Origin of the sequence: Hoeflea sp. AS60 (genome assembly GCF_038900115.1) — a bacterium.
GTDB lineage: Bacteria > Pseudomonadota > Alphaproteobacteria > Rhizobiales > Rhizobiaceae > Hoeflea.
Genome location: NZ_JBBMQP010000001.1, coordinates 295,001 through 382,500 on the forward strand (window position 1 = coordinate 295,001; position 87,500 = coordinate 382,500).

75 protein-coding genes, 1 tRNA gene and 2 rRNA genes (1 of these 78 cut by a window edge) are annotated in these 87,500 nt (G+C 58.0%); 27 read left to right on the forward strand and 51 right to left on the reverse strand.

Annotation, left to right across the window (positions count from 1 at the left end):
* Window positions 1-236: 236 nt before the first annotated feature.
* The 19 genes from WNZ14_RS01345 to WNZ14_RS01435 all read right to left on the reverse strand — a co-directional run bounded on the left by WNZ14_RS01345 (window position 237) and on the right by WNZ14_RS01435 (window position 21,873).
* Window positions 237-1,682 carry an FAD-dependent oxidoreductase gene (locus WNZ14_RS01345; protein WP_342866816.1) on the reverse strand — a complete coding sequence of 482 codons (1,446 nt, stop codon included), beginning with the start codon at window positions 1,680-1,682 and terminating at the stop codon, window positions 237-239.
* Between the two features lies 1 nt (window position 1,683).
* The gene (locus WNZ14_RS01350) at window positions 1,684-2,298 is read right to left on the reverse strand and encodes a cysteine hydrolase (RefSeq protein WP_342866817.1); all 615 of its coding nucleotides are present in this window, start codon (window positions 2,296-2,298) and stop codon (window positions 1,684-1,686) included.
* Between the two features lie 3 nt (window positions 2,299-2,301).
* On the reverse strand, window positions 2,302-4,365 hold the full coding sequence (locus WNZ14_RS01355; RefSeq protein WP_342866818.1) for a hydantoinase/oxoprolinase family protein: 2,064 nt from the start codon (window positions 4,363-4,365) through the stop codon (window positions 2,302-2,304).
* A complete protein-coding gene (locus WNZ14_RS01360) occupies window positions 4,362-6,098 on the reverse strand; it encodes a hydantoinase B/oxoprolinase family protein (protein ID WP_342866819.1) in 1,737 nt (578 codons plus the stop codon). Before WNZ14_RS01360 ends, WNZ14_RS01355 begins: the two co-directional genes overlap by 4 nt.
* Window positions 6,095-6,964 (reverse strand): isocitrate lyase/phosphoenolpyruvate mutase family protein, encoded by an 870-nt coding sequence (locus tag WNZ14_RS01365; protein ID WP_342866820.1) that lies wholly within the window; start codon window positions 6,962-6,964, stop codon window positions 6,095-6,097. The genes WNZ14_RS01360 and WNZ14_RS01365 overlap by 4 nt, the downstream gene beginning before the upstream one ends.
* A complete protein-coding gene (locus WNZ14_RS01370) occupies window positions 6,961-7,467 on the reverse strand; it encodes a 3-isopropylmalate dehydratase (RefSeq protein ID WP_342866821.1) in 507 nt (168 codons plus the stop codon). Before WNZ14_RS01370 ends, WNZ14_RS01365 begins: the two co-directional genes overlap by 4 nt.
* A complete protein-coding gene (locus WNZ14_RS01375) occupies window positions 7,464-8,744 on the reverse strand; it encodes a 3-isopropylmalate dehydratase large subunit (protein WP_342866822.1) in 1,281 nt (426 codons plus the stop codon). Before WNZ14_RS01375 ends, WNZ14_RS01370 begins: the two co-directional genes overlap by 4 nt.
* Window positions 8,744-9,448: an ABC transporter ATP-binding protein gene (locus tag WNZ14_RS01380; protein ID WP_342866823.1), complete on the reverse strand. Its 705-nt coding sequence runs from the start codon at window positions 9,446-9,448 to the stop codon at window positions 8,744-8,746. Before WNZ14_RS01380 ends, WNZ14_RS01375 begins: the two co-directional genes overlap by 1 nt.
* On the reverse strand, window positions 9,441-10,187 hold the full coding sequence (locus WNZ14_RS01385) for an ABC transporter ATP-binding protein (protein ID WP_342866824.1): 747 nt from the start codon (window positions 10,185-10,187) through the stop codon (window positions 9,441-9,443). The genes WNZ14_RS01380 and WNZ14_RS01385 overlap by 8 nt, the downstream gene beginning before the upstream one ends.
* The gene (locus tag WNZ14_RS01390; RefSeq protein ID WP_342866825.1) at window positions 10,180-11,172 is read right to left on the reverse strand and encodes a branched-chain amino acid ABC transporter permease; all 993 of its coding nucleotides are present in this window, start codon (window positions 11,170-11,172) and stop codon (window positions 10,180-10,182) included. The genes WNZ14_RS01385 and WNZ14_RS01390 overlap by 8 nt, the downstream gene beginning before the upstream one ends.
* A complete protein-coding gene (locus WNZ14_RS01395; protein ID WP_342866826.1) occupies window positions 11,169-12,041 on the reverse strand; it encodes a branched-chain amino acid ABC transporter permease in 873 nt (290 codons plus the stop codon). The genes WNZ14_RS01390 and WNZ14_RS01395 overlap by 4 nt, the downstream gene beginning before the upstream one ends.
* A 76-nt stretch (window positions 12,042-12,117) precedes the next feature.
* Entirely contained in the window at window positions 12,118-13,362 is a 1,245-nt protein-coding gene (locus tag WNZ14_RS01400) for an ABC transporter substrate-binding protein (RefSeq protein WP_342866827.1), read from the reverse strand.
* A 34-nt stretch (window positions 13,363-13,396) separates the two neighbouring features.
* The gene (locus tag WNZ14_RS01405) at window positions 13,397-14,275 is read right to left on the reverse strand and encodes a GntR family transcriptional regulator (RefSeq protein ID WP_342866828.1); all 879 of its coding nucleotides are present in this window, start codon (window positions 14,273-14,275) and stop codon (window positions 13,397-13,399) included.
* 312 nt (window positions 14,276-14,587) lie between these two features.
* Complete coding sequence (locus WNZ14_RS01410; protein ID WP_342866829.1) at window positions 14,588-15,505, reverse strand: ABC transporter permease; 918 nt, start codon at window positions 15,503-15,505, stop codon at window positions 14,588-14,590.
* 2 nt (window positions 15,506-15,507) lie between these two features.
* Complete coding sequence (locus WNZ14_RS01415; RefSeq protein WP_342866830.1) at window positions 15,508-16,443, reverse strand: ABC transporter permease; 936 nt, start codon at window positions 16,441-16,443, stop codon at window positions 15,508-15,510.
* A 5-nt stretch (window positions 16,444-16,448) separates the two neighbouring features.
* Window positions 16,449-17,450, reverse strand: a complete 1,002-nt coding sequence (locus tag WNZ14_RS01420) for an oligopeptide/dipeptide ABC transporter ATP-binding protein (protein WP_342866831.1) — start codon at window positions 17,448-17,450, stop codon at window positions 16,449-16,451.
* Window positions 17,447-18,472 (reverse strand): ABC transporter ATP-binding protein, encoded by a 1,026-nt coding sequence (locus tag WNZ14_RS01425; RefSeq protein ID WP_342866832.1) that lies wholly within the window; start codon window positions 18,470-18,472, stop codon window positions 17,447-17,449. The genes WNZ14_RS01420 and WNZ14_RS01425 overlap by 4 nt, the downstream gene beginning before the upstream one ends.
* 65 nt (window positions 18,473-18,537) lie before the next feature.
* The gene (locus WNZ14_RS01430; protein WP_342866833.1) at window positions 18,538-20,205 is read right to left on the reverse strand and encodes an ABC transporter substrate-binding protein; all 1,668 of its coding nucleotides are present in this window, start codon (window positions 20,203-20,205) and stop codon (window positions 18,538-18,540) included.
* Between the two features lie 198 nt (window positions 20,206-20,403).
* A complete protein-coding gene (locus WNZ14_RS01435) occupies window positions 20,404-21,873 on the reverse strand; it encodes an alkaline phosphatase family protein (protein WP_342866834.1) in 1,470 nt (489 codons plus the stop codon).
* A gap of 203 nt (window positions 21,874-22,076) precedes the next feature.
* Between WNZ14_RS01435 and WNZ14_RS01440 the strand changes: the two genes are divergently transcribed.
* Window positions 22,077-22,895: a sugar phosphate isomerase/epimerase family protein gene (locus WNZ14_RS01440; protein ID WP_342866835.1), complete on the forward strand. Its 819-nt coding sequence runs from the start codon at window positions 22,077-22,079 to the stop codon at window positions 22,893-22,895.
* Window positions 22,896-22,958: 63 nt separating this feature from the next.
* Here the strand turns inward: WNZ14_RS01440 and WNZ14_RS01445 are convergent, their stop codons facing one another.
* From WNZ14_RS01445 to WNZ14_RS01495, 11 genes are all read right to left on the reverse strand, one after another.
* Entirely contained in the window at window positions 22,959-23,435 is a 477-nt protein-coding gene (locus WNZ14_RS01445) for a carbon monoxide dehydrogenase subunit G (protein ID WP_342866836.1), read from the reverse strand.
* Window positions 23,436-23,516: 81 nt separating this feature from the next.
* Window positions 23,517-24,383 carry an alpha/beta hydrolase gene (locus WNZ14_RS01450; protein ID WP_342866837.1) on the reverse strand — a complete coding sequence of 289 codons (867 nt, stop codon included), beginning with the start codon at window positions 24,381-24,383 and terminating at the stop codon, window positions 23,517-23,519.
* Window positions 24,384-24,573: 190 nt separating this feature from the next.
* Window positions 24,574-25,377 (reverse strand): xanthine dehydrogenase family protein subunit M, encoded by an 804-nt coding sequence (locus WNZ14_RS01455; RefSeq protein ID WP_342866838.1) that lies wholly within the window; start codon window positions 25,375-25,377, stop codon window positions 24,574-24,576.
* A gap of 10 nt (window positions 25,378-25,387) precedes the next feature.
* Window positions 25,388-27,775, reverse strand: coding sequence for a molybdopterin cofactor-binding domain-containing protein (locus WNZ14_RS01460; protein WP_342866839.1), 2,388 nt, complete (start codon window positions 27,773-27,775; stop codon window positions 25,388-25,390).
* 11 nt (window positions 27,776-27,786) lie between these two features.
* Entirely contained in the window at window positions 27,787-28,260 is a 474-nt protein-coding gene (locus WNZ14_RS01465) for a (2Fe-2S)-binding protein (protein WP_342866840.1), read from the reverse strand.
* 15 nt (window positions 28,261-28,275) lie between these two features.
* Window positions 28,276-29,382, reverse strand: coding sequence for an ABC transporter ATP-binding protein (locus tag WNZ14_RS01470; protein WP_342866841.1), 1,107 nt, complete (start codon window positions 29,380-29,382; stop codon window positions 28,276-28,278).
* Window positions 29,383-29,395: 13 nt separating this feature from the next.
* Window positions 29,396-30,232, reverse strand: a complete 837-nt coding sequence (locus WNZ14_RS01475; protein WP_342868478.1) for an ABC transporter permease — start codon at window positions 30,230-30,232, stop codon at window positions 29,396-29,398.
* Window positions 30,233-30,279: 47 nt separating this feature from the next.
* A complete protein-coding gene (locus WNZ14_RS01480; protein ID WP_342866842.1) occupies window positions 30,280-31,143 on the reverse strand; it encodes an ABC transporter permease in 864 nt (287 codons plus the stop codon).
* Between the two features lie 125 nt (window positions 31,144-31,268).
* Complete coding sequence (locus tag WNZ14_RS01485; protein ID WP_342868479.1) at window positions 31,269-32,585, reverse strand: extracellular solute-binding protein; 1,317 nt, start codon at window positions 32,583-32,585, stop codon at window positions 31,269-31,271.
* Between the two features lie 357 nt (window positions 32,586-32,942).
* Entirely contained in the window at window positions 32,943-33,872 is a 930-nt protein-coding gene (locus WNZ14_RS01490) for a LysR substrate-binding domain-containing protein (protein ID WP_342866843.1), read from the reverse strand.
* 161 nt (window positions 33,873-34,033) lie between these two features.
* Window positions 34,034-35,032, reverse strand: a complete 999-nt coding sequence (locus WNZ14_RS01495) for a LacI family DNA-binding transcriptional regulator (protein WP_342866844.1) — start codon at window positions 35,030-35,032, stop codon at window positions 34,034-34,036.
* A 219-nt stretch (window positions 35,033-35,251) separates the two neighbouring features.
* Between WNZ14_RS01495 and WNZ14_RS01500 the strand changes: the two genes are divergently transcribed.
* The 7 genes from WNZ14_RS01500 (at window position 35,252) to WNZ14_RS01530 (ending at window position 42,528) form a co-directional block, all read left to right on the forward strand.
* Entirely contained in the window at window positions 35,252-36,595 is a 1,344-nt protein-coding gene (locus WNZ14_RS01500) for an extracellular solute-binding protein (RefSeq protein WP_342866845.1), read from the forward strand.
* An 87-nt stretch (window positions 36,596-36,682) separates the two neighbouring features.
* Window positions 36,683-37,630 (forward strand): sugar ABC transporter permease, encoded by a 948-nt coding sequence (locus WNZ14_RS01505; RefSeq protein ID WP_342866846.1) that lies wholly within the window; start codon window positions 36,683-36,685, stop codon window positions 37,628-37,630.
* Window positions 37,627-38,565, forward strand: coding sequence for a carbohydrate ABC transporter permease (locus WNZ14_RS01510; RefSeq protein ID WP_342866847.1), 939 nt, complete (start codon window positions 37,627-37,629; stop codon window positions 38,563-38,565). Before WNZ14_RS01505 ends, WNZ14_RS01510 begins: the two co-directional genes overlap by 4 nt.
* The gene (locus WNZ14_RS01515; RefSeq protein WP_342866848.1) at window positions 38,562-38,750 is read left to right on the forward strand and encodes a hypothetical protein; all 189 of its coding nucleotides are present in this window, start codon (window positions 38,562-38,564) and stop codon (window positions 38,748-38,750) included. The genes WNZ14_RS01510 and WNZ14_RS01515 overlap by 4 nt, the downstream gene beginning before the upstream one ends.
* Window positions 38,751-38,753: 3 nt before the next feature.
* Window positions 38,754-39,851 carry an ABC transporter ATP-binding protein gene (locus WNZ14_RS01520; RefSeq protein ID WP_342866849.1) on the forward strand — a complete coding sequence of 366 codons (1,098 nt, stop codon included), beginning with the start codon at window positions 38,754-38,756 and terminating at the stop codon, window positions 39,849-39,851.
* On the forward strand, window positions 39,844-40,839 hold the full coding sequence (locus WNZ14_RS01525; RefSeq protein ID WP_342866850.1) for an ABC transporter ATP-binding protein: 996 nt from the start codon (window positions 39,844-39,846) through the stop codon (window positions 40,837-40,839). The genes WNZ14_RS01520 and WNZ14_RS01525 overlap by 8 nt, the downstream gene beginning before the upstream one ends.
* Before the next feature lie 72 nt (window positions 40,840-40,911).
* Entirely contained in the window at window positions 40,912-42,528 is a 1,617-nt protein-coding gene (locus tag WNZ14_RS01530) for a dihydroxyacetone kinase subunit DhaK (protein ID WP_342866851.1), read from the forward strand.
* Between the two features lie 102 nt (window positions 42,529-42,630).
* On the opposite strand, the gene WNZ14_RS01535 is transcribed toward WNZ14_RS01530, so the two are convergent.
* On the reverse strand, window positions 42,631-44,463 hold the full coding sequence (locus tag WNZ14_RS01535) for a methyl-accepting chemotaxis protein (RefSeq protein ID WP_342866852.1): 1,833 nt from the start codon (window positions 44,461-44,463) through the stop codon (window positions 42,631-42,633).
* A 989-nt stretch (window positions 44,464-45,452) separates the two neighbouring features.
* On the opposite strand from WNZ14_RS01535, the gene WNZ14_RS01540 reads away from it, so the two are divergent.
* Both WNZ14_RS01540 and cydB read left to right on the forward strand, forming a co-directional pair.
* On the forward strand, window positions 45,453-46,871 hold the full coding sequence (locus WNZ14_RS01540; RefSeq protein WP_342866853.1) for a cytochrome ubiquinol oxidase subunit I: 1,419 nt from the start codon (window positions 45,453-45,455) through the stop codon (window positions 46,869-46,871).
* A 3-nt stretch (window positions 46,872-46,874) separates the two neighbouring features.
* A complete protein-coding gene (cydB, locus tag WNZ14_RS01545) occupies window positions 46,875-47,879 on the forward strand; it encodes a cytochrome d ubiquinol oxidase subunit II (protein WP_342866854.1) in 1,005 nt (334 codons plus the stop codon).
* A gap of 164 nt (window positions 47,880-48,043) precedes the next feature.
* Here the strand turns inward: cydB and WNZ14_RS01550 are convergent, their stop codons facing one another.
* Complete coding sequence (locus WNZ14_RS01550; RefSeq protein ID WP_342866855.1) at window positions 48,044-49,450, reverse strand: c-type cytochrome; 1,407 nt, start codon at window positions 49,448-49,450, stop codon at window positions 48,044-48,046.
* 479 nt (window positions 49,451-49,929) lie between these two features.
* Here WNZ14_RS01550 and WNZ14_RS01555 point away from each other — a divergent pair, with 479 nt between their 5' ends.
* The 10 genes from WNZ14_RS01555 (at window position 49,930) to WNZ14_RS01600 (ending at window position 57,760) form a co-directional block, all read left to right on the forward strand.
* Window positions 49,930-50,601 (forward strand): response regulator transcription factor, encoded by a 672-nt coding sequence (locus WNZ14_RS01555; protein ID WP_342866856.1) that lies wholly within the window; start codon window positions 49,930-49,932, stop codon window positions 50,599-50,601.
* A gap of 157 nt (window positions 50,602-50,758) precedes the next feature.
* Window positions 50,759-51,979: a HAMP domain-containing sensor histidine kinase gene (locus WNZ14_RS01560; protein WP_342868480.1), complete on the forward strand. Its 1,221-nt coding sequence runs from the start codon at window positions 50,759-50,761 to the stop codon at window positions 51,977-51,979.
* A gap of 84 nt (window positions 51,980-52,063) precedes the next feature.
* Window positions 52,064-52,762, forward strand: a complete 699-nt coding sequence (locus tag WNZ14_RS01565; protein ID WP_342866857.1) for a YfdX family protein — start codon at window positions 52,064-52,066, stop codon at window positions 52,760-52,762.
* A 244-nt stretch (window positions 52,763-53,006) separates the two neighbouring features.
* Window positions 53,007-53,159, forward strand: a complete 153-nt coding sequence (locus WNZ14_RS01570) for a DUF3096 domain-containing protein (RefSeq protein ID WP_342866858.1) — start codon at window positions 53,007-53,009, stop codon at window positions 53,157-53,159.
* Window positions 53,160-53,295: 136 nt separating this feature from the next.
* Window positions 53,296-53,823: a DUF1269 domain-containing protein gene (locus WNZ14_RS01575; protein ID WP_342866859.1), complete on the forward strand. Its 528-nt coding sequence runs from the start codon at window positions 53,296-53,298 to the stop codon at window positions 53,821-53,823.
* A 44-nt stretch (window positions 53,824-53,867) separates the two neighbouring features.
* The gene (locus WNZ14_RS01580; RefSeq protein WP_342866860.1) at window positions 53,868-54,500 is read left to right on the forward strand and encodes a hypothetical protein; all 633 of its coding nucleotides are present in this window, start codon (window positions 53,868-53,870) and stop codon (window positions 54,498-54,500) included.
* A gap of 2 nt (window positions 54,501-54,502) precedes the next feature.
* Complete coding sequence (locus tag WNZ14_RS01585) at window positions 54,503-55,618, forward strand: patatin-like phospholipase family protein (protein WP_342866861.1); 1,116 nt, start codon at window positions 54,503-54,505, stop codon at window positions 55,616-55,618.
* 12 nt (window positions 55,619-55,630) lie between these two features.
* On the forward strand, window positions 55,631-56,380 hold the full coding sequence (locus tag WNZ14_RS01590; RefSeq protein WP_342866862.1) for an acetoacetate decarboxylase: 750 nt from the start codon (window positions 55,631-55,633) through the stop codon (window positions 56,378-56,380).
* Window positions 56,377-56,976 carry a cytochrome b/b6 domain-containing protein gene (locus WNZ14_RS01595; protein WP_342866863.1) on the forward strand — a complete coding sequence of 200 codons (600 nt, stop codon included), beginning with the start codon at window positions 56,377-56,379 and terminating at the stop codon, window positions 56,974-56,976. Before WNZ14_RS01590 ends, WNZ14_RS01595 begins: the two co-directional genes overlap by 4 nt.
* Before the next feature lies 1 nt (window position 56,977).
* On the forward strand, window positions 56,978-57,760 hold the full coding sequence (locus WNZ14_RS01600) for a 3-hydroxybutyrate dehydrogenase (protein WP_342866864.1): 783 nt from the start codon (window positions 56,978-56,980) through the stop codon (window positions 57,758-57,760).
* 125 nt (window positions 57,761-57,885) lie between these two features.
* Here WNZ14_RS01600 and WNZ14_RS01605 read toward each other — a convergent pair whose 3' ends face one another.
* The 5 genes from WNZ14_RS01605 to WNZ14_RS01625 form a co-directional block, all read right to left on the reverse strand.
* A complete protein-coding gene (locus WNZ14_RS01605) occupies window positions 57,886-59,886 on the reverse strand; it encodes a VTT domain-containing protein (RefSeq protein WP_342866865.1) in 2,001 nt (666 codons plus the stop codon).
* Window positions 59,887-59,960: 74 nt separating this feature from the next.
* A complete protein-coding gene (locus tag WNZ14_RS01610) occupies window positions 59,961-61,346 on the reverse strand; it encodes a HAMP domain-containing sensor histidine kinase (protein ID WP_342866866.1) in 1,386 nt (461 codons plus the stop codon).
* Window positions 61,333-62,010 carry a winged helix-turn-helix domain-containing protein gene (locus WNZ14_RS01615; RefSeq protein ID WP_342866867.1) on the reverse strand — a complete coding sequence of 226 codons (678 nt, stop codon included), beginning with the start codon at window positions 62,008-62,010 and terminating at the stop codon, window positions 61,333-61,335. Before WNZ14_RS01615 ends, WNZ14_RS01610 begins: the two co-directional genes overlap by 14 nt.
* Before the next feature lie 135 nt (window positions 62,011-62,145).
* The gene (locus tag WNZ14_RS01620; RefSeq protein WP_342866868.1) at window positions 62,146-62,958 is read right to left on the reverse strand and encodes a hypothetical protein; all 813 of its coding nucleotides are present in this window, start codon (window positions 62,956-62,958) and stop codon (window positions 62,146-62,148) included.
* Window positions 62,959-63,299: 341 nt separating this feature from the next.
* The gene (locus WNZ14_RS01625; RefSeq protein WP_342866869.1) at window positions 63,300-63,998 is read right to left on the reverse strand and encodes a GntR family transcriptional regulator; all 699 of its coding nucleotides are present in this window, start codon (window positions 63,996-63,998) and stop codon (window positions 63,300-63,302) included.
* Window positions 63,999-64,274: 276 nt separating this feature from the next.
* On the opposite strand from WNZ14_RS01625, the gene WNZ14_RS01630 reads away from it, so the two are divergent.
* The 3 genes from WNZ14_RS01630 to WNZ14_RS01640 all read left to right on the forward strand — a co-directional run bounded on the left by WNZ14_RS01630 (window position 64,275) and on the right by WNZ14_RS01640 (window position 67,261).
* A complete protein-coding gene (locus tag WNZ14_RS01630; protein ID WP_342866870.1) occupies window positions 64,275-65,300 on the forward strand; it encodes a TRAP transporter substrate-binding protein in 1,026 nt (341 codons plus the stop codon).
* Window positions 65,301-65,366: 66 nt separating this feature from the next.
* On the forward strand, window positions 65,367-65,945 hold the full coding sequence (locus WNZ14_RS01635) for a TRAP transporter small permease (RefSeq protein WP_342866871.1): 579 nt from the start codon (window positions 65,367-65,369) through the stop codon (window positions 65,943-65,945).
* A 2-nt stretch (window positions 65,946-65,947) separates the two neighbouring features.
* A complete protein-coding gene (locus tag WNZ14_RS01640) occupies window positions 65,948-67,261 on the forward strand; it encodes a TRAP transporter large permease subunit (protein WP_342866872.1) in 1,314 nt (437 codons plus the stop codon).
* Between the two features lie 73 nt (window positions 67,262-67,334).
* Here WNZ14_RS01640 and WNZ14_RS01645 read toward each other — a convergent pair whose 3' ends face one another.
* The 11 genes from WNZ14_RS01645 to WNZ14_RS01695 form a co-directional block, all read right to left on the reverse strand.
* The gene (locus WNZ14_RS01645; protein WP_342866873.1) at window positions 67,335-68,948 is read right to left on the reverse strand and encodes a GMC family oxidoreductase N-terminal domain-containing protein; all 1,614 of its coding nucleotides are present in this window, start codon (window positions 68,946-68,948) and stop codon (window positions 67,335-67,337) included.
* Window positions 68,941-70,449: an FGGY-family carbohydrate kinase gene (locus tag WNZ14_RS01650; protein ID WP_342866874.1), complete on the reverse strand. Its 1,509-nt coding sequence runs from the start codon at window positions 70,447-70,449 to the stop codon at window positions 68,941-68,943. The genes WNZ14_RS01645 and WNZ14_RS01650 overlap by 8 nt, the downstream gene beginning before the upstream one ends.
* A complete protein-coding gene (locus tag WNZ14_RS01655) occupies window positions 70,442-71,284 on the reverse strand; it encodes a class I fructose-bisphosphate aldolase (protein ID WP_342866875.1) in 843 nt (280 codons plus the stop codon). The genes WNZ14_RS01650 and WNZ14_RS01655 overlap by 8 nt, the downstream gene beginning before the upstream one ends.
* On the reverse strand, window positions 71,275-73,005 hold the full coding sequence (locus tag WNZ14_RS01660; RefSeq protein ID WP_342866876.1) for a glycerol-3-phosphate dehydrogenase/oxidase: 1,731 nt from the start codon (window positions 73,003-73,005) through the stop codon (window positions 71,275-71,277). Before WNZ14_RS01660 ends, WNZ14_RS01655 begins: the two co-directional genes overlap by 10 nt.
* Window positions 73,006-73,067: 62 nt before the next feature.
* Window positions 73,068-74,063 (reverse strand): aldo/keto reductase, encoded by a 996-nt coding sequence (locus tag WNZ14_RS01665; RefSeq protein WP_342866877.1) that lies wholly within the window; start codon window positions 74,061-74,063, stop codon window positions 73,068-73,070.
* Window positions 74,053-75,033 carry a sugar-binding transcriptional regulator gene (locus tag WNZ14_RS01670; protein WP_342866878.1) on the reverse strand — a complete coding sequence of 327 codons (981 nt, stop codon included), beginning with the start codon at window positions 75,031-75,033 and terminating at the stop codon, window positions 74,053-74,055. The genes WNZ14_RS01665 and WNZ14_RS01670 overlap by 11 nt, the downstream gene beginning before the upstream one ends.
* Before the next feature lie 32 nt (window positions 75,034-75,065).
* A complete protein-coding gene (locus WNZ14_RS01675; protein WP_342866879.1) occupies window positions 75,066-76,004 on the reverse strand; it encodes an ABC transporter permease in 939 nt (312 codons plus the stop codon).
* A gap of 74 nt (window positions 76,005-76,078) precedes the next feature.
* The gene (locus WNZ14_RS01680; RefSeq protein ID WP_342866880.1) at window positions 76,079-77,602 is read right to left on the reverse strand and encodes a sugar ABC transporter ATP-binding protein; all 1,524 of its coding nucleotides are present in this window, start codon (window positions 77,600-77,602) and stop codon (window positions 76,079-76,081) included.
* 112 nt (window positions 77,603-77,714) lie between these two features.
* Complete coding sequence (locus tag WNZ14_RS01685) at window positions 77,715-78,734, reverse strand: substrate-binding domain-containing protein (protein ID WP_342866881.1); 1,020 nt, start codon at window positions 78,732-78,734, stop codon at window positions 77,715-77,717.
* Between the two features lie 526 nt (window positions 78,735-79,260).
* On the reverse strand, window positions 79,261-79,848 hold the full coding sequence (locus WNZ14_RS01690) for a DJ-1/PfpI family protein (RefSeq protein WP_342866882.1): 588 nt from the start codon (window positions 79,846-79,848) through the stop codon (window positions 79,261-79,263).
* Between the two features lie 161 nt (window positions 79,849-80,009).
* Window positions 80,010-80,696, reverse strand: a complete 687-nt coding sequence (locus tag WNZ14_RS01695) for a GntR family transcriptional regulator (protein WP_342866883.1) — start codon at window positions 80,694-80,696, stop codon at window positions 80,010-80,012.
* A gap of 103 nt (window positions 80,697-80,799) precedes the next feature.
* Here WNZ14_RS01695 and WNZ14_RS01700 point away from each other — a divergent pair, with 103 nt between their 5' ends.
* The 4 genes from WNZ14_RS01700 to WNZ14_RS01715 are packed head-to-tail and all read left to right on the forward strand — an operon-like array spanning window position 80,800 to window position 85,379.
* Window positions 80,800-81,804 carry an Ldh family oxidoreductase gene (locus WNZ14_RS01700; protein ID WP_342866884.1) on the forward strand — a complete coding sequence of 335 codons (1,005 nt, stop codon included), beginning with the start codon at window positions 80,800-80,802 and terminating at the stop codon, window positions 81,802-81,804.
* A 24-nt stretch (window positions 81,805-81,828) separates the two neighbouring features.
* Window positions 81,829-83,028, forward strand: coding sequence for an iron-containing alcohol dehydrogenase (locus WNZ14_RS01705; protein WP_342866885.1), 1,200 nt, complete (start codon window positions 81,829-81,831; stop codon window positions 83,026-83,028).
* A gap of 18 nt (window positions 83,029-83,046) precedes the next feature.
* Entirely contained in the window at window positions 83,047-84,510 is a 1,464-nt protein-coding gene (locus tag WNZ14_RS01710) for an NAD-dependent succinate-semialdehyde dehydrogenase (protein WP_342866886.1), read from the forward strand.
* A 32-nt stretch (window positions 84,511-84,542) separates the two neighbouring features.
* Window positions 84,543-85,379: an alpha/beta hydrolase gene (locus WNZ14_RS01715; RefSeq protein ID WP_342866887.1), complete on the forward strand. Its 837-nt coding sequence runs from the start codon at window positions 84,543-84,545 to the stop codon at window positions 85,377-85,379.
* 100 nt (window positions 85,380-85,479) lie between these two features.
* On the opposite strand, the gene WNZ14_RS01720 is transcribed toward WNZ14_RS01715, so the two are convergent.
* The 3 genes from WNZ14_RS01720 to WNZ14_RS01730 form a co-directional block, all read right to left on the reverse strand.
* A tRNA-Met gene (locus tag WNZ14_RS01720) sits at window positions 85,480-85,556 on the reverse strand.
* A 112-nt stretch (window positions 85,557-85,668) separates the two neighbouring features.
* Window positions 85,669-85,783, reverse strand: a 5S ribosomal RNA gene (gene rrf, locus WNZ14_RS01725).
* Window positions 85,784-85,909: 126 nt separating this feature from the next.
* Window positions 85,910-87,500 (reverse strand): 23S ribosomal RNA (locus tag WNZ14_RS01730) (it continues 1,219 nt past the right edge of the window).

Sequence of the window (87,500 nt, forward strand, 5' to 3'; positions counted from 1 at the left end):
GGGTAGCGAACCGCGTGGACCGTCCTAGCCTGTCAAAACCAGGGTGTGACTGGAACACGCGCCTTTTTGAGAGCCAGCGTGACTAGCTCATCCAAAGTGAGCCGCTAGCCGGCCTTGGAACCATAGGGGCAAGGAATTGAATAGGCGATGCAACAGATCCGGAGCCATTCGCTCCACTCGGGATGCCGCTTTTATAGGTATTGCGGATGGAAGTTATGAGGACTGATTCCAGGCACTCAGGCTCGAGATGAAACCTGATGTGTAGAAGTGAAGCCTGGCGTCGCAAGCATCCCAGCGGAGGCCCCGGCGACAAAGCCGAACCCTATAGCGGTCAGCAACCCATTTCCGGAAAGGTAGCCGGAGACCTCTGGGCCAGAAACCCCGCAGGCAGCACCGCCACCTGCAAACAGATTGGCAAACGGACTGCCATCCTCACGCACGACACGCGCCTGATCATCAATCATCAGGCCGCCTTGGGTGTGAAACAAAGCTCCCGTCACCTTCACCGCATGGAACGGCGCTGCCAAGGCACCCTTGCCGGTGAAATCGCGGCCAAACGAATCGGTGGCCTCGCCTGATCGATAGAGGGCCACGTCGGAGAGCGTCCCTGCCAGCGCCGCTTCCGGCAACCCGGTAACGCGGGCAAGCTCCGTAACATCAGAAGCCTGCCTTATGGCGCCCGCCGCCATTGCCTCCCGGTAGTCCGGAAAGCCCTGAGCGAAATCATGCAGCCGCGCATCATAGATGTTCCAGGCGATGCCGGCCGGTTGCGCCAGCACATTCACCGCCTGCTCGGAATATCCGCCATGTTCGTTGGAAAAGCGGGAGCCGTCGCTGTTGACCTGAATGCCGCCTTCCATCATCAGCGCCCAGGAGATCAGGATGCCGTGTGGGTGGGCCAGCGAGCCGTGGCCCTGATAGCCAGACACATGGTCGACGTGCGCGCCCAGCGCCTGCCCCCAGGCAAGCGCATCGCCGGTGTTGCCCTGATGCCCGTAGTACAGACCATCTGCAATCTCGGGAATGTGCTGGCGCACCAGCGCGGCATTGCCGCCAAACCCATTGCAGGCAAGAACCAACGCCTTGCAGCCCAGCACTTCCGTTACGCCGTCAGGCCGGGTGATCCCGACAGCAGCGATCCGATCCTCGCCTTCCGCATAAAGAGTGGTGACAAGCGCATCGACAACAACCGGGATGCCCGCTGCTTCGACCGCCGCCAGCAACCGCGCTTCAAGCGCGGCACCGGTCTTTTCTGGAACCGCATGCATGCGGTGGTGGGAATGACCGGGATAGAGAAAGTCGTCCAGCACGATCCATTCCAGCCCGTGGCTGTCAGCCAGCCATTCGAGCGCCGGACCGATGGAATTGGTGGCAAGCCTGGCGAGGGAGGCAATCGATTTGCCCTTGGATTTTGAAAGGATGTCAGCCTCGAAACGCTCAGGCGTGTCATCCGCGACACCGATGGCGCGCTGAAACCGGGTTGCAGGCGCTGGCACGAAGCCCGACGACATTGAGGTGGAGCCGGAGGGCGAAGCGTCGCGTTCGAGCACGATAACCTCGGCTCCTGCGGCTTTGGCCCGCAAGGCCGCGACCAGCCCGCAGGCTCCGGCGCCAATGACGACGACATCGGCCTCGGCATCAACGGTCTTTGGCAGGTCTCGCGATATCCGGCCGTCACTCATCTCAGGCTCCTGCAATCAACGCTGACGCCTCGCTGCAGGTCATGGCCTTTGCTACCGTCGACAGATCACCGATGGCTCGCTCATGGGTCTCACGCGAGAACGCCGCACAGCCGTCGCTCAGCACATAGGTGGAGAAATCACGCACATGCGCGTCCCGCACCGTCGATGCGACGCCGCCATTGGTGACGATGCCGCAGACCATCAGCGTATCGATACCGGCCTTGCGTAGCACCCATTCGAGCCTAGTCATGTAGAACGCCGAATAGGCGACTTTCTCGACGGAAAGGTCTGCAGGCTGCAACTCGTCCACAAGCGCCTGACCCCAGCTGCCGGGCGCAAAATCACCCTTGGCCAGAAAGGGGCGGATCTGCTTGAGATGGGGCGAGATGAATGGCTCACCGCCCTTCCCCGGCACCAACGTGAATTGCGTTGAAGCAATCCAGCCCCCCTTCTCCCTTAACGCTTTGACCACCGGCAGAACGCGTGCCGGCAAAGCGGCGATATCCGCACTTTTCTGCCCGCCGCGCGCATAGGCGCCGTCCGGATGGATGAAATCGTTCTGCAAATCGACGATCAGTAGGCCAGTGCGGCTCGGGTCGAAGGAATGAGGCGCCATGATCTAGGCTCCCTGAACACTTCTGGGTGTGATCACAAGATTGCCGAAGGCATCGACAACAGCCTCCAGACCGGGATCAACAAAGATCGTGGTGTCGGCCTGTTCCAGCAACGCAGGCCCAGCAATGCTGGCGCCGACTGCGAGCAGCAGCCGCTCATAGACACCGGCTTCGTGCCAGGCACCATCGGCAAACACCTGGCGCGTGCCAATCCGGCAGCCATCCGCCGGTTTGCCGTCGACCGGCGCAAACACCGCCATGTCCAGCTTCGGCCGGCGACCGATCACCGCAATCCGGTAATTCATCACCCGCATCGGGATGCCGTCGAGCAGCCGGCCATAGGCCTCGCGGTAGGCGGTCTCGAAGGCTTCACGAATCCCCTGTGACGTCAGCCCCGTTTCAGGAATTGAAATAGCGACATTCACCGTGTGTGTCTGGCCGAGATAAAGCATATCGAGCTCAACCACCCGGTCAATGCGGGCAAAGGCGACGCCTGCGCTTTCAAGCAGCGCCTCGGTCTCATCGCCGACCCGGACCATCTCTGCCCCAAGTTGAGCGGCATCAATCTGGTCGAGCAGCCGGTTGACCGTCTGCACTCGGTCGTGGCGCATGTCGGCCACAACGCATCCAAGTGCCGAAGTCACGCCCGGAAAGCGCGGAACTAGCGCCGAGGCGAGGCCCACTTCCTTGATCAGCGCGCCGGTGTGCAAGGATCCACCGCCGCCAAACGGCATCGCCGAGAACTTCGCAGGATCATGGCCCTTCTCGATAGAAACCAGACGAATCGCGCCCGCCATCTTGGCATTGGCGAGTTGCAGGATCGCTTCCGCCGCCTGCTCGATGGACAGGCCGAGCGGTTTGGCCAGATGCGTATCGATGGCTTTTCTCGCGGCCTCGACATCAAGCCGCGCAAGCTTGCCACCGATCGGGCGATCGGGGTTGATGCGGCCGAGCACCACATTGGCATCGGTGACCGTCGGCCGATCATTGCCAAGCCCGTAGCAGACAGGGCCGGGGTCGGAACCGGCCGATTCAGGACCGACCTGCAACAGGCCGCCCTTGTCGAGCGAGGCGATGGACCCGCCGCCAGCACCGATCGTGGTGATCTCAATCATCGGAGTGCGCACCACCATGCCGAAATCGATGGCCGTCTGGGCAGCCAGCGCCGCCTCACCATTAGCAACCAGCGACACGTCAAACGATGTGCCGCCCATGTCGCAGGTGATGATGTTGTCGAACCCGGCAGCTTTGGCGATTGCGGTGGCTGCGATAACGCCGGCAGCCGGACCCGAGAGCGCCGTCTTCACCGGATAGCGCTTGGCCATATCGATCGACATAACGCCGCCATTCGACTGCACGATCAGGATATCGCCGGCAAAGCCCTTGGCGGCCAGGCCTTTTTCCAGCTTGTCGAGATAGGAGGAGACGACGGGCTGCAGATAGGCGTTGAGTGTCGCTGTCGACAGCCGCTCAAATTCGCGGATCTCGGGCAGGATCTCGGTTGCAGCCGTCACATAGGCATTGGGCCAGACCGAGCGCACCGCTTCAACGGCACGCATTTCATTGTCATTGTTGGCATAGCCATTGATGAAGAAAACGCAGACCGCCTCGCAGCCCGCATCGGCAAGCTCGGTAGCACGCGCCTTGACTTGAGCTTCGTCGACGGGCTCAAGCACGGTGCCGTCGGCCAGCACCCGCTCGCTCACCTCGACGCGGTCCGGCCGTTCCACCACGGGGGTGAACGAACCCTTCAGGCCCCAGGTCGTCGGCCGGTCACGACGGCGCATTTCCAGAACATCGCGAAACCCTTCGGTGGTGATGATGCCGGTGCGCGCGCCCTTGCGCTCAAGCAGCGCATTGGTGCCGACGGTGGTGCCGTGCACGACGGTGCTTATGTCGGCAAAATCATCGACCTTGCTGGCAATCCCTTCGACGAAGCCTTTCGACTGATCGCCCCGGGTTGAGGGCACCTTGGCGGTGAACACCTGGCCGTTGCTCTCGTCAAGAATGAACACATCGGTGAAGGTGCCGCCGACATCAACGCCGATTACATATGCTGGTCGCGTCATTGGGCTGTCTCCGGGGCACGCATAACTCTTGTTGCGGCGTCATCAACCGAGCCTTCAGGCCCGATAACGACGCCATAATCGGCCTCGGTGCGCTCAGCGGTGATGTATCCCAGGCGCAGGTCGCGGGCGACACTCTCGGGGTCGCGGTCAAGTGCCTGGCCGTAACCGCCGCCGCCGGGCGTCTCGAGCCGCAATTTCTGGCCGCGATCAATATGGACGCCGACGATTTTCGAGGCCATCGGCGGCACATGCTCGCCATCGGCCTGCTCATAGTGGAACGTGTTCAAGGCACCGGCACCGCCGCCGACAACACCGGGCGGCGGAAACCGCCCACGTTCGCCGAACAGGAAGACATCGGCCTGTTTCTCAAGCAACTCGATTTCATAGATCGCTCCAAGGCCACCGCGGAACTCACCGGCTCCACCGGAATCGGGCCTCAGCGCCCATTGTGTGAAGCGAACCGGATAGGCCGCTTCGAGGATTTCCAGCGGCGGGATCGTGGCGGTCGAAATCGGCGCATTGCCGTGATTGAGTCCGTCGCCGGCACCGTGAGCCCCGTGGCCGCCGCCAAAGAACGAGAACATGACCCAGCGCTGACCATTGGCTCTATGACCGGCGAGCGACAGCGCGTTGATCGTGCCATAGGCGCAGGCCATCGCCGGTTCGGGCGCAATCTGCGCTACCGCCTGAAACACCACGTCGATCAGCCGCAGGATCGTCTCGGTGTAGCCGCCGACAGGTTTTGGCGCGCGGACAGATAGCAGCGAATCTTCGTCGATTCGGAATTCGACCGGCTCGAGAACCCCGGCATTGGCCGGCACATCGCCGAAGATGTGCTTGAGCGCAACGTAACAGGCGGCAATCGTCGTCGCCTTGGAAATATTGACCGGACCGGCGCAGGCCGGCGACGAGCGCGAGAAATCCATCACCATTGTGTCGCCATCGATGATCAGGTCGAGCGCAATTTTCAGCGGCTCGTCATTGATGCCGTCATTGTCGAGAAAATCCTCGGCAGAGACTGTGCCCGATGGCAGATTGGCGATCTGCGCCCGCATCATCTGCGCCGCACGCGCCGTCAGTTCACCCATGCAGGCGGCAACCTTGCCGTCACCATACTCGTCGAGCAACGCGTTCATGCGCTTTTCGCCAAGTTGCAGAGCATTGATCTGGCCGTTGAGATCACCGTAAAGCGATAGTGGCAGCCGGGAATTGGAAGACAGGATATCGACAATATCCTGCCGGAATTCGCCCCGGTCATAAAGCTTGACCGGCGGGATCAGCATGCCTTCCTGGAAACATTCGGTTGCGGCTGGATTGTAATTGCCCGGCACATTGCCGCCGACATCGTGCCAATGGCCAACCGAAGCCAGATAGCAGAACACTTCGCCATCGCGGAAAACCGGTTTGACCAGACGGAAATCCGACAGATGTGTGCCGCCGTCATAGGGATCGTTGAAGATCCAGACATCGCCTTCATGCACGCCGCCCTGCTTGGCAGCCTTATCGATCACGGCCTTGACCGCGAAGGCCATGACGCCGACGAAAATCGGCAGGCCCGACTTGCCCTGCACCAGCGTGTCGCCGGTCTTGGCATCGTAGATTCCGTGAGACGCGTCATGCGCCTCTGCGATGATCGGATTGAAGGCGGAACGGAACAGGGTTGCATCCATCTCGTCGGCGATCTGTTCCAGGCGGCCCTTGAGGATGGCCAGCGTAACCGGATCAATCGTCATGCGTCTGTGTCTCCATCATAGCGCTTGCCGCTGGCAAGCAGATCATCGGTGCCAATGACCCCGTTGAGGCCGGCGAAATCAAACATCCGGTTGCGAAAGGCTTCGTTGGAACCCGATGCCAGAAGGTTGGCGTAATAGTCCCGCGCGGTCGCAGCGATTGCGCGCACAATTCCGCCAGGGAAGATGACGAAGCTGAAACCGAGTTCCTGAAGGCCGCTGGCATTAATGATCGGCGTCTTGCCGCCCTCGACCATGTTGGCCATCAGCGGCACGCGGCCACCAAAACGTTCCACAATAAGATGGATCTCATCCATCGACTGCGGTGCTTCTATGAACAGCATATCAGCCCCCGCCTCGACATAGGCCTCGGCCCGATCCATCGCCGCATCGAACCCTTCGACAGCGATGGCGTCGGTGCGGCCGATAATCAGCGTTTCCTCTGATTGGCGGGCATCGCAGGCAGCGCGGATCTTGCCCGCCATCTCGGATTTCGAGATCAACGACTTGCCATCAAGATGACCGCAGCGCTTGGGCATCGTCTGGTCTTCAAGCTGCAGCGCATTGGCACCCATACGTTCAAACACGCGCACCGTTCTCTGAACGTTGAGCGCATTGCCAAATCCATTGTCGGCGTCAACCACGATGGGCAGCGCAATCCGGTCACGCAGTGCTGCAACTGTATCGGCAACCTCGCTCATCGACACCAGTCCGATATCGGGCCGTCCGAAGCGCGTATAGGCGATGGATGCGCCCGAGAGATAGACGGCCTCCGAGCCGGACTGTTCGGCGATCAAACCGCTGAGGGCATCGTATACGCCGGGTGCAAGCAGGATTTCCGCCTTGCCCAGCCTCTGTTTCAGGCTCATGCGCCTGCCTCCCTTTCGCGCTCTTTTGCAAAGCGCTTTTTCAAATGCGGCACCAGCCCGCCATCGGCGAGCATCTGCTTGAGATTGTCCGGCAACGGCTCGAGCCGGACAGTTTGACTTTTGTCTGTCAGCCGCAGTTCACCCGCGACTGGATCGAGGACCACGGCGTCGCCATCGGAAACGCCGTCAACATTTTCTGCGACCAGCACCGGCAGGCCGAGGTTGAGCGCATTGCGGTAGAAGATCCCAGCGAAGGATCGCGCCACGACGCCTGCAACGCCTAGATGCTTCAAGGCTTCCGCCGCCTGTTCACGCGACGACCCCATGCCGAAATTCTTGCCCGCCACGATCACGTCGCCGGGCTTCACGGTGCCCGCGAACTCAGGCCTCGCCGATTCCAGGCAATGGGCAGCCAGCATCTCGAGACCGCCCTTCATGTACTGGCCCGGCGCAAGCTGATCCGTGTCGATGTCATCGCCGAGGAGAAAAATCCGCCCACTCATACAGTGCCCTCCCCATCCCGCAGGAACTCGCGCGGATCGGCGATGCGCCCGGTGATGGCGGAAGCCGCCACAGTCAGCGGCGAGGCGAGCCAGACCTTTGAGGATGCCGCACCCATGCGGCCCTGAAAATTGCGCGCCGTCGAGGAAATGCAGGTAACATCCTCACCAAGCCGGTCATTGCCATATCCGGCGCAAATCCCGCAGGCATTGGGAAGGATTTGCGCACCGGCATCCTCGAATACCGCCATGATGCCCTCGTCAGCCGCGCGCTGCTGATCGCGCATCGAGGCTGGCGCGACACGCAGGGCGATACCGGGCGCGAGCTTGCGGCCGCGCAGGATCGCAGCGGCACCCTTGAGATCCTCGTATTTGGCCCCGGTGCATGCGCCTATATAGGCGACATCAAACTGCGTATCGGGCGCGTGGGACACAGCCATCGCATTGGCGGGTGAATGAGGAGCAGCCACTTGCGGTTCGAGTGCGGCGGCGTCAAAGACATGATGCGCGGCAAGTTCTGCACCGGGATCGGTTTCAAGCCCGTGCCAATCGCCAGCAGATCCGCCGACACTCTCGAGATAGGCCTCGGTTGTGGCATCCGGCGCGATCAGTCCAACCTGGCCGCCAAGTTCGGCCGCCATGTTGGACAGCGTCATGCGTTCCTGCATCGACAGCGCCGCAATTGCCTCGCCGGTATATTCCACCGCCTGATATTGCCCGCCATCCATGCCAAGCCGGCCGCAAAGCGCCAGCATGATATCCTTGGCAATCACGCCGGGCGAAAGTCGTCCCTGCCATTCGATCAGGATGGTTCCGGGAACCTTGAGCCAGATCTCGCCTGTCGCCAGAACCCCGGCCATCTCGGTAGCACCGATACCGAACATGTAAGCCCCGAAGGCTCCACCGGTCGGTGAATGACTGTCGCCACCAACGACCAACATACCTGGCTTCAAGTGTCCGCGTTCTGGCAGCACGACATGGCAGATGCCCTCTCCGTCGTGGAAGGCGACCTTGCGCTCCTTGGCCCAGAGGCGGGTCAGTTCGAGAATGCGCGCACCTTCATCGGTATCGCCAGGGACGAAATGATCCGAGATCAACACAACTTTCGATGCATCGAACAGCCCGACGCCGAGATCCTGCAGGATCGGCTCGACGCGCCGTGGGCCGCCGGAATCGTGGATCATGGCGAGATCGACGCGAGCCGTCACGACATCGCCCGGACGGACACTATCGAGGCCCGCGGAGCGCGCAATGATCTTTTGAGCAAGCGTGGACGCCATCATGCCAGCCCCAGATAGGAGCGCTGCAGTTCCGGATCATCCATCAGATCAGCCGGGATACCCGAGAGCTTGATTTCGCCGTTCTCCATCACAAACGCGCGGTCGGCGATTTCCATGGATTGCAGCACGTTCTGCTCGACCAGCAGGATGGTCAGCCCGTCGGTGTTGAGCTGCTTGATCAGGGTGAACATCTCCTCGACCAGCAAGGGCGACAGCCCAATCGATGGCTCATCAAGAATAAGCAGCAATGGCTCAGCCATCATGCCGCGGCCGATGGCGAGCATCTGCTGTTCGCCCCCCGAGAGCGTGCCGGCATTCTGCGAGAAACGTTCCTTGAGACGCGGAAAAATATGGGCCACATGTTCAATGTTGCGGGACCTGTTGGACCGGCCGCGCCGATAGCTGCCGAGCTCGAGATTTTGGCGCACCGTCAAATTCGGAAAGACATGGCGGCCTTCCGGCACCTGGATCAGCCCCTCGTCGACAATAGCCTGCGGCGAAAGGCCTGCAATCGACTTGCCCTCGAATGTGATCGAACCGCTCCAGGGCTGCATCAGCCCCGAAACAACCGCCGAAAACGTGGTCTTGCCGACGCCATTCGAGCCAAGCAGGGTGACAATTTCGCCCTTGCTGATCGAAAGACCGATCCCGCGCAAAACCTCGACCGCGCCATAGCCTGCGCGCAGATTGCTGACTTCAAGCACTGGCTGCCTCCCGCTTGGCAATACGCTCCGCCATGCCCTTGCCGAGATAGGCTTCAATCACGCCGGGATTTGACACCACCTCGCGCGGGGGGCCCTCGGCGATGATGGCACCCTGATTTAGCACCCAGGTGTAATCTGACAGGCTCATGACCGCCTGCATCACATGTTCAATCAGCAAGATGGTCACACCCGCATCGCGGATAGCATTGATGACAGGGATCACATCGCGGATTTCAGACGGGTTGAGCCCGGCGAGAACCTCGTCAAACAGGATCATTTTCGGATCTGTCGCCAGTGCGCGGGCCACTTCCAGCCGCTTGCGTCCGGAAACAGTCAGAGATCCGGCATCCATGTCGAGCCGGTCACCGAGGCCAACCAGCCCGGCTACAGTCTCGGCTTTGGCCAGCGCCTCAGTGCGGCCGCGGATCTTGAGATGTGCACCAACGGCAATGTTTTCCCGCACGGTCTGCCCGGCGAAGGGCTGAACTGTCTGGAACGTGCGGATCATGCCACGTTTTGCGATCGCCTCTGGCGGCAAGCCGGTGATGTCCTCGCCCAGAAACCGGACTGTGCCGGAATCAGGCGTATGAAAGCCGGTTATCAGCGCAAACAGTGTGGTCTTGCCTGCGCCGTTGGGACCGATCAGCGACGTGATACCGCCTTGCGACACTGTCAGTGTTACCGACTGCGACGCCTGCAGTCCGCCAAAACTCTTGCACAGGCCGTTAATCTCAAGCATGGCCCTTTCCCTCTTCAGTCTTCGGAGTTGCCGGTTTTCCGACACGCAGATGGGAAGAGAGCCCGGCCAGCCCTCGCGGCACGAAGAGCACCATGATGACGAGCAAGACGCCATACAGAACAAGGCTGATCCCCGGCGCATCGCCGATCACCGCGCGAGAAAGCTCCGACAGACCGTGCAAGGCTGCAGCTCCCAGGAGCGGGCCGAACAATGTGCCCATGCCACCAATGATCGGAACCAGCAGGCTTTCGACCGAAATTGCTGCGCCATAGGCAATGTACGGATCGAGATAGAGAAAATACTGCGCGTAGAAAACGCCTGCGAGACCGGCGAAGAAGCCCGAGAGCATGATCGCGCCCATCTTCACGCGGAAAGCATCGACGCCAAGCGCACGTGCCGCGTCCTCATTGTCCCTTACCGCCATCAGCTGCGCGCCAAAGCGAGAATTGCCAATCTTCCAGACAGTCAGGAAGGCGGCAAATGTCATCGCCCAGATCACCCAGAAGAACCCCGCCTTTGTGAGAAACTGGAAATTGGCTGCACTCCGCTCCAACGGGATCAACAGCCCAACGCCGGCGCCAGTAAAATCGACCGAATTCGAGAGGATTCGCAACACCTCCGCGAAAGCAAGTGTCACCAGCGCAAAGTAGGAGCCGCGCAGCCCGTAGCGGAACGTGCAGAAGCCGATGAACGCACCAACTGCTGAAGCTGCAAAACCGCCCACGGCCAGACCTATCCACGGATTAATGCCGAACTGAATCTGCAGCACCGCGACTGTGTAGGCGCCGGTTCCGAAATAGGCAGCGTGACCAAACGAGACCTGGCCACCATAGCCGCCCAGAATGTTCCACGCCTGACCGAGCAATGCCGCGTAAAGCGTCATGATCACGATGTTGAGCAGCGACTCTTGCGTGATCAGTAGAGGGGCGAGCGCAATGAGACCAAAGACCACGATCAGCACAAGCAATTTGTTGGTGGACTTCATGCTTTTGCTCCGAACAGTCCGGTTGGCCGGAAAATCAGCACCAGGATGAAGATCACGAAAATTCCGAGCTGGCCGAGGCTTTCGCCCAGGAAGAGCCCGCCCATCGCTTCCACCACGCCAATGATAAGCCCGCCAACAAGAGCGCCGACGAACGACCCCATTCCACCCAGAACAACAATGGTGAAGGCAATCAGCACGAAGCCGCCGCCGACCTGTGGATTGACATAATAGCTTGGCAGCAACAGGCATGCGGCGACGCCGAGGCAGGCAACGCCAAGTCCAAAGCTCATCGCAAACACATGATCGGCATCGATGCCGACCAGTTGAGCGCCCTTGCGCTCCTTGGCCAGCGCCCGAATGGCGCGACCGAGATCAGTGTGGCTCATCAGCAGCCAGAGCAGAGCCGCCGTCACCAGCGCACCGACAAAGGCAACGACTTTGGGATAGGGCAGAAAGGCGCCAAAAATCTCGATCACGTCAAAGGAATAGGGAGTGTCGACAGTCCGCGTATCAGACCGAAAGAAGAACAGCGCCAGGTTTTCAATGATGATTGAAAGACCAAGCGTGACCAGCAGGATGTTTTCATCCCGGCCATGGCTGGCCCGACCGATAATGCCTCGTTGCAATCCGTAGCCGAGCGCAAACATGGCCGGGGGCACGATCAGTAACGCCACATAGGGATCAATCCCGAACTGGGCATTGAGGAAATAGACCGCGTAAAGCCCAAGCATCAGCAGCGCCCCGTGGGCGAAATTGATGATGTGCAAGACGCCGTAGATCAGTGTCAAACCGAGCGCCACCAAGGCATAGAGCCCGCCGGTGGTCAGTCCGTTGAGAATCGATGGAATGATGATTGCGCTGTCTGGCATGCTGGCCCGCAGTCCGGAATGGGAAAGGTCCGGGCCGGGCTTTGAAAGCCCGGCCCGTTGGTGTCGGTTGGACGACCTACATTTTCATCGGGAAGACCGTCTCGGCCGAAGCAAACTGCTCCGGATAGACGACTTCGATTGCGCCCTTCTGAACCTGTGTGTTTACAGGCTGCGCGCCCTCGTTCTGGCCATTGACCATCTTGGTCGGGCCATAAGGCATGCCATGCTGATCCCAGGTCGAGGAAGCCAGCGCCGCATTGACGGCGTCCTGATCGGTTGAACCGGCACGATCGATGGCGTCGGCAAGGAAGGCAACCGCATTGTATGCCAGGAACACTTCGTAGGTGTAGACCAGACCCTTGGCCTCAGCTGCCTTGCGGCGCGCAAGTGCAACTTCCGACTTCGGATCATACCAGTGATTGCAGTCCATGATCAGCTCGGCAGCTTCAGGGAATTCGTTGACGAACTGAAGGTTCGACGCCGCTCCGCCGAGCACCGAATAGATGCCCATGGCTTCGATCTTCTGCTGGCGCAGGGTGCGGGCCAGAAGCACGTACTCATTATAGTAGTTGGCCGGAATGATCAGGTCGGGCTTCTTCGACTTGATCTGCAGCGCGATGTTGGTGAAATCACGTGTCGGATTGGCGTGCTTGATAACATCAACCACTTCAATGCCGATGCCTGGAAGCTGCTTGGACAGAAGCTCTGCAGTTCCGGTACCGAACAGCGATTCTTCATGGACAATCATCGCGGTCTTGGCTGGCGAACCTGCAGCCTTGTTGATGGTGTCAAGATTGGCGACAGCCATCTCGGCAACCTTGCCGTAGCCAGGCCCGAAGCGGAACGTGTTAGCGAGACCACGCGTGACGATACTGTCGGAAACGCCGACATCAACAACATGCGGCGTATTGGTCTTGGCTGCTTCCTGAGAAGTGGCGAGCGAGATTGCCGAGGAGTAACCGGCAACAATGCCGTGCACGCCGGCTTCGGTCATCTTCGTGACCTCGGCTGCGCCGATGTCAGGCTTGCCCTGGCTGTCGGCCAGCATGGCCTCGATCATGGCCCCGCCCATCGACTTGATGCCACCTGCCGCGTTGATATCGGCAATCGCCATTTCGGCACCGGCGCGGCACTGCGAACCGGAGAACGCAATGAAACCGGAGACCGGATGGATCAATCCGATCTTGACCGGCGCGGCCTGCGCCCGCAGAATCGCAGGAAATCCTGTGATGCCAACTGCCAGAGCCGCAGCTCCTGTTGCGAGGAAGTCGCGACGGCGAACCCCTGCGGAATTGGTTTTTGTTGTCTTCGTATCAGCCATCATTCGCCTCCTGTTTGGTCGACCTTCGGTCGATTCAGTGTTCCCCGGTTATATTTGTTGCAGCGCCGCCGGCCGGGACCGGTGACGAGGTTTGTGTCGCCCATCGCATGCCTTCTCTCTCGCGAACGCGATTCATGGACATTTCGAAGCGATAGACGTCGGGTCGATACAGGACCCGGATGTATTCAACCGGCCTGCCCGAGGTGTCGAGAACGACGCGTCGGACCTCGATCAACGGCGAGCCGGCGTGCACGGACAGTGCGCTGGAAACTTCAGAATCGGCGAGCGAGGCCGAGATTGTCTGGCGAGCAGACGCCACATTGACCCCGGCCAGCTCCAAGAGCAGCAGAAGCGGCTTAGTGTCGAGGTCCTCGCGATCATACTGCCGCCCGATATCAGCAGGCACATAGGTCACCAGATAGGACATCGGCTCGCCATCAAGGCTGCGGACACGCACGGCGTGCTGAACGTCGGTGCCGGGCTCGATCTCAAGCGCGTGGGCAACATCCTCGCTGGCCGCGACATAACCGAAATCAAGCACACGGGCTTCTGTCGCAACACCCATCAGCGAGATGTTTTCAAGCCATCCTTCGATAGATGATGTCACAGCCGGCGCCTTGGGCCGATGGGTCACACGCGTTCCGCGGCCACGTTCGCGAACCACAAGGCCCGCACTCGCAAGCTCATTCAGAGCACGCTTGGCAGTAATGCGAGAAACATGAAATTCGGCAGCCAGTTCCTGCTCGCCTGGCACCAGTTCTCCGGACTGGACTTCGCCGCCGAAGATCCGGTTGCGCAGGATCAGAAAAATCTGGTGGTAAAGCGGCACGCGGGCATTCGGATCAAGCCGCACAGCGGATCGCTCGCGCCCTGCTTCGGACTCACCCGAATGACCTGATTTTGTCGTTTTCATAGCCGCTCCCGACACCAATAAAACTAATGATATGTCAATATGCCATTATGTCAACTGAGCTCGAACGACAAACGGTTGTAGCCGGTCAGAGAGCTCTCTGAATTCGGGCAAGAACTGGTCTGGCATCTACTTTTGGGAAACGGGAGGTTGGCGGATTTAGCGTGAGTTTGACAACGCTGTGCAAAGCGCACTTGTCATCTGGCCATCATTGACGGCGCACCAGCACAAGGGCGGCAAAGTTCCGCCAGCCGTCTCATGAGCATTGAAGGGCGCGTCACGATAGCGGCGCCCTTTTCTTGTATTTAGGCTCTCTCAATCGAGAGTTGGATCAAACTTGTCGCGCATCCAGTCGCCGAGAATCGAAATCGACAGGGTCGTCACAACGATCGCAGCACTTGGCGCCAGCATGATCCATGGGGCTGACTGGATGTAATCGCGGCCATAACCCACCATGTTGCCGAGCGAGGTCATGGGCGGTTGCACGCCGAGGCCCAGGAAGGAGAGACCGGATTCCAGCAGGATCACTTCCGGAAAATTCAGAGTCAGGGAGACAATCAGCGTTGAAGCAATGTTGGGCAGAATGTGCCGCGAATAGATCCGGAACGGCGTCGCGCCGAGATCACGCACGGCAGTCGCGTATCCGCGCTCATTGGCGGAAATCGCAAGCCCCCTCGAAATGCGGGCGATCCGCTCCCATCCGTAAAACCCCATCAGGATAGTAAACAACATCAGCGAGCTGCCGAGGAAGGCCAGAACGGCAAGTGCGATGATCATGAACGGCATGGCGGCCTGAGCATCAATCAGCATCAGGATGACCTGTTCGATACGCCCGCGGAAATATGCTGCGACAAACCCGAGCGTCACCCCGACGATAGCGGCAATCACGGTCGACAGGAAGGCAATGATCATCGATATGCGGATCGAGACGATCAGACGCGACAACACATCACGGCCCAGCTCGTCGGTTCCCAGCGGATGGGCCCATGTGCCGCCCATGAAGACGGGAGGAATGAGCCGGGCCCGCAGATCCAGTGCCATGAAGTCGTAAGGCGCAATCCACATGGCGGCAATAACCACCACGGCGATCAGACCGATCCAGAGAAGCGCTATGAGCACCAATGGCGGCCAGGCCTCGAAGAACGCACGAAGCCCGCTCTTTGATGTGAATACACTGCCGCCGGTCTCGGCTGGCCTGGCTGGTTCAAGATTCGGTGTGGTGTCAATTGTCATTGTCAGCTCCCGGCCTGAAGCCGTTTGATGCGGAGACGCGGATCGACGATCCCGTAGAGAATGTCGACGGCAAGATTGGCCCCAACCATGGTCAGGCCAACAAGAAGCAGAATCACCTGAACCACCGCAAGATCGCGGTTGGCTACAGCATTGACCAGAAGACGCCCGACGCCGGGCCAGGAAAACACGCTTTCCACCACAACCGCGCCGGCCACCAGCGAACCGACCAGAAAACCGACAATCGTCAGTGTCGGGATCGCAGCGTTCGGAAGCGCATGGTTGCGCACGACATCACGCCACAGCAATCCCTTGGCCGAAGCCGTCCGGATGTAGGGCTGTCCCAGCACTTCCAGCATGGCTGACCGTGTGAACCGGGCAATCACAGCAGCGCCGACCAGACCCATGGTCACGGTTGGAAGCACAGCATGCGCCCAGGTGTCCGACCCACCCGACGGCAGCCAGCCCAGCCAAACCGCAAATATCATTGCCAGCACAAGTCCGAGCACGAAGCTGGGAACCGTAAACCCGGCCACTGACACCATCATGATCAGCCGGTCCACCCAGGTGTTGCGATAAAGCGCCGCCGTCACACCGGCGGGCAACCCGATGCAGAGTTTGATGAAAAGTGCGGGCAGCGTAATGGCGAGAGTGAGCGGGATACGCTCGCCCACCACGACAAGCGCTGAACGCCCGTCGCGCATGGAGTTGCCCAGATCGCCATGGAATACGGCCCCAAAATACTTGAAGTACTGCACCCAGATCGGCTGATCGAGGCCCCAGTTCTTCCTGAACGCTGCAAAGGCCTCGGGCGGAGCTTCCGGCCCGAGAATGATGATCGCCGGATCCCCCGACAGCCGCAGCACCACAAATGCTGCAGAAACGATCAGCGTGACGGTAATAAGCGCCCGGAAGATCTTCATCAAGAGATACTGAACCATGGTCTCTACTCCGCTGCTTGAACCGCAGGCGCGGCGCCCGCATTAACCAGATGACAGGCCACTGCATGACCGCCACTTTCCACCAGTTTAGGAACCTCGTTCCGGCAGGAGGCTTGCGCGATCGGGCAGCGCGTATGAAAGCTGCAGCCCGACGGCACATCAACCGGGCTCGGAGGATCTCCCTCAAGCACGATGCGCTCGCGTTTTCCACGCCGTGCAGGTGTCGGAATGGCCGAGACCAAGGCCTTTGTGTAGGGATGCTGGGGACGTCGGAAGACATCCTCCGGAAGGCCCGCTTCCACGATACGTCCGAGATACATGACAGCAACGCGGTCAGACATCTGACGCACGACCTTCAGGTCATGGCTGATGAAAAGAGCCGCAAATCCGGTGCGCTCACGCAAATCATCAAGCAGGTTGAGAACCTGCGCCTGGATCGACACATCGAGTGCGGAAACCGGTTCGTCGCAAACCAGGAGATCCGGCTCCAGCGCCAGCGCCCGCGCAATCACCACTCTCTGACGCTGCCCGCCTGAAAGCTCGTGCGGATAGCGCATGGCCATGTCAGGTCTGAGCCCGACAGAGTCCATCAAGAGTGCAGACCGTTCGGTTCGCTCTGCCGCCGACATTTCAGGATTGTGAATCTCGAAGGGTTCGCCGATTTGGGTTATCACCGGAAGACGGCGATCCAGAGCGCCAAGCGGATCCTGATAGATCATCTGCATCCGGCGCCTCAGCGCCCGCCAATGGGCATCGTGCCGGGCCGTCACGCGTGTTCCGGCGAATTCAACCGTTCCTGAAGTTGCCGGAATCAGGCCCAGCACCAGCTTGGCCGTTGTCGACTTGCCGCAGCCAGATTCACCGACCAGGCCAAGGGTGCGGCCTTTTTCAATGGAAAAGGACACGCCATCGACGGCCTTGAGCGAAGCCTTCCGGCCAAACAGGCCCTCCGGGACATGCACCTCGTAGTGCCGCTTGAGATCGTTTACCTGCAGCAGGCCGCTCATGCCGGCACCAACGAACGCTTGACCTCAGAAGGAAGTGCGGCTTCCGTCGTCACCTCGTCCCTGCATTTAACGCAAGCGGCAAAATGGCTGTGCGAATCGCCAAAAGGCAGGAATGCCGGCATCCTGGCATCGCAGATCTTGCTGGCGATCGCGCACCTTGGCGCAAAGCTGCAGCCTGGCGGCAGTTGGTCGGGAGCCGGAACTGTTCCTGGAATTGATTCCAGACGGCGGCGGGGACCATCAATATCGGGAAGCGCCGCAATAAGCCCCTTGGTGTAAGGGTGGGCGGGGTTGTCAAACAGCGAGCCGGTATCTGCTTCCTCGATCACCCGGCCGCCATACATCACCGCCACGCGGTCGCTCATGTCGGCAACGACACCGAGGTCGTGCGAAATCAGAACCAGCGCCATACCGGTATCGCGACGCAATTCCGTCAACAGATCGAGGATCTGCGCCTGGATTGTTGCGTCAAGCGCGGTAGTCGGTTCATCGGCGATCAGCAGGTCGGGCTCGCCTGCGAGAGCCATGGCAATCATGATGCGCTGATTCATGCCACCGGACATTTCGTGCGGGTACTCACGCAAGCGGCGCGTCGCATTGGCAATGCCGACCCGGTCCAGAAGACGGGCCGCCTCTGCGGTGGCCGAAGCACCGGTCAAGCCGCGGTGCAACTTGAGCGCCTCGGTGATTTGCCTGCCGATGCGGTGCACCGGATTGAGAGAACTGGAGGGGTCCTGGAAGATCATGGCAATGCGTCCACCGCGCAGGCGGGACATGTCATTTTCGGCAGCACCTGCAATTTCCTGCCCGTTGAGCTGGACCGAACCCGAAATCCGCGCCCGGCTTCCCAAAAGCCCCAGAGCCGCCAGCCAGGTAATCGATTTGCCGCAACCCGACTCGCCTACGACGCCAAGAACCTCGCCCTTGGCAACGCTCAGACTTACGCCGTGAAGCGCTCTGACGAAGCGTTTTCCCTGGTCGAAATCAATCGCCAGATCCTTGATTGACAGAAGCGTTTCCATTGGCTGGTTCTCCGTTGACAAAGAAAAAGGGCCGGGGCGCACATCTGCACCCCGGCCCCGTGGCATCAGTTGCCTGGCGCTACGACCTTGAAATTGGCAGGTCGGAAATCCATCGACTGGAGACCGGACCAGTTCCACTCGATGTCCTTGCGCTTGCCAAAGAAGATCGCGCTCTGATGCATGACAGTGTAGGCGGGATCCTCGCGCTCGGCGATTTCCAGCATCCGGCGGAAGGCTGCACGGCGCTCTTCGAGAGCGGTCGAGGTCTCCAGCTTGATGCAAAGCGCGTTAAACTCTTCATTGGTCCATTCGCCGACCTGCTGCTGCTGGCCGTTCTGGCAGTGCTGGTTGACGATCGAGGAAACCGGATCCGGGAACGGAGCCGAGTTCGACCAGTCGCGGATCATGCGCGGGCCGCTTTCCTTGTCGAAGATCTGCTGCCAGTTTTCCTTCATCTCGATCTTCACGTTGAGACCGATCTGACGGAAGGATTCGGCATTGATCTGCGCCGTCGAAACCTGGTTGGTGTAGTAGTTGTTCAGAACGCGGAAGGTGATTTCCTCACCATTGTAGCCCGATTCCTGAACCAGCTTCTTCGCCAGCTCCATGTCGTATTCCGGCACGGTCCAGTCCGAGAGGAACATGTCGCCGTAGTAGGACCACTGCAGACCGGCTGGAACTGTTGTCCGGCCACCCCAGAGGGTCTCGACGATGGTGTCACGGTCGATCGCGTGGGTCATCGCCTGACGGATCTTGACGTTCTGCATCGGGCCGTTGTTCTTGTCGAACACCATCAGACGGTGGTTGAGGATCGGGCCGCCGACAACTTCAAACGCGGCATTGGATTCAACAGTGTTGATCTGGTCCGGCGGCAGATCGGTGATGAAATCATATTCGCCGGAGAGAAGGCCGTTCACGCGGCTTGCAACTTCCGGAACCACTGCAAACCGCAGGGTCTTGATCGGCGGTGTACCACCCCAGTAGTCGTCATGGGCTTCAAGGACGAGAATGTTGTCAGGCTTGAATTCGACAACCTTGTAAGGTCCTGTCCCGACTGGCTTCTGGGCAAAGGCGAGCCAGGAGTCAGCCTCTTCATAGGCGCGCTTGGACAAGATTTCAGCGCCGTAGCGGGAAATGCGGCCTTCAAGCGTCGGATCGGGAACGGACGAGACGAAACGAACGGTCATGTCATCGATTTTTTCAACTCGGTCGAGATTGGGCCAGGCGCGCTTGGCCACGGCTGCAACCTCAGCCGGCGGAACCTTGCCACCAACAGCTGCGCTGGCGCTCGCGGTGAAAAGCGTCTTGCCGTCTTTACGCGCATTGTCCTGCTCGTCGAGAAGACCGAAACGCTCCTTGGAGAACGTGAACACAACATCATCGGCAGTCATGATGTCGCTGTTGTGGAACTTGACGCCGGGACGCAGCTTCAACTCGACGGTCTTGTCGTCAATCCGCTTCCACTCGGTGGCAAGACCCGGCTTCTGCGGCAGATCGGGGTTCTGGCGGTCGTAGTCGATCAGGGTTTCGAAAATGGAGTAGAATACCCGGGCTCCGACGTTGGACTGCTCGCGAAGCACATCAAGCGCGCCGGCATTGACGATCTGCTGGACAGCAACAGTGATTTCCGGGCGCTCCTCAGCAAATGCCTGTCCGGGCATAGTGAGCATGGTGGTTGCAAGGAGATATGCGCCAATCATCATGGCGCCCTTAAGCTTGCGGTTGTGGGTCATGTTCCGTTCCTCAACTTCGCATTTGTGCGTGATTGCAAATCTCATGATCTCGCTCGGGGTCATCTTGCAGCCCCGAAGACAGCCCGACTGGTAACGGCGGGATGTGACGGTCAGGATTCGTCTTCGTAAATTTTTCATGACAATTAACAGTCACGGGAACCGGCACACTCAGTGCACCCCTGACGATGAAGACCGTTTTCAGATGCGTCCGCCGCAGAAGGGCATGCGCTGCCGCCCGTCACCGGCGGCAAGCAAGAGGAATTGGTTGAATTCACCTGCCCCGGCCTCGAGACGAACCTGGCGTGGTTCGGGAGCCTGCGCCCCAATTACTGCGTCAAGCGGCAGGCCCGTCATCGTCACCGGGCGGTCAACTCCCATGAGGGCCAGAACAGTCGGAACGATATCAGTCAAATTCGCCTGATCATTGACGCAGGCTACGGGCATGCCCGCGCCGCCAAAAGCAAGCAGCGTGTTCATCTCGTGGGGATTAAGGCCACCATGCATGCCGCCTCCGACAGGAACATTGACCCCGGTTGTATAAATGCCGGCGCCAGCCAGACCATGTTGATCAGCTTCAATCGAAGAACGTCCAACCCAGTAAAGATCCGGCGAGCGGGAATGATCAGCGCCGACCAGAGCTCGGTCAAAGGCACCATCGACTAGCGGCTCTCCGTTCTCGTCAGCCCCGCAGAACAAAAGTCCAGTCTCCGGCATATCCATCAGCGCGGATCCGAGGGCTTTCAGCCGCGTCCTATCCTGAGAGACCAGCGTCAATCCGGCAGCGGATCCCGGTGCCACCAGCACATCCGTACCCGCTTCTGCCTTACACCCGGCGGCAAAGCCCTTTTCCTTGAGCGCACCAACGAGATCGAATGCAGCTGTTGTCGAGATCTGGCCATGATCGCTCATGACGATCAGCAGGGTTTCGTCCGCATGGTCGGAAGCGTGGACAGCGTCCAGGATCTTGCCGAAACAACCATCGACGTGCGCAGTCGCCACGTCAGATTCCTGAGAGCCGATCTCATGAAAATGATAGGATGTGTCGGGTTCCGAGTACCATATGATGGCGACATCCGGCTGCACTTCAGGCAACACCAGCTCTGTCAGCACGCGCATGGCGTAGGTTGCCTCATCAAGCTTCGGCGATTTCCCGGCGGGAAGCGGACCAAAGCGTTCGACAGATTGATCAACCGCCTCGGGCGTATCCGTGTGATCCCTTCCATGGATAGAAAACGTCCAGTGGCCATGCTCCCTGGCGCGATGATTGAGAAGCCAGGCTGATCCGGCGGATCCCGAATGCACGACAGCCAATCGCTTGTCAGCAGCAGCCAGCGCGCAGCCGATGCCTTTGGCCTCGACAAACTCACCGTCGTGCCAGGCGTTTGCAGCTCTGATATGGGCCGCGCGTGACGTGTCGAGGGGCTCCCCGCCGCTGATTGCCGGATGGAAAAAGGCGTTGTTGACCACGCCATGTTGGGTCGGGTGTGATCCGGTTGCAAAACTGGTGGTGGCAACACGGGTCATGGAGGGAAATACCGACCGCGCCTCGCGGTACCAAAGCCCGCCAGTCACGAAGCGATGCAAATTGGGCGTCAGCTCTTCTGAAATGCGGTCGGGCCGCAGCCCGTCAAATACAACGATCACCACACGCGCGACTTTGGTTGACACTGCTTTCGTCTCCTGTTTGTCACCTCATTCAACCATGCGCCCGCAATGCGACAGCCATGCTACAGGCGGCGATAAATGTGATTGACCATCAACCTTCATCGATCCGTCACGGTTCTGATATCTGTCTGTCGCATGACCGGCGGTATAGCGGATCGCGCATGCGGGGCCCGATTGACCTCGCCCAATAAAGAGAAGGTCAGACCATGAGTGATTTGCCTGTAATCGGCGCGGCGATGACAATCGCCAATTATGAAACCCATTATGATTTCATGCGTGAATTGCCGCGCGACATCGAAATTCAGGACTTCTTTGACGCCAATCTGCTCAATGGCGATTGGGAGACTGCGGCTGCGCACGGCCGCAAGCTGCTCGACGGCCACGAAGGCCGTATCGGCATTCACGGTCCGTTCTGGGGCTTCAACATTGCGTCACAGGATCCTGATGTGCGCGACATCGTTCGCCGGCGGTTTCACCAGGGTTTGGATGTCTGCGAGGCGATCGGCGCCAACCAGATGGTCATTCATTCGCCTTTTTCGACATGGGATTACAACAATCTCGACAACCTGCCGAACGCACGCGCCTCGGTCGTTGAGCGCACACATGACACCATTGCCGACGTGGTCAAGCGCGCCGAAAACATGGGCTGCGTTCTGGTCGTGGAAAACATCGAGGACGTCGATCCGCATGCCCGTGTGGAGCTGGTGAAAAGCTTCGGCTCAGAGGCCATCGCAGTGTCGATCGACACTGGTCATGCCTGCTACGCGCATGGATCCACCGGCGCCCCTCCGGTCGATTACTATGTCGGAGCAGCAGGCAACTTGCTGCAACACGTCCACTTGCAGGACGCCGATGGTTACGCAGACCGCCACTGGAGCCTCGGCGAAGGAATCATTCGCTGGAACTCGGTCTTTGCCGCTCTCGGTGCACTGTCGTCCAATCCGCGCCTGATCGTCGAAATCCGTGACAAATCCAAGATCCCGGCTTCGATTGCCTATCTCAAATCACTCGAGCTTGGACAGTAGTCTTTATCTGTGAATTCGCCAGCAGGAGCTTGGAAGACTGGAAATTCCAGCTCCTGCTGGCCTTCACTCAAGAAGACCAGATTCATTGATAGGCGCGGCACCCGCCTCTACTGTCTCCCGAAACCGTGCAAAAAACTGGCCTGACAATTTACTGGCGGTGCTTTGCACCAGCCTGCTGCCGAGTTGCGCCATCTTGCCGCCAATCTCTCCAGTCGCCACATAACTCAGGAACGTGGCGGGGCCATCTTCCTTTAGCACGACTTCAGCGCCGCCCTTGGCAAAGCCGGCAATGCCACCATTGCCAGTACCGCTGATGGAAAACTGTTGCGGGGCACCGGTTACATCCAGAGTGACATTGCCGCTGAAGCGCGCTTTCATTGGACCGATCTTGAGAACGACCTTGGCTTCCAGCTCGGTGTCACTGCTCTTGACCAGTTCCTCGCATCCCGGAATGCAGGCCATCAGCACGACCGGGTCATTCAGCGCATCATAGACCGTCTGCATCGGCGCTTCGATGCGAATGTTGTCGCTCAGTTCCACCTGGAATGTCCTTCAAATCGATATCGCGGCCAAGCCCGCGGTTCGGCCACCGTCGTGTTTCGCAAGTCTACTCTCTGGAAGTCAGGCTTTGCCGGCGCGGGCGACAAGCTCAAGCAATCCTCGGGTCAGAAGCCCTTCGGGTGCCGCCAGCTCTTCCATGATGGTGTAGTGATTGAGGCCTGGCAGCACTGTCATCTCGACATCAAGGCCCGCCGTCCGCGCCAAGGCCTGGTAGTCTCGTGACTGGCGCTGCAGTTCCGGCAGTTCATTGCCGCCAACGAACAGAACCATCGGCACATTGCGCCTGATCAGATTTCGGATCGGCGCCAACGTCTGTATCTCGAAGGTCTGCAATTGAAGATCATGATTGAGATAGGTTAGCGCAATGGGCTCCAGATCGAAGATACCACTGATTGAAACCACGCCTTGAACCATTGCCCGATCAGCAGCCAGTGCTGCCAGATGTCCGCCGGCGGACCAGCCACCGACAAAGATCCGCTGAGCATCGAAACCCAGCTCCTCGGCGAGACCGGCAATGCAATCGATGGCGCGGAACACTTCGTTGACAATCTCCGACAGGCTCGCGGCAGGTGCCAGCGTGTAGCCGATTGTGGCAACATTGATTCCATTGGCGCTGGGTCCCGTGGATACGAAACCGAAAATTTCCTTGCTGTTGCGCTGCCAGTAACCGCCGTGAATGAAGATGAACAACGGCGCATCACGCTCACCCGAAGGGAAATAGTCGAAGCGGTTGTTCGGTTTATCGCCATAGCGGACATCGAGCCGCGAGGACAGCAACTCCCGGCAGACCGAACTTCTTTTCTCCCAGTCCAGTAATCGCTCAGGGCTATCGGACACAGCCAGGGAGTTGTTGTAGGCAGCATCCTTTTGCGCCTGGTCCAGATTGGCGAATCCCGGGATGTCCTCGTCTTGCTGGTCTTGTTGCACCTGGCATGCCCTCCGCAGAAACTGCGATCACTGTTGATGTTCGACCGGCGGTAAGGATCGCGCCGGATCGGTTCTGTCAAAGAGGCGGAAACGCGCGCAAAGCCACCCTTCCGCGCCCCGCCGTTTGCGTAGCTCGCTGTCTGTTCGCTCTCTTGCCTTTTCGGGCGATGAAGCTACTGTTTCTGAAAAGCTAACCCGGGTTGGAAGCCATGGTGACGGCCCGACGGGCCATGACCATGACCAGCTGCGCCCGATACTCACTGTCAGCGTGGATATCCGACATCAGCCCCGAGGCATCAATCGAGATCCTTTCAAGCGCTGAAGCAGTGAAACTCTCGGTGAGTGCGGCCTCGATATCAGAGGCGCGAAACACTGCCGGCGCCGCCCCCGTCACTGCCACCCTCACCGTGCCGCCGGTCTTGACCACGAACACACCGGCGAGCGCGTAGCGCGACGCCGGATTGCCAAATTTGCAGTAGGCCGCGCTATCGGGCAGCGGAAATCGCACTGATGTCACGATCTCGCCGGGTTCCAGTGCCGTCTCGAACATATCGACGAAGAATTCGTCGGCGGGAATGCTGCGCCGGTCGGTGACGATATCGGCGCCAAGCGCCAATACCGCTGCGGGATAATCGGCGGCCGGATCATTGTTTGCGATCGAACCGCCGATCGTCCCGCGATTGCGCACCTGCTGATCCCCGATCCGTCCCGCGAGCGCTGCGAGCGCCGGGATTTTCTCAATGACCAGCGCCGAAGCTGCAACATCAGAATGACGTGTCAGCGCCCCGATGACGAGTGTGCCGCCATCCATCGACACGCCCATCAGCCCGGCAATGCCGGACAGGTCGATAATGTGGTCGGGAGTCGCCAGACGTTGTTTCATGGTCGGTACAAGCGTCATGCCGCCGGCCAGAACCGAGGCGTTTTCGTTGGCAGACGACAGTGCCACTGCGGCATTGACGCTGTCAGGTCTGTGATAAGCGAAAGCCTTCATGGGACGTCTCCTATTCCGCCGCGATCCGGGCGCTCGAATTGCGAATGATGTTCCAGATGTGGTTGGGTGTGGCCGGCATGTCGACATGGCTGACACCGAACGGCTTGAGCGCATCGACCACCGCACTGATGATCGCGGCAGGCGACCCGATTGTTCCACACTCACCGCAGCCCTTCACGCCCATCGGGGTGTGAGTGCAGGTTGTCGAATGGGGTTCGATGGCAAAATTCGGCAGGTTGTCGGCCCGAGGCATGCAGTAATCCATGAACGATCCTGCCAGCAGCTGACCTGATGTCTGATCGTAGACGCCATGTTCAAACAAAGCCTGGCCAATTCCTTGGGCGATGCCGCCCTGCAGCTGACCCTCGACGATCATCGGATTGATGATGGTGCCTACGTCATCGACAGCGGAATAACGCTTGAGGGCGACGATCCCGGTCTCGGGATCTATTTCCACTTCGGCGAAATGCGCGCCGCCCGGATAGGTGAAGTTGATCGGATCATAGAACGCCTGTTCTTCCAGACCCGGCTCAAGGGTTTCGAGTGGATAGTCAAACGGCACATAAGCAGCCCCGGCAATCTCGACAAAGCTCTTTTTCTTGTCGGTGCCGGCAACGGAGAATTCGCCCTTCTCGAAGATGACGTCGTCAAGGGCCGCTTCGAACTGGTGCGCGGCGATCTTGCGCCCCTTCAGGATGACCTTGTCATTGGCCTTGGCAAGCGCCGCACCGCCGACGACCAGCGAGCGGGAGCCGTAAGTACCCATGCCGAACTGCACCCGGTCGGTATCGCCAAAGACGACGCTGATATCCTCGAACGGAACCCCGAGATGCTCCGACACGATCTGGGCAAATGTAGTCTCATGCCCCTGCCCGTGATTGTGGGTACCGATCAGCACAGTAACTGCACCGGAGGGATGAACACGCACGGTCGCACTTTCATAAAGACCGCCACGTGCACCAAGCTGGCCGGCCATGCGCGAGGGCGCCAGGCCACAGGCTTCCACATAGGTGGAGATACCGAGGCCCAGATACTTGCCACGGCTCGCGGCCTCAAGGCGGCGCTCCTCGAAGCCGGCAACATCTGCCAGCACTTCGGCCCGCTCCAGGCAGCCTCTTGGATCGCCGCTGTCATATTCGACCAGCATCGGCGTCTGGTAAGGATAGGCCTCCCGCTCGATCATGTTGCGCCGCCGGATCTCGATCTTGTCGATACCCATTTCGCGCGCCGCCATGTCGACCAGCCGCTCGACCACGAATGTCGCTTCAGGTCGCCCGGCGCCGCGATAGGCATCGACCGGCACGGTGTTGGTGAAGACGCACTTCACTTCGCAATAGATAGACGGGATGACATAGACACCCGACAAGAGGGGCGCGTAGAGGTTGGTCGGAATGTTGGGGCCGAAGGTGGAGAGATAAGCGCCCATGTTCGCCAGCGTCTTGACCCGCATGGCCAGAAACTTGCCGTCCTCATCAAGCGCCAGTTCGGCTTCGGTGACGTGGTCGCGACCATGCGCGTCGGACACAAAGCCTTCCGATCGCTGGCAGACCCATTTGACCGGGCGGCCGAGCTTGCCAGCAGCCCAGGTAACGACAGCTTCCTCGGCATAGTGGAACTGCTTCACACCGAAACCGCCGCCAACATCAGGCGCTACCACGCGCAGCTTGTGCTGCGGAATATGCAGCACCATTTCGCCCATCAGCAGACGCACGACATGGGGAAACTGGCTGGTGGTCCACAGCGTGTACTGGCCGGTTGCGAACTCGAACTCGCCGATCGCCGCACGCGGCTCGAGCGGATTTCCGATCAGCCGGTTGTTGACCAGCTCGATGCTGGCGACATGGGCAGCGTTCTGGAATGCTGCCTCGACAGCCGACCCATCGCCCAGATGCCAGTCACAGCACAAATTGTTCTCGACTTCATCGTAGACTGCAGGCGCGCCGGGCTTGAGCGCATCGACCAGGCCCACCACCGCTGGCAGGACCTCGTAGTCGACCTCGATAAGTTCGGCAGCCGCCCGTGCCTGTTCATCGGTTTCAGCAACAATGAACGCCACGGCATCACCGACATAACGCACCTTGCCCAAGGCAATCGGCGGATGTGGCGGCTCCTTCATCGGCTCGCCGTCCTTGCCGGTGATGCCCCAGCCGACCGGCAGACCGCCGACATTGTCAGCTTTCATGTCTTCGCCGGTATAGACCCCATGGACCCCGGGCTGCGCCATTGCCGCGGAGACATCGATCGACTTGATAATCGCGTGCGCGTGTTCTGAGCGAAGAAACACTCCCGTGAGCATGTTCGGCCGCTTGATGTCAGCGACATAGGTGCCCCGTCCGCGCACAAAACGGGCATCTTCCTTGCGCTTGGGCGACGATCCGATTCCGATAACTGGCAACATGGTACTTTCCTTCAGGATGTTTGGCGCATGGCGGCCGCGCCAGCGATGACGGACTTGACGATGTTCTGGTAGCCGGTGCAGCGGCAGATATTGCCTTCCAGCCATTCACGGATTTCGGCTTCCTCGGGATCCGGATTGTGCTTCACCAGATCGAGAGCCGCCATAAGCATGCCCGGCGTGCAGAAGCCGCATTGCAGACCATGATTGTCGCGGAAGGCCTGCTGCATCGGATGAAGCTCGTCGGCGAGACCAGAAAGGCTTTCGACGGTACGGACCTCGGCGCCCTCGGCGGCAACCGCCAGTACGCTGCAGCTCTTCACGGAGTCACCATTGAGGTGGATCACGCAGGCGCCGCACTGGGATGTATCGCATCCCACATGAGTTCCGGTGAGCGAAAGATCCTCGCGAATCAGATCGCTAAGTAGCGTTGACGGCTCCGCCTCGACAGTAGTGGGGCGGCCATTGAGGACAAACGAGATTTTCATGTGACTACTCCAGGATTAGGCCAGCAGATGGGCGTGATCGATCTGCCAGACAGCAAGTACGTTATCTCCGATGGACAGGGCATCTTCGAAAAACCGGCGCTCGGGCACGTAGGCGACAAATTCATCCTCGCCCCCCGCCTTCAGCATCACCTTGACGAAGTTCCCCTGGTATTCGACGCCGATGACCGATCCCTCGATTGCGGTCGACCCGTCGGGAATACCGGCACCACCCAGACGCATGAGATCGATATCATCGCGACGCACCGCGATGTCGAGCGTCTGGCCGTTCTCAAGCCGACGATTGGGCTTGAGCGGAATCCGGATGTCGCTGAACATTGTGCCTGCGAAGGACGCTTGCGCGCCGTTGACCTGTCCCACCGTACCGGAAAGAACGTTCTGGCCGCCGATGAATTCCGCGACATAGCGATCTTTCGGCTTGGCATAGACTTCCGGCGCCGGCGCTGCCTGACGGATCTGCCCCTTGTCCATGACCACCACCATGTCAGCGAGCGCAATTGCCTCAAGCTGCGTGTGGGTCACATGAATGAATGTGATCCCCAGGTCCCGTTGCATGCGGCTCAGTTCGGCGCGCATTTTAATGCGCAAATGCTCGTCGAGCGCAGACAGCGGCTCATCGAGCAACAGAACCCGCGGCTCGGTGATTGCAGCACGCGCCAGCGCCACACGCTGCTGCTGGCCGCCCGAAAGCTGCGCCGGCAGGCGGTTGGCGAACTCGCCCAACTGCACTTTCTCGATCATCGCGTCGACCTTGTCATCGCGCTGGCCCTTCGGCAAACCACGGACCTTGAGCGCAAATGCAATGTTGTCGCGAACGCTCAGATGCGGAAACAGGGCATAGGACTGGAACATCATCGCTGTGCGACGTTCGACCGGATCGAGACCAACCACATCCTCTCCACCGATCAGGATCTCGCCCACCGTCGGGTCCTCATGGCCTGCGATCATCCTGAGGATCGTGCTCTTGCCGCAGCCCGATGGCCCAAGCAGACAACAATAGGCGCCATCCGGGATTTTCAGATTGATGCCGTCCACGGCGTAGGTGCTTCCATCGTAGCTCTTGGCCACACCGGCCAGCTCGATGTCTCCTTTTCCAGTGCTCACCAGATTCTCCATTCTATTGGTCATTGTTCAGGCGGGCCGCATTGCGACGCTGCAACAGCAGGATCGAGCCAAGACTGACACCGATGATGAGGAAGGACACCACCGTGGAAACCGTGCCCAGCGCATAGAGAGCCGGCGACGTCACGTTCAGCGTCATGCTCCAGATTTCGAGCGGAAGCGTGTTCAGGGGACCTGCGGTCTGGAGCGTCCTTGCAAACTCGTCATAGGACAGGGTGAACCCAAAGAGGGCAACCGCGATCAGTCCTGGCGCTAGGATGGGGATCACAACCAGCCTGATGGTCTGTGCGGGAGAAGCCCCGAGGTCGCGGGACGCCTCCTCCCAGTCATTGTTGAGCCGTGACATCACCGCAAACATCACCAGGATTCCGAACGGCAGGGTCCAGGAAAGCTGGGCGCCAAGTGCAGAAGTGTACCAGTTGGTCTGGATCCCCAGCATGTTGAAACCAAGTCCGATGCCGATGCCGAGAACCAGCCCGGGCGCAACAAGGCTTCCGATCATGAGATAGAAGACAATGGTGTCTCCGCGGAAACGCTTGCGGAAAGCCATGCCGGCCATGAACGACACCACCACCGTTATCAGCGTCACCGAAACGGCAAGGTACATGGACCGGGTAAAGGCCCCGCTGACGTCACCGGCCCGCGTCTGCATGATCAGCTCGTTGAACCAGTAGAGCGAAACACCGCGCATCGGAAACACCAGGCCGCCCTGCACGTCCTGAAAAGACAGGATGTAGATCGAGATCATCGGGCCGTAGAGTGCGATGACATAGAGCGCGAAGAAGCCAGCCAAGACATAGAAGGTCCATGGACGATCCGAGCTCTTGCGCACCTTGCGCCTGGTCGATGGCGTTGCATTCCTGATGGATGTCGGAGCGTTCACTGGGCGATCTCCTTGCGAATATCGACCACACGAAGGATCGCGGCGACCATCAGCATGACAATGATCGTCAGAATGACCGCGCTGGCTGCAGCTGTTGGATATTGCAGAACGCTGATGTCTTCATAGAAAGCGCCAACCACCGAGGCCGTACCGCCACCCGACATGACCTTGACGACGAAGAAGTCCCCCATGACAATCGAGACGACAAAGATGGCGCCGAGCGCAATTCCGCTCTTGGACATCGGCACGATGATGTAACGCATGATGTCAAAGCGGCTCGCGCCGGCGTCGAGTGCTGCTTCCACCACCCGCTTGTCGATCCGCGCCATCGAATTGAAAATAGGCACAATCATGAAAATTGTCAGCTGATGCACATAGGCAACCACTACCGCAAAGTCCGAATACAGCAGGAACTCGAGGGGCTCATCGATGAACCCTGTACCCAGCAGCGCCTGATTGATCAGGCCCTCCTTGCCCAGAAGCGGTATCCACGAAATCATACGTATGATGTTTGAAGTCCAGAATGGCACCGTGCACACCAGAAACAGTGCCATGGCAAAGAGCTTGCTCCTGACGTGAAACACCAGGAAATAGGCCACCCAGAAACCGATCAGTGCAGTGAAGACCAAGGTCAGGATCGCGAACTTGATGGTTTCGAAATACAGATTGTAGGTCAGAGATGATCTGCCAACATCGATGTAATTGGCCAGAGTGAAGTCCATGAACATGCCGCCATATCCGTCGGTCTGCATGACGCTCGCGACGCAGACCACGAGGATAGGCACGATGAAAAATGGAACGAGAACCGCGAGTAGCGGCGAGACGTTGAGCCATCCGATCGTATTGCTGCTCAGTTTCATGACATCGAGCTCCGCGGTCCTTGCTTGAGGCTTTTGAATGCCGGACGATCTGTCCAGAGTGGGCGGGGCGTCATAGCCCCGGGCAAGGTTGCAGCCCGGGACCCTGACTTCGTGGACAACTCGGGTCAGGCGACCTTGAAGTCGTTCCAGCGCTTGTTCATGTAGGCTGCTTCATCCATCAGCGTGTTCCAGCAGGAGATGTTGGTGACACGCTCGACGAAGGAACCACCGTCGCGAACCGTGCCGGCCTTCTCCATCGGCAAACCGTAGGGATCTGTGATGGCTTCAGGAGCAGGCTTGCCCTCGTACCAGTAGGCCCATTCCGTATCGGACATGAACTTCTTGGCAGTCGACGGAACCGGGCTGTAATAGCCGTAGCGGGAAACGAACGCCCCCTGCCAGCCTTCGAGGTACCAGTTCATGTACTCGTAGGCCGCATCCAGCTTCTTGCCTTCGAGGTGGTTCATCAGGCCCATGCCGTTGCACCAGCCGCGATAGCCTTCCTTGCCATCCTTCTTGTTGACCGGCGCATAGACGCAAGGGATGTCCTTGGTGCGCACCGCCGCCACGGCGGGCGACCACATCGACTGGATGACAACTTCACCGGCTGCCATCAGCTGCACAGACTGGTCGAACGTGGTCCAGGTGGCGCGGAAATGGCCTGCACGCTTGAGTTCGATCAACTTGTCGATCGTCTTGTCGATCTCTTCCTTGGTCATGTTGCCCTTGTCGCCATACTGGACGAGGCCGGCGCTTTCCATGCAAAGGGCGGCGTCCATGATGCCGATTGCCGGCACATCGAGGATGGCTGCCTTGCCCTTGTATTTCGGATCGATCAGATCTTTCCATTCGGTGACCGGATGGTCGACGAGGTCGGGCCGATAGCCGATGGAGTCGGCGTTGTAGACCTGCGGTACGTTAGTCAGCCAATCCGCAACACCGTCATGCAGCTCGGTCGAATCCTTCTTTTCAAGATAGAGCGCCGCATACGGCGAGATCCCCTGATTTGCGATCTGGCTACCTTCGAGTTCACCCTTGGTGAATATCGGCAAGAAGTTGTCGAACTGCTTGATACGCTTGGCTTCGATGCCCTGAATGATGCCGCGCTTGGCGGCCAGCTTGGCCTGCCAGCCTTCAAGGTCGGCGATATCGACCGAATTCGGCTGGGTTATAAAGCGGTTGATCGAAGCCGACGTATCAAGGTTCTGCATCGTCACCTTGAAGCCGAGATCCTTGGCGGCCTGATCGCCGATGGCCTTGACGACCGAGTAGGACACGCCGACATGACGAAGCTCGATATCCTTGATTTCCTGCGCCCAGATAGTCGGGAATCCGGTGATGACTCCGGAACCTGCGGCCGCGCCGGCTGCTGCGGCGCCTGCCTTCAGCAGGTTGCGCCGTGAGATGTTGGAACTGCTCTTGGACTTGGTCATTGTGCAAATTTCCCTGTTTCGAAAACGAAAGGCTCGTGTTTGCTCTGCCAGGGGAATTAGACAAATATTCCCTCATTTAACAAAATCAGAAATAAAAATACCAACCATAAAGAACCCAAATGTGCTTCATTTGTCATCATGCGATGCACAATATTGCGGCATATGAGTACAATTCCTGCGAAATATGACTGGCCACGATCCAGAGGAACAGCGGCACTGCCTGAATCCCACTCAAAAGGGTCGTGGAATATTTTTCTAATTTTTGGAGAGGTTGCCGCTGACGACGATAGTCAACTGATTACGGATCTCTGCGCCAGTGAACCTGGATCGCTTTGCTGGCAATAGGACTGCACCGCTGCTCACATCTCAGCCGACAATAGTTGAATCCGGATCCAGTACTGTTTTCTGTTGCATCGGCTTGATCAGTTCCTCGCCCTGCCCGAGTGGCAGATAATGCGCGAGATAATCATGCAGTGCGTTCGCAGCGGCTGATTTGGTGCCAGGCGCCTTGTAGAGCAGCAGGTCGACCTTCGGCAGCTCGGGATAATCCGGCCCGCGCACGATTTCACGCATTCCCGGCACCAATGCGCTCCGCCCCAGCACCGTGACAGCCATTCCCGAGAACACCGCCGCCTGCAACCCGCTCACGCTTTCGCTCACACATGCAATGCGCCATGGATGCTGCACTGCTTCCAGGCATTCGATGGCATGATCGCGGTAGATATTACCCGGCGGGAGCAAGGCCAGCGGGACGGGATTCTCCGTATGCGCAGTGGAATTATCCCCGGTCATCCATATCAGTTGCTCCTGTCGGACAAGTTTGCCACCAGAAAAATCATTCATCCGGGTGACCAGCGCCAGATCGATTTCACCGCGATGGACCAGTCGCACAAGCGGCGTGGACAGCGAGCATTGCAGCTGCACCTGAACCCGCGGAAAGGCTTGCCTGAACAGTGCCAGGATCGAGGGCAGCATGAAAGCTGCATAGAGATCGGGGGTGCCGAGCACAACTTGCCCCTCGACATCTGGCGATTGCAACCGTGACAACATTTCATCATGCAGGCGCAGAATGGAATTGGCATAGGACAGCACCAGCGCACCGTCAGGCGTCAGGATCATCTTGCGGCCTTCGCTCCGGAACAGGTTGAACCCGCAGATAGTCTCCAGGCGTTGTAGCTGCAGCGTGATTGCCGGTTGCGTCCGCCCCAGCCTGCGCGCGCTTTCGGTCACGTTTCCTGTTTCCGAAACGCTTTGAAGTGTTCGCAGAATCCTGATGTCCAGGCTGAGCGTGTTCATCGGTATGAATTCCCTGTTCGCAAAACTCCGGCAGACAAGAACGCCTTGCAATAGCCGTGCCATATCAACCGCCCGGGTTCATTCGGAGGCGATGACGGGCAGCGCAGCCGCACGGCGCAGCAAAAGTCAGACTTCTATGTGCGCTCTGGTCAGCTCAGATTTCAGAGGTTCTCTTTGAGCAGAATTTCAATGCGGATCTTTTCCTGCGAGGCGAGCGGAATACGCTGATCATTGCGCGCCTTTAAGATCCGGATTGCGCTTCTGACCAGATGCCCGGAATTCTGCGCAATCACGGCGTCTATTTCACCCTTCCGAAGAGCTGCTTCCGTAAAGGGAGTGCGCTCGTGAACAATTTTCACCAGCGGCCGTGTTGCGAACCGGGATATCTCACCAATCGGGCCCCGGGCTTCAGCGCTCATGACATAGAGACACGAAATATCCGGATGATTGGCAAAGACATTCTCGAAAATGCGCGCTGTTCGCAATGTGTCGCCGCGCGTTTCGACCGACGGCAGGGTTTGAAGCGCGGGATACTCCCGATTGATGACCTCATCAAACCCCAGTCTGCGTTCAATGCTGTCATGCGCCTGCATGGTCTCCGAGACCACCAGTATCTTGCCCTTTTGGCCGGCTGAAAAACGGCCGATCAACTGAGCGGCGGTGGCGCCTGCAGCATGATTGTTGATTCCAACGAAGTCATTGCTGCCGGCCTTTGGCTGTCCGGCAATGAACTGCACAACCTCGACGCCGCGCTCGAGGAGACGATTGATCGCATCGCGAACCTGAGGCGTTTCGGGCGCCATGATTGCGATGCCTTGCGTCGTCTCCGCATCAAGCGCTCCGAGATAGGCTGCGAGCTTGTAGGGATCCTCGACCGGCAGACGGATTGCCGCGACATCAGCCATTTCATCAGCAAAGGCCTTCCTCGCCTCCTCAATATGGCCGACCAGGACATCGAGAAACTGGTCACCGTGATCGGGCAGGAGGAAGCGGAATTGGTAGCTCTTCTTGCGCGCCAGATTGACGGCAGCCAGGTTGCGAACAAAGCCAATTCTTTCAATCGCTTCGTTGACCTTGATCACTGTCCGCGGCTTCACACCGGAGCGGCCATTGAGGACGCGATCAATCGTTGCGAGGCTGACGCCGGCTTCTACCGCCAAGTCTTTTGCTGTTGGTCTCATCTGCCTCAGAAATTCCATTCCATCGAAATCGCTGCAAAACAGCTTGGGCTGATTAGTTCAACAAAATGAGCAGGAAATCAACTTTTGAGGTGCGCACCTCAAAAACATGTTGCAATGAGGTGCGCACCTCATTACGCTTCGAGACAGGAGAGGCCCTGCCATATTGGCGGGAACATTTAAAAAGGGAGGAATACTGTCATGAAAAACAGGGTGATGAATTCTGCTGCCACAATCGGTCTGCTTTTCGGAGCAAGCCTTGCGGGAGCGACACTGACTGCGACATCGGCGCAATCTGCCGATCTGACCCTTTGCTGGGCGGCCTGGGATCCGGCCAACGCGCTTGTCGAGATGAGCAAGGATTTCGAAGCCCAGTCCGGCCACAATATGAGCTTTGAATTTGTGCCGTGGCCCAACTTTGCCGACCGCATGCTCAATGAATTGAACTCCGGCGGCAAGCTTTGCGATCTTCTGATTGGCGACAGCCAGTGGATCGGCGGCGCAGCCGAGAATGGCCAATATGTAAAGTTGAATGACTTCTTCGCGCAAGAAGGCATCAAGATGGAAGACTTCCTGCCCGCAACCGTGACCGGTTATGCGGAATGGCCGAAGAACACACCCAATTATTACGCCCTGCCCGCCTATGCCGACGTTGTCGGCTGGACCTACCGCAAGGACTGGTTCTCGCGTCCGGAACTGCAGGCCGAATTCAAGGAAAAATACGGCCGCGAACTCGACGCGCCGAAGACCCTTGCTGAACTCAAGGACATTGGCGAATTCTTCCAGGGCCGCGAAATCGACGGCAAGACAATCTATGGTTCAGCAATCTACACCGAGCGTGGCTCCGAAGGCATCACCATGGGCGTCACCAACGCGCTCTACAATTACGGTTTCAAATACGACAACCCGGACAAGCCCTACGATCTGGAAGGCTTTGTGAATTCTGCAGGCGCCATCGAAGGCCTTGAATATTACAAGGCGCTTTATGATTGCTGCACGCCTCCCGGCGCTTCCGACGCCTACATGTCGCAGAACATCGACGCCTACAAATCCGGACAGGTCGCCATGCAGATGAACTTCGCGTTCATCTGGCCAGGTGTGGAAGCTGATCCGAATGTGGGTGGTGGCAAGTCAGGCTATTTTGCCAATCCGGCAGGTCCTGCAGGCCAGTTCGCCCAGCTTGGTGGCCAGGGTATTTCCGTTGTCGCCAATTCCGACAACAAGGACGCGGCACTCGAATACATCAAGTGGTTTGCACAGAAGGATGTCCAGCAGAAATGGTGGGACGTCGGTGGCGCATCGGCAATGCGTTCGGTCGTTGAAGACCCGGGCTTTGCCAGCAGCCAGCCCTACGCCCAGACATTCCTCGACTCCATGGCCATCGTGAAGGATTTCTGGGCCGAGCCTTCCTACGCATCGCTTCTTCTGCCGATGCAGGAGCGCATCCACAACTACGTCGTTGCCGGAAATGGCACCGCCAAGGAAGCGCTTGATGGCCTCGTCAAGGACTGGGATGAAGTCTTCATGGACGAAGGCAAGAAGTAAGCCTTAACCCCGTGTACTCCTCCCACAGGGTGGCAAGGCCGGAACCATAATGTTCCGGCCTTGCAATTTGGGAACCAGGTAAAAGCAATGGCAGAAACTGTAATAGACCGTGCAGCCCGGGCTACGCCGCCCGTTATAGTGCAAAAGGTTAAAGGGCTCTCCGACCGAGCGATTGCCTGGATCTTTGTGGCTCCAACGATTTTCATTCTGTTGGCGATCAATATTTTCCCGCTGATATGGACCATCTATCTGAGCTTCACAAATTTTCGGGTGAACCGGCCAAACAATGCCGTCGAATGGGTGGGACTGCAGAACTACCAGCGCATTCTGGGCGACGCGGATGTCTGGATGACGATGCAGGCAACTGCGCATTTCCTGATCTGGACCATCGTCTGCCAGGTCCTGATCGGCTTTACCCTCGCCTACCTCATCAACAAAAAATTCAAAGGCAACGATCTCTGGACCACAATCATCGTGTTCCCGATGATGCTGTCTCCCGCAGTGGTCGGCAATTTCTGGACCTTTCTGTACCAGCCGCAAATCGGCCTTTTCAATTACATCGTAGGCTTTGTCACCGGCGCTGACCCTTCCAGTTTTTCCATGATCGGCGAAGTGTCCCTCGCCCCGTGGGCCATCGTCATTGTCGACACCTGGATGTGGACGCCCTTTGTCATGCTGATCTGTCTCGCAGGTCTGAGATCCATTCCTGACAGCATCTATGAAGCGGCTGAATGCGATCGGGCCAGCAAATGGCGGCAGTTCTGGACCATCACAATTCCGATGATCCTTCCGTTCCTGATGCTGGCTGTGCTTTTCCGCGGCATCGAAAACTTCAAGATGTTCGATCTGGTCGTGCAATTGACCGGCGGTGGGCCCGGCAACACCACCACTCTGACCTCGATTGATCTCAAGCGCGAAGCCTTTGAGAAATGGCGGACCGGCTATTCGTCGGCTTACGCCGTCATTCTCTTCGTCACGGTGTTTGGCTTGGCATCGATCTATGTGAAGGCGCTGAACAAGGTGAAACAGAGATGAGCTTTTCCGTCACCGAACCGTCCGCACGGCAAAAATGGTTCGCCGGCATTATGGTCATTGGTTACGCCCTGATCACCATGCTGCCGCTGCTCTGGATCGTCGCCACCGGCTTCAAATCATCGACCGATTCAATCGCCTATCCGCCCAAGATCCTGTTTGAACCGACGGTCGAGGGCTATGTGAATGTATTCACGACCCAGACCAGGCTCAGCGGTGAGCTGGCCGAAGAACCACGTGAAAACCTGCCCTGGTACGAGCAACTGGTGCGAGCAAAGGGCAACACGATTGTCGGCCAGTCACGCTACTCCGAACGGTTCTTCAACTCGGTCATCATTGGATTTGGCTCCACTTTCTTTGCAATCGTTCTGGGAACCGCTGCAGCCTACGCCTTCTCGCGCTTCAAGGTTCCGCTGAAAGACGATCTGCTGTTCTTCATTCTGTCGACCAGGATGATGCCGCCGATTGCGGTCGCCATTCCGATTTTCCTGATGTTCAGGAATCTCGGGCTCAATGACACCCATGCCGGCATGATCCTGCTCTATACGGCGATCAATCTGTCGCTATCGGTCTGGCTGATCAACGGGTTCATCGACGAGATCCCGATTGAATATGAAGAGGCAGCCCTGATTGATGGCTACACCAGGTTTCAGGCGTTTTACAAAGTCGTTCTACCGCAGGCCGCAACCGGTATCGCCTCGACAGCCATCTTCTGCCTGATCTTCTCGTGGAATGAGTATGCGCTTGCAGTGCTGCTGACTTCGGGCACCGCACAAACAGCGCCGCCATTCATCCCGACGATCATCGGCGTGGGTGGCCAGGACTGGCCGGCAGTTGCTGCTGGTGCGACGATCTTCCTGGTTCCGGTCATGGTGTTCACAATCCTCCTGCGCAAACATCTGCTGCGTGGCATCACCTTCGGCGCGGTGCGCAAATGACAAATTTCATCAATGGTCTGCTCCACTTCAAACGCGGTTCCTGGGAAATGCTGGCGTCGGTCTTGATTGCGCTGGGTGTGTTCATGCTGATGCAGCCCTTCGTGCTGTCGCTGTTCACCTATTCCTTCATCATCACACTGGTTGGCACGGTGATGTTCATCATCGTCAGCCATTTTCCGGAGTAACTCATGGCGCAGATAATGATCAAGAATGTGCGCAAGGATTTCGGAACCTTCACTGCGGTCAAATCCTCGACCTTCACCGTCGAGGACGGCGAATTTTTCATGCTTCTCGGCCCCTCAGGCTGCGGCAAGACCACGACGTTGCGGATGATGGCCGGGCTCGAACTGCCCACCAGCGGTGAAATCTACATTGACGGCGAAGAGGTCGGCATGAAACCCGCCAGCCAGCGTGACATCGCTTTCGTGTTCCAGATGTTTGCGCTCTATCCGCACATGAATGTTGGCAAGAACATTTCCTATCCGCTGCTGAGCCAGGGAATGCCGCGAGCCCAGGTCAAGAAGAAGGTTGCGGAAGTGGCCGAGATCCTCGGCATCACTGACATTCTAAACCGTCCCGTCGGCGGGCTGTCCGGTGGCGACCGCCAGCGGGTGGCGCTGGGCCGGGCGATTGTGCGCGATCCCAAGGCCTTTTTCATGGATGAACCGCTGGGTGCGCTCGATGCCGAATTCCGCGAGCACATGTCGGAAGAACTCCGCGCGTTGCATGATCGCATGGGTGCGACGACGGTTTACGTGACCCATGATCAACTCGAAGCCATGCAGATGGGCGACAAGATTGTTGTGATGAACCACGGCGTGGTTGAGCAGTTCGGCCGGCCGCAGGAAATCTATGATTGGCCATCAACGATGTTTGTCGCCAGCTTTCTGGGTTCGCCCGCCATGAACTTTCTGAAGTTCGACGGCCAACTGGACAGCCACCAGAACAGCATTCACATGAATGGCACCGACTTCCAGATTCCTTCATCTCTAGAAGGTGCCAAAGGCCAACTCGCTCTCGGTGTGCGGCCCGAACATGTGCGGTTCTCAGATACAAGTGCCTACAGAGGCGAAGTGCTTGCAACCGAGTATCTTGGCACGACGCAGATTGTCACCATTGCCACGCCGAACGGCACCATAAAATCCCGCGTCAGCGCCGCTCAGCCAATGCAGGTCGGTGAAACAGCCGGGCTGGAATTTGACGCTCGCACCATATCGATCTTCAATGTCGAGACCGGCCAAGCTCTGGTGTCGCAGGCCAATCAGGAGGTCTTGCACCATGGCTGAAGTCATCCTGAAGAACGTCACGAAGCGCTTCGGTACGGACATCGCGCTCGACAATGTCAGCTTGACCATTCCGGATGGGTCTTTTGTCGTGCTGCTTGGCCCCACGGGTGCAGGCAAGACCACCACGCTACGGATGATATCGGGTCTCGACAATCCGGATTCCGGCGAAGTGCTGATCGATGGCCGGTCGATGATGGGGCTCACTCCGGCGCAGCGCAACGTCGCCATGGTCTTCCAGCAATATTCGCTCTATCCGCATCTGACCGTGCGCGAGAATCTCGAATTCCCGCTCAAGTCTCCACTGCTCAAGACCCCTGCTGATGAGATAGCCCGCAAGATCAAGGAAGTGGCCGAAGTCCTGCAGATTTCCCACAAGCTCGACAACAAGGCGACAGCCCTGTCAGGCGGCGAGATGCAGCGCGTGTCAATCGGCCGTGCACTGGTCAGAACCCCCAGCATCTACCTGATGGATGAGCCGTTGAGTTCGCTCGACGCCAAGCTGCGCGCAGATCTGCGCATCGAGTTGAAGCGCATCCAGTCAAAGTCTGGCGCGACATTGTTGTATGTGACACATGACCAGATCGAAGCGATGACGATGGCAACCCATGTCGGTGTTCTCGACAAGGGCAAGCTGGTCCAGTTCGGCAGCCCGCGCGAGATCTACGAGAACCCGGTCAGCATCTATGCCGCAAGCCGTCTCGGTCAGCCCAGAGTGAACATTCTGCCCGCATCGCTGTTTGACGGTGCACCGGGAAAGGCCGACAAGATCGGCCTCAGGCCTGAACAGATTGTGCAGGGTGCAGGCGAGGACAGCATCGTCACGCGCGTGGAACGTCTGGGTGACCAGACGCGATTGCACCTCACTTTCAAGAAGCACGATCTGATAACGGTCACGGATGCGCACACAGACTTGAGCGAAGGTGACACGGTGAAAATCAGGCCTGAGAACCCGTTCTATTTCGATACGCACGGTGACCGAATTGCCTAGGCCGCCACTGCACAATCTGAAACGGAAATCTGCTCCACAGCTTGCCGCAAAACACTCCCGGAGGACCACTCAATGACCCAGTTTATGAACCAGAAGGAAAGCATCGTCACTGATGCCGTTGACGGGATTATCGCGACATCCGGCGGCAAGCTGGCGCGTCTGGATGGCTATCCGCACATTCGGGTTGTTGTGCGCAATGATTGGGACAAGTCGAAAGTGGCGCTTGTGTCAGGCGGCGGTTCGGGCCACGAACCGGCCCATGCGGGATTTGTCGGCGCTGGCATGTTGACCGCAGCTGTCTGTGGCGATGTGTTCGCCTCGCCTTCCGTTGATGCAGTGCTGGCGGGTATCTTGGCAGTCACCGGACCAGCGGGATGTCTGCTCATCGTCAAGAATTACACCGGCGACCGCTTGAACTTCGGACTGGCCGCCGAGCGCGCCAAGGCCTTTGGTCTCAACGTTAGTATGGTTGTGGTCGATGATGACGTGGCCTTACCCGACCTGCCCCAGGCACGCGGCGTGGCGGGCACACTGTTTGTGCACAAGATCGCAGGCGCATTGGCTGAGCGCGGCGCCAACCTTGACGAGATCACTGCCCGCGTCGAGAAGGTGATCTCAGGCACCAAGACCATCGGCATGTCGCTTGATACCTGCACGGTTCCAGGCTCGCCCAAGGAAGCCCGCATCCCCAAGGGCATGGCGGAACTGGGCCTCGGCATCCATGGCGAAGCCGGTGTCGAACAAATCCAATATACCGACGCCAGACAGGCGATGGGCGCAGTCGTTGCCAAGCTTGCCACGCATATGCCTGATGGCAATCATGTGGCACTGCTCAACAATCTCGGCGGCACATCGGTTCTCGAAATGGCGGTGCTCGCCAATGAACTGGCAAAATCCGAGATTGCCGGGAAACTGAAATGGATCGTGGGCCCGGCTGCAATGGTCACGTCTCTGGATATGCGCGGCTTCTCTGTATCCGTTTATCCGGCGAGCGCTGAAGATCTGGAAGCCCTGTTACAACAGACCCCGCTGTCGGCATGGCCGGGCATATCAGATATTGCACCGGTGACGGTTCTCAACCTACCGGACGGTCTGGCGCCGATCAAACCCCTTCCTTCCGAGCACGCGGAAACACGCGCATTTCTGACCAAGTGCTGCGAGATCCTGATTGAATGCGAACGCGATCTCAATGTGCTGGATGCCAAATCAGGCGATGGCGATACGGGCTCAACCCTTGCAGGTGCTGCCCGCGCCCTGATCGGCTCAATGGATACCCTTCCACTGGCTGATCACACCCAACTCTATCGTGCCCTTGGCCAGGAACTCAGCCAGACCATGGGTGGGTCTTCGGGCGTGCTTCTTGCAATCTTCTTCGCAGCCGCAGGCGACGCCGCCTCCAGCGGTCTTTCAATGACAGGTGCGTTGAAGGCGGGCCTGACCCGAATGCAGGAAATCGGTGGCGCCAATCTGGGCGACCGAACCATGGTCGATGCTCTCAGCCCGGCGCTGGACGCGCTGGATGAAAGCATCGCCAAGGCTGCGCAAGCAGCCCGCGCCGGCGCAGATCATACGGCAACCCTGGTCAAGGCAAATGCAGGCCGGGCAGCCTATATCAACGCTCAGCAGCTTGAAGGCCATCGAGATCCGGGGGCCGAAGCTGTTGCCCGCTTGTTTGAGCATCTGCGTTAGACCTGCCCTTTCGGCTAAAGACTACGTTGAACGACAAAGACCGCCGAAGGTTTTCCGGCGGTCTTTTTCATTGGAAGTAGCTTCGCAGAGTTGGCTTTCGGCTTAGCTGGCCCTGCGCATTTTCTCCGCCACAGCGCTCAGGCCGCTTGTTGCCGCTCCAGATACCTTGAACCTCCCGATCAGGCCGATCAGCTCTTCAGTATCCGCGGCCAGCACTTCGGCCGATGCGGTTGTTTCCTCTGCCATGGCAGCATTCTGCTGGGTGGCTGCGTCGAGCTGGTTCAGCGAAGACGAGATCGAACGCAGCGTTGTGTCCTGTTCGGCCGCCGAATGGGCGATCTTGCCAACAATGTCGTTGGCATCCTTGATCTGATCGGAAATGCGCTTCAGCGCTTCGCCCGCCTGACCGACCAATTGAACGCCGTTTTCAACTTGGCCTGATGACTTGGAAATCTGTTCCTTGATTTCCTTCGCAGCAGCGGCAGAGCGTTGCGCAAGTTCACGCACTTCCTGCGCGACAACCGCAAAGCCCTTGCCGCTTTCGCCGGCCCGTGCCGCTTCGACTCCGGCGTTGAGAGCCAGGAGATTGGTCTGGAAAGCGATCTCGTCAATCACGCCGATGATCTTCGTGATCTCGGCTGACGACTGCTCGATGCCGCTCATGGCGCTGATCGCCTGAGCTACCACACCGTCCGAAAGCGAAGCCTCGTTGGAGACAGAGGTCACGCGCGCCGCCGCGTCTCGGGCACCATCGGCAGTATGGCGCACGGCAACGGTCAATTCGTCCAAAGCTGCCGATGTTTCCTCCAGGCTTGCAGCCTGGCGCTCGGTGCGCTGAGAAAGCTCGTTGGAAGCACGCCGGATTTCGTCCTTCGAACTGCCAATGTCGATACCCTTGGTGTTCACCTTGGACATGGCAACTTCGAGCTGTCCGAGTGCCTCGTTGAAATTGTCACGCAGCGTCTGGTATTTTGGACCAAGATCATCACAGCGGACCGTCAGATTCCCTTCTGCGAGGTGCTCGAGCGCCAGGCCAATCGTCGAAACGACGTGATCCTGCTGCTCGGCTTCAGAGCGCTGCAGATCTGCATTGGTCTGCCGCTCTGTATCGATTTGGCGCTGTTGCTGTTCCTGGCGCGAAGCCATGGCGTGGCGTTCGCGCACCTTTTCTTGCAGCGCTTCGGTTGCTTTGGCCATCATGCCGACTTCATTGCTCATGTCGGTGTGCGGAATGGCAATCGACACATCATCGTCTGCAACAGCTTCCAGCGCTGTATGGATTGCCGATAGGGGCTTGGTGATGCCGCGAATGACGAAGAAGGCGGCAGTAAGACCAAGCAACAACACCAGCGCCCCGATACCGGCGGCTTTCAGGATCATGTCTCGGATTTGCGCCTGCAAGTCATCCAGGTAAACGCCGGTTGCAAGGACAAGGCCCCAGGGCTCAAATCCCTTTGCATAGGAGCTTTTGAAGAACATGCCTTCGGGTTCGCCCGGCTTTGACGTACTGTAATATTCCACAAAGCCGCCGCCTGCCTTGCCGGCAGCAACAATTTCATCTCGGAACATGTTTCCGGCCGCATCTGGTTTACCCTTGCCCGGGACGCCAACCTTGTCCGCCACGGGGTGTATCCGCATGACGACGTCATAATCGTAGGCAAAGATATATCCATCGGGAGTGTATTTGATGCTTGCAATATCGCGGTACGCCCCTGTTTCCGCTTCTTCGTGCGTCAGTTCTCCTGACGTCTCGCGATCATAGTAGGCTTGCATGATCGAGACAGCTGCCTCGACCTGGGCGCGCAACATGCCGTTTCGTTCAGCATAGATGGCTGTCGTCGCCATCTGAATCTGGTAGTAGACCAAGCCAGCCACAGCGGCGAGCAGTCCAACGACGAGAAACGTCAATTGGCGAGAGATTTTTACATTTTTCATCATCAGAGCCTTGTGAACCCGGGGCTTAATCGAACAGAAAAAACGTTTGATCATCCGAGGTATTGTTGCGTAACTGTTCGGGTGCCCGGCCACGTCTAGGCCCGGCATGTTCTCCGCCTTCGCTTACGCTAGTTGTTGAATTTAAAAGAAGTATTAAGGCTGTGATCAGATTTCTTATATAAATCAGTCATCAAGCGAGAAAATCAGCAAAGTGAATTGGGTTGTATTGACGGGAACCGAATACCGAGGATTGAAAAACTCCTGACTGCTGGTTCCCGCATACATTTGATCCGCTTCAATTCGAGATAATCCAACCAACAGCAGTCATAACTGGCAACTTTATGCTGTAGGTTTTATCCTGATATTAGACGCCGCCCCTCTGGTTGGCAGACTCCATGGTTTCACGAACCGCGCTCCGAATTTGGACCGTCCGACTGTAATATTTTTGGAAGACGATACTCAGGCCTTAAGAGTTAAGTCGAAGCTCCATCTCCATTTATCCTACGTCTGTCGCTGTAAGTTACTCCGGTCCATCCCAGCATGAATTCAAGGCATGCTTGTCAGGCCCAGATTGCACCGAGGCGCCACCTTCTTGTGCGGTGCTTCTGGTCAGGATGACTGGCCAGTTTCAAGCCAGCGCCCAAGGGTGCGACATTAAGGAAATGGGCACTTCATTGCTTTGAGCAGGAAAACATCTATCTGAAATTGTGACAAGCTGCTTTAGATCAGGCCGCTACAAACCGCGAAAGGATATTCAATGGAGATCCAGATCGGAGACACCCCCGCCGGCTCCACCGAAAACGGAACTGTCCGCAAAGCCATGACCCCGACCTTGGTCGGGGATATCGAGGCCAAGTCAGCGCATCCGCAAGTTTGCGTCGAAGTCCGGACCTGTTTGCGGACAAAATCCATTTGAGCGACAACTAGAAAACTGCCCTATCGGCGCATGTGCCAGGGGCAGCATCCGTCCCGACCCGAGGTCAGCCATAATGTTCAGCGACATCTCTGCAATCGATCTGGCCAGGTTCCAGTTCGCGTTTACAATCTCCGCACATATCATCTTTCCGGCGTTTTCGATCGGCCTTGCGAGCTATCTCGCAGTGCTGAACGGTCTTTGGCTTTGGCACCGCGATGAGGCCTACCTGCGACTGTTTGATTACTGGAAGACGATCTTCGCGGTGGTATTCGGCATGGGCGTCGTCTCGGGCATCGTTATGTCCTACCAGTTCGGCACCAACTGGTCGGTGTTTTCCGACAAGACCGGGCCTATCCTCGGGCCGTTGATGGGCTATGAGGTGTTGTCTGCTTTCTTCCTCGAGGCCGGCTTTCTTGGCATCATGCTTTTCGGGAGAGACCGGGTTGGTAACAGACTGCACATGGCGGCCACCGCAATCGTCGCAGTCGGCACGTTGTTTTCGGCCTTCTGGATCCTGAGCGTGAACAGCTGGATGCAGACGCCGCAGGGTTATTCGATCAACGAGGTCGGACAGTTCGTGCCGGAGGATTGGTGGGCTATCGTCTTCAACCCATCCTTCCCCTACCGTCTGGTTCACATGGTGCTGGCAGCCTATCTGACCACCGCATTCGTGGTGGGCGGCGTCGGCGCGTGGCATCTGCTCCGCACGCCGGAAAGCCGTGGCGCAGCCATCATGTTCTCCATGGCCATGTGGATGGCGTTGATCGTGACACCGATCCAGATCGTGGCGGGCGATTTTCATGGCATCAACACGCTCGAACACCAGCCGGCCAAGATCGCCGCTATGGAGGGTCATTTTGAAAGTTTCCCCGAGGGCCGCGCACCACTGATACTGTTTGGCCTGCCGGACGATGAAGCGGGCGAGACCCGTTACAAAGTTGAGATACCGCTGCTCGGCTCGCTGATCCTGACCCATAGTCTGGACACGCCGATCCAGGGGCTCGATGCCTTCCCGGAAGATGAGCGCCCGAAATCGGCGATGATCTTCTGGACCTTCCGCATCATGGTAGCGGTCGGCTTTGCCATGCTGGCGATCGGATTGTGGTCGGGCTGGGCACGCTGGAAAGGGCAGCTTTATGAAGCCCCCTGGCTGCACCGTGCCGCTGTGGTAATGGGACCGTCTGGGTTCCTCGCAGTGCTCTGCGGCTGGATCACCACCGAGGTCGGCCGCCAGCCCTTTACGGTCTATGGCTTGCTGCGCACCAGCGACAGTGCAGCACCTTTGCAGGCAGATGCTGTCGGCGCTTCGCTGATCGCCTTCATCATAGTCTATTTCTTCGTCTTCGGATCGGGCAGCTTCTACGTGATGCGGCTCATGAGCAAGCGACCAAGGGATCGGATCGACATCGACAAGATAGGGGTCACGCGCACTGCGGGCATCACACCCGCTGCCTCGAAACCGACCAAACCTCATATTACGGCAGGGGAGTAAATCATGGAAATCGATCTTCCCTTCATCTGGGCCGGGCTCATAGCCTTCGCCGTGCTCGCCTATGTGCTCCTCGACGGATTTGATCTGGGTATCGGCATCCTGTTCCCGTTCCTTAAAAACCGCGAGGAGCGGCATTTGGCGATGAACACCATTGCGCCGGTCTGGGATGGCAACGAGACTTGGCTGGTTCTGGGCGGGGGCGGCCTGTTCGCTGTCTTTCCACTCGCCTACGCCATCGTTATGCCGGCGCTCTATCCGCTGATAATTGCCATGTTGCTGGGCCTGATTTTTCGCGGCGTGGCGTTCGAGTTCATCCATCGCACCACGCGGATGAAGAGCTTCTGGGAATTCGGTTTCTGGGGCGGTTCGCTGATTGCCACGATTGCACAGGGCATGGCGCTTGGTGCGCTGGTGCAGGGTATCGCAGTTGACGGCCGGGCCTATGGCGGCGGAAACTGGGACTGGTTCACACCGTTTTCCGTGCTGACGGCGCTTGCCTTGGTGACGGGCTACGCCCTGCTGGGCGCCACCTGGCTGATGCTCAAGACCGAAGGCGAGACCGCGGTTCGTGCGAGACGTCTTGCAATGCCGCTCGGCGCAGGATTGGTTGCGTTGATCGGCGCTGTCAGCCTTGCTACCCCGTTCCTGATGCCTGAATATCTCGATCGCTGGTTCGGCTGGCCCTCCGGAGCCTGGTCGGCCATAGTGCCTATCCTGCTGGCGCTTGCCGTCTGGCAATTGTGGACGGGCCTGAAGAACCACGATGATATGCGCCCGTTTCTGGCAACCGTGGCGATCTTCGTTCTGTCCTATGCAGGCCTCGGGGTGAGCTTCTATCCCAACCTCGTGCCACCTGCGCTGACGATCGCTGAAGCCGCCGCTCCGGACAGTTCGCTCATGTTCCTGCTCGTCGGCGCCGTCGTTCTGATCCCGATGATCCTGGGCTACACGGCCTATTCCTACTGGGTGTTCCGCGGCAAAGTCCGCCCGGGCGACGGATACCACTGATGCGGCGCTGGCTTTGGTTTGCAGGCATATACCTCGCCGGAATTGCGGTGATCGGAACAATCGCCTTTCTGATCCGATCGGTGCTGATCTGAGGCGGAAGCCCGGAACGGCATGTGACGCAGTGTGGAGAAAAAGGGTCCGGCCCCACGAGCCCATGTCGATCCTCAGTTCAGTGTCGACCCCGTCATGGCGGGGCCACCGGCACCCTTTTCCGCGGGAAGTGACGCATAATAGGCCGCCAATGCTTCGATGTCCGGGTCATCGAGCTTGTGGCTGACGATCGACATCGGATTGTAGGGGAGCGAATTGCCCCTGCCTTGGTCGCGGAACAGCCGCAACTGATTGGCAAGATAGGCCGCATTCTGACCTGCAATATGCGGCATGGCATTGTCTCGCCCGGGAATAAGGCCGTGACAGCCTTGGCAAGCTTGTACCGAAACCGGAACAGGCTCTCCGGCGGAGGTTGCCTCTGCCGCGCCTTTGCGGGCAATTCCGTTGAGCGCGATATCCTTGCCGCGCGCCAACACCCGCGGATCAACCTTGACGCTGGCGTCAGCGCCGAGAGAGGGCATTGCGGCAACATCCCCGAACTCGGCAGCAAGTTGCTTGATATCGGCTTCCGACAGATTGGCAGCGACCGGCCACATTATGCCGCTCTGGCGCTCACCCGAGGCAAATGCCTGCAGTGTGGCGGCAATATATTCAGGCGTCTGAAGCGTCAAATTGGGAAATGCGCCGCCGTCCCGCCCTGCACCGTCAACACCGTGGCAGGAACTGCAGACCGCAGAGGCAGCCCCGGGTGCATGGACCTGAACAAAGCCGGTCGCAGGCCGGTCGGCAGCGTGCGGCGAAGCCAGCAGCGATTGCGGATCACCGGGAAGGTAGGGCCGCGGTGCCTTGCCTGGCGCGCCTGCATCACTGCCATTTGGTGTGGTGGCTTCAGCGATGTCGACACTGGAACCAGCACCGGTGAAGCTCGCATTCGCGTGCGCAAGCATTTCGTATCGTGCCCGGTCCATGCCAGGCAGTGCCTTGAGAAAAGCAACCACCGCCCAAACCTCATCGGGGCGGTTGTGGACCGGCCACGCCGGCATGGCCGAGTAGCGCGCACCGCCTGATACAATGCGGAAAAGTTCACCGTCGGAATAACGTGTTGCGGCCTCAAGCAGCATCGGCGGCTCCGGTCGCATGGATAGGGCGACGGGGTTCTGTCCCATCCCGGGCGCCCCGTGGCACGTCGCGCAGACATTGGCATAGTGTGCAGCCCCGGCCATGATCAACGCGGGATCGTCCAGCGAAACCGATTCCGGCACCGCCTCTGCATGTGCCGCAACAGATCGCTGAAAAGTAAAGTGAAGAAAATTCGCCCATCCCTCCGGATGTGGAGAGACTGCGCTCAGATCCAGCACACCCGAACTGGCGACCGTGAAGGCCGCCAATGCGCCTACTGCGCAGAAGGTCAGCCCTGCCCCGATCCAGTGCAGGGGGCGCTTTGGCAGGAAACTCCTGACCGCGCTGAGGATACCCGCGCTGGAAGACCGCGGGGCACTTCCGGGTGCTTGCTCTGACATGTCTTACTTCTCCCTCGAAAACTGTATTTCACGGCTGCCCGCAGGCCTTGGCTGGAGATTTGAAGCCAGCGCCGAATTCCTGCGCTTAACGTTCACGCCGTCATTATGGTTGCGTCCGGACCCTGCCGCTTTCATAATTTCGACATCAGCATTTACACTGATCGTTACATTCTCTTCGCTCATACCTTGCGGGCGGGCATGGAGTGCTCTTCTCTTGATGGGCGGCAATGTTCCAAATTCAGCAATGAAGTTAGAATGATTGCATTACGTCAGCTTTTCCCGGGATTTAATTATTTGTAAGCGCCAGGCATCAACGTCCGAGAGATGCGGCTTAACAGGTCGTCAGAACCCTCTACCGCTGGTGTTTGCGCCCGCGTTTCAGCAATCATACAAATTTTTAAGCTGACTGGTGTGACGCCGAATTGCTAACATCTGGCAAGTTCCGCCAGTGCCGGTGGGCAAAGGAAAAGACAGCGCCAATGAAAATCGTGATTGCCGAAGACGATGCCAGCACCCGCGACTACCTGCGCAAGGGACTCGTGGAAAATGGATATTCGGTGGAATGTTTCGGCGACGGGCGCGATGTACTGGCGCACTGCCTCTACAATGACTGCGACCTGATCGTGCTCGACAGGATGATGCCTGGCATGGATGGACTGTCAGTGGCCAAGAGCCTGCGCGCATCGGGCAAGGACACGCCGGTTATCTTTCTCACCGCCATGGCTGACATTGACCAACGTGTCGAAGGCCTGACGGCAGGCGCGGACGACTATCTCGTCAAGCCGTTCCATTTCTCGGAGTTTCAGGCCAGGGTAAAAGCCCTGACCCGAAGGCCATCCGGGGCCATCATGACAACCGTTCTCACTGTCGGGGATCTTGAACTGGACCTGCTGGCCCGCTCGGCAAAACGCGACGGCCACACAATCGACCTTCAGGCAAAGGAATTCGCATTGCTGGAAGTGCTGATGCGCAATGCCGGCCGCGTGGTCACCAAGACAATGCTTCTTGAACAGGTCTGGGATTTCAATTTCGATCCGCGCACGACAGTGGTCGAAACCCATGTCAGCCGGCTGCGCGCCAAGGTGGACAAGCCGTTCGACACTCCGCTGATTCACACGAGCCGGAACAGCGGATATGTGATGCATGTTTAGCGGCGATGTCACCTCGGGGATAACGTTTCGCTACAACTTCATTTTTGCCGCGATTGCTTCCATCGTGATCGTGCTTTTGACGGCCTTCGTCTACCAGATCGTCCAGAGTGCGATGCTTGATGAATTGCAAAGCCAGATCAGCGAGGAAGTGACGCTGATGGAGCGCATTTACCAGGACGAAGGCCCTGATGCGCTTGCAAAAATTGGTCTCCTCAGCGATCCGCGCAATTTCGCATCGACAAATTTGTTTGGTCTTTTTGATGAAAAAGGCGTCAGGCTGGCGGGCAACCTGAAGGCTCCACCGGAAGTCCCAGGATGGATGCGCAAGGATTTTGAAGGCCTGTATCCGGAACCGAATGGAACCTATCTGATCACCAGCAAGGTGATAAAAGGTGGGAAAACAGTGGCCGTCGGCCGCAGTCTGACGCCGATAACCAACGTGCTCAGAGTCCTGCTCCTCACCGTGTTGACCACAGCCGCCGCGGCTGCGGTCATTCGAATGTTGGTCAGTTACAGCATCAGTCGGCAAACATTCGCAAAACTCGAAGCCATGACGGGCACCCTCGAAAAAGTTGCCGGTGGCGATCTCGACGCGCGCGTAGTTGTGGGCAGAGGTTCAGAACAACTCGACAAGGCGGCGCGGTTGATCAATGGGCATTTGGACCACTTGAAGCATGTCGTCGAAAGCAACAAGAATACAATTAATGCGATTGCCCACGACCTTCGCTCACCGCTCAATCGCGTTTCCATATTGCTTGATGATGCACTGGCGGCAGGGGATGCCTCCTTCACCGCTGCCAAACTCCTTGACGCCCAGGCCGAAATCGAAAACCTGACCGAGATTTTCGACACAACCCTGCGGATTTCCAGATTGAGAGCAAGCGCCGGCCAGGAAGGCTTTTCGATGATTTCGCTCAGCGAGCTTGTCATCGAAATGGGTGAGATCTTTGCCCCGGTCGCGGAAGATCACGGTGATACTCTCATCGTTGAAACGCATCCGGGTCCTCCACTGAAGGTGTTCGCCGACACACGAATGGTCAGGCAAATGCTGGTCAACCTGATCGAGAACGCCACCAATCATTGCCCTAAAGGCGTAACGATAACCTTGCGGGTAAAGGCCACTGACAGCGGCGGCGTTGTTGAAGTCTGCGACACCGGCCCCGGCATTCCTGTTGGCCAGCGGCTAGCGGTACTGGAGCCTTTCGAGCGGCTGGACCGCAGCAGGTCCACGCCCGGCACGGGCCTCGGACTGGCGCTCGTCGCAGCAATCGCTGGGCGCCACGACGCAACCATCGAGCTTGACGACAACGAGCCCGGCCTTGTGGTTCGCGTTATATTCCCCCTTGCGGATACAGAAGCCAAACTTTCAAATTTGTAAGACTGGCGAAAAGTCTGCTCAAAATTCAGAGCGCAGTATCTCTTCAACAAGTCCACACCGGGCTTGCAAATGTGGAGAAAGAAAATGAACACCAAATCGAAAATCCTCACCGCCACAATGGCCGCTCTGCTGGCCACCACGCCAATCATCGGGGCGAACTACGCCCATGCAGCAGACGCAGCGAAGGCCACGACCGAACAGACTGCGGCACAGGAAACCAAGGCTGTTGATGCGCAGCTGAACGCAACTGAACACAAGGCCATCATCAAAACGATGGACGAGGCGTACAGCGCCTTGCGCGAAATCCACGGCGCCCGCCTGGCGATTTTCAACGGCTCTCCGGATGCAGCCGCCAATCTGGTCAAGACAGCGCAAGCCGATCTTCAGACCGCGAATGAGAAGATGAAGGACTTCCAGGTCGACAAGATCACCCCGACGCTGACCAACGACGCCTATGTGCCGTTCGACACATCCATGGCGCTGACCGAAGGATTCAAGCCGACACCCGAAAAGCAGGCGAGCCTGAAGACGGCCAATGAACACCTGGCCAAGGGCGAATCAAAGAAGGCTGTCGATGAGCTGAAGCTTGCCAATATCGATGTGACCATTTCCGGCGCGTTCATCCCGGCGAAGGCCAGCCTCTCGCATGTGACCGACGCCGGCAATCTGATCACCAAGAAGCAGTACTATGAGGCGAACCTTGCCTTGAAGGCCGTTGAAGACTCGATCGTCACGCAGTCGTTCAATATTGACGAAGTCCCGGTTCAGGGCGCCACCGGATAAGGCCCCAAACGGCTTGCCCGGAAACAACACGGAGCCCGCAACAGGGCTCCGTTTTCAGTTCAACCTGAGTGTCTGATCCGCATCTAGCAGTGACCTGAACATTGGTGAGTCTTGCGCTTGCCGCGCAGCAAAACACCGATCTTACAAATATGTAAATCTCGCGAAAACGTAAAGACAAAGGCGCTTGTTATACCTGCCCTCGGATCGTTGAAGCGGTCTTGTCGAATACATCAGGGACCCGAACATGACCGTACAATATGGATTGATCGCCCAACCACTCATCGCCCTGATCGCAGGACTGCTGATTTTGCTGGTTCCCAGAACCCTCAATTACACCGTGGCGGGATTTCTGATCCTGACCGGTTTGATCGGTCTGTTCCCGCATCTTTTTGCATAAGCGAACAACGCCAGACGGCTCCGATGGAGAGAGCATCGCCCCCGGTGATGCTGCGCGTCGCAACGAGCAATCTGGAAAAGCTGGCGGACGGTAACCCGTGTCCACGGCGAACACTCACACTCACAGGAGAACGAAAATGTCAGAACTTATCGTCGTCGGTTATGACGACCAGAAATCGGCCGAAGCCGCCCGCACCGCGCTCTACGGCATGTCGAAAGAATACCTTGTCGAACTCTCGGATGCGGTTGTTGCCGTGGCCGACAAGGACGGCAAGATCAGCCTCAATCAAATGGTCAACATGTGGACCTTGGGCGCAAGCGGCGGCGCTTTCTGGGGCCTGCTGATGGGACTTCTCTTTTTGCATCCGCTGCTTGGGGTGGCCGTCGGCGCAGCCGCAGGCGGACTGTCAGGCGCTTTGACCGACTACGGCATCAATGATGATTTCATGAAGGACGTATCGTCACTCCTGAACCCGGGTCAGGCCGCCCTTTTCATGATGGCACGAAACACCGCCACAGACCGCGTTATCGCCAAGCTGGGCGAGCATGGCGGTCGCTTACTGCGCACAAATCTCGACACGGATGCTGAAAACCACGCCCGAGCGGTCTTTGACCAGACCCATGCCGACCTGACTGCAGGAAGCACAACCGACCAAGCCGCCTGAGCACCGCCTCCCGCTTTGGCGAACACATATTGGGAACTCGAACCATGTCCGACGCTTACAAAGATCCAGCGCCATATGAGCGTCGCCAGGTCGTGGCGCATTTTCACGATGCCATCGCGTTCGAACGCGCGGTGGCACTGCTCGAAGAAAACGGAATTCCCCGTGACGCCATCAATATGGTCGCGACCCATGACACTGTCATAGCGAAACTTGCCCATCGATATGAAGCCAGGACCTCTCCAGACAATGCAGCTGCATTCCCGCAAGCCATATATCTCGACCGGCATGAAGTCGAGGGAGACGAAAAACTCGCTATCGGTGCGCCGATCTATATTGGCGGCGCCGGTGCAGGGCTTGCTGTTGTTGCCACAGGCGGCACGCTGGCTCTCGCCATTGCGGCGGGCGCTGCTGCGGCAGCCGCTGGCGCGGGAATTGGCGTGATCCTGAGCAAATACATCGAACGACATCGCGCGGAGTTCCTGGCGAAGCATTTGGCATTGGGGGATCTGCTGGTGACGGTGGATGTGCAGAGGGACGCGGACGAGGCAAAGGCCCTCGATTTGATGGTCCTGGCCGGGGGCGGAAATGTCCATTCCCAATCTTTCACCGGCTACTGGGACAACGACGAAGAGGCTCTGGGCAATTTCGACCTCAACGCCTACCGGGAATGGGGTTAGTCATGTCACTGAAATCACTGGAAAATGAAAGTTCAGTCCTTGTGTTGCAAGGTGGTGGCGCACTTGGTGCATATCAGGCGGGTGCCTATGAAGCGCTGAGCGAAGCCGGATATGAGCCTGTCTGGATTGCGGGTATTTCGATCGGTGCGATCAATGGCGCGATCATCGCTGGCAACCTGAAGCAAAACCGGGTTTCGAAGTTGCGGCAATTCTGGGAAATGACATCCTCGTCATTGCTGGCACGGACTCCGTTTGCCGAGGACAGCACACGCAGTCTGATGAACGAAGCAGCCGCAGACTGGGGGATGGCTTTTGGTATTGACGGCTTTTTCAAGCCGCGCCTTCCCTATCTGCTGTTTGGGGCGAGTTCCCGGCCGGAGGATGTCAGTTTCTACGATACATCCCCGCTGCGAGATACGCTCAATGGGCTTGTGGATTTCAGCTACCTGAATTCAAGCGACGCACCGAGACTGAGCGTGGGTGCGGTGGATGTGCAATCGGGCAATTTTGCCTATTTTGACACCCGCAACGAAAAGCTTACGGCCGATCACGTCATGGCCTCCGGAGCGCTTCCGCCAGGATTTCCGCCGGTTCCAATCAATGGCCGCTACTACTGGGATGGTGGTCTGGTCTCGAACACACCGCTCGATTACGTCATGGAATACTCGGATCCAGGCGGCGATCTCTGCATTTTCCAGGTGGATGTGTTCAGAGCCCGTGGCGAACTTCCAAAGTCGATTGCTGAAATCAATGCGCGCGAGAAGGACATTCGTTTTTCAAGCCGGACCCGTTTCAACTCAGACCATGTTCGTGCACTTCACGAGCTGAGGTTCGAAGCACGGCAATTGCTGCAAAGCTTGCCCGAAGAGCTCTCGGGCACTGAGCACGCCCGGCGGCTGGCCAGAATCAGCCGGGAAGCGGCCATTACAATCGCCCATATCATTCGAAGGGATACCCGCTACGAAACCGGTTCCAAGGATTACGAGTTCTCACGCCAGTCGGTTGAGGAACACTGGGACCTGGGTCGCAAGAGCGTGCGGCAGGGAATTCGTTCCAGTAGCTGGACCACCCGCAGCCGTCCGGAAGGCGGTTTTCAGGTCTTTGACCTCACTGAATAGGACACCAGTCCAATGAAAATTCTCGACGTCAAAAACACGGCGTTTGCGATGCCGCTCACCAGTCCTTCCTATCCGAAGGGACCGTACCGGTTTGTCAATCGTGAATACATGATCATCACTTACCGGACTGATCGTGATGCACTTCGCGCAGTCGTCCCCGAACCGTTGGAGATTGGGGAAGCCATCGTGAAGTACGAGTTCATCCGGATGCCGGATTCAACCGGGTTTGGTGATTATACGGAGTCCGGACAGGTCATCCCGGTCACGTTCAAGGGCAGGAAGGGTGGCTATGTCCACTCGATGTATCTCAATGATGACGCGCCAATCGCTGGCGGCCGGGAGATTTGGGGCTTCCCCAAAAAGCTGGCAGCCCCGTGCCTCCGGGTAGAGCAGGACACCCTCGTGGGCACCCTGGATTATGGCTCATTGCGCATCGCAAATGGCACAATGGGCTACAAGCATAACCCGCTCGACCTCGAAACCGTAAGGACTGCGATGGAAGAGCCAAGCTACCTGTTGAAGATCATTCCGCATGTCGATTGCACACCGCGCATCTGCGAACTGGTGAGCTACAGTCTGGAAGACATTACCATAAAGGGCGCCTGGACTGGACCCGCGGGACTTGAACTGTTCGATCATGCGCTTGCACCAGTCGCCGAACTGCCCGTTCTGGAAATTGTTTCCGCGACCCACATTCTTGCCGACCTGACCCTGGGGCTGGGTGAAGTCGTGCACGACTATCTGAGAATGGACCAAACATGAGCCGGCACACATTCTCCACCCGCATCGTCCACGCCGGCTTGGCAATCACCATCATCGCCAATCTCGCTCTGAGCCTGGTGATGCAAGGCCCGCACCGCGACAGGCCAGGAGACTGGCTTTTCGCCACTCATCAATATGTCGGGCTTGCTGCCTTGATCTTCGCCTTCGCGTTCTGGAGTGTCATGATGGTCAGAAACCACGGCACTGACCGCGGCGCGCTGTTTCCATGGCTTGTCTCTGATCGCCGCAGTGCTCTCTTGAATGATCTGAGAGCACACATTTCCGCGCTCAGAAAACTGCGCCTGCCCGGATACCACGATCACAATCCCCTGGCGTCGGCAGTGCACGGTCTTGGCCTTCTGCTGATGACGGCCATGGCGGTCACCGGTTCGGTCTACTTCGCCGCATCATGGTTTGGCGCCCAGACAGCGACCGCAGTCGGTTGGGACCTCGAGATCCACAGCCTGCTGGCAAATCTCGTCTGGGCCTATCTGATCGGCCACGCCGGCCTGGCGCTTATTCATCACTATTCACAAAACCTGAGCCTGACCGAAATGTGGTCTCTGGCTCCTAACAAACCGATAGAAAGCAAATGACATGAACCTCACCGACAAAGTCTGCATCATCACCGGTTCGGCACGCGGCATCGGCCGGGCAATCGCAGAGCGCTACATTGCCGATGGAGCCTGGGTGGTGATCGCAGATCTCGCACTCAAAGATGCCCAGGCAACAGCGGATGAACTGACCGCCATGGGCCCGGGCAAGGCCATGGGCCTGGCAATGAACGTCACCGATGAAGCGGCGGTCGACGCCGGCGTTCAAAAGGTGGTCGACACCTGGGGCAGGATTGATGTGCTGGTTTCCAATGCAGGCATCCAGATTGTTCACAAGCTCGAGGACTTTCCTTTCGCCGAGTGGAAGAAACTGCTTTCGATCCATCTCGACGGCGCATTCTTGACCACCAAGGCCTGCCTGCCGCACATGTACAAGGCCGGCAGCGGCTCGGTGATCTTCATGGGGTCGGTCCATTCAAAGGAAGCTTCCCCGCTGAAATCAGCCTATGTCACTGCCAAGCACGGCCTTCTTGGCCTTGCCCGCGTGATATCCAAGGAAGGCGCAGCGCATGGTGTGCGTGCAAACGTCATCTGCCCGGGGTTTGTGAAGACGCCGCTTGTTGAAAAGCAGATTCCCGAACAGGCGAAAGAACTCGGCATCTCCGAAGAAGAGGTCGTCAACAAGGTGATGCTGGGTCAGACCGTCGACCAGGAATTCACCACCGTGGAGGACGTTGCCGAAGTCGCATGGATTTTTGCTGCGTTCCCGACAAATGCACTGACCGGTCAGTCGTTGGTGGTCAGCCATGGCTGGTTCATGGAATAACATTTGAACATGGAGGATGCGCCCACGCTGCGGCGTCTCGGCAAGCAGTGGTTTGACCGCACCGTTCAGCAGGCAGAAAAGCCACCGCTCGATATCGAGCGGTGGCTTTCATTGTAAGCGACGTCTCAATCGACCAGCAACTGGCGGGTATCTTCGCTGCTGACAGAGGTCACAGATCCACCGAGTGAATTGGCGATCTCCAAACGCAACGCGTCGTTTTCAGCGGGAGCCAAAGGCGAAGCCTCAGCGAGAGCGAAGCCAAAACCCAACGGACCGGCGGTCTCTGCTGTCACAGAGATCAGCAGCAAGGGCGTCTCTTTTCCATCCCCGGATACCGAAGCCCCCGACGTCCATACCCGAAGTATTTGCCGTGATGCCGCCACCTCAGTCCCAACGCGGGTAAAGACAGCGATTGGCGGATGGCCACGGTTGGTCAACGGCAAGACGGACATTTCATCAAGCGGTCGATGACTTGGCAGGATTGAATCGACCAGGCGGGCAAGTTGCCCTGCATGTCTGGCGGCCCAGCCGGATTGGGTCAGGCTACCAACCAACTGAGGCATACCGAGAGTGGTCTGGACAAGGATAGGCTCGCCATAATCGCCATCGAGCAACACCCGCCGAGGCGGAAAACCGGTCCAGCCTTCGGCAAGCCATTGCTGGCGACTGATGACCGTTTGATCCGCTCTGATGGCGTAATTGGATGCTGCCGTCGTATAGTTCAAATAGAGGTGCAGCGGGTAAACCAGCATCAACGAGATAAGTGCGACGATGGCGGCACGGTTGGATGCAGGGGCAAAAGAACGGTTGTGGAGTAGCCAGGCCAGACCAAACACCAATGAGCCTCCGAACATTAGGCCTGCTCCGACATCGCTCGGCCAGTGCGCTGCCAAGTAGAGACGGGAGAATGCAATCAGCCCGATCGCGACAGCTGCCAATATGTAGATGACCCTCTGGGCGCGTGCTGGAAGGTCTCGAGCCACCACAAGAACGCACATGCCTATGATCGTAGCCGACAGGGTCGCATGGCCACTGGGGAAACTGTAGCTGTCCGCGCCATTGTAGAGCTTGATTGGTCGCGCACGGTGAATGAACGTCTTGACCAGAGGGACAAACAACGCGGCGCTGACAAATGCCGTCGCAAGCGCCCCGGCCAGCCGCCACCTCCTGTGCCACAGGAATACAGCCAACACGGCCGCCGCCATGGGGCCCAGCACCACGCCGTCGCCCAGCATCGTCACACCGACCATGAGCCTGTCAAAAGGCTCCGTGCGCAACGACTGCAGATAGCCGCTGATGGATTCATCCGCTCGAACAAAAGCGGGGTCGGCGAAATACTCGATCGCAATCAAACTGAAACCGGAGAGACCCAGAAGCGCCAAGGCAAAGAATGCAAACGGAACGGCGATGTTTTCCTCGTTGAGGAGCAGTCGCCGTAAGAACTGCGCGCCCGGCACCGACCGTCGCGACAAGGCGTCCCCGAGTTTGACGCGCCAGCGTTCTGCATGAGGCAGAAGCCAACCGAAGGCGAACTTGGCTGTGTAAGTGGCCACCACTGCGAAAATCAGCAACAGAATGAAAAGCTCGAGCAATCGCGGGTTGCCGGAACTTGCCACATCAATGCCTCTGCCGATTCCGATCCCCGGCAGAAGATGGGAAGCGGTCCAGGCAATGGCCGACACCACGTTGATGATGGTGAAGCGTATGGGGTTCATGCCGACAATCCCGGCAATGCCCGGAACAACGGACTTTACCCCCGGGATGAAGCGGCCAATAAACACGCTTTTGCCGCCGTGTCTGGCGAAGTAGGCTTCGCCACGGTCGAGCATCCCGGTGTACCGGCTGAAGGGCCAGATCTGCCTGATCTGCTCCTTGTAGGTGTGCCCGATCCAGTAGGAGATCGCGTCACCGGCGATTGCGCCCAGTGCGGTAGCGGTGAAGATCGGCACGAACCCGAGCTTGCCCATACCGACCAATGTACCCGCGCCAACAAGGACGACGGTAGAGGGCACAAACAGCCCAAGCACGAAGATTGCTTCGCCCATTGCCATCAGGAAAACGATCGCAAGCGCACCGTTGGGATGGTTGCCGATGTAATCGACAATCGGCTGCAGATAGTGACCCAATTTCAGACTCCAGAAGGCAAGCGGGTGCGACCGCAATGCGCCAATTCAACCAGCGAAACAAGACCACGGTGGCATCAGCGCAAGCCTGTAGCAGCGCCGCCACCTGCAGCCAATGGAAACCGGACAACAACGCGCAGCCCCGGTTCGTTGTCTTCAAGCGACAGGCTTGCGCCATGCAGGTCCGAGATTGCCTTGACCAGGCTGAGGCCCAATCCCGACCCCGGAGTGGTTCGGCTTTTCTCCAGCCGGTAAAGACGGCGCAACACCTTGTCCCGTTCGTATAGGGGAATGCCAGACCCATTGTCGGAAACCATCAGAACCACTGCATCGTCTTGCAGGGCGATTGCGCAAACGATGCGTGCACCAGAGGGGCAATGTCGCAAGGCATTTTCGAGCAGGTTGGCGATGAGCTGGGTCAGCAATTCCTTGTCCCCAACGATCGGCGGGATCATGGCTGGCAAGTTCACGTTCAGGCCCATGCCAGCATCCTCAAATGAGGTCTGGTAGAAATCGGTGATACCGGTCACCACATCGATAATATTGGTGCTCGCGAACCGGGCCTTGCGCGCCCCTGTCTCAATTTGCGCGATACGAAGCAAAGCGTCGAACGTGGCGATGATGCGATCAGTTTCCGCGGTGGCCTCTTCCAGTTCGGGAGCAACAGAAATCCCCCGCGCATGGTTTTCAGCGGCCTGTTCCACTGTGATGCGGAGCCGCGCCAGCGGTGATTTCAAATCGTGCGAAATGTCATTGCTGATCTGGCGCATACCCTCGACCGAGGCGCCAAGGCGTGAGATCGCCGAGTTCATCATGTCAGTCAGAGTGTCGATATCGTCGCCGCGGGTGCTGGTCGCGATGCGTGTCGAAAAATCCCCGTCTGAAACCCGCTCCAGACCGTCCTGGATCCGCGCAATGCGCCGATCCATACTTCGGGCGAGAAACATTCCGCCTGCCAGCGATATGGCCAGAAGCACGACAGCCGCCCATGCGGCGCCCAGCAGCATGATCTCTTCGAGTTCGCTGATATCCTCGGCGCTGGTGGCAATGGTCAGGTAATATTCGCCTATTTCCCCCTGTTTCACGAAATAGGTATAGTCGGCTTCAATCCCCAAAGCACTTGCCGCGGCTTGACCTTCGAGCGTCCTGCCGGGAACCGTGGTGATATTGCCCGCAAGCTTTTTGCCAGCGAAATCCTGCAACAGGAAAACGCTGTCCTTGTTGCGCGAGACGCGGGAATGGCCCTCGATTGTGAGCCTCAGATTCTCGATATCACCGCCGCCATAGGCCGAGACGAGAAAATCGAACTGCTCGCCCAGCACGCGTTGATGGCGCTTTACCAGTTCCTCGCGGATAACCGAATATGCGGTGGTCCCGGCAATGATGCTGGCAATCAGAAACAGGGCGCAAAACGTCATCGCCAAGCGAAACCCGCTTGAACGGACAAGACTAACGTGGCGCATCTAGGGAATATCCGGTGCTGCGCACGGTATGCAGCAAGGCCACGTCGAAGGGCTTGTCGATCTTGCTCCTGAGGCGACTGATATGGGTTTCGACAACGCTGGTCTGAGGATCGAAATGGTAGTCCCATACGCGCTCAAGCAGCATTGTGCGGGTGAGAACCCGGCCTTCAGCGCGCATCAGAACTTCGAGCAATATGAACTCTTTCGGTTGCAAGTCGATCTGCTGCCCTGCGCGCGTAACCCGGTGGCGAATGAGGTCAAGCTCCAGATCATGAACCTTGAGTACCGTCTGCTCGGTTTGAAAGGCAGGCCGCCGGGCCAGGGCAGCAACCCTGGCAGCCAGCTCGGAGAAGGCAAATGGCTTGACCAGGTAGTCATCGCCACCCGCCTCCAGGCCTTCGACGCGATCATCCACCCCGCCGATCGAGGTAAGAAATATCAGCGGCGTCTTGTTTCCTGCGGCGCGAATTGCCTTGACCATCGACAACCCGTCAAGGCCTGGCAGCATACGGTCGACGATGAGGACATCGTAGGTTTCGCGTGTTGCCTGAAAGAGACCATCCTGGCCATTATCCAGCACATCGCACAGATGCCCAGCTTCGCTAAATCCGCGGGAGACGTAGTCCGCCAGTTTCGCGTCGTCTTCAATCAGCAGCAGTCGCATTTCGGGTTCCCCAAGGCTCGATAGGTCTATCCGGTTCGCACCAGAGTGCGACAACGAATGCAGTCTGGATTTTGTTGGTTCGCGTTCAATTATATGAGCATTCGACAGGCTTGTCCGGCAAAGCTGCGAACGCAGCTACTCAGTGTTCGAGGTGATTTTCACCCGTTCGTCACCACCGTGGCTGAACTGCATGTAGATAACCACCGCGGCGATACCAGCCAGAAACAGCAGACTTGTGACGATGGTACCAAAACCCAGCCCCCCATCAGCGACGGGCTGCGAGAACAGGTCGCCAAAGGATGCGCCCATCGGGCGGGTCAGGATATAGGCGAGCCAGAAGCAGAGGATGCCGTTAAGCTTGAAGACATAAAAGCCGACCGCGATTGCTCCAATGACTGCACAATAGGCGAGCCCGGCCTGCAAGTAGCCAAGCCCAAGACCTTCGGCCAGAAGGTCGCCTGCGGCTGTGCCGAGCGCGAAGGTGAAAAGGATGGCGAGCCAATAGAAACCCTCACGCCGCGCGGTATAGATCGAATGGATCGAAAGCGTCCGTTCGATCCCATACCAGACCGCGAATGTCGCGGCGAGCGCGATGCTGAAGCCAATCGTGCAGGCTTCAAGGCTGTATCCGAGGTTGTCGACAAGGTTGTCCGTAATGAGTGTTCCGACAACGCTGATCAGGACGACGGCGAGCCAATAGACCCAAGGGACATATTTGCGCTGTGAAAATTGCAGCAATAGCGCCGCAATCAGAAAGCCTGACATGATGACCGAGGTGGCAGAAAGCCCCAACCCAAGGTTCAGGTTGAGGAAGTCCGCGGCTGTCTCCCCGACGGTGACAGCCAGCAGTTTGACCAGCCAGAAATCGACTGTCACCTGTGGAACACGATTGAAGGCGGATGTTTCGGAGGCAAGCAGTTGGCCCGACTCCATCTGTGTATGTGACATTGCAACTCTCCTGGCACCCACCGATCCACAAGGCGGACCGAGGATTTCTCTGTGAACGAATCGGCGGCTGAGAGGCAGCGCCCCTTGCCGTCGCCAGACCGTTTCTATGGACAGTTCATTGGGGGATAATGTCCGGCAGCTTACGGATTTGTAAGACTACTCCGCAGCCTTGCTCGAAAGGCTGCAAGCTGCCGGCAAAACGTCCGGGTGGGCGTCGCCCAAATATCGGGCTCGTTTCAGGAGAAGGCGGCCCCCTTTCACGCCTATTTTCGGTGGTTTACCAAAAATGACGGCAAGAACGCCAGTTTCCAACCGCTTTCGCACCGCGGCTTTCGGTAGATTTAGCCGAAAGTGTTGAAGCCAATATTGAGGTGATACTGCAAAGAGTATTGGTAGCTGATGCGGTCACGCATCTGCAGCGCTTCAACCACCGAATTGTGCTGTTCAACGGTGCTGGTTCGAAAATCCTGCCGAGATTTTCCTTTCTCCATGATGCGGATGATAACCGGTTTCATGATCCGGTAGATCTCGATCAGCGCTGCATTGTCGAGAATGCTGACCAATCCGACATGGAAGTTGAAATCAGCCTCCGAGGCCGCAGCGATTGTTTCGGCACTCCCCATTGCACTGTTGGCTGCATTCAACGTTTCCAGGTGGTCGTCAGTGACCTTGTCGAACATCGCATCGACGGAATTGACCTCTATCAAAGTTCGAAAACCTTGGATGTCGGCAAAGGTCTTGCGTGAGACCTCGATCGTATTGAACGAGAACAGATCAAGCGCACGCGCCATACGATTGTCGATGATCGTCGCCCCGACCTTGGGCCGGACATCCACCACACCATAGGCCTTGAGCATGCGCATCGCTTCACGCACCGTGTTGCGGCTGGTGGAAAAACGCTCACAAAGCTCGCGTTCCGTAGGCAAGGCATCGCCCACCCGAAGCACTTCGCTGTCGATCATCGCCCTGATTTCAAGCACCAGTCGCTCCACTGCCGAGCGCGCTTGAGGCGAGGTTTTCAAGGGGGCTTCAATGGCCAATTCGGCGTCTCCAACTGAGGAACGAGCGTCAAGGCTCATTCAGTTTTGTAGGACCAGATTCAGCATATCACCGCCAGCATGGCAAGAAGCGTCTGAAAAATAAGCGCTAAAGAGTCACTTACACATCCTGTGGTATGACAATTTACGCGAAAAATGATGAAAAGTAATGTTGCATTGTTGATCACAGACGCGATCCATGCACATCATCTGCCAGCGAACCGGGCAGGTGGAGGACCTCCCGGTCTGTTGTTACGCATTAACCAATGGGAGAGAGAGATGAGTTTTATCAACAAGCTTGCCGGACTGGCCGCTGTAACCGTTTCGGTTCTGGCGCTAACCGGCGCCACGCTGGCCGCGGACTACAACTGGACGTTCCAGACTTCGGAAACAGCCGGTGAGCCCGGCTTTATCAACAAGCAGAAATGGGCAGAAAACGTCGGTGTACTTTCAGGCGGGCGGATCAGTATCGAAATCCTGCCAATCGGCTCCGTCGTGCCCCACACCGATACGCTTGAAGCAGTAGGCTCCGGCATTCTTCAGGGCCACATGACCGATCCAAGCTACTTTGCAGGCAAGGATCCCGCATTCGCCATGATGGGCAACCTTGTCGGCGCCTGGAGCGATCCGTTCGAACTGCTCGGTTTCATGCAGTCCGGCGGCGGAAACGAGCTGTATTCGGAACTCGTCGAGCCTTACGGCGTCCACTTTATCGGCCCAGCAGCAACAGAGCCAGAAGCCTTCGTTTCGAGCGTGCCGATCCGCACCGTCGATGACCTCAAGGGCGTCAAGATGCGTGCCCCTGAAGGCATGGTGTTTGAAATCTTCTCCAAGGCCGGCGCCTCTCCGGTGGCCCTTCCAGGCTCGGAAATTTTCTCCGCGCTCGACAAGGGTGTGGTTGAAGCCGCGGACAACACGGTGTTTGCCACCAACCAGGCACTGGGCATGAACGATATTGCCCACTTCCCACTCTATCCAGGCTTTCACTCGCTGCCATTGATCGACATCTCGATCAACAAGGACATCTGGGATGGCCTGCCCGAAGACCTGAAGGCAGTACTGAATGCATCTGTCGACAAGTTCAGCTTTGATCACATCTACTCTGTGCGCCTCCTCGATGCCAAGGCCGTCAACACGGCGAAGGCAAATCCGGAGATTGAGATCATCAACTGGTCGGGAGACGAACGCGCGAAGTTCCGTCGCATCGCACAGGACGAGTGGAAAATCTGGGCTGCCAAGTCCGACATGACCCAGCGTTACTACGATGCGGTGACGTCTTATCTGCAGGGCCGCAACCTGCTCTAGACCAGAATACTCCGCGCCCGGCGATAGGTCGTCAGGGCGCGGGGTTCCGTATGCCGGGAGGGGCAAATGGCCGACAAACTAGAACTGCTAGATCATACAGAAGGCGACGATTTGGAGATCCGCAGCGAATTGGACCGGGTCGTTGCAGGTTCCACCAAGTTCTTTGCCTGGGCCATTTTCCTGGCTTTCCTGGTCACCGTTTTCGAGGTGATATCGCGCTATGTTTTCGATGCGCCAACGTTCTGGGCCCACGAAAGCACCACCTTTCTGATTGCCGGAATATTCCTGGTTGGCGGACCCATAGCCCTTGCTCGCGACAAACATATTCGCGTGCGCATGTTCTATGACGCTGTGTCACCGAGCGGTCGTCGCTGGTTCGACATCGTCAACTCACTCATCGCCTTGGTGTTCTTTGCAGGCCTTGCCTATGCGGCCTGGATCATGTCGTGGAAAGCCACCCACACACCCACGGGTGAAATCCATCTGGAGGGCACCGGAACATCGTGGAACCCGCCAACGCCGGCCCTGCTCAAGATCATGGTGCTGATCTGCGTTGTCGTCATGTTCGCCCAGACTGTCATGCACCTCATCGCCGCTGTCCGCCGCGATGTATCGGCGCCTGCTCGCTCCACCGGAGATAAATAACCATGGGCCTGAGTGCGCTTGGCATCGAATACGGCTCCTACGTTCTGGTGGCCGCCATCTTCCTGTTGCTGCTGACCGGGCAGCCATTGGCTTGGGTCACCGGGCTGGTGGCGCTGATCTTCACTTTCGGCTGGTTCGGCGGCAACGCCCTGCCTCTGGTCACGGCCCGCATATTCGGGTTCATCACTGAATATTCGCTGGTCGCCATTCCAATGTTCATCCTGATGGCGGCCCTGCTCGACAGGTCCGGGATCGCCAAGGACCTGTTCAACGGCATGCGCGTTCTAGCCGGGCGATTGCCTGGTGGCGTTGCCGTACAGACGCTGATCGTCGCCATTCTTATGGCTGCGATGTCGGGCGTCATCGGCGGCGAGATTGTGCTGTTGGGCATTCTGGCGCTGCCGCAGATGCTGCGCCTTGGCTATGACAGGAACCTGTCGATTGGCGTGGTCTGCGCCGGCGGGTCGCTCGGCACCATGATGCCGCCGTCAATCGTGCTGATTATCTATGGCCTGGTGGCAAGCGTTTCGATTGCCGATCTTTTCGTTGCCGCCATCACGCCTGCCCTCTTGCTGCTGGCGTTCTACGTCGCTTACGTCCTCATCATCTGCCTGCGCAATCCTCAGCTTGGCCCGCCAATGTCAAAGGAGGAGGTCGCAAAGGAATCGCTCGGCAGCGCCATTCGCTCAACAATAGCGCCGCTGTTCATAGTAGTGGCCGTGCTCGGCTCGATCTATGGCGGCGTCGCCTCGATCACCGAGGCCGCCGCACTTGGCGTGTCGGCGGTGTTGCTGGTTGCGTTGCTGCGCCGTGAACTTACCGTCAAGATGCTGCAGGACAGTCTGGTCCACACGCTCGAAACCTGCGGAATGATCATCTGGATCGGTATTGCTGCCGCCGTGCTGGTGGGCGTCTACAACCTCATGGGTGGCAATCGCTTTGTTGCCAACGCGATCCTCAGTCTCGACGCGGCCCCGGTGGTGATCATCATGGTGATGATGCTCATTCTGCTCGTGCTGGGAATGTTCCTCGACTGGATCGGCATTGCGCTGCTGACCCTGCCGATCTTCGTGCCCATCGTCATCCAGCTGGGCTACGATCCGATCTGGTTCGGCATCCTGTTTGCGGTTAACATGCAGGTGTCCTATCTGACGCCGCCATTCGGCCCTGCCGCCTTCTACCTAAAGAGTGTGGCCCCTAAGGAGATCACACTGAAGCACATCTATACCGCGCTGCTGCCTTTCATCGCGTTGCAACTCGTGGTGCTGGCAATCATCCTGTTCTACCCGCCCATCGCCACCTGGGCGGTGAACTGAGAACCATCCGGTAGAAAGAGAAAACCGCGAGACAAGATCGCATGGCGAGCGCTGCGGAAAACAGAGCCGTTCCTCAGCGCCGGCCGAGAATCATGTCAGCAGCCTTTTCCGCTATCATGATCACTGGAGAGGCGGTGTTGCCGGAAACAATTTTCGGCATTACCGAGGCATCGACAATGCGCAAATTCTCGATACCGTGAACCCGCAACTGGGCGTCAACCACGGCTCGATCATCAGACCCCATCTTGCATGTACCGACCGGGTGAAAGATTGTGGTGGCGATGTTGCCGGCTTCGCGCAGCAGGTCCGCATCGGTTTCATGCGCCTTGCCGGGAAGGATCTCCGTTGGCGCATAGGGCTCAAGCAGCCTCGCGGTCATGATCTGACGCGCCTGGCGGATAGATTTGACGGCAATCATCTTGTCGGATTCGGCACTCAGATAATTCAGCCTGATATCCGGCTGCCGGGCGACGTCGCTCGAGCTGAGATGGCACGACCCCACACTTTGCGGCCGAAGATTGCACACCGAGACCGTGATGGCAGGAAACGCATGCAGCGGGTCACCCAGCTTGTCCGTCGACAAGGGCTGGACATGATACTCGAGATCCGGTGTTTCCAGAGAAGGGTCGCTCTTGGTGAACATGCCGAACTGGCTTGGCGCCATCGACATCGGTCCGCTTCGGGAAAGTGCATACTGCAGACCGATCTGAACTTTCCCGAGCAGACTGTTCGCCTGCTCGTTCAATGTCGAGGTGTTCTTCACGCGAAAGACCGTACGTATCTGAAGATGGTCCTGAAGATTTTCGCCAACCCCCTTGAGGTCATGAACAACGGGAATATCGAGCGCCGCCAGATGTTGCGCATTGCCGACGCCTGAATGCTCGAGCAATTTCGGAGAGTTGATTGCACCGGCTGCGACGAGAACTTCACATTCGGCATTCGCCAGATAGGTCACGCCTTTACGCTCGTAGCGCACCCCAGTGGCGCGGCGCCCGTTAAAAGTGATCTCTTGGGTGAGCGCCTGGGTGATCACGCGAAGGTTCTTTCGGTTGCGCGCCGGTTTGAGGAACGCCTTGGCGGCATTCCATCGAACGCCGTTATTCTGGTTCACTTCAAAGTAGCCGGATCCCTCGTTGGTCCCGGAATTGAAATCGTCCGTAGGCTCGATGCCGAATTCCTTCGCACCTTCCTGTACTGCTTTGAGAATGTCCCAGGTCAACCTCTGCCTGGCCACCTTCCACTCGCCACCCGACCCATGACTATCGCCAGCTCCGGCGTGATGATCTTCGCTCTTCTTGAAATAGGGCAAGACATCATCCCAGCCCCAGCCGGCATTGCCCATTTGCGCCCACTGATCGTAATCCGCGGCCTGCCCGCGCATGTAGATCATGCCGTTGACCGAGGAGCAGCCTCCGAGAACCTTGCCGCGTGGATAGACCAGTGCACGACCGTTCAGACCGGACTCCGGGACCGTCTTCATCATCCAGTCGGTGCGGGGATTGCCAATGCAGAACAAATAGCCAATCGGAACATGGATCCAATGGTAGTTGTCGCTCCCGCCTGCCTCGAGCAGCAAGACCCTAGTCTTGGGGTTTGCCGACAGACGGTTGGCCAGCACGCAGCCTGCCGTGCCTGCGCCGACAATGACGTAATCATAGCTGCCATCAGCAACGGCTTTCTCAGGCATTGCGCAACTTGCTCCAGAATTTGCGCAGATCCGCGCCAAGCTCGATGAACAACTGATAACGCCGGTCATAATAGTCGCGCAATGCAGGATCAGGCGTGAAGGATTTTTTCACTCGAGTCATTCTTTCAACGCCTGTCTCGTAGGAACTGACGACGCCCGCACCACATCCAGCCGCGATCGCGGCACCGAGCGCCCCGGTTTCCTGGCACGCGGCGATCGTGACCGGTTTGCCAAGGCCATCGGCGAAGATCTGTGGCCACACCGGGCTGCGCGCACCGCCACCGGACAGGATGACATCATCGAAACGCACACCGGCTGCAACCAGCACCTCTATATGTCGCCGGTGCTCAAACATCACCCCTTCATAAAGTGCGCGCAGCATGTGGCCTTCGGTATGCCAGCCAGACAATCCGTAAAAGCCAGCACGCATCTCCGACCCCAGCCGGGCTCCATAAAGGAAAGGATGATACATCGGATCGTCAAATGCCGGTTCTGTCTCAGCAACCAGCTGGTTGCAGTAGCCGAAGGGATCATCATGATGGCCGTTCCGCTCCACAAATTCGCGGACATACCATTCGAGATTGGCAGCCGATGTCGCGCTCGATTCAATGTTGAGGTATCGCCCCTCGCCAAATCCCGACACCATGAACACCTCGGACGCCGCGACCGGCTCCGCGGACACGACCTGGTTGATGCTCCATGTGCCGACGATGACCGATGCCTGACCATTGGCAACTACTCCGGACCCAAGCGCGCAGGCCACCACGTCAAAGAAGCCGGCAACGACCGGCGTACCGGGGCATAGCCCTGTCAACGCACTGGCCTCCTCCGTGACCTCGCCAACGACATCGCTTGGCGCAAGAAGCTTGGGGAGCATGCCAAGGGCGTCTTCGAGACCGTAAAGCCGCATCAATTCCGGATCATAGGTGCAATCCGGCATGCGCAGCATGCCACATCCGCTCATGTCAGACACATCCGACACCAACCGCCCGGTCAGTTTGTAGGTGATGAAATCCTTGCACAGCAGAACTGTCGCGGTTTTGGCGTAAATCTCGGGGGCTTCCCGCTTGACCCAGGCCAGCAGAGTTGGAGTTTGCGACGGCCATGGCTTTTGCAAGCACAGCTGTTGCAGTTGATCGCCGACGTTTCCGGCAGCCAGTTCATCGGCAAGCCTCGCCGCGCGGCTGTCGAGAGACTGGATGCCGAGCAGCGGCTCCTGATCCTTGTCCAGAAGATAGAGCCCGTTTCCGTGCCCGGCACATCCGATACCAACGATATCGCGCGCGTCCACACCCGCCTTGTCTATGCAGGCGCGAATGGCCTGGTGGGCATTTCGCCAGAGTTCATTGAGATCGCGTTCGACATAGCCGGGTTGGGGGACCGACGTCTGACCATCAAGCGCGTGCATGGCGATCTGATTGCCATCGAGATCAAACAGCACCGCCTTGATCACGGTGTTGCCGGCATCAAGCCCCAGAAGATAGCGCATCCTGTCAGCCACGATTGTAGATATCCCAAGCTTCATCACCCGATGCACCGTGATGGATCATTGCCATCAGCGCATTGACCACGGCTTTCGGGTTGTCATGCTGATAGATATTTCGTCCATAGACCATGCCCTTGGCGCCCTGCCCCATCAGCTGGGCTGATTTCTGCAGAACCGTTTTCAGATCCTCCTTGCCGCCGCCGCGCACCAGAACGGGCACTCTTGCCGTCTCGACGACCCGGTGGAAATCCTCAGGATCTGTCGTGGGATCAGCCTTGATGATGTCGGCGCCCATTTCGCTCGCCATACGCACCAGCGTGATAATCTTCTCCGCATCGCCATCCACCTGATAGCCTCCGCGCACATCATTTGGCAGCATAACCAGAGGTTCGATCATCAGCGGCATGCCGTAGGTGTGGCAGGCGGCGCGAACCCGGCTGATGTTCTTGACGCATTGGTGAAACAGGTCCGGCTCGTCAGGCAGCATGAACAGATTGACGACTACGCAGGCGGCATCCATTTCCAGCGCACCGATGATCGGCTCGTCATGGTTTTGCAGCTCCGACCACATCACGCGGTGGCGCTGGTCATTGTAGGGATTTCCCATATCGATGCGCATGACCAGAGCCGGCTTGTCCTTCTCCGGACGGCTCTGCAGCAGATCCGCCTGCCCGTAGGCCATCTGGATGGCATCAGGTTTTGCATCAATCAGCGTACCGACCACACTTTCCATGTTTTCGAGGCCGCGCAGGAAGCTCGGCTCATTGCACACACCATGGTCCAGCGCGACATCTAGGCAGCCGCCATTGGTGAACATCCGGTTCATTCGTGCTTTCGAGCTTAGGCGCATTTGGTATTCCTTTCGAGGCTTCGCTGTTCCAGCATCTCTGGCGAGACACCGTAGAAATTGTTGAGCTCATTGATGAAGGCATCAGCCTCCTGCTGCATCCCTGCCGCATCCCAACCGAGTTCATCTGCCGCAATCGTCGCAATGGCCGTGATCAGGTCGCTTGAAATCTCGCCCGTGATCGCCAGCGCCGTCCGGCGCAGGATAAGGTCACTGAGACGGACAACCGCCTCATGGCGGATCAGGAACAGCACTTCGCCTGTGGTCATCATCGCCCCGGGAGCAAGCGGGTCGTCATGGTTGAGGCCCGCGCAAAATGCCAGAACTTCGTCAGCCCTGCTGCCATAGATATCAACAAGGTAAGCTGCGCGATCTCGGCTGATTGCGTAACGCTGCATGAGAGTGCTGATGAGATCATTGGGATCTGCAGGATAATCTGCTCCGCCGCCGATGGCGAGGTGCAGGGTCCCTGTCTTCCGCTCATGGCCAAGCTCAGACATCACCTCGTCGGCGGCCTGTTCGGCAAAGGCGCGAAAGGTCGTCCACTTGCCACCAACCATACAGAACTGGGGGACGACCCCCTCCAGACGATGGATAAAGTGCCCGCGCGTAATCCGCCCGGTGAAACTGTGGTCGCTCTTGGGGAGCGGACGAATTCCGCTATAGCTGAAGACGACATCATCGTATGAAACAGCGATACCCGGAAATGTCAGCTTCAAGGACTCCAGGATGTAATCCTGTTCCTCCTGCTCGCACCGGACCCGCTCCACCCTGTCGACCCTGATATCTGTTGAACCGGCAAGCACCTTGCCCAGATAGGGAAACACGATGCAGACACGGCCATCGATATTCTCAAAGAAAACCATGTGTCCGCGAAGCGCTCTGAGGAGCGCTGGATTGTCCAGAATGATGTGCGAGCCCTTGGTGCCGGAAACAAGGGTTTCAGCTACTTTCCTGTCATCGGAGAATTCCCTGATTGCCTCATTGAGCCAGGCGCCGGTGGCATTGACAATTGTTCTGCAGGTGACCGGAAACCTGTCGCCGGTCACCGTGTCCGTCACCGAAAGCGCGGCACCTTCCATTTTGATTTCCGCGTAGTTCAGCGCAACACTTTCCGGCGCCAGCCGCATCACATCAGTCACCAGTTCCACGCCAAGACGTTCAGGATGGCTGATCCACGCATCATGATAGGTGGCCGAAAACTTCAGGCTCCGTGTCAGGGCCGGCCATTGTTGGAATGTCTCTGTTGCGCCCTGAAAACTGTGGCTGGGCAGTAGTCGCCGCTTGCGTGTCACCCAGTCGTAAAGAACCAGCCCGATCTTGATCGGCAATGCACCCCGGCGTGCGGGTTTGCTGCTCAGGCCCAGAAAGCCGGCGGCACCGTTTAAAAGGCCGGAGAACATCGAAGATATCGGAATGACAGTGGGAAGCGGCCGCACATAATGCGGTGCATTGTGCAGCAGCGCATCGCGTTCCCTGAGCGATTCCTGAACAAGATCGAACTCGCCGTTCTCAAGGTAGCGAAGCCCGCCATGGATCATCCGTGAAGGGGCCGCACTGCACCCCGAACAAAAATCGTTGCGCTCAACCAGCAACACGCGAAGCCCCTGCAGTGCAAGTTCGCGGAACACCCCGATGCCGTTGATACCGCCACCAACGACGACGACGTCAAAGTTTCCGTTTTGACGGACTTGATCAATGCTGTCGTGTCGTTGTTTCGGCATAGCTTCTCCGTTCATCACCAGGTCAGGCGATGTCCGCACTTGTTTCCGGTGATGTGAATTATTCAGGCGTCGAGATCGGTCAGATGCGTGTCTGCTGCCCCACTTATCATTTTGAGTTCCTCCGACGTGAGGCGGATGCCGCCCGCTTTTGCATTCTCGAGCGCTTGCTCAGGGTTGCGCGCGCCACACAGTGAAAACGTGATACCGGGCTGCTGCACTGTCCAGGCGATCACGATTTGAGCGCTGGTTGCCTTGTGACCCTCGGCGATCGGCTCCAGGGCCGCCATCAAACGCGTGACTTTCTCACGATTTGAGATGGAGAACCGCGGATTGTCCTTGCGTTGATCGTCTCCCGAGAAGGTCCTATCCGGGCCAATCTTTCCAGACAGCAAGCCCAGCGCCAGCGACGAATAGCTCAGCGTCGAAACGCCGTGCCCGGCGCAAATGGGCAGAAGCGAGGATTCGATGTCCCGCTTGACCATGCTGTATTCTTCCTGAATCGCATCGAGTTGGCCCGACGCCACGTAGGATTTCAGGTCGTCGACGGAAACATTGCTGGCCCCTATCGATCTGATCTTGCCCTGCGCTTTCAGCAATTCCAACGCTTCCATCGTCTCATCAAGAGGCGTGGTCGGGTCCTGCCAATGGGTAATATAGAGGTCGATGTAATCGGTTTTCAAGCGCGCAAGACTTTGCTCAACCTCATAGACGATCGAGTTTTTGCCGAGGTAGCGATGGACTGGCTTGCCGTCATAATCGAAGAAATGGTTGCCCTTCTGGGTGTGCCAGACAAGACCGCACTTTGTTGCCAGAACCACCTTGTCGCGACGACCTTCGATGGCTTTGCCAACGATGGTTTCGGAAAGTCCCTGTCCGTAAGCCGGCGCGGTATCAATCAGCGAGATACCTGCATCAATTGATTCCTGAATGGCAGCGATCGACTGTTTTTCCTCGGTACCGCCCCACATCCAGCCGCCAATGGCCCAGGTGCCAAGACCGACCACCGAGGCTTCAATTCCAGAGTTACCGATCGGGCGGGTTAGCATTTCATGCGACATGTCTTTCCTCTCGAATATTTTCCAGCACAGCGGTTGCGGTCTGCTCGTCAGCGATGAGCGAATTGAACAGATGCCCGGCAAGGGCCGCGCAAATTGGCTCGACTTTTTCTTCGCCCGACGCCACGCCGATGGTGACGGGACACTTCGCCAGTTCTGATGGGTTCAGCGCGACGATGCGGGAGTTGAGCGGGTAGTCCGCGACCGACCCATCGCCCAAGATCAAATGAGCCAGAAACTCGCCGGTTACCCCACCATCAAGCAGCAGCTGACGACCCGGGTTGGGGCCCGGATGCAGGTCAAAATAGCTTGAACCTGGTGTGCGAATGGACCCGATGCCGACAACGGCAACAGTCGCGTTGCGCGCAAGATCGAGAACTTCCTTGATCGATCCCATTTCCATCAGCATGTCGCGCTGTTCGCGGGTTTCCGCAAACAGGGGTGCATGAAGAAGCATGGCCGTGCCGCCCAAGCGTTCGGCCAGTTGCGTGGCGAGATGATTGACGTCCGTGTAATATTTGCCCTGCACACCGCCGGTGAGCGGCACGACCTTCACATCGAAGGATTGATCCGGGTTCAGGTTCTGCACCATCGCGCTCACCGCCTTGCCGCCGGTAATGGCAATCACGTCGCCATCGCGAATGGTCTCAAGCAGATGGTTTGCGGCTGCCCGCCCGACCTGCTGAAGATTTGTGTGCGGATTGCCCGCAACCGCCGGCGTGACAATGGCATTTGCAAGATTGGTGCTCGCCACCAACCCGTTCTCCAAATCGACAAGCGGCTGGTAAGGGCTTTCGATGACGATCTTGACCATGCCCATGCGTTTGCCCTGAGCGATCAGGCGATTGACCTTTGATGTCGAGAGATTAAGCCGCACGGCAATTTCGGACTGCTTCATTTCCTCAAGGTAATGAAGGCTGAGCACCGTGTGCATTTGCCGTATGGATTCAAACTCTTCTTTGTTTTCAACCATTTTTGTTTCCCGTTCGCGGTCCCGCATCACACTCACCTGCGCCGCTTGTTCAGATAATGATCAATCGTGACGGCCGAGAGCAGTATCGAGCCGCGGATGATATCCTGCCAATAAACGGATACATCAAGCAGGGCGAGAGAACTGGAGACCACGGACAGCAGAATGACGCCCAGGATTGCGCCAAAGATTGTCCCCGATCCGCCTGAAAGGCTCGCGCCACCGATCACTGCCGCCGCAATGACATTCAATTCCATTCCCATGCCAAAGGTTGGCTGGGCGGAGCCGAACCGCGCCATGTAGATGATGCCGGCCACGCCGCACAGCGCCGAGCAAAGTGTCGTTGTGAAGAACACCACACGCTTGGTGCGTATTCCGGAATAGGCCGCCGCCTTCTCGTTGCTGCCCGTATAGAAAACTTTACGAAAGAACGTGGTTCGCCGCAGCATGAAATCGGATGCGACCACAACCACCAGAAAGATGACGATGACGATCGGAATGACCCCGATTGACCCCTGGCCGATGAATTTGAACTCAGGCGGCAGGGTATAGAGCCCAATGGGTCGCCCGCCCGTTCCCAAGAGGCAGGCGCCACGCGCGATAACCATGACCGCAAGGGACACGATGAAATGGTGCAATCCGACGGTGGTAACGAAAAAGCCCATGATCGCACCAATTCCGGTGCAAGCCAGAATTGCCAGCGCAGACGCCGTCCATGGATCAACACCCGCCAGAAACAGCAACCCGGCGATCACCATGGCAAGGGCGGTCACCGACCCGACGGACAGATCAATACCGCCGGAAATCAGAAGGATCGTCATGCCAACGACGACAATTCCTTCAACCGCAAACGCCATCGCCATGGCCCGCATGTTCACCCAGGTCAGGAAGTACGGTGACGCAAACGACATGACGATGAAGAGAGCCAGAATGATAAGCACCAGGCCGGTTTCCCGCATGCGGAATAACTTCATGGCGCCATCCAGAACACTGGACGACCGAGGCGGCTGACTCGGCGCATCAAACGTGGCTGCCTTCATTTCCTGCGTCAAAGGGCTGCCTCCAACTGCTTGTCCAACACCGAAGCCCGGTACATGATGTTTTCCTCTGTCATGTCTTTTCCACTCAACTCGCCGCTGATCCGGCCTTCGCGCACCACAAGCACGCGGTCGCACACACCAATAAGTTCCGGCAACTCGGATGAGATCATGACGATACCCATTCCCTTGCGCGCAATATCCCTCAGGATGCGGTGAATTTCGGACTTCGCGCCCACATCAACACCGCGCGTCGGCTCGTCGAGGAAGATGACTTTCGGATTGACCGAAAGCAGTTTGGCGATGGCAACCTTTTGCTGATTGCCGCCTGAAAGGTTTGAGACGGGTTCGCCGACATGGCCGCATTTGAGGTTCAGCATCGCGCCGAGCCTCTGGGCCAATCCGGCCTCCAGGCGGTCGTTGATGATGCCCACTGGCGAAGCGACCTGGTTGAGCGACAATGCGGAGACATTCTGAGCAATCGACATTTCCAGAAACAGGCCATCCCCCTTCCTGTCTTCGGAGAGATACACCAGCCCCTCCGCAATGCTCTCCTGGTAATGAGCCGTTTCGAGCTGTCGACCGTTGAGCACGATATCGCCCGTTACCTCGCCTTCGAGCTTGCAAATGCCCTTCACGATCTCGCTTCGCCCGGCCCCGATCAATCCCGCAAACCCGAGTATCTCGCCTTGCCTGAGATCGAAGGAAATATCGGTGAACCGGCGTTTCTCGGTCAGATTACGGACTGAAAGGATCACGGACTCTGACTTCTCGTCTACAGCCTGCTTTTCCGGATAGAGCTTGTCGATCACGCGCCCGACCATCGCATTGACGATCTCGGTCGGTGTGGTTTCCGCGACATGGCGGGTGGTGATGTACTGCCCATCCCGGAACACCGAAACACGATCGCAATTGTCGAAAATCTCGACCATCCGGTGCGAAATGTAGATGATGGAAATGCCCTGGCTCACCAGCTTCCGCATGATGTCAAACAGGATTTGAGCTTCTTTTTCAGTCAGTGCGGCCGTTGGTTCATCGAGGATCAACACCCGGCAATCGAGCGTCAGTGCCTTGGCAATCTCGACCAGCTGCTGTTGTGAAATCGACAGGCTGCGGACCGGAGCGCTGGGATCAATATGGCCAAGCCGACGCAGCACATCCGCCGCTTTCCGCTCAAGTTTCGCGTAGTTCATCAGCGGCGCGCGGCTGATATTGGTTGTGGCCATGAAGATGTTCTCAGCAACGCTGATATCCGGACACAGCGCAATTTCCTGATGTACGAAGCCTATGCCCAGCCTTTGCGCCACGGCGGGAGAGGAAATATTGACCGGCTCACCGTCGAAGCGGATCTCACCGCTGTCAGGACGCAATATGCCGTCGATAACGTTCATCAATGTCGATTTGCCCGCACCATTCTCGCCGGCAATGGCATGCACTTCGCCCTTGCGCAGCTCGAACTTGACATCCCGCAGCGCCTGAATCGCCCCGAACGACTTGCTGAGATTGCTAATCTGTAAAATCAGATCGCTGGTCATAATCATCATTACTCTAAAGTTCACGAGACGACTTGCGCCGTTTGGTCGGGTTGCCCGCGCATTAGAAGGACAGGCGCGGACAACCAGTTCATGGGTGCAAATCTGAGCCGATCTAGCTCGGATCACGACCTTCCATGTAGGCGTTCAGATCGAACGAATCCGCGTTCTCCTTGGTGATCACGGAGAAGCCGTTGTCGACGTAAGGGATCTGTACCGGGTTGTAGCCGGAAACCTTGTAGTCGTTGAACGGGTCGAAGATGTCCGAATGCGCCGCCATGAACAAAGACATGAAGCCCATGAAGCCCTGCATGCCCTGATTGGGGTTGAGCGCCATGTGAATGTTGCCGGCCTTGATGTGCTCCAAGGTCGTCGGTGTCACATCGGCATGCATGACCAGAACTTTGGCCTTTGCCTCAAGCACGGCCGCAACCGCACCTTCCGCAGAGCCCGCTTCCGGGATCCACAAGGCGCCAAGATTGGGGTTTGCCTGAAGAATGGACGCCGTTGCGCGGTAAGCCGCATTGCTGTCCTGATTGGTCGCCTGACGGCCAACCAGCTTCATGTTCGGAAAATGCTCTTCCATGTAAGATAGAAGCGCCGTTACACGCAGGTCGTGGTTGCTCTGGCCCGGGTTCTCAAGCACCGCATATTCTGCACTGTCGCCAATCTGCTTGACGATCTCCTCAGCCGCGAACTTGGCTTCTGCCAGATTGTCGGACGTGATGTAGGCAGTCCGCTTCGATTTGGGCGAATCCGCAGCAAACGTGACAACCTCGACACCACCGTCGATGGCGCGGTCTATTGGCTCAATGAACGGATCAGACTGCATGGGATGCAGCAGAATACCGGCTGGCTGCTTCACCAGATCCTGCTCGAATGATGCGATCTGCTTTGTGATGTCATAATCGGGCGTGCCCGAGAATGCTGTTTCGCAGCCCATCGCCTCGGCTGCCTGTTTGAACCCCTGATAGACAGGAACCCAATATGGATGAGCCGAAACCATCACGTTCATGACGTAGGTTTCACCTGGCTCGCATTGAAATTTGCTTTCAGCTGATGCTGCACTCGGAAATATGAATGCAGCAGCCATTACGGCCGCGGACAATGCCGTGGCCAATTGATCGATCTTCATGATGTTCCTCCACGTTATATCTTGCCCTCGCTCCTGGCCGCAAACTAAGCGGCCTTCCCTGCAAGATATTTCAGTATGCGATATTTATCGCAACGACCCGATCTAACCTCCAATCAAGTTGGCTGTCAATACGATTCACATTTATTTCATTATGTGAAATTTATTTCAGCTGGCGCCGTTCGTCAATCGGCCTGTTAGGGATTTTGCAACGTAATGGGGCGGAAGCTTCACCCAGGTCTTGAAATGGTCATTGGAGAGAGTGCCGCTTACGACATGACCGAACACCAGTTCGGCGATCAGACAGCGCTTCCCGGTCTACAGACCGGATCCACGGATCGCTTGATGTTGGGAAGGACCGACGCAAGAACGTTGTCGGTCAGAGGCTCAGCGCGTGAGCTCTTCGACGGACATAAGTCTGAAGCACCAATGGGCACCACAGTGTTCGACCGTGAATTCACTTTTTATGAGCAGCCAAAGGCTGCGGCACGGGATTTGTGAAAACCCCGCGCCAACACCTACAGCATGATCAGCTATGGGTGATCTTTGTGCCGAGCACTTTCATGCACTCGCGCATGAAGGCAGCAAGTCCGGTCCAGCCCTTGGCCGACACCATGTTTCCATCGACATAGGCTTCGGTTGGCTTCACATCGATATAGATGCCGCCCACAGCCGTCACTTCCGGCTCGCACGCGCCCAGACCAGCAACCTTCCTGCCCTTGAGAACGCCGGGCACCGCCATCAGAATCTGCACGCCGTGGCAGATCGTGAAGATCGGCTTTCCGGTCTCATGGAAATGACGAACAATGTCCTGAACCCGCTTGTCGGTGCGGATATATTCCGGTCCGCGACCGCCAGCCGCATAAACAGCATGGTAGTCATCGACCTTGATTTCCGAGAACGTCTTGTTGATGTCGGCGTAGTGGCCGAGTTTCTCGGTGTAGGTCTGGTCACCTTCGAAATCATGCAGCGACGTCTTGATCCGGTCGCCTGCATTCTTGTCCGGGCAAACGACATGGACCGTGTGACCAACGGCCTCCATGCCCTGCTGGAAGACAAAGATTTCATATTCCTCCGTGAACTCACCGGTGAGCATAAGAATGTTCTTGCCAGTCATTTTCAATCTCCTCTTTGCTGGTCTTTAGGGGGACGATGCCCGATATTCATCGAAATGGTGAAGCAGGTATACTGTTGCCGGAAGGTCGTTGAGCGACGAACCTTGTGCAGGCTCCAAGGCCGCAGCAGGATCTGCCGCCCTCCTTGACCATGACAGCCCCGTCATTCGAAAGCCGAGAGCAGCCGGTCTTTAGACCGTGCAATGTGATCGTACATCGCCTGGCGGGCAGATTCAGGATCCCCTGCCCGGAAAGCGACCAGCAAATCGCCATGTTCTTCCAACGCTTCCTGGGTCACGCGGGAATGGAACATCAGCCTGAAGATGTGAAGATGGACATGCTGATTGAACAGCGTGTTGCGGATAATTTCATTGCCGGCGATCTTCAGAATCTGGTCGTGAAAATGCGCGTCCGCGCGTGCGAACCGCGAATAGCGTGAATTGCGGTCAACAGGTGCCTCACCGTGCTCCATATCCGCCGCAGCACTCTCCAGAAGCTTGAGCGTCTCGGGCGTCAAGTTGCTGGCTGCAAGTCGCGCACATTCCGGCTCGAGAAGCAGGCGGAATGTATAGAGATCATCGAACTGCTTGCGTGTGAGCTGTGGGGCTGCGCTGTAGCCGATCAGATGCTCCTTGCGCACGAGGCCTTCGCGCTCCAGCCGGCTCAGCGCTTCGCGCACCGGCGTCTGGGAGACGTTGAGTTCGCGCGCAATGGTGTCGATCGGAATCCGCGAGCCGGGAGCGATTTCGAGCGCCATTAGCTGATGATAGATCTTGTCGTAGACGCCATCCACAATGCTGGGCGGGCGCAGACTTCCAGCCTTGATTTCCCGTTCCGGTGCGAACGCCAACTTGCTTCTCCCATTTGGCCACCTTGACAACGGCAATGTGTTACAGACTAAATGCGATGTCAAATAATATATCATATACGATTTGATATTGGGGAGATGGATAATGCGGCTATCGGTGGACCGCCTGCGGGAAATATCAGTCACGCTGCTGACGAAGCATGGCGCCCCGACAGACCACGCGCATCTGCAGGCGGACCTTCTTATCGAGGCGGAAATGCGGGGCCTGCCGTCCCACGGCGTGCAGCGTTTACCCAGGGTTCTGAGCCGGATAGACAAAGGTCTTGCTGATCCTCAAGCCAGCGGCGTTGTGAGTGGCCGGCGCCCATCCTTCCTCGCCATCGATGGCGAACGTGGACTTGGCCCAGTTGTTATGATGCGCGCCATTAGCGAGCTCAAGAAAATCGTTTCAGACACTGGCATGGCGGCAGCCGGCATACGCAATGCCAACCACATTGGTATGCTGGCCTACTATGCAGAGGCCGCTGCTGCCGACGGGCTGATAGGAATAATTCTGTCGACCAGCGAAGCGCTGGTCCATCCCTACGGCGGGACCGACGCGATGCTTGGCACAAATCCAATCGCAATAGGAATTCCCACCGGAGCGGATCCGTTCGTACTGGACCTGGCCACCAGCCTCGTCTCCATGGGAAAGATTCACCATCACGCACTGCGTGGCGAACCTATTCCTCCTGGATGGGCCGTCGACGCCAAAGGACGTCCGACCACCGATGCCGATGCAGCCAAGAACGGAGCGATTGCTCCCTTTGGAGACGCCAAAGGCTACGGCCTGGGGCTGGCGGTAGAGCTCATGGTGTCCGCACTGGCCGGCTCTGCCTTTGCGCCCGAAGTGCACGGCACACTTGACGAAACTCATCCGGCCAACAAGGGCGACCTCGTCATTCTCATTGATCTGGCTGCCGGCGCCGGGAGCAGCAATGCGCTGTCGACTTATCTCGACCGCCTGCGCAACTCGCATCCACTCAACTCCGAGCGCCCCGTATCGATACCTGGTGATGGTGCGCGCTCAAGGCGTGCGGCTTCCATTGCGGCAGGTATCGATCTGCCAGAGGAGCTCTTCAATGAACTGCACGCCCTTGCGGCAGCATGAAAACACGACAGGAAGGAACACCAAATGCAACTATTCGGCACGATAAGGGCTCCACGCGAACTGATATTCGGTTCGGGTCAGCGCCATGCCCTGGGCCGCATCGCGGAAAAGCTAGGGCGCCGCGCACTTGTTGTCACCGATAGCCGTTTGGCCTCGGATGTCGATTTTCTGGCGATGGTTGCCCAGCTCAAGGAGCACGGACTTTCTGTTCAGGTGGACAGCTCCACTCTGCCCGATGTGCCGGTCGACTCGGCGGCTGCCAGCGCCGAAAATGCACGGGATTTCGCGCCCGACCTGATCATCGGGGTCGGAGGCGGCTCATGTCTCGACATGGCGAAATGCGTCGCGATCCTTCTTACTCATGGCGGAAAGCCCCAGGACTATTACGGTGAGTACAAGGTCCCCGCACCCGTCATTCCGCTCATTGCCGTCCCCACCACTGCCGGCACTGGCTCCGAGGTGACCCCGGTGGCGGTGCTTTCCGACAGCGAGCGAAGCCTCAAGGTCGGCATTTCCAGCCCCTATATCATTCCGACCGTATCAATCTGCGATCCGGACCTGACGGCCACCTGCCCCCCGGCACTTACCGCCATCGCCGGTGCAGATGCACTCACCCATGCCATTGAAGCGTTCACCGCCATACGACGCGAAGCCGTGTCCGGCATCGCTCAGGAGCGCGTTTTTGTCGGCAAGAATGAGTTTTCCGACCATTTTGCGCTCCGCGCCATCACCCTTCTGTGGCAGGGACTGGAAGCTGCTTGCAAGGACGGCAGTGACCGCGTCGCGCGCGAAAAGGTGATGATGGGTGCAACACTTGCCGGGCTGGCATTCGGCGTTGCAGGCACCGCCGCTGCTCACGCCATCCAGTACCCTGTAGGCGCTCTCACCCATACGGCCCATGGTTCCGGTGTCGCCTGCCTCATGCCCTACGTGATGACCTGGAACGCCCCGACAATCCCTGTCGAACTCGAGAAGATTGCTCTAGCGACCGGGCTCGCAGGCGGGCACGACGTGATTCCGGCGATCGCAGTACTCTTCACCCGCATCGGCATACCCGCGACATTGCGCGACCTCGGGTTGGCTGAAGACCGTCTTGACTGGGTCGCAGAACAAAGTTGCGGCATCGCGCGCCTGATCCAGAACAATCCACGACCGCTACCGCTGTCCGATATGCGCCGGCTCGTCGGCGCGGCCTATTCAGGCGATCGCTCCAAGCTTAACTGATATCTGAGGAACACGACAATGACACTTGCAATCAATGTTGCCGGTTATGCCGACCCTGCACTCCATGCCCACGGCCTCTACATCGGCGGCAAATGGGAAAAGGGGGCTGGAATTCCGGTCATCAATCCGTCCACGGGTGATGTTCTTGCAGAAGTAGCCGATGCATCGGTTGAAGATGCAGCCCGTACCGTCGACGCCGCCGAAGCGGCCGCCACGGGCTGGCGCGACACCCCTTCCCGCAAGCGTGCAGAAATCCTGCGCCGCTGGTTCGAGTTGATGAGTGCCCATTCCGAAGAACTGGCAATGCTGATCTCGCTGGAGAATGGCAAGGCCCTGTCCGACGCGCGCGGTGAAGTAGCTTACGCCGCAGAATTCTTCCGCTGGTACGCCGAAGAAGCCGTGCGCATCCCCGGCGAATACCGCCATGCCCCCTCAGGCGCACACAAAATTCTGGTCGATCACGAACCGATCGGCATCTCGGTGTTGATCACGCCCTGGAATTTTCCGGCTGCGATGGCGACACGCAAGATCGGACCGGCACTCGCTGCAGGCTGCACCGTCATCCTGAAGCCAGCATCCGAAACACCTTTAACTGCTTATGCGATGGCGCGGCTTGGCGAAGAAGCCGGCGTGCCCGCAGGTGTTGTCAATGTTCTGACCACGCGCAATCCCGGGCCGGTGGTCAATTCCATGCTTGCCGACCCGCGCGTCAGAAAGCTCTCCTTTACCGGCTCCACTGGTATCGGCCGCGTTTTGCTGGCGGAAGCGGCAAAGTCCGTGGTGAGTTGTTCGATGGAACTTGGCGGCAACGCACCTTTCCTGGTCTTTGATGATGCTGACCTCGAGGCGGCACTCCATGGCGCCATGGTTGCCAAGATGCGCAATGCCGGCGAAGCCTGCACGGCTGCCAACCGCTTCTACGTTCAGGCCGGGATTCACGACGCCTTCGTCAAAGGCCTGACCGGCAGAATGGCTGCCCTCAAGATCGGACCTGGCTGTGATCCCGCCACCAATTGCGGCCCGATGATCACACAGAAAGCAGTGCAAAAAATCGACAACCTCGTCTCCGACGCAATCGAACGGGGCGCCCGCGCCACGACCGGCGGCGCGCCTTTACCTGGGAATGGCTATTTCTACCCGCCGACAGTTCTGGAGAATGTGCCCGTCGATGCGCCAATCGCCCATGAGGAAATCTTTGGCCCGGTTGCCCCGGTCTACAAGTTCACCACCGAGGAAGAAGCAATCAGGCTCGCCAACAACACCGAGTATGGCCTGGCAGCCTACATTTACTCCACCGACATCAAGAAAGCCCTGCGGGTTGGCAAGGGCCTGGAAACAGGCATGCTGGGGATCAATCGCGGGCTCATGTCCGACCCTGCAGCACCCTTTGGCGGCGTCAAGCAAAGCGGGCTCGGACGGGAGGGCGGCGTGACCGGCATCCTTGAATTCATGGAAGCAAAGTATTACGCCGTCGAGTTCTGAGATAGGTCGGGGACGAACTGCGAGAGGACACCATGACTGAAACAGATCTTTACCGGATCCGCGATTTTGTACCGGATTTCGATGGAATCGCAGCGCAATTTGCAACGCGAAGCCGGGCACTTTCAAACAGTGCGCGGGTCAAGGCGGATATCGCTTATGGCTCACGCGAACGCGAGGTGCTTGATGTTGTTTTTCCAGACAAGCCGCAAGCCGGCGCACCCCTGCATGTATTCATTCACGGCGGCTACTGGCGTTCGGGTGAGAAGGCAGATTACCGCTTTATCGCCACTCCAGTTCTGGAAGCAGGAGGAATTGTAGCACTGGTGGAATACGACCTGATGCCTGGCCAGCGCCTGGCTGTGCTGGTTGACCAGGTCCGGCGCGCAGTCAATTGGCTTCAGGACAACGCAACCCAGTTCGGGGCCGATCCGGAGCGCATCACGGTTAGCGGACATTCCGCCGGTGCGCACCTTGCATCATACCTCGCAGCGACAGGGCCCGAGGAGACCGCGACAGCTCGGCTGCCTCAACTCAAAGGCATGCTCCTGTTGAGCGGGATCTACGATCTGTCCGGAATTCCCGACAGCTTTCTCAAACACGAAGCACAGCTGACACCTGCAGAAGCGGCTGCATTTTCACCATTGTCGTCGGCACATCAAAAAGGGCCAAAACGGATCATCGCCTACGGCGCTGATGAAACCCCACCCTTTCACGATCAGGCGATATTGCTCGGAAAGCACCTGCAGACAGAGGCACATCATTCGGAAGTGATAGCGCTCCCAGGCCTCAACCACATGAGCGTCGTGCTCGATCTGGGAGACCCGAACACCTCTCTGGGCCGAAAGCTCTCCAGTCTGACGGCGTTATAGATTGGTCGGGTGAGGCCAACTGTATGCGTAATTCCAAACCCAAAAAAGCTCCTCGGATTGTATCCAGAGGAGCTATTTTGTTTTGCTGTCTAAATTAATTTGGTTGCGGGGGCAGGATTTGAACCTGCGACCTTCAGGTTATGAGCCTGACGAGCTACCGGGCTGCTCCACCCCGCGACAGGCCTTGCGGGAAGTGCAAGGCAAAAGGCAAAACGGGCCGCGAGAGCGACCCGTGAGTGTTCCAATTTTCGTAATTTGAGAAGATATCAACATATGTTGCGTTTGGCAGACCTGGCAGCGACCTACTCTCCCGCGTCTTAAGACGAAGTACCATCGGCGCAGGGGCGTTTCACGGCCGTGTTCGGAATGGGAACGGGTGCAGCCGCCCCGCCATAACCACCAGGTCGGCAAAGCGCAACATAGCACATGGCGACATGTGCAAGTTGATTGAGAAGCTGGCGGGTGGCTAACCCTTTGTATTTGAACACATCTTGGATGCACATCGGATTTGATGAGCACAAGCAATGAGAACGATCAAGCCGATCGAGCTATTAGTACTGGTAACCTTCACACAGTCCTGCGCTTCCACACCCAGCCTATCAACGTGGGACTCTTCCACGCCTCACCGGGAATACTCGTTTTTAGGTTGGTTTCCCCCTGAGATGCCTTCAGCGGTTATCCATTCCGTATATAGCTACCCTGCTATGCCGTTGGCACGACAACAGGTCCACCAGAGATACGTCCATCCCGGTCCTCTCGTACTAGGGACAGATCCTATCAATATTCCTACACCCACGGCAGATAGGGACCGAACTGTCTCACGACGTTCTGAACCCAGCTCACGTACCGCTTTAATTGGCGAACAGCCAAACCCTTGGGACCTGCTCCAGCCCCAGGATGCGATGAGCCGACATCGAGGTGCCAAACAACCCCGTCGATATGGACTCTTGGGGGTCATCAGCCTGTTATCCCCGGCGTACCTTTTATCCGTTGAGCGATGGCCCTTCCACGCGGGACCACCGGATCACTATGACCGACTTTCGTCTCTGCTCGACTTGTCAGTCTCGCAGTCAGGCAGGCTTATGCCATTGCACTCGACGACCGATTTCCGACCGGTCTGAGCCTACCATCGCGCGCCTCCGTTACTCTTTCGGAGGCGACCGCCCCAGTCAAACTACCCACCATACACTGTCCCGGACCCGGATAACGGGCCGCGGTTAGACATCCACGAAGATAAGGGTGGTATTTCAAGGATGGCTCCACGCGAGCTGGCGCCCACGCTTCAAAGCCTACCACCTATCCTACACATGCCTTGGCGAATGCCAGTGTAAAGCTATAGTAAAGGTGCACGGGGTCTTTCCGTCTGACCGCAGGAACCCCGCATCTTCACGGGGAATTCAATTTCACTGAGTCTGCGTTGGAGACAGCGGGGAAGTCGTTACGCCATTCGTGCAGGTCGGAACTTACCCGACAAGGAATTTCGCTACCTTAGGACCGTTATAGTTACGGCCGCCGTTTACTGGGGCTTCGATTCAAAGCTTGCACCTCTCCTCTTAACCTTCCAGCACCGGGCAGGCGTCAGGCCCTATACGTCGTCTTGCGACTTCGCAGAGCCCTGTGTTTTTGATAAACAGTCGCTACCCCCTGGTCTGTGCCACCCTCTTCCACTTGCGTAAAAGAGGGTCACGCTTCTTCCGAAGTTACGCGTGCAATTTGCCGAGTTCCTTCAACGCAGTTCTCTCAAGCGCCTTGGTATTCTCTACCTGACCACCTGTGTCGGTTTCGGGTACGGTCTATACGGTGGAGCTATTTCCTGGAACCTCTTCGCTGCACCTCCAATCCAATAAGGAGATACAACACACGAGATCCGTCACTACCACCAGGCCCACGAATATTAACGTGGTTCCCATCGACTACGCCTTTCGGCCTCGCCTTAGGGGCCGGCTCACCCTGCTCAGATTAACTTTAAGCAGGAACCCTTGGTCTTTCGGCGAGGGAGTCTCTCACTCCCTTTATCGTTACTCATGTCAACATTCGCACTTCTGATATCTCCAGGAGCCCTCACGGGTCTCCCTTCACAGACTTACAGAACGCTCCGCTACCACGTGCAGTAAACTGCAC

Bases quoted from the DNA above. Each gene is read 5' to 3' on its own strand.
- WNZ14_RS01480 (WP_342866842.1), bottom strand. From the start codon at position 31,143: ATGAAACTGAGCAGCAATACGATCGGATGGCTCAACGTCTCGCCGCTA.
- WNZ14_RS01410 (WP_342866829.1), bottom strand. From the start codon at position 15,505: ATGACAATTGACACCACACCGAATCTTGAACCAGCCAGGCCAGCCGAG.
- WNZ14_RS01460 (WP_342866839.1), bottom strand. From the start codon at position 27,775: ATGTTGCCAGTTATCGGAATCGGATCGTCGCCCAAGCGCAAGGAAGAT.
- WNZ14_RS01370 (WP_342866821.1), bottom strand. From the start codon at position 7,467: ATGAGTGGGCGGATTTTTCTCCTCGGCGATGACATCGACACGGATCAG.
- WNZ14_RS01375 (WP_342866822.1), bottom strand. From the start codon at position 8,744: ATGGCGTCCACGCTTGCTCAAAAGATCATTGCGCGCTCCGCGGGCCTC.
- WNZ14_RS01570 (WP_342866858.1), top strand. From the start codon at position 53,007: ATGACCGTACAATATGGATTGATCGCCCAACCACTCATCGCCCTGATC.
- WNZ14_RS01500 (WP_342866845.1), top strand. From the start codon at position 35,252: ATGAAAAACAGGGTGATGAATTCTGCTGCCACAATCGGTCTGCTTTTC.
- WNZ14_RS01550 (WP_342866855.1), bottom strand. From the start codon at position 49,450: ATGTCAGAGCAAGCACCCGGAAGTGCCCCGCGGTCTTCCAGCGCGGGT.
- WNZ14_RS01525 (WP_342866850.1), top strand. From the start codon at position 39,844: ATGGCTGAAGTCATCCTGAAGAACGTCACGAAGCGCTTCGGTACGGAC.
- WNZ14_RS01540 (WP_342866853.1), top strand. From the start codon at position 45,453: ATGTTCAGCGACATCTCTGCAATCGATCTGGCCAGGTTCCAGTTCGCG.
- WNZ14_RS01560 (WP_342868480.1), top strand. From the start codon at position 50,759: ATGGAGCGCATTTACCAGGACGAAGGCCCTGATGCGCTTGCAAAAATT.
- WNZ14_RS01710 (WP_342866886.1), top strand. From the start codon at position 83,047: ATGACACTTGCAATCAATGTTGCCGGTTATGCCGACCCTGCACTCCAT.
- WNZ14_RS01655 (WP_342866875.1), bottom strand. From the start codon at position 71,284: ATGCGCCTAAGCTCGAAAGCACGAATGAACCGGATGTTCACCAATGGC.
- WNZ14_RS01700 (WP_342866884.1), top strand. From the start codon at position 80,800: ATGCGGCTATCGGTGGACCGCCTGCGGGAAATATCAGTCACGCTGCTG.
- WNZ14_RS01520 (WP_342866849.1), top strand. From the start codon at position 38,754: ATGGCGCAGATAATGATCAAGAATGTGCGCAAGGATTTCGGAACCTTC.
- WNZ14_RS01555 (WP_342866856.1), top strand. From the start codon at position 49,930: ATGAAAATCGTGATTGCCGAAGACGATGCCAGCACCCGCGACTACCTG.
- WNZ14_RS01505 (WP_342866846.1), top strand. From the start codon at position 36,683: ATGGCAGAAACTGTAATAGACCGTGCAGCCCGGGCTACGCCGCCCGTT.
- WNZ14_RS01575 (WP_342866859.1), top strand. From the start codon at position 53,296: ATGTCAGAACTTATCGTCGTCGGTTATGACGACCAGAAATCGGCCGAA.
- WNZ14_RS01440 (WP_342866835.1), top strand. From the start codon at position 22,077: ATGAGTGATTTGCCTGTAATCGGCGCGGCGATGACAATCGCCAATTAT.
- WNZ14_RS01640 (WP_342866872.1), top strand. From the start codon at position 65,948: ATGGGCCTGAGTGCGCTTGGCATCGAATACGGCTCCTACGTTCTGGTG.
- WNZ14_RS01595 (WP_342866863.1), top strand. From the start codon at position 56,377: ATGAGCCGGCACACATTCTCCACCCGCATCGTCCACGCCGGCTTGGCA.
- WNZ14_RS01535 (WP_342866852.1), bottom strand. From the start codon at position 44,463: ATGAAAAATGTAAAAATCTCTCGCCAATTGACGTTTCTCGTCGTTGGA.
- WNZ14_RS01715 (WP_342866887.1), top strand. From the start codon at position 84,543: ATGACTGAAACAGATCTTTACCGGATCCGCGATTTTGTACCGGATTTC.
- WNZ14_RS01405 (WP_342866828.1), bottom strand. From the start codon at position 14,275: ATGAAAACGACAAAATCAGGTCATTCGGGTGAGTCCGAAGCAGGGCGC.
- WNZ14_RS01515 (WP_342866848.1), top strand. From the start codon at position 38,562: ATGACAAATTTCATCAATGGTCTGCTCCACTTCAAACGCGGTTCCTGG.
- WNZ14_RS01395 (WP_342866826.1), bottom strand. From the start codon at position 12,041: ATGCCAGACAGCGCAATCATCATTCCATCGATTCTCAACGGACTGACC.
- WNZ14_RS01425 (WP_342866832.1), bottom strand. From the start codon at position 18,472: ATGGAAACGCTTCTGTCAATCAAGGATCTGGCGATTGATTTCGACCAG.
- WNZ14_RS01660 (WP_342866876.1), bottom strand. From the start codon at position 73,005: ATGCCGAAACAACGACACGACAGCATTGATCAAGTCCGTCAAAACGGA.
- WNZ14_RS01355 (WP_342866818.1), bottom strand. From the start codon at position 4,365: ATGACGCGACCAGCATATGTAATCGGCGTTGATGTCGGCGGCACCTTC.
- WNZ14_RS01345 (WP_342866816.1), bottom strand. From the start codon at position 1,682: ATGAGTGACGGCCGGATATCGCGAGACCTGCCAAAGACCGTTGATGCC.
- WNZ14_RS01390 (WP_342866825.1), bottom strand. From the start codon at position 11,172: ATGAAGTCCACCAACAAATTGCTTGTGCTGATCGTGGTCTTTGGTCTC.
- WNZ14_RS01585 (WP_342866861.1), top strand. From the start codon at position 54,503: ATGTCACTGAAATCACTGGAAAATGAAAGTTCAGTCCTTGTGTTGCAA.
- WNZ14_RS01675 (WP_342866879.1), bottom strand. From the start codon at position 76,004: ATGAAGTTATTCCGCATGCGGGAAACCGGCCTGGTGCTTATCATTCTG.
- WNZ14_RS01465 (WP_342866840.1), bottom strand. From the start codon at position 28,260: ATGAAAATCTCGTTTGTCCTCAATGGCCGCCCCACTACTGTCGAGGCG.
- WNZ14_RS01350 (WP_342866817.1), bottom strand. From the start codon at position 2,298: ATGGCGCCTCATTCCTTCGACCCGAGCCGCACTGGCCTACTGATCGTC.
- WNZ14_RS01600 (WP_342866864.1), top strand. From the start codon at position 56,978: ATGAACCTCACCGACAAAGTCTGCATCATCACCGGTTCGGCACGCGGC.
- WNZ14_RS01590 (WP_342866862.1), top strand. From the start codon at position 55,631: ATGAAAATTCTCGACGTCAAAAACACGGCGTTTGCGATGCCGCTCACC.
- WNZ14_RS01365 (WP_342866820.1), bottom strand. From the start codon at position 6,964: ATGAGCCTGAAACAGAGGCTGGGCAAGGCGGAAATCCTGCTTGCACCC.
- WNZ14_RS01680 (WP_342866880.1), bottom strand. From the start codon at position 77,602: ATGACCAGCGATCTGATTTTACAGATTAGCAATCTCAGCAAGTCGTTC.
- WNZ14_RS01360 (WP_342866819.1), bottom strand. From the start codon at position 6,098: ATGACGATTGATCCGGTTACGCTGGCCATCCTCAAGGGCCGCCTGGAA.
- WNZ14_RS01630 (WP_342866870.1), top strand. From the start codon at position 64,275: ATGAGTTTTATCAACAAGCTTGCCGGACTGGCCGCTGTAACCGTTTCG.
- WNZ14_RS01690 (WP_342866882.1), bottom strand. From the start codon at position 79,848: ATGACTGGCAAGAACATTCTTATGCTCACCGGTGAGTTCACGGAGGAA.
- WNZ14_RS01400 (WP_342866827.1), bottom strand. From the start codon at position 13,362: ATGGCTGATACGAAGACAACAAAAACCAATTCCGCAGGGGTTCGCCGT.
- WNZ14_RS01490 (WP_342866843.1), bottom strand. From the start codon at position 33,872: ATGAACACGCTCAGCCTGGACATCAGGATTCTGCGAACACTTCAAAGC.
- WNZ14_RS01645 (WP_342866873.1), bottom strand. From the start codon at position 68,948: ATGCCTGAGAAAGCCGTTGCTGATGGCAGCTATGATTACGTCATTGTC.
- WNZ14_RS01635 (WP_342866871.1), top strand. From the start codon at position 65,367: ATGGCCGACAAACTAGAACTGCTAGATCATACAGAAGGCGACGATTTG.
- WNZ14_RS01610 (WP_342866866.1), bottom strand. From the start codon at position 61,346: ATGCGCCACGTTAGTCTTGTCCGTTCAAGCGGGTTTCGCTTGGCGATG.
- WNZ14_RS01615 (WP_342866867.1), bottom strand. From the start codon at position 62,010: ATGCGACTGCTGCTGATTGAAGACGACGCGAAACTGGCGGACTACGTC.
- WNZ14_RS01510 (WP_342866847.1), top strand. From the start codon at position 37,627: ATGAGCTTTTCCGTCACCGAACCGTCCGCACGGCAAAAATGGTTCGCC.
- WNZ14_RS01670 (WP_342866878.1), bottom strand. From the start codon at position 75,033: ATGGTTGAAAACAAAGAAGAGTTTGAATCCATACGGCAAATGCACACG.
- WNZ14_RS01420 (WP_342866831.1), bottom strand. From the start codon at position 17,450: ATGAGCGGCCTGCTGCAGGTAAACGATCTCAAGCGGCACTACGAGGTG.
- WNZ14_RS01620 (WP_342866868.1), bottom strand. From the start codon at position 62,958: ATGTCACATACACAGATGGAGTCGGGCCAACTGCTTGCCTCCGAAACA.
- WNZ14_RS01580 (WP_342866860.1), top strand. From the start codon at position 53,868: ATGTCCGACGCTTACAAAGATCCAGCGCCATATGAGCGTCGCCAGGTC.
- WNZ14_RS01565 (WP_342866857.1), top strand. From the start codon at position 52,064: ATGAACACCAAATCGAAAATCCTCACCGCCACAATGGCCGCTCTGCTG.
- cydB (WP_342866854.1), top strand. From the start codon at position 46,875: ATGGAAATCGATCTTCCCTTCATCTGGGCCGGGCTCATAGCCTTCGCC.
- WNZ14_RS01685 (WP_342866881.1), bottom strand. From the start codon at position 78,734: ATGAAGATCGATCAATTGGCCACGGCATTGTCCGCGGCCGTAATGGCT.
- WNZ14_RS01705 (WP_342866885.1), top strand. From the start codon at position 81,829: ATGCAACTATTCGGCACGATAAGGGCTCCACGCGAACTGATATTCGGT.
- WNZ14_RS01530 (WP_342866851.1), top strand. From the start codon at position 40,912: ATGACCCAGTTTATGAACCAGAAGGAAAGCATCGTCACTGATGCCGTT.
- WNZ14_RS01415 (WP_342866830.1), bottom strand. From the start codon at position 16,443: ATGGTTCAGTATCTCTTGATGAAGATCTTCCGGGCGCTTATTACCGTC.
- WNZ14_RS01430 (WP_342866833.1), bottom strand. From the start codon at position 20,205: ATGACCCACAACCGCAAGCTTAAGGGCGCCATGATGATTGGCGCATAT.
- WNZ14_RS01385 (WP_342866824.1), bottom strand. From the start codon at position 10,187: ATGCTTGAGATTAACGGCCTGTGCAAGAGTTTTGGCGGACTGCAGGCG.
- WNZ14_RS01665 (WP_342866877.1), bottom strand. From the start codon at position 74,063: ATGTCGCATGAAATGCTAACCCGCCCGATCGGTAACTCTGGAATTGAA.
- WNZ14_RS01455 (WP_342866838.1), bottom strand. From the start codon at position 25,377: ATGAAGGCTTTCGCTTATCACAGACCTGACAGCGTCAATGCCGCAGTG.